This window comes from Brevundimonas sp. (assembly GCF_027487935.1).
Taxonomy (GTDB): domain Bacteria; phylum Pseudomonadota; class Alphaproteobacteria; order Caulobacterales; family Caulobacteraceae; genus Brevundimonas.
Genome location: NZ_JAIYCP010000002.1, coordinates 1 through 97,990, shown reverse-complemented (window position 1 = coordinate 97,990; position 97,990 = coordinate 1). Strand labels below are relative to the sequence as shown.

The 97,990-nt window shown below is 67.7% G+C and carries 102 protein-coding genes and 1 pseudogene; 29 read left to right on the top strand and 74 right to left on the bottom strand.

The annotated features are described in order from the left end of the window. Positions 1–69 precede the first annotated feature (69 nt). The 3 genes from Q0053_RS00715 to Q0053_RS00705 form a co-directional block, all read right to left on the bottom strand. Positions 70–807: a hypothetical protein gene (locus Q0053_RS00715; RefSeq protein ID WP_298094619.1), complete on the bottom strand. Its 738-nt coding sequence runs from the start codon at positions 805–807 to the stop codon at positions 70–72. A gap of 67 nt (positions 808–874) precedes the next feature. Next, positions 875–1,252, bottom strand: a complete 378-nt coding sequence (locus Q0053_RS00710) for a hypothetical protein (RefSeq protein WP_298094616.1) — start codon at positions 1,250–1,252, stop codon at positions 875–877. Between the two features lies 1 nt (position 1,253). Beyond that, the gene (locus Q0053_RS00705; protein WP_367276667.1) at positions 1,254–1,682 is read right to left on the bottom strand and encodes a DUF6878 family protein; all 429 of its coding nucleotides are present in this window, start codon (positions 1,680–1,682) and stop codon (positions 1,254–1,256) included. A 295-nt stretch (positions 1,683–1,977) separates the two neighbouring features. Here Q0053_RS00705 and Q0053_RS00700 point away from each other — a divergent pair, with 295 nt between their 5' ends. After that, positions 1,978–2,565 (top strand): recombinase family protein, encoded by a 588-nt coding sequence (locus Q0053_RS00700; protein ID WP_298094611.1) that lies wholly within the window; start codon positions 1,978–1,980, stop codon positions 2,563–2,565. Between the two features lie 132 nt (positions 2,566–2,697). Further along, the gene (locus Q0053_RS00695; RefSeq protein WP_298094609.1) at positions 2,698–3,360 is read left to right on the top strand and encodes a hypothetical protein; all 663 of its coding nucleotides are present in this window, start codon (positions 2,698–2,700) and stop codon (positions 3,358–3,360) included. A 507-nt stretch (positions 3,361–3,867) separates the two neighbouring features. Here Q0053_RS00695 and Q0053_RS00690 read toward each other — a convergent pair. The 3 genes and pseudogenes from Q0053_RS00690 to Q0053_RS00680 form a co-directional block, all read right to left on the bottom strand. Then, positions 3,868–4,401, bottom strand: a pseudogene (locus tag Q0053_RS00690) (HNH endonuclease); the annotation flags it as partial. Between the two features lie 133 nt (positions 4,402–4,534). Further along, positions 4,535–5,185 (bottom strand): trimeric intracellular cation channel family protein, encoded by a 651-nt coding sequence (locus Q0053_RS00685; protein ID WP_298094606.1) that lies wholly within the window; start codon positions 5,183–5,185, stop codon positions 4,535–4,537. Beyond that, positions 5,182–5,838 (bottom strand): DNA-3-methyladenine glycosylase 2 family protein, encoded by a 657-nt coding sequence (locus Q0053_RS00680; protein ID WP_298094603.1) that lies wholly within the window; start codon positions 5,836–5,838, stop codon positions 5,182–5,184. Before Q0053_RS00680 ends, Q0053_RS00685 begins: the two co-directional genes overlap by 4 nt. Before the next feature lie 44 nt (positions 5,839–5,882). On the opposite strand from Q0053_RS00680, the gene Q0053_RS00675 reads away from it, so the two are divergent. From Q0053_RS00675 to gluQRS, 3 genes are read left to right on the top strand one after another with little or no spacing between them, the layout of a single operon-like run. Further along, on the top strand, positions 5,883–7,013 hold the full coding sequence (locus Q0053_RS00675; RefSeq protein ID WP_298094600.1) for a cupin domain-containing protein: 1,131 nt from the start codon (positions 5,883–5,885) through the stop codon (positions 7,011–7,013). 49 nt (positions 7,014–7,062) lie between these two features. Continuing rightward, the gene (locus tag Q0053_RS00670) at positions 7,063–8,196 is read left to right on the top strand and encodes a cupin domain-containing protein (RefSeq protein WP_298094597.1); all 1,134 of its coding nucleotides are present in this window, start codon (positions 7,063–7,065) and stop codon (positions 8,194–8,196) included. A gap of 8 nt (positions 8,197–8,204) precedes the next feature. After that, a complete protein-coding gene (gene gluQRS, locus Q0053_RS00665) occupies positions 8,205–9,056 on the top strand; it encodes a tRNA glutamyl-Q(34) synthetase GluQRS (protein ID WP_298094594.1) in 852 nt (283 codons plus the stop codon). Here the strand turns inward: gluQRS and ppk2 are convergent, their stop codons facing one another. Then, entirely contained in the window at positions 9,057–9,806 is a 750-nt protein-coding gene (gene ppk2 / locus Q0053_RS00660; RefSeq protein ID WP_298094591.1) for a polyphosphate kinase 2, read from the bottom strand. Positions 9,807–9,936: 130 nt separating this feature from the next. Between ppk2 and Q0053_RS00655 the strand changes: the two genes are divergently transcribed. The 3 genes from Q0053_RS00655 to Q0053_RS00645 all read left to right on the top strand — a co-directional run bounded on the left by Q0053_RS00655 (position 9,937) and on the right by Q0053_RS00645 (position 12,235). Further along, a complete protein-coding gene (locus Q0053_RS00655; protein ID WP_298094590.1) occupies positions 9,937–11,058 on the top strand; it encodes a serine hydrolase in 1,122 nt (373 codons plus the stop codon). Between the two features lie 12 nt (positions 11,059–11,070). Then, positions 11,071–11,829: an extensin family protein gene (locus tag Q0053_RS00650; RefSeq protein WP_298094587.1), complete on the top strand. Its 759-nt coding sequence runs from the start codon at positions 11,071–11,073 to the stop codon at positions 11,827–11,829. Positions 11,830–12,031: 202 nt separating this feature from the next. Further along, complete coding sequence (locus tag Q0053_RS00645; RefSeq protein ID WP_298094584.1) at positions 12,032–12,235, top strand: cold-shock protein; 204 nt, start codon at positions 12,032–12,034, stop codon at positions 12,233–12,235. 20 nt (positions 12,236–12,255) lie between these two features. Here the strand turns inward: Q0053_RS00645 and Q0053_RS00640 are convergent, their stop codons facing one another. The 5 genes from Q0053_RS00640 to Q0053_RS00620 form a co-directional block, all read right to left on the bottom strand. Further along, positions 12,256–13,152 (bottom strand): DMT family transporter, encoded by an 897-nt coding sequence (locus tag Q0053_RS00640; protein ID WP_298094582.1) that lies wholly within the window; start codon positions 13,150–13,152, stop codon positions 12,256–12,258. A gap of 101 nt (positions 13,153–13,253) precedes the next feature. Beyond that, positions 13,254–13,901: a hypothetical protein gene (locus Q0053_RS00635; RefSeq protein ID WP_298094579.1), complete on the bottom strand. Its 648-nt coding sequence runs from the start codon at positions 13,899–13,901 to the stop codon at positions 13,254–13,256. Continuing rightward, positions 13,898–14,116, bottom strand: a complete 219-nt coding sequence (locus Q0053_RS00630) for a hypothetical protein (protein WP_298094576.1) — start codon at positions 14,114–14,116, stop codon at positions 13,898–13,900. Before Q0053_RS00630 ends, Q0053_RS00635 begins: the two co-directional genes overlap by 4 nt. 346 nt (positions 14,117–14,462) lie before the next feature. Further along, entirely contained in the window at positions 14,463–15,134 is a 672-nt protein-coding gene (locus Q0053_RS00625) for an HNH endonuclease (protein ID WP_298094573.1), read from the bottom strand. Between the two features lie 161 nt (positions 15,135–15,295). Further along, complete coding sequence (locus Q0053_RS00620; protein WP_298094570.1) at positions 15,296–15,514, bottom strand: hypothetical protein; 219 nt, start codon at positions 15,512–15,514, stop codon at positions 15,296–15,298. Here Q0053_RS00620 and Q0053_RS00615 point away from each other — a divergent pair. Genes Q0053_RS00615 through Q0053_RS00610 form a run of 3 tightly spaced genes read left to right on the top strand, consistent with a single transcriptional unit; the run spans position 15,501 to position 17,063 of the window. Continuing rightward, positions 15,501–16,205, top strand: a complete 705-nt coding sequence (locus tag Q0053_RS00615) for a hypothetical protein (RefSeq protein ID WP_298094567.1) — start codon at positions 15,501–15,503, stop codon at positions 16,203–16,205. The two genes, Q0053_RS00620 and Q0053_RS00615, sit on opposite strands and share 14 nt — an antisense overlap. Beyond that, on the top strand, positions 16,177–16,575 hold the full coding sequence (locus Q0053_RS13265; protein ID WP_367276666.1) for a helix-turn-helix domain-containing protein: 399 nt from the start codon (positions 16,177–16,179) through the stop codon (positions 16,573–16,575). Before Q0053_RS00615 ends, Q0053_RS13265 begins: the two co-directional genes overlap by 29 nt. Further along, entirely contained in the window at positions 16,572–17,063 is a 492-nt protein-coding gene (locus Q0053_RS00610; RefSeq protein WP_298094565.1) for a hypothetical protein, read from the top strand. Before Q0053_RS13265 ends, Q0053_RS00610 begins: the two co-directional genes overlap by 4 nt. A gap of 56 nt (positions 17,064–17,119) precedes the next feature. On the opposite strand, the gene uvrB is transcribed toward Q0053_RS00610, so the two are convergent. After that, positions 17,120–19,360, bottom strand: a complete 2,241-nt coding sequence (uvrB, locus tag Q0053_RS00605; RefSeq protein WP_298094632.1) for an excinuclease ABC subunit UvrB — start codon at positions 19,358–19,360, stop codon at positions 17,120–17,122. Between the two features lie 215 nt (positions 19,361–19,575). Between uvrB and Q0053_RS00600 the strand changes: the two genes are divergently transcribed. Further along, the gene (locus Q0053_RS00600) at positions 19,576–23,376 is read left to right on the top strand and encodes a hypothetical protein (RefSeq protein WP_298094562.1); all 3,801 of its coding nucleotides are present in this window, start codon (positions 19,576–19,578) and stop codon (positions 23,374–23,376) included. Between the two features lie 106 nt (positions 23,377–23,482). Here the strand turns inward: Q0053_RS00600 and hfaB (Q0053_RS00595) are convergent, their stop codons facing one another. From hfaB (Q0053_RS00595) to Q0053_RS00580, 4 genes are all read right to left on the bottom strand, one after another. Beyond that, entirely contained in the window at positions 23,483–24,604 is a 1,122-nt protein-coding gene (gene hfaB, locus Q0053_RS00595) for a holdfast anchoring protein HfaB (RefSeq protein ID WP_298094560.1), read from the bottom strand. After that, positions 24,601–25,467 carry a holdfast anchoring protein HfaB gene (gene hfaB, locus Q0053_RS00590; protein WP_298094557.1) on the bottom strand — a complete coding sequence of 289 codons (867 nt, stop codon included), beginning with the start codon at positions 25,465–25,467 and terminating at the stop codon, positions 24,601–24,603. Before hfaB (Q0053_RS00590) ends, hfaB (Q0053_RS00595) begins: the two co-directional genes overlap by 4 nt. Before the next feature lie 32 nt (positions 25,468–25,499). Then, on the bottom strand, positions 25,500–25,994 hold the full coding sequence (gene hfaA, locus Q0053_RS00585) for a holdfast anchoring protein HfaA (RefSeq protein ID WP_298094554.1): 495 nt from the start codon (positions 25,992–25,994) through the stop codon (positions 25,500–25,502). 70 nt (positions 25,995–26,064) lie between these two features. After that, positions 26,065–26,688 carry a hypothetical protein gene (locus tag Q0053_RS00580; RefSeq protein WP_298094551.1) on the bottom strand — a complete coding sequence of 208 codons (624 nt, stop codon included), beginning with the start codon at positions 26,686–26,688 and terminating at the stop codon, positions 26,065–26,067. 362 nt (positions 26,689–27,050) lie between these two features. Between Q0053_RS00580 and Q0053_RS00575 the strand changes: the two genes are divergently transcribed. Then, positions 27,051–27,875 (top strand): sulfite exporter TauE/SafE family protein, encoded by an 825-nt coding sequence (locus Q0053_RS00575; RefSeq protein WP_298094548.1) that lies wholly within the window; start codon positions 27,051–27,053, stop codon positions 27,873–27,875. A gap of 122 nt (positions 27,876–27,997) precedes the next feature. Here the strand turns inward: Q0053_RS00575 and Q0053_RS00570 are convergent, their stop codons facing one another. Further along, complete coding sequence (locus Q0053_RS00570) at positions 27,998–28,507, bottom strand: TIGR02281 family clan AA aspartic protease (RefSeq protein WP_298094545.1); 510 nt, start codon at positions 28,505–28,507, stop codon at positions 27,998–28,000. Positions 28,508–28,729: 222 nt separating this feature from the next. After that, complete coding sequence (locus Q0053_RS00565) at positions 28,730–28,930, bottom strand: DUF1289 domain-containing protein (RefSeq protein ID WP_298094544.1); 201 nt, start codon at positions 28,928–28,930, stop codon at positions 28,730–28,732. Between the two features lie 153 nt (positions 28,931–29,083). Here Q0053_RS00565 and Q0053_RS00560 point away from each other — a divergent pair, with 153 nt between their 5' ends. Both Q0053_RS00560 and Q0053_RS00555 read left to right on the top strand, forming a co-directional pair. After that, entirely contained in the window at positions 29,084–29,239 is a 156-nt protein-coding gene (locus tag Q0053_RS00560; protein ID WP_298094542.1) for a hypothetical protein, read from the top strand. 81 nt (positions 29,240–29,320) lie between these two features. Further along, complete coding sequence (locus Q0053_RS00555) at positions 29,321–30,118, top strand: crotonase/enoyl-CoA hydratase family protein (protein ID WP_298094539.1); 798 nt, start codon at positions 29,321–29,323, stop codon at positions 30,116–30,118. A 154-nt stretch (positions 30,119–30,272) separates the two neighbouring features. Here Q0053_RS00555 and Q0053_RS00550 read toward each other — a convergent pair whose 3' ends face one another. Genes Q0053_RS00550 through Q0053_RS00540 form a run of 3 tightly spaced genes read right to left on the bottom strand, consistent with a single transcriptional unit; the run spans position 30,273 to position 33,234 of the window. Next, a complete protein-coding gene (locus tag Q0053_RS00550; protein WP_298094535.1) occupies positions 30,273–31,289 on the bottom strand; it encodes an HlyD family efflux transporter periplasmic adaptor subunit in 1,017 nt (338 codons plus the stop codon). A 20-nt stretch (positions 31,290–31,309) separates the two neighbouring features. After that, positions 31,310–32,065: an ABC transporter ATP-binding protein gene (locus tag Q0053_RS00545; RefSeq protein ID WP_298094532.1), complete on the bottom strand. Its 756-nt coding sequence runs from the start codon at positions 32,063–32,065 to the stop codon at positions 31,310–31,312. After that, a complete protein-coding gene (locus tag Q0053_RS00540; protein WP_298094529.1) occupies positions 32,062–33,234 on the bottom strand; it encodes an ABC transporter permease in 1,173 nt (390 codons plus the stop codon). Before Q0053_RS00540 ends, Q0053_RS00545 begins: the two co-directional genes overlap by 4 nt. Before the next feature lie 199 nt (positions 33,235–33,433). Between Q0053_RS00540 and Q0053_RS00535 the strand changes: the two genes are divergently transcribed. Beyond that, positions 33,434–35,500, top strand: a complete 2,067-nt coding sequence (locus tag Q0053_RS00535) for a S46 family peptidase (RefSeq protein WP_367276665.1) — start codon at positions 33,434–33,436, stop codon at positions 35,498–35,500. A gap of 194 nt (positions 35,501–35,694) precedes the next feature. Next, on the top strand, positions 35,695–37,758 hold the full coding sequence (locus Q0053_RS00530) for a S46 family peptidase (RefSeq protein WP_298094524.1): 2,064 nt from the start codon (positions 35,695–35,697) through the stop codon (positions 37,756–37,758). Between the two features lie 141 nt (positions 37,759–37,899). On the opposite strand, the gene pgsA is transcribed toward Q0053_RS00530, so the two are convergent. The 7 genes from pgsA to Q0053_RS00495 all read right to left on the bottom strand — a co-directional run bounded on the left by pgsA (position 37,900) and on the right by Q0053_RS00495 (position 43,630). Continuing rightward, positions 37,900–38,535, bottom strand: a complete 636-nt coding sequence (pgsA, locus tag Q0053_RS00525) for a CDP-diacylglycerol--glycerol-3-phosphate 3-phosphatidyltransferase (protein WP_298094522.1) — start codon at positions 38,533–38,535, stop codon at positions 37,900–37,902. Positions 38,536–38,607: 72 nt separating this feature from the next. Next, on the bottom strand, positions 38,608–39,234 hold the full coding sequence (locus Q0053_RS00520) for a carbonic anhydrase (RefSeq protein ID WP_298094519.1): 627 nt from the start codon (positions 39,232–39,234) through the stop codon (positions 38,608–38,610). A 105-nt stretch (positions 39,235–39,339) separates the two neighbouring features. Beyond that, positions 39,340–41,229: an excinuclease ABC subunit UvrC gene (gene uvrC / locus Q0053_RS00515; protein ID WP_298094629.1), complete on the bottom strand. Its 1,890-nt coding sequence runs from the start codon at positions 41,227–41,229 to the stop codon at positions 39,340–39,342. Positions 41,230–41,546: 317 nt separating this feature from the next. Then, complete coding sequence (locus Q0053_RS00510; RefSeq protein WP_298094517.1) at positions 41,547–41,993, bottom strand: DMT family transporter; 447 nt, start codon at positions 41,991–41,993, stop codon at positions 41,547–41,549. Positions 41,994–42,230: 237 nt separating this feature from the next. Continuing rightward, the gene (locus Q0053_RS00505; RefSeq protein WP_298094514.1) at positions 42,231–42,902 is read right to left on the bottom strand and encodes a Pr6Pr family membrane protein; all 672 of its coding nucleotides are present in this window, start codon (positions 42,900–42,902) and stop codon (positions 42,231–42,233) included. Positions 42,903–42,952: 50 nt separating this feature from the next. After that, positions 42,953–43,147, bottom strand: coding sequence for a hypothetical protein (locus Q0053_RS00500; RefSeq protein ID WP_298094512.1), 195 nt, complete (start codon positions 43,145–43,147; stop codon positions 42,953–42,955). Positions 43,148–43,156: 9 nt separating this feature from the next. Further along, positions 43,157–43,630: an NUDIX domain-containing protein gene (locus tag Q0053_RS00495; RefSeq protein WP_298094509.1), complete on the bottom strand. Its 474-nt coding sequence runs from the start codon at positions 43,628–43,630 to the stop codon at positions 43,157–43,159. A gap of 152 nt (positions 43,631–43,782) precedes the next feature. Between Q0053_RS00495 and Q0053_RS00490 the strand changes: the two genes are divergently transcribed. The 4 genes from Q0053_RS00490 (at position 43,783) to Q0053_RS00475 (ending at position 46,072) form a co-directional block, all read left to right on the top strand. Then, on the top strand, positions 43,783–44,541 hold the full coding sequence (locus Q0053_RS00490) for an SDR family oxidoreductase (protein WP_298094507.1): 759 nt from the start codon (positions 43,783–43,785) through the stop codon (positions 44,539–44,541). Between the two features lie 18 nt (positions 44,542–44,559). Beyond that, on the top strand, positions 44,560–44,949 hold the full coding sequence (gene folB / locus Q0053_RS00485; protein ID WP_298094626.1) for a dihydroneopterin aldolase: 390 nt from the start codon (positions 44,560–44,562) through the stop codon (positions 44,947–44,949). 70 nt (positions 44,950–45,019) lie between these two features. Beyond that, a complete protein-coding gene (locus Q0053_RS00480) occupies positions 45,020–45,652 on the top strand; it encodes a hypothetical protein (protein WP_298094505.1) in 633 nt (210 codons plus the stop codon). A gap of 12 nt (positions 45,653–45,664) precedes the next feature. Further along, positions 45,665–46,072: a hypothetical protein gene (locus tag Q0053_RS00475; RefSeq protein ID WP_298094504.1), complete on the top strand. Its 408-nt coding sequence runs from the start codon at positions 45,665–45,667 to the stop codon at positions 46,070–46,072. A 30-nt stretch (positions 46,073–46,102) separates the two neighbouring features. Here the strand turns inward: Q0053_RS00475 and dusA are convergent, their stop codons facing one another. Next, positions 46,103–47,116: a tRNA dihydrouridine(20/20a) synthase DusA gene (gene dusA / locus Q0053_RS00470; RefSeq protein WP_298094502.1), complete on the bottom strand. Its 1,014-nt coding sequence runs from the start codon at positions 47,114–47,116 to the stop codon at positions 46,103–46,105. 41 nt (positions 47,117–47,157) lie between these two features. Continuing rightward, a complete protein-coding gene (locus Q0053_RS00465; RefSeq protein ID WP_298094500.1) occupies positions 47,158–49,005 on the bottom strand; it encodes a monovalent cation:proton antiporter-2 (CPA2) family protein in 1,848 nt (615 codons plus the stop codon). Between the two features lie 177 nt (positions 49,006–49,182). On the opposite strand from Q0053_RS00465, the gene Q0053_RS00460 reads away from it, so the two are divergent. Together Q0053_RS00460 and Q0053_RS00455 are read left to right on the top strand one after the other, a co-directional pair. Continuing rightward, the gene (locus Q0053_RS00460; protein ID WP_367276664.1) at positions 49,183–51,051 is read left to right on the top strand and encodes a von Willebrand factor type A domain-containing protein; all 1,869 of its coding nucleotides are present in this window, start codon (positions 49,183–49,185) and stop codon (positions 51,049–51,051) included. Between the two features lie 178 nt (positions 51,052–51,229). After that, positions 51,230–52,417 carry a winged helix-turn-helix domain-containing protein gene (locus tag Q0053_RS00455; protein WP_298094494.1) on the top strand — a complete coding sequence of 396 codons (1,188 nt, stop codon included), beginning with the start codon at positions 51,230–51,232 and terminating at the stop codon, positions 52,415–52,417. Between the two features lie 135 nt (positions 52,418–52,552). Here Q0053_RS00455 and Q0053_RS00450 read toward each other — a convergent pair whose 3' ends face one another. After that, complete coding sequence (locus tag Q0053_RS00450; RefSeq protein ID WP_298094492.1) at positions 52,553–54,055, bottom strand: aldehyde dehydrogenase family protein; 1,503 nt, start codon at positions 54,053–54,055, stop codon at positions 52,553–52,555. Between the two features lie 198 nt (positions 54,056–54,253). Here Q0053_RS00450 and Q0053_RS00445 point away from each other — a divergent pair, with 198 nt between their 5' ends. Continuing rightward, positions 54,254–54,829, top strand: a complete 576-nt coding sequence (locus Q0053_RS00445; RefSeq protein WP_298094489.1) for a hypothetical protein — start codon at positions 54,254–54,256, stop codon at positions 54,827–54,829. Between the two features lie 151 nt (positions 54,830–54,980). Further along, positions 54,981–56,804, top strand: a complete 1,824-nt coding sequence (locus Q0053_RS00440) for an ATP-binding protein (RefSeq protein ID WP_298094486.1) — start codon at positions 54,981–54,983, stop codon at positions 56,802–56,804. Positions 56,805–56,806: 2 nt separating this feature from the next. On the opposite strand, the gene Q0053_RS00435 is transcribed toward Q0053_RS00440, so the two are convergent. The 16 genes from Q0053_RS00435 to Q0053_RS00360 all read right to left on the bottom strand — a co-directional run bounded on the left by Q0053_RS00435 (position 56,807) and on the right by Q0053_RS00360 (position 73,541). Then, the gene (locus Q0053_RS00435; protein ID WP_298094483.1) at positions 56,807–57,325 is read right to left on the bottom strand and encodes a periplasmic heavy metal sensor; all 519 of its coding nucleotides are present in this window, start codon (positions 57,323–57,325) and stop codon (positions 56,807–56,809) included. Next, positions 57,322–57,762 carry a hypothetical protein gene (locus Q0053_RS00430; RefSeq protein WP_298094481.1) on the bottom strand — a complete coding sequence of 147 codons (441 nt, stop codon included), beginning with the start codon at positions 57,760–57,762 and terminating at the stop codon, positions 57,322–57,324. Before Q0053_RS00430 ends, Q0053_RS00435 begins: the two co-directional genes overlap by 4 nt. Further along, a complete protein-coding gene (locus tag Q0053_RS00425; protein WP_298094478.1) occupies positions 57,759–58,322 on the bottom strand; it encodes an RNA polymerase sigma factor in 564 nt (187 codons plus the stop codon). The genes Q0053_RS00430 and Q0053_RS00425 overlap by 4 nt, the downstream gene beginning before the upstream one ends. 66 nt (positions 58,323–58,388) lie before the next feature. Beyond that, positions 58,389–59,018, bottom strand: coding sequence for an EF-hand domain-containing protein (locus Q0053_RS00420; RefSeq protein WP_298094475.1), 630 nt, complete (start codon positions 59,016–59,018; stop codon positions 58,389–58,391). A 68-nt stretch (positions 59,019–59,086) separates the two neighbouring features. Beyond that, on the bottom strand, positions 59,087–61,975 hold the full coding sequence (locus Q0053_RS00415) for a bifunctional [glutamine synthetase] adenylyltransferase/[glutamine synthetase]-adenylyl-L-tyrosine phosphorylase (protein WP_298094472.1): 2,889 nt from the start codon (positions 61,973–61,975) through the stop codon (positions 59,087–59,089). Further along, positions 61,972–63,378, bottom strand: a complete 1,407-nt coding sequence (locus tag Q0053_RS00410) for a HAMP domain-containing sensor histidine kinase (protein WP_298094469.1) — start codon at positions 63,376–63,378, stop codon at positions 61,972–61,974. The genes Q0053_RS00415 and Q0053_RS00410 overlap by 4 nt, the downstream gene beginning before the upstream one ends. Before the next feature lie 9 nt (positions 63,379–63,387). Beyond that, positions 63,388–64,059 (bottom strand): response regulator transcription factor, encoded by a 672-nt coding sequence (locus Q0053_RS00405; protein WP_298094467.1) that lies wholly within the window; start codon positions 64,057–64,059, stop codon positions 63,388–63,390. A gap of 87 nt (positions 64,060–64,146) precedes the next feature. Beyond that, on the bottom strand, positions 64,147–65,709 hold the full coding sequence (locus Q0053_RS00400) for a trypsin-like peptidase domain-containing protein (protein WP_298094457.1): 1,563 nt from the start codon (positions 65,707–65,709) through the stop codon (positions 64,147–64,149). Positions 65,710–65,887: 178 nt separating this feature from the next. After that, on the bottom strand, positions 65,888–66,391 hold the full coding sequence (locus Q0053_RS00395; RefSeq protein WP_298094454.1) for a cytochrome c-type biogenesis protein: 504 nt from the start codon (positions 66,389–66,391) through the stop codon (positions 65,888–65,890). Beyond that, positions 66,388–68,370, bottom strand: a complete 1,983-nt coding sequence (locus Q0053_RS00390; protein WP_298094450.1) for a heme lyase CcmF/NrfE family subunit — start codon at positions 68,368–68,370, stop codon at positions 66,388–66,390. Before Q0053_RS00390 ends, Q0053_RS00395 begins: the two co-directional genes overlap by 4 nt. Continuing rightward, a complete protein-coding gene (gene ccmE / locus Q0053_RS00385; RefSeq protein WP_298094447.1) occupies positions 68,367–68,852 on the bottom strand; it encodes a cytochrome c maturation protein CcmE in 486 nt (161 codons plus the stop codon). The genes Q0053_RS00390 and ccmE overlap by 4 nt, the downstream gene beginning before the upstream one ends. Continuing rightward, entirely contained in the window at positions 68,849–69,679 is an 831-nt protein-coding gene (gene ccmI, locus Q0053_RS00380) for a c-type cytochrome biogenesis protein CcmI (RefSeq protein WP_298094444.1), read from the bottom strand. Before ccmI ends, ccmE begins: the two co-directional genes overlap by 4 nt. Next, positions 69,676–71,037, bottom strand: a complete 1,362-nt coding sequence (locus tag Q0053_RS00375; RefSeq protein WP_298094442.1) for a hypothetical protein — start codon at positions 71,035–71,037, stop codon at positions 69,676–69,678. Before Q0053_RS00375 ends, ccmI begins: the two co-directional genes overlap by 4 nt. Positions 71,038–71,118: 81 nt before the next feature. Next, a complete protein-coding gene (locus Q0053_RS00370; protein WP_298094440.1) occupies positions 71,119–72,567 on the bottom strand; it encodes an ATP-binding protein in 1,449 nt (482 codons plus the stop codon). Continuing rightward, positions 72,564–73,244, bottom strand: a complete 681-nt coding sequence (locus Q0053_RS00365; RefSeq protein ID WP_298094437.1) for a response regulator transcription factor — start codon at positions 73,242–73,244, stop codon at positions 72,564–72,566. The genes Q0053_RS00370 and Q0053_RS00365 overlap by 4 nt, the downstream gene beginning before the upstream one ends. Next, on the bottom strand, positions 73,245–73,541 hold the full coding sequence (locus tag Q0053_RS00360; RefSeq protein WP_298094435.1) for a hypothetical protein: 297 nt from the start codon (positions 73,539–73,541) through the stop codon (positions 73,245–73,247). Positions 73,542–73,800: 259 nt separating this feature from the next. Here Q0053_RS00360 and Q0053_RS00355 point away from each other — a divergent pair, with 259 nt between their 5' ends. Then, the gene (locus Q0053_RS00355) at positions 73,801–74,205 is read left to right on the top strand and encodes a hypothetical protein (protein WP_298094434.1); all 405 of its coding nucleotides are present in this window, start codon (positions 73,801–73,803) and stop codon (positions 74,203–74,205) included. A 65-nt stretch (positions 74,206–74,270) separates the two neighbouring features. Here the strand turns inward: Q0053_RS00355 and Q0053_RS00350 are convergent, their stop codons facing one another. The 24 genes from Q0053_RS00350 to Q0053_RS00235 form a co-directional block, all read right to left on the bottom strand. After that, positions 74,271–75,080: a PhzF family phenazine biosynthesis protein gene (locus tag Q0053_RS00350; protein WP_298094432.1), complete on the bottom strand. Its 810-nt coding sequence runs from the start codon at positions 75,078–75,080 to the stop codon at positions 74,271–74,273. Then, positions 75,077–75,652, bottom strand: a complete 576-nt coding sequence (locus Q0053_RS00345) for a hypothetical protein (RefSeq protein ID WP_298094429.1) — start codon at positions 75,650–75,652, stop codon at positions 75,077–75,079. The genes Q0053_RS00350 and Q0053_RS00345 overlap by 4 nt, the downstream gene beginning before the upstream one ends. Then, positions 75,649–76,221: a nucleotidyltransferase family protein gene (locus Q0053_RS00340; protein ID WP_298094426.1), complete on the bottom strand. Its 573-nt coding sequence runs from the start codon at positions 76,219–76,221 to the stop codon at positions 75,649–75,651. Before Q0053_RS00340 ends, Q0053_RS00345 begins: the two co-directional genes overlap by 4 nt. Then, positions 76,218–77,024 (bottom strand): bifunctional hydroxymethylpyrimidine kinase/phosphomethylpyrimidine kinase, encoded by an 807-nt coding sequence (gene thiD / locus Q0053_RS00335; RefSeq protein WP_298094423.1) that lies wholly within the window; start codon positions 77,022–77,024, stop codon positions 76,218–76,220. The genes Q0053_RS00340 and thiD overlap by 4 nt, the downstream gene beginning before the upstream one ends. After that, positions 77,024–77,362, bottom strand: coding sequence for a multidrug efflux SMR transporter (locus Q0053_RS00330; RefSeq protein ID WP_298094420.1), 339 nt, complete (start codon positions 77,360–77,362; stop codon positions 77,024–77,026). Before Q0053_RS00330 ends, thiD begins: the two co-directional genes overlap by 1 nt. A gap of 39 nt (positions 77,363–77,401) precedes the next feature. Then, entirely contained in the window at positions 77,402–78,208 is an 807-nt protein-coding gene (gene folP, locus Q0053_RS00325) for a dihydropteroate synthase (protein ID WP_298094418.1), read from the bottom strand. After that, positions 78,208–78,510, bottom strand: a complete 303-nt coding sequence (locus Q0053_RS00320) for a transcriptional regulator (RefSeq protein ID WP_298094415.1) — start codon at positions 78,508–78,510, stop codon at positions 78,208–78,210. Before Q0053_RS00320 ends, folP begins: the two co-directional genes overlap by 1 nt. Positions 78,511–78,516: 6 nt before the next feature. Beyond that, positions 78,517–79,161, bottom strand: coding sequence for a hypothetical protein (locus Q0053_RS00315; protein WP_298094412.1), 645 nt, complete (start codon positions 79,159–79,161; stop codon positions 78,517–78,519). Between the two features lie 58 nt (positions 79,162–79,219). After that, positions 79,220–80,440, bottom strand: coding sequence for an acyltransferase family protein (locus tag Q0053_RS00310; RefSeq protein WP_298094409.1), 1,221 nt, complete (start codon positions 80,438–80,440; stop codon positions 79,220–79,222). Between the two features lie 119 nt (positions 80,441–80,559). Then, on the bottom strand, positions 80,560–82,494 hold the full coding sequence (ftsH, locus tag Q0053_RS00305; protein WP_298094406.1) for an ATP-dependent zinc metalloprotease FtsH: 1,935 nt from the start codon (positions 82,492–82,494) through the stop codon (positions 80,560–80,562). Positions 82,495–82,533: 39 nt separating this feature from the next. After that, complete coding sequence (gene tilS / locus Q0053_RS00300; protein ID WP_367276668.1) at positions 82,534–83,853, bottom strand: tRNA lysidine(34) synthetase TilS; 1,320 nt, start codon at positions 83,851–83,853, stop codon at positions 82,534–82,536. A gap of 41 nt (positions 83,854–83,894) precedes the next feature. Beyond that, complete coding sequence (locus Q0053_RS00295) at positions 83,895–84,791, bottom strand: tetratricopeptide repeat protein (RefSeq protein ID WP_298094400.1); 897 nt, start codon at positions 84,789–84,791, stop codon at positions 83,895–83,897. A gap of 43 nt (positions 84,792–84,834) precedes the next feature. Further along, a complete protein-coding gene (locus tag Q0053_RS00290; protein ID WP_298094398.1) occupies positions 84,835–85,995 on the bottom strand; it encodes a DUF3667 domain-containing protein in 1,161 nt (386 codons plus the stop codon). 111 nt (positions 85,996–86,106) lie between these two features. After that, positions 86,107–86,661 (bottom strand): peptidoglycan-associated lipoprotein Pal, encoded by a 555-nt coding sequence (gene pal / locus Q0053_RS00285; RefSeq protein WP_298094623.1) that lies wholly within the window; start codon positions 86,659–86,661, stop codon positions 86,107–86,109. A 124-nt stretch (positions 86,662–86,785) separates the two neighbouring features. Then, positions 86,786–88,144, bottom strand: coding sequence for a Tol-Pal system beta propeller repeat protein TolB (gene tolB / locus Q0053_RS00280; RefSeq protein ID WP_298094395.1), 1,359 nt, complete (start codon positions 88,142–88,144; stop codon positions 86,786–86,788). Between the two features lie 161 nt (positions 88,145–88,305). Then, on the bottom strand, positions 88,306–89,085 hold the full coding sequence (locus Q0053_RS00275; RefSeq protein ID WP_298094392.1) for a TonB C-terminal domain-containing protein: 780 nt from the start codon (positions 89,083–89,085) through the stop codon (positions 88,306–88,308). A 4-nt stretch (positions 89,086–89,089) separates the two neighbouring features. Then, positions 89,090–89,557: an ExbD/TolR family protein gene (locus Q0053_RS00270; RefSeq protein WP_298094389.1), complete on the bottom strand. Its 468-nt coding sequence runs from the start codon at positions 89,555–89,557 to the stop codon at positions 89,090–89,092. Between the two features lie 2 nt (positions 89,558–89,559). After that, a complete protein-coding gene (gene tolQ / locus Q0053_RS00265; protein ID WP_298094386.1) occupies positions 89,560–90,288 on the bottom strand; it encodes a protein TolQ in 729 nt (242 codons plus the stop codon). Between the two features lie 129 nt (positions 90,289–90,417). Beyond that, positions 90,418–90,867: a tol-pal system-associated acyl-CoA thioesterase gene (ybgC, locus tag Q0053_RS00260; protein ID WP_298094384.1), complete on the bottom strand. Its 450-nt coding sequence runs from the start codon at positions 90,865–90,867 to the stop codon at positions 90,418–90,420. Next, entirely contained in the window at positions 90,864–91,277 is a 414-nt protein-coding gene (locus tag Q0053_RS00255) for a hypothetical protein (protein WP_298094381.1), read from the bottom strand. Before Q0053_RS00255 ends, ybgC begins: the two co-directional genes overlap by 4 nt. Before the next feature lie 26 nt (positions 91,278–91,303). Beyond that, complete coding sequence (gene ruvB, locus Q0053_RS00250) at positions 91,304–92,338, bottom strand: Holliday junction branch migration DNA helicase RuvB (RefSeq protein WP_298094378.1); 1,035 nt, start codon at positions 92,336–92,338, stop codon at positions 91,304–91,306. Continuing rightward, positions 92,335–92,952, bottom strand: a complete 618-nt coding sequence (gene ruvA, locus Q0053_RS00245; protein ID WP_298094374.1) for a Holliday junction branch migration protein RuvA — start codon at positions 92,950–92,952, stop codon at positions 92,335–92,337. The genes ruvB and ruvA overlap by 4 nt, the downstream gene beginning before the upstream one ends. Beyond that, the gene (gene ruvC / locus Q0053_RS00240) at positions 92,949–93,464 is read right to left on the bottom strand and encodes a crossover junction endodeoxyribonuclease RuvC (RefSeq protein WP_298094371.1); all 516 of its coding nucleotides are present in this window, start codon (positions 93,462–93,464) and stop codon (positions 92,949–92,951) included. The genes ruvA and ruvC overlap by 4 nt, the downstream gene beginning before the upstream one ends. Positions 93,465–93,581: 117 nt before the next feature. Continuing rightward, entirely contained in the window at positions 93,582–94,355 is a 774-nt protein-coding gene (locus tag Q0053_RS00235; RefSeq protein WP_298094368.1) for a YebC/PmpR family DNA-binding transcriptional regulator, read from the bottom strand. 165 nt (positions 94,356–94,520) lie between these two features. Here Q0053_RS00235 and Q0053_RS00230 point away from each other — a divergent pair, with 165 nt between their 5' ends. Then, positions 94,521–94,721 (top strand): hypothetical protein, encoded by a 201-nt coding sequence (locus tag Q0053_RS00230; RefSeq protein WP_298094366.1) that lies wholly within the window; start codon positions 94,521–94,523, stop codon positions 94,719–94,721. Here Q0053_RS00230 and Q0053_RS00225 read toward each other — a convergent pair. After that, positions 94,718–95,155, bottom strand: coding sequence for a thioesterase family protein (locus Q0053_RS00225; protein WP_298094363.1), 438 nt, complete (start codon positions 95,153–95,155; stop codon positions 94,718–94,720). The genes Q0053_RS00230 and Q0053_RS00225 overlap by 4 nt on opposite strands. 125 nt (positions 95,156–95,280) lie before the next feature. On the opposite strand from Q0053_RS00225, the gene Q0053_RS00220 reads away from it, so the two are divergent. Both Q0053_RS00220 and Q0053_RS00215 read left to right on the top strand, forming a co-directional pair. Next, positions 95,281–96,405, top strand: a complete 1,125-nt coding sequence (locus Q0053_RS00220) for a zinc-dependent alcohol dehydrogenase family protein (RefSeq protein ID WP_298094360.1) — start codon at positions 95,281–95,283, stop codon at positions 96,403–96,405. 3 nt (positions 96,406–96,408) lie between these two features. Continuing rightward, complete coding sequence (locus tag Q0053_RS00215; RefSeq protein WP_298094357.1) at positions 96,409–96,852, top strand: hypothetical protein; 444 nt, start codon at positions 96,409–96,411, stop codon at positions 96,850–96,852. A 7-nt stretch (positions 96,853–96,859) separates the two neighbouring features. Here Q0053_RS00215 and Q0053_RS00210 read toward each other — a convergent pair whose 3' ends face one another. Next, positions 96,860–97,471 (bottom strand): hypothetical protein, encoded by a 612-nt coding sequence (locus Q0053_RS00210; protein ID WP_298094354.1) that lies wholly within the window; start codon positions 97,469–97,471, stop codon positions 96,860–96,862. Positions 97,472–97,990: the final 519 nt, after the last annotated feature.

Below are 97,990 nucleotides of genomic sequence, written 5' to 3'. Positions count from 1 at the left end.
CCGGCCTGCTGCGCTGGTTGATGGCTGCGCAGGCCGGCCTATTGCAACCCCAACCAATCACGGCTCAGATCACCCAAGGACTCTCGTTATGGCTGGATGAGAAACGGGGGTCACGTCACCGACCAGCAGCGTCCGGCCTCTGGGCTCCGTTCGGATGCGGTTGATCAGCAGATCGAGTTCCGATCGCGCCATGAACAAGCCGCTGATCGTGCGCTGCCATTCGAGCAGATCCTGGGAGGCGATCTTCGAGTCCGCCTTGGCAGTGGCCAGATCGACGACATCATCACCAGACCGTCGGGCTTGGAGTTCAAAAAGCGCCGACACCTTCTGGTGTGTTTCTTCGATGGTTCTGTCGCGGCCAACGTCCTTCCAGTGTTCCGACGAGAACAGTTCCGTCCGCAATGTTGCGACAAACGCTTCGAGCGCTCGAAGGATTGTCGGTTGGTCCGTATCGAAAATGGCCGCCAAGGCGCGGTTTGCATCGCCATCTCGGACCCAAGGTTCAACAAACCTGGCCATATATTGATCAGCCAGTTCCGAGGCGCTGATGACCGCAGACGGATCAGCTACGCGTTCGATGGCGACGGGAGCCACAACGCCATTCAGGAAACTATCGGACCGAAAATCCTCGGCCAGACTCGGCGCTATCGCGACTGCGGCTTCGATGGCGCGCGCGGTGAGGTCGGCGAGTTCTGACTGCGCCGCCTTGTCTTTGAGGCGCTGTTTTATTCCGGTCGCGCCGCCATCCAGCAACCGCTCTCCAGCCCAAGTGAGCGCCGCTACCAGTCCTGCCGTCAGAATCGCCATGAGGGAAACCTAATGGCGGTTCCACCTTTGTTCCAGACCTCAACTCATGGTTCAGCAACCACCTTCTTCACACAGCCGTCCCCCGATCTGTGCTTTCGTCTAGTGGTGCGGCTTCATGCAAACGTCCCGCACGGCCCATCCAGCTTTCTGGCCGGATGCACCTCACCCAGTCTGCGAAGGAAGGTATGAAGCCAAGATCCTCCTGAACATGCTGCTCGCCGATCAATCGGACAGGGACGACCCGGTTGTCGGAGTTGGTGATTGTGGTTCCAAACACCCGTTCCAGCTCGAAAATGCCTTCGGCGTGGTGCCGCAAGGCGCGATGCCGGAAATCAGCCGTTATGGCTTTGCTTTTGTCGAACCAGTCGTGGAGCGGCTGGTAGTCCTCGACCGTTCCACCCCACTTCGCGACGGACGACCGTGCATGATAGTAGCAATGCGCCATGTCAGACCTCCATTGTCGTAGTGTGGACAGTGCGCCGGTTGTATTCGAGCGTTACGTTGCCCTGTTCCACATCGAACATGAGGGCTCCGTAGGACCCGTCATTGTTGCCCCAGCCCGAGTAACTTTCATCGAGCAGATCATAGCAAAGATCCTCTAACGCCACCGCGAGCAAAGCTGTCGTCGTCACACGCTTCTTCTGATGCCAGCAATGCGCCAATCGTTCCACCGACACCTTTGGCAAAAGTTCTGGATCACTGATGTATTCGCCTTGACTCAGCTCCACTTCCCATTCCGTCATTTGCCCGGCATCCGCACATCCGTCGAAGTAGACCATGACGCTTTTTACGTCAGATTGCCGAAGTGCGGTGAAAACGTTATATTTGTTTTTCTCTATAATTTCGCAATCGTCTTCTACTAGTTCTATTAGCAATTTGCTCTCCTATTGATTTACGCCTGTTGAGTGGCGCTCTTGTGATAGGATGATCTCAAATCAGGGGAGCAAACACCAAATTGATTTTTCATGGCCACGCAAAAATCTTGGACATGATCGCCAGAGCGCCAAGATGGCCTGCTCAGGGGAAACACCCCGTATCGTTTACACACGAGCTCAGTGTCTTCACGAGAAGTCTCAAATGACCTTGGTCTTGTGCGACAGGGAAACCAGCGCCCTAAAACGTCTCACACGAATTAAATTGACGTTTTGAGACACTGTGTTTCACTAGGTCATGACCTCTGTGGAACAAACCCACGTCGGTGGAGCCGTTGTCGGCTACGCGAGAACATCCACGTCCGACCAGATCGCCGGGCTTGAACATCAGATCGGCGAGTTGGAAGCCGCCGGCTGCACCAGGATCTTCTCCGAGCATGTCAGTGCGATCGAGCGTCATCGGCCCGAGCTGGAAGCCGCTCTCGATTGGCTGCGCGATGGCGACACCTTCATTGTCACCAAACCTGACCGCCTCGCGAGGTCGGTCACCGACCTGATGTCGATCGTGGAAAAACTCCGGTCGAGGCGCGTGACCGTCCGAGTCCTTTCCATGCATCTCGACACCTCCAGCCCTACCTCGATGCTGCTACTCTCCATCCTCGGATCGGTAAGCTCCTGGGAGCGGGATGCTATGCTGGAACGGCAGCGGGCCGGCATTTCCCGCGCCAAGGCCCAGGGAAAATATCGCGGGCGCGCACCGACGGCTCGCGCCAAGGCTCCCGAGGTGCTCCGCCTTAAGGCAGAGGGAAAATCGGTCCCGGAGATCGTTCGTGCGACGGGAGTGTCCAGAGCTTCCGTATATCGAGCGTTGAATAGTGACTTTTGACGCCTCGGCATGAGATCATGTTGATTGACGGTTGTGGTGCGACCGCAACTGTCAATCTCCCGTGAGAATCGATGAGATGAAGAGTTCGGCGCACCACGCCGGACTCTTTTCTCATGTTTTCACAGGAACGATATGACCATAAACTTCCCGGATGCTCTCGACGTTATCGAGAGAGCAGCAAACGACCCCGCTCTTCGCGCAGTCATTGCTACCCGCCTCGGCCTTACGGACTCAACGGCCCGTTCCATCGGCGCAAGACCCGTTGGCTTGCCGCCTTTTGCCGAGATCACAGCTCTCCAGATCACGCTCTTCGACAATGGCTCCAAGCCCGTTGGGGCGCAGATCGAGACATGGAATGAGCGGGGCTATGCCAAGCCAGGCCAGTCCGGATACTCGAAGCTCGGGGCGATCAAGCTCTACGACCACAAGACCTTTCGCACGAAGTTACGGAAGCTCCGCAACCGAACCTCGGGTGTGTCGGCCGTTTGGCAAGATTGCCTCGGCTTCTTCCTCGACCAGTTTGGAGAAAGGCACCTGTTCGGCCCCATCATCCAGACCAAGCCAGGACACGGCGTGTGTTACCTCGAAGGCCAAATGGTCGTAGCGGAGATCGAGGGCGGATGTGTCGCCTATGCCGCCCTCTTCAACGGTGCACAAAAGATCGAGGCGACGAATTTTGCTCGCACCTCCTCGATGGGCAAATCGCTCGGATCAAATGTAATGGGTTCGGCCCGGCTGGACTTCAGCGGCGACAATGATGACTGGGCTACGGAGTCCGGTCTCGTGCTCTCGTAGTCCAGCCGTGCTTGGCCGCACTTACGTATATTGAGCGTATGCGTAATACGTAACAGCGACCAGTCGAGAACTCGACTTGCGCTTTGTCCGTAGGGTCCTTTGGACCGGGCTTCTCGCCTTCGGCTCGACGTAGGAGGGGCGCCAAGCCGCCCCTCGCGTAGAGGCCTTTGGCCAGACGCGCTTCGCGCCCGTAGCGGCACCGCCTTCGGCTCGCCGTCGATTTCCCAAACCCATTCCGGCTTCGCCGGCCTCGATCCCCCATAATTATTGGCCGGGCGATATCGCTCCAAAGAACGGCAGGACACGCCCGACCCTCGCCAATGGAGTCGGTCGAACGTCGGCGAAACAGCGGAATTTTCACCCGGTCGCCGCGAGCAACCCGTGCTCGACATGTGTTGGTCTCAGGACGGCAGGCTGGCGACGCGTTCGGCTTCGGGGGAACCCTCGCACGATGCCGTCGGACAGCGGCTCAAGGTTTTCAGCGGCGTCGCAGACCCACTGTGTAGCCAAATAATCTTGCCAGCTCCGGTGCAGATAGTTCGGCGGGAAGCGGCGGCCGAACTGCTGCAGCTGCCATGCACTCGGGCGATGGGGTGCGCGGCGAACGGGCATGCCGGCCTGCTCGGGGGTGCGTCCACCCTTTCTGAGATTGCAAGGCGAACAGGCGGCGACGATGTTTTCCCAGGTCGTCCGACCGCCGCGCGAACGCGGGATCACATGGTCGAAGGTCAGTTCGGCGGAGGCGCTGCAATACTGGCAGGTAAAGCCGTCGCGAAGAAAGACGTTGAAGCGGGTGAAGGCGGGCTGGCGGTCCTGATCGACATAGTTCTTCAGCGCGATAACGCTGGGCAGGACCATTTCCATCGAAGGGCTGCGGACGACCTTGTCATAGGTGGATACGACATCCACGCGGTCCTGATAGACCGCCTTGATCGCTTCCTCCCACGGCCAGATCGACAGCGGATAGTAGGAGAGCGGACGAAAGTCGGCGTTCAGCACCAGCGCGGGCCAGCCGGACGGAGGGCGGCTCTGGACCTGCATCAGGCCCTCGCCGTGCAGGAGAGGATCATCGACGCGACCGGACTGAAGACACGTCTCCTTCCCTGGTTACGGGCAAAGCCTAGCCGTGATTCGACGGCTTGACGATGACCGGGGGACGACAGTTCCGCAACGCTCAGCCCCGTGTGGGGGTCCCGGGAAAGGCCGGCAGGCTCCAGCCCCAGACCAGGGCACCGGCGCGCAGGGCAAAGCCGCAGGGAGCGGCAATCAGGGCAGCGGGCCAGGCGTCGAGGCCCAGGGCGCGTGCGGCGACGAACACCGTCGCGGCCAGAAGGGCGGCGGAGACGGTGATCTCCCGACGCAGCAGGATGGAAGGCTGGCCCGCCAGCAGGTCGCGCACCACACCACCGAAACAGGCGGTGAGGGCTCCCATGACAATGCAGATCAGCGGTGCGACCTGAAAAGCCTCGGCCTTGGCCGCGCCCATAACGCCATAGGCGGCGAGGCCGATGGCATCGAGCCAAAGCAGGGCGCGGAACCGCCAGGGCCGGGCTCCGACCATCCAGACGGCTAGGGAGGCCAGCAGACAGACGGCGATGTAGCGCCAGTCCTGCACCCAGAAGACGGGGGCCCCGATCAGCAGGTCGCGCAATGTGCCGCCGCCGACGCCGGTGATCGCGCCGAAGAAGGCGAAGGTGACCAGATCATGCCGCTGCTGGGCCGCGGCCAGAGCCCCGGTGGCCGCAAAGACGGCCACGCCGGCGAAGTCGAGCGCACCCAGCACGGTCTCCGGATCGGTCAGGGCAGGATCGACGATGGGGCTCACGCGAGATGTTCCTCCAGCACGGCCTCACCGCGCTTGACGGCTCCATACCATCCCCAGAGCAGATGCGCCGCCACGCTGCGATGCGGGGCCCAGATTTTAGCCCGGGCCCAGGCCTGTTTCTCCGTCGGCCGCAGGGCTGCGCCGTCGGCCCAGCGGATGGCTTCCTGCAGGGCGATGTCGCCGCCGGGGAAGATGTCCTGACGGCCCTCGCAGAACATCAGAAAGGTCTCGGCGGTCCATCTGCCGACGCCCTTGATGGCAACCAGCCGCGCGATCGCATCCGCATCCGACAGCCCCTCCAGATGGTCGAAATCGATCCGGCCCTCGACCTGGGCGAGGGCGATCTCATAAGCGTATTTCGCCTTCTGGCCGGACAGGCCGAAGGTGCGCAGCCGCAGCGGGTCGCACGCCAGAACGGCCCGGGGCGTGATGTCCCCATCCAGCCCCTCGACCACCCGCCTCCAGATCGCGGCGGCGGCCGCGACCGAGACCTGCTGGTCCACGATCATGTGGAACAGACCTTCATAACCGCCGGTCCGCAACCGCCATTCGAAAGCCGGGGTGACCGCATGCGCCCGGGCCAGTGCGGGATCCAGGGTAACCAGCACCTCCCGGGCGGCTGCGATCTGGACGGGATTCAACGGCACAGGCATGGGGGCTCATCGACAGGGGCGGATGCCCGTTCTAGAATTTCGGCATGACCACTCTGGACGAACTTCTGCATCCGATCACGCGCGACCGGTTCGATGCGGACTACAATGACCGAAAGCCGCTGCACATTCCCGCAGAAGCCGGAGCCCCCAAACGCGCGATTCTGGACTGGGCCCGGTTCAACGCCCTGCTGGACCAGAGCTCGATCTGGACCGCGCAAAGCCTCAAATTGGTCTTCAACGGCCAGCCCATCCCGCCAGAGCAATACTGTATCGAGGCGCGGTCGCAGTCAGGCGTGGCCCTGCGGCCGTCGCCCGCGAAGGTCCAGAACCTGCTGGCCATGGGGGCCAGCGTCATCGCCGGAGACGTCCAAGAGCTGACGCCGGAGCTGCGCGCGCTGTCGCATCGGCTGGGGCGTGATTTCGCCGGGCTGGTCGGCGCCAATGTCTATTGCTCCTTCGGCGGGGTGCAGGCCTTCGACACCCATTTCGACCTGCATCATGTCTTTGCCTTGCAGGTGGAGGGCGAGAAAACCTGGCGGCTGTATGAGAACCGTGCCGACGCGCCGGTGAGCTTTCCGGTCGACGACGCCGAAGCCCGGCGCTGGTTCGCCCAGACGCGCGGCCAGCTGATGAGCGAGGTGACAATGCGGCCGGGCGATGTGCTCTACCTGCCGCGCGGCTGGTACCACGACGCCCTCACCACCGAGGGCGCGTCGCTGCATGTGACCTTTTCGGTGAGTCCGCTCTACGGGCGGGTCCTGTTCGGTCTGCTTGAGTCCGCAGCCATGCAGGACCCCGCCTTCCGTCAATGGCTCGTCCCGGGCACCGATGGCGGCGTCCAGCTCGCCCGGCAACTGGCGGACCTGGGCCGCCGTCTGGCCGAGCTGTCAGCCTTGCCCGCCTTCCGCGACGAGGTCCTGATGGCCCAGGAGCGCCTCGTGCCGCGCGGAACGGCCTATGGGCTGCCGGCGCGGGCAAGCCTGACCCTGTATCGACCGACCGGCCTGAGGTCGCCAAAGGTGGAGGGTCCCCCAAGGGTCGCGATCGAATGGGCGACGGGCCAGACGCAGTTCGCCCTCGAAGACGTCATCGCCCAATTCGACTTCATCTCCGAACCTGCACTGAGAGACGCCTTTGAGTCCGCCATCGGACTCGGTGTGTTCAAGGCGCTCTGAAGCCGCAGCCGCATCGACAGAGGGCGGCGGGCATCATAGTTGTTCAGCCATGCACAGCCTCGACGATCTTCTGCATCCGATCTCGCCCGAGCATTTCCTCGGCGAGTACGTCGGCCGAAAGCCGCTGCATATCCCGGCTTCAGGCGACGGCGCCAAGGCCGCCATTCTCACCTGGCCCGACTTCAACCGGCTGCTGGGTCAGGGGTCGCTCTGGACGTCAGCCCATCTGCGGTTGATGCGGAACTATGTGGCGGTCCCGCCAGACCAGTACTGCCACCCGGTCGCGACGCCTCAGGGCGAAGTCCTTCGGCCCTGGCCGCAGAAGGTCGAGGTGTTCCTGTCCGCCGGTGCCAGCCTGATCGCCAATGACGTTCTGTCCATCCACGAACCGCTGATGCGGATCGGGGAAACGCTGTCGCGGACTTTCGCTGCCAGCATCGGTGCCAACATCTACTGTTCGTTCCGGGGCGTTCAGGCGTTCGGTACGCATTTCGACAACCACGACGTCATCGTTATCCAGACCGGCGGAACCAAGGTCTGGAATCTGTATGCGAGCCGCGCGGACAATCCGATCGAGAATTTCCCCGACGACGACGCCACGCGGCGCTGGTTTGAACAGACCCGCGGGGCCCTCATGCAACAGGTGACGATGCAGCCCGGCGACGTGCTGTATCTCCCGCGCGGCTGGTACCATGACGCCCTGGCGACCGACGGTCCGTCGTTGCACGTCACCTTCGCGATCACACCTCTGCATGGTCGCACCCTTCTGTCCCTGCTGAACCTGGAGGCGATGAAGAACCCTGCCTATCGCGCCTTCGCGCCGCCGGCGACGGAAGACGGCGGCGTGGCCCTGGCGGCTCACCTTGCCGAATACGGTCAGATCCTCGCCCGGATCGCCGCCTCCCCGTCGTTCCGGGAGGAGGTCGCCAGATCCCAGACCCGGATGACCCCTCGGCCGCCCTCCTTCACCTTGCCGGAGCGCAAACCGATTACCCTGATCCGGACGACCGGGCGGTCTTTCCCCGACTGTTCGAGCACGATGCGGGAGATCTATGACTGGGCTATCTCTGAGCGACAGTTCGCCCTGGAGGACATGGTCGCCCATTTCCAGTCCCTGTCCGAGGAGGATGTACGCGCCGGCGTCGCCGCAGCCGAGGCCGCCGGGGCCTTGCAGCGGGTCTGAGGACGGTCGTGGCCTTCGTCACCCGTTTCGCGCCCTCGCCGACCGGCCGGCTGCACCGCGGCCACGCCTTTTCCGCCCTGACCGCCTGGCGCGCCGCCCGCGAGGTGGGGGGACGTTTTCTGCTGCGGATCGAGGATATCGACCCGATCCGCTGCAAGCCGGCCTTTGAGGACGCCATCGTCGAGGATCTGGCATGGCTGGGGCTGGCCTGGGACGGGCCGGTCCGTCGCCAATCCGAACACCTGACCGACTATGCGGCCGTCATCGCGGCGCTGGACGGACGCGGTCTGCTGTACCGCTGTTTCCGTACGCGCAAGGATATCCTCGACGCGATCGGCGATGCGCCGCACGGCCCGGTCGAGGCGGCGCGGCCCGGCCCGCATCCAGCAGACGAGGAGGCGGCGCTGCTGGCGCAGGGCCGAGCCTTCGCCTGGCGGCTGTCACTGGATCGCGCTCGGGAGGCGTTGGGTGACGTCGCCTGGCAGGCGCTGACCTTCGTCGAGGAGGGCCTGGGGCCGAATGGCGAGCGCGGCCTGATCAGGGTTCTGCCCGAGACGGCCGGCGACGTGATTCTGGCCCGCAAGGACGTCGGGGCGGCCTATCATGTGGCTGTGACCCACGATGACGCCTTGCAGGGCGTGACCCACATCGTCCGCGGCGAGGACCTGTTCGAAGCAACCCATGTGCAGGTGCTGATCCAGACACTGATGGGCTGGCCCACGCCGGCTTATCGCCACCACCGCCTGCTGGTCGGGCCGGATGGCAGGCGGTATGCCAAGCGCGACCGGTCCGTGACGCTGGCGGAGCTGCGGGCCGGCGGTCTGGACGCCGGGACCCTGCGGGCCGAACTGGGCTTCTGATCAGGGTGCCAGCCTCCCCTTCGCCTCGGGGACGCGGAAGACCACGTCATTGTCCGGCGCCTCGGCCGCCGCACCGGGGCCGCCGATGGACCGCAGGATGTGGCGGATGATGTTGAGGCGGGCCGACTTCTTGTCGTCGGTGGCCACCACGGTCCAGGGCGCGTGGTCATGGTCCGTTTCGTCCAGCATGCGGTCGCGGGCGGCGCTGTAGTTCGTCCACCGGGCCTGGGCCTCGGCATCCAGAGGCGAGACCTTGAACCGCTTCAGCGGATCCTTGACCCGCTCGGCCAGACGGCGCGCCTGTTCGGCCTTGGAGATGTCCAACCAGAGTTTGATCAGGGTGATCCCGTCGTCGACGAGGATGCGCTCGAACCGTGGGGCGTCCGACAGGAACAGGACGTGCTGCTCCGGCGTGCAGAAGCCCATCACCGGCTCGACCCCGGCGCGGTTGTACCAGGAGCGGTTGAACAGCACGGTCTCGCTGTCGGCCGGCAGGTGCGGGACATAGCGCTGGAAATACCACTGGCCGGTCTCGCGCTCGGTCGGCTTGGGCAGGGCGACGACCCGGGTCTGGCGCGGCGACATGTATTCGGTGATGCGCTTGATCGCGCCGTCCTTGCCGGCGGAGTCGCGGCCCTCGAAGATGATCAGGGTCTTGCGGCCCTCTTCGATGGTCCAGTGCTGGGTTTCGACCAGCAGGACCTGAAGCCGCTCGAGGTCTGCGGCGTAGGTGTCTGACTTCTTGCTCATCGGGACAGAATGCGCCTCCCCCGGCGTTGGGACAATGCGGCGGAAGGACAGAGGCCGAACCTGTCCGACTTCTCATGTGCAGGCCGAACGCGGGTCGGCTAGGATCGCCGGAACAGAGATGGAGCCTCCCGTGTTCGCCACGCGCCGCGCCCTGCTTGGGGGCCTCGCCGCCCTGCCCGTGGTCGGTGCCTGGCCGGCCATGGCCTTCGTCCGCCAGACCGATGCGGCGGCTGAGGCGGCGCTGGACGCCGTCTTCGCCGAGGCCGCGCCGCCCGCCCTTGCCGCCGGGATCGTGACCCGCGAAGGGCTCGGCTGGACCGGGGTGCGGGGCGTGCGCCGCGCGGGTGCTGACGATCCGGCGACGCTGGACGACCGCTGGCATCTGGGCTCCAACACCAAGGCCATGACCGCCGCCGTCTTCGGCCGGCTGGTCGACCAGGGCCGCGCCCGCTGGGCCATGCCCCTGGCGGAGGCCTTTACCGGCATGACAATCGATCCGGCCTGGGCTGCGATCACGCTCGACGATCTGATGCATCATCGCGCCGGCCTGCTGGACGGACCGCTGATCAACCAGAGCTGGCTGATCGCCGCCCATGGTGACCAGAGGCCCCTGCCGGAACAGCGGGCCGCGTTCGCGGCGCGGGCGCTGGGAGCCCCGCCCCGCGGACCTGTGGGCCAGTTCGCCTATGGCAACGGCAACTACATCGTGCTGGGAGCCGCGATCGAGGCCCTGACCGGCGAGGCCTGGGAGGCGGTGATGCAGGCCGGGCTGTTCACGCCGCTGGGGCTGGCTTCGGCCGGGTTCGGGGCACCGCGGGGCGATGCGCCCTGGGGCCATCAGGACGGCGTCGGCGTCGATCCGGCAGGGCTGGCGGACAACCCGCCCGCGCTGGGACCGGCAGGCACGGCGCATATGAACCTGGCCGACTATGGCCGGTTCGTCGCCGCCATGATGGGGAGCCGCCCCGACTGGCTCAGCGAGGGGACGCGGGCGCAGCTGCTGACCCCCGCGGCCGGATCGCCGCCGGCCTATGCGGCGGGCTGGGGCGTGATCAGGGCGCCCTGGGCCGGGGTCGGCGGGCCGGGGCCGGCGATCACCCACAGCGGCTCCAACACCCTGTGGTTCGCCACGGTCCTCGCGGCTCCGGAGCGGGGTATCGGCTTCATCACCCTGTCCAATGACGGGACGGCGGGGCAGCGGGCCTGCACGACCCTGATCCGGCGGCTGGCGGAGGTCCACGCCACGGCGTAAGGCAGCCCCCTTATGCAACGTGATTTTGCCGATTTCTGGAACCTGCTGTGGGAGCTGGCGCTCGGCGTCTGCGCGGCCTTTGCCCTGCTCAACCTGTTGGCCCCGCAGCAGCACCTGCCGTGGAAGCCGCTGGACCTCAGCCAGCCGATCGGCACGGCGACGGCGGCCAAGGTGGCCGATTTCGTCCTGCCTCCGACCGCCGCCCCGGAAGAGATCACCGCCGTGACCGGGGCCTGTATGCAGGTGCTGCGCGAGGCCGGGGTCGAGGTCGAGCGGGCCCCGGACCGCGACGACGGCGGCTTCTGCGTCGTGCGCGGGGCGGTGCGGATCACCGGCGGGGCCGTCACCCCCCTGCCCGGAAACCCGGTCCTGCAGTGCCCGCTGGCGGTGCGGTACGTCATCTGGGAGCGCCAGGTGCTGCAGCCGGCGGCCGAGGCGACCTTCGGCAGCCGGGTCGCCAGCCTGAACGATGTGGGCAGCTACAGCTGCCGGCGCATCTATGGCCAGACCAGTCCGAAGGCCCGGCCCAGCGAGCATGCGCGGGCCAATGCGCTGGATATCGGCGGGGTGACACTGGCGGACGGGCGGCGGGTTTCGGTGCTGGAGGACTGGCCCGGCGACGGGCCGCGCGGACCGGAGGGACGGCGCTTCCTGACGCGGGTCCGCGAGGGGGCCTGCCGGGTCTTCTCGACCGTTCTGGGCCCGGGCTACAATGCGGCCCACGCCAACCATCTGCATCTGGACGGCGCGCCCCGACCCCTGTGCGCCTGATTTCCGGACCCCGGTTCGCGCGAGGGGGGAATCGGTTTGCGGTTGACCGACCCGGAATTGCGCGAGAGAAAGTCAGTGCAGTCCGGATTTCGCGCGGCCTCCACACCCGTGCTCGCTCCTTCACCGAATGAGCTCGTCCAGATGGGCTGACGGGTGTCCCCCTCGGGATGCCTGCCTGGAAAGCGCGTTCAGGAGACGCAATATGGCGACCGGCACGGTCAAGTGGTTCAACCCGACGAAGGGTTTCGGCTTCATCCAGCCCGATGGCGGCGGTCAGGACGTTTTCGTCCACATCACCGCAGTCCAGAAGGCGGGCCTGCAAGGGCTCGATGAGAACGCCAAGGTGTCTTACGAGCTGGAATCCCAGCGCGGCAAGACCTCGGCGGTGGATCTGAAGCTGGTCTGAGACCACGACTGACACCACAATCAGGGGGACGCGGGAGCCACGGCTTCCGCGTCTTTCTTTTTTGGGGCCGAGGAAAGCTGCGCCAGCACGATCGCGCCCAGCACCACCCCGCCGCCGATGGCCTGCACCAGGGTCAGGGTTTCGGCGAAGAGGAGCCAGCCGAGGATGGCGGCGGCGATCGGCTGGATCAGGACGGTGACGGCGGTCAGGGCCGTCGGCAGCCGGCCCAGCGACCAGGCCACCCCGCCCTGACCCACGACATGCACCACCCCCAGGCCGACGCAGGCGGCCCAGCCGCTCCATGAGTCGGGCAGGACATCCTCGCCCAGCAGCAGGGCCACCAGCAGCAGGCCCGGGGCGGCGATGGCGGTCGACCACAGCATCACCCGCCCGGCCGAATGCGCCCCGCGCGCGCCCTTCACGGCGATGAAATAGCCCGCGTACCAGAGGGCGGTGACGCCGGCGAAGACGTCGCCCAGCGGGGGGTTCGAGCCCTGCCCGCCGTCGGCGCCCAGCGACATGGTCACCGCCCCGGCGATGGCGGCGGCCAGCGCCACCACGAACAGGGCCCGGGGCCGCTCGCGGAACAGCCACCAGCCGACCAGGGTCACCACCACGGGCGTGAGGTTGGTCAGGGTGGTGGCATTGGCCACCGAGGTCAGGGCGATGCTGTAGTGCCAGAAGCTGAGATCGAGCACGAGCATGCCGCCCGCCAGCGCCATCCAGCCCGACGGCCGGCCGATGCCCTCGCCGCCGGATCGGGCGGTCATCAGCAGCAGCCAGGGCAGGGCGAAGGCGAACCGCCAGAACCCCGAGGCGGCGGGGCCGGCGTCCGTCAGCCGCACCAGGATCGGCGCGAAGCCCAGCACCAGGGCCGCGAGGATCAGCACGATGAGGGCGGCGGGGCGGGAGGGCATGGGGCGGTGTAACGCCGTGCCGGTGTGGGCGGAAGTCGCGGCCTTCTCCCCTCGAGTGAGAGGGGGCAGTGGGGACTCCCCCCGAAAATCGCTCAAAGCTGTCATCCCTCCCCTTTCGCCCCCGCTTCGGCCGCCGCGCGCACCGCCTCCAGCCGGGCCAGTTCCACCTTCAGGGCCTCGTATTCGGGGGGCAGGTCGCGGCCGGCCATCAGGTCCTGGGCGAGGGTCAGGGCGCGTTCGCGCAGGAACATCCGCATCATGGCCTGACCGGCCTCGAACCGTTCCTCTGTATCGGCCGGGTCCTCATCGGCCCAATTGAGGACATCGTTGAGACGGGCGATCTCGGTCGCGGCGCGGGCGAGGCGGACGGCGTTCAGCCCCTCGCCGGTCTTCAGCGCATGGGCGGCGCCGGCCAGGGCGCGGCGGGCGAGGTCGTCGGGGCGGATGTGCAGGGGCGCGCGCCAGGCCGCCAGCACCGCCGCCTCGTCGGGGGGCGCATCGGGCGCTGTCGGGGCGGGGGCGCCGGTCGCGAGCCCGGACGGCGGCGCCGACCGCGCCGCCGCCTGCCGCGCGGCAAAGGCCCGTTTGGTCCAGCCCTCCCTGGCCGCATGTTTGCGCAGGGCCGTCACCGACACCCCGAACCGCGCCGCCACCGTCGGCGCCGACAGGCCCGACAGATAGGCCCCCCGGATCAGGCCCCAGGTCTCCGCCGCCACGGTGACATAGCGGGTCTTGGGCAGGGCCCTCATCGTGCCGGCCCCGCCGGATCGCGCCTCAGCGCCGCCACCGCCCGGTCGATCTCCGCCATGACAGTATCCGGGGCCGCATCCCGGGCCGCATCCCGCGCCGGGGTCCCGGTCGGCATGTCCAGCACGGCCCGCGCCCTGAGGGCGAGCCGTTCGACGGTCTCGATGCGCCGGGTGACGCGGTCGAGGGCGTCGGGTTTTCGGGGTGTCTTCTTCATGATCTCCGCTCCGTATTGAGGCGGCGGAGTCTGCGGCAGGCGGGACCTATGGTGGGCTGAAAGGGGCGAAAAGACAGGGCGCGGGGCGCAAGGTGTTGAAAGGATTGGGGGAGAGAGGGGACGGTGGGTGCGGGATTGTGCTGACAATCGGCGGATTGTGGGGGGTCCTCCCTCTCCCATTGGGAGAGGGCTTGAGCGCACGAGCGCGAAGCGGTCGTCCTTGCGCGAAAGGGTGAGGGTCGAACGCCGGGGGGCGGCTTCGCCGCTCCAAACAGCCGACCCACATCCGCCCCTCCGGGGCACCTTCTCCCAATGGGAGAAGGATCAGGTGGTTCGCCCTGATCGCTCAGTCGTTTCGCCACTCAGTGCTGTCAGGCTCGGCGGCGATGGCGAAGGCTGGCCGTCGCGCGCGCAGATGAGCCGCCAAGGCCTCGACTGACATCAGGCCGTTGCGATGGATCATGCGGTGGCAGTTGGCGCAGAGCGCGGCCAGGTCGGCGAGCCTGGTGGTCTCGCCCTCTTCGATCAGGGCAACCGGAACCTTGTGGTGCGCCTCGATGTAGCCGGTGCCGAGTTCGCCGTAGATGGCTTCCATGTCGTCGCCGCAAGCCTCGCAGGCGAAGCTGGTCAGGGATGCCTTGAAGTCGTTGATCAGCTTGCGGGATCGCTCCCGCCGCAAGTGGACCCGCAGGACAGCGCGGCCTTCCTGGGCTTCGATCTCAACTTCGGTGGGGTCCAAAATGCCGTCCGAGTCTTTCGGGCTGAGGACGTCCGACTTTAGCCGCCAAACACCCGCTCTCTTGGCGAGGCCGTGTACGCTTTCGAACAGGTCGCCCCGGTCAAGGTAGTGCGGTGATGCCGCACAATAGTTTTGCAGGCGGGCGCGAACACTCGCGGCGGGGTTCTTGGCCTCATGATCGGGAACGAGTTCGATGACCTTCGGCACGAGTTGGTCGAGATGCGCCTCCCCACCGAGTTGGGACAAGGCCTCAACAATATGTTCGGGCCGGATCGGCACGGGCTACGACGCCTGCCGGAAAGCGGGCGACGAACAATGTGACGGTTCCCACTTCTGGTTAGTATCTCTACCCATGCACCCACCGTAGCGGGTGGATGGTCACCCATCAAACCGCTCATCCCCGCGAACGCCGGGATGAGCAGAATCGTGGGTGCGTGGCCTCAGCCCTTGCCGCGCGAGTAGGTCTCGATCTCTTCGCCGTTGGCGTCGAGGGCAACGACATGGCGAGCATCGAACTCGACCACGCCCTGCTCGGTCCATTTGATCGTAGGGTCGCCGTCATAGGCCAGGTCGACGGCTTCCTCGAGATCGTCGGCTTCGACCTCGCAAGTGTAGTCGACGTAGGCGTCGACGCGGGAGAGGATGGTGAACTTCGGCATTGAGCGCTCCTTTCGGGAGCAGGGTGCCGGAACTCGTCGTCTGCCGCTACCAACCCGAGATTGCCAGCGCGATGGGTACTTCCACTTAGCACTGACGGAAGATCAGTTCGGGACTCCCCAACACGATCCCAGCGTGGCAGTTTCGCGTCATGAGCGAGATTTTCTGGCGCGAAACTTTCGAGAACATCGGGGCCGCCTGTTGACTTTTAAGGCAACAATCTCTCATGGTCTCTCTCAAGGATGGATTGAGCTGTTCGAAATTCCTGATTGGGAAAGTCGGATGGCCCTTCGGCCTCTCTACGTCACGCCAGGGTTTTGGACATGGATCGACAATACGCCAGAACTCCACGAGCCTGTGAAAGCGCTCGGCGGCCGCTCCATCTATGAGCAGATAGAACTAATGCTCATCGATTTCCGGTGTGCAGTGCGCCCCCCAGGGGCGTCGGAGTTGCGCCGCATGATGCCCACGAAACATGGGGTCTGGAAGGCGCATCCACCCGGCGCACGCCTGTTCGGTTGGGTGCCTGAGCCAGGCTCCTTAGTCATCGTATCCGGTGAACGAGAAGCCATTATAAAGTCCGACCAGCCACTCTACGACCAGCATTTGCGGGGCGTCAGAGATTATCAAAAGCTCCACGGCTTGGAGTCGTGGATTGTCAGGGGTGACTATCGTGCCATCTTCCCGACCTAAGCCGAGCCTTCGTCGGCAGATTTATCTGGCCCTCGTCAGCAAGGTTGAGGGGCAGATTCGTGATGTCTTTGCAAAGCGGGCGGAGATCGACGGCCTAACGCAAGCCGCCGTCGCCGATAAACTCGGCGTGCACAGGGCCGTTATAAACCGGCGCCTCAATGGCCGAACCAATATGACGGTCGAGACTATTGCTGACATGGCTTGGGCAATAGGGGCCTGTGTCGATGTTGACATCTACGATCCTGCTGAACGGCCAGATAGAAATCACATCTTGGCTCAAGAAGTTCGTACACTCGCACCTCCTCAAATGACGCCGGGATATTCTAGAATCTCGGACGCATCCGCTTCGTTTACTGCGGTCGCAGCATGAGTTCGCTCGTCCAGTCACCTCCGGAGTTTTTTGGGCGAACTATCTTCGCAGAGGACATTCGTCTGGAGAGGTCGGGCCAATTCACGATCGTGGGAATGTTTCCCGGCAGCGTAGAGGTCGAAAACCTTCCGGCAGTTCTTCCTCGTATGGCGATGCTGGTCGAGTTTCAGTGGCGACTAGGCGCGCTCAAAGAGAAAGCTCGATTGGCTGCATACATGCCCGGTATGCCAGTAGAACAACCAATTTGGGAAACGACTGTGCTTCCTCCCGAACCAGAGCCATCAGCCCTTAAAAAAATTACGCTCGCCGAACAGGGGGGGCCATTTCCTGGCGAGCTTGTTTCGCGCGGCACAAGCATTGTGAATATGGCGAATATTCAAGTTGCCCAATCCGGTATGATTCAAGTCCGGGCATTCGTGGCGGACAAGGTATTCGCGATCGGCGGACTATATCTTTATGTTCAAGACAATGATTTCAGTGCAAATTGACTCTCTGTAGATACTTCAGCGTCATTCGCTTGATCTGACTGCGATCAAGAAGCCCCCTACCGCCCCTTCCTGAACGCCTCCGCCTTCTCCGCCGCCGCCTCCGCCCGCCAGCGCTTCGGTGCGGACTTGTCGACCGTCTCGCCCTCCCCGGTCAGGACCTCATTGGCGAACTCCAGGTCCATCAGCTTCATCCGCTTGATCTCGTCCCTGAGCCGCGCCGCCTCCTCGAATTCGAGGTTGGCGGCGGCGTTGCGCATGCGGGATTCGATGTCCTTGAGGGCGGCCTGGAAGTTGGAGCCGGTGAAGGGTTTGGCGTCCTCCTTCATGCCGGGGGCGGTCAGTTTGTCGAGGGCGCGGGACTCATAGGGGCTGGCCATGATCTCGCGGATGTCGCGCTTGACCGACTCCGGGGTGATGCCGTGTTCGGCGTTGTAGGCCTCCTGCTTTTCGCGGCGGCGGTTGGTCTCGGCGATGGCGCGTTCCATCGAGCCGGTCATGCGGTCGGCGTAGAGGATGACGCGGCCGTCGACGTTGCGCGCGGCGCGGCCAATCGTCTGGATCAGGGAGGTCTCGGAGCGGAGGAAGCCCTCCTTGTCGGCGTCGAGGATGGCGACCAGGCCGCACTCGGGGATGTCGAGGCCCTCGCGCAGCAGGTTGATGCCGATCAGGACGTCGAAGGCGCCCATGCGCAGGTCGCGCAGGATCTCGATCCGCTCCAGGGTGTCGACGTCGGAGTGCATATAGCGGACGCGGACGCCCTGTTCGTGCATGTACTCCGTCAGGTCCTCGGCCATCTTCTTGGTCAGGACGGTGACCAGGGAGCGGTAGCCGGCGCGGGCGACGGATTTGACCTCATCGATGACGTCGTCGACCTGGGTGCGGGTCGGGGTGGAGACGGGGCGGATCTCGACGGGGGGGTCGATCAGGCCGGTGGGGCGGATGACCTGTTCGGTGAAGACGCCGCCGGTGCGCTCCATCTCCCACGGGCCGGGGGTGGCGGTGACGAAGACGGTCTGGGGCCGCATGGCGTCCCATTCGTCGAACTTCAGCGGGCGGTTGTCGATGCAGCTGGGCAGGCGGAAGCCGTACTCCGCCAGGGTGGATTTGCGGCGGTAGTCGCCGCGGTACATGCCGCTGATCTGGCCGACGGTGACGTGGCTTTCATCGACGAACAGCAGGGCGTTGTCGGGGATGTATTCGAAGAAGGTGGGCGGCGGCTCGCCGGGGCTGCGGCCGGTCAGCCAGCGGCTGTAGTTCTCGATGCCGGCGCAGGAGCCGGTGGCCTCCATCATCTCCAGATCGAAGCGGACGCGTTGCTCCAGACGTTGCGCTTCGAGGAGTTTGCCGTTCTCGACCATCCAGTCGAGCGTCTCCTTCAGCTCGGCCTTGATGCCGGTGACGGCCTGGTTCAGCGAGGGGCGCGGGGTGACATAGTGGCTGGCGGCATAGACGGTGATCTCGGTGAGGTCGGCGGTCTTCTTGCCGGTCAGGGGGTCGAACTCCTGGAGGGATTCCAGCTCGTCGCCGAACAGCTGCACCCGCCAGGCACGGTCTTCCATGTGGACGGGGAAGATCTCCAGCACGTCGCCGCGCTTGCGGAACATGCCGCGGTCGAAATTGAGGTCGTTGCGCTTGTACTGGAGCGCGATCAGGTCGGCGCGGAGCTTGGCCTCGTCGATCCGGTCGCCGACCTTCAGGGTGAAGGTCATGGCCGTATAGGTCTCGACCGAGCCGATGCCGTAGATGCAGCTGACCGAGGCGACGACGATGACGTCGTCCCGCTCGAGGATCGCCCGCGTCGCCGAGTGGCGCATGCGGTCGATCTGCTCGTTTATGGACGAGTCTTTTTCGATGTAAGTATCTGATTTCGGGACATAAGCTTCCGGTTGATAGTAGTCGTAGTAGGAGACGAAATACTCGACGGCATTGTCCGGGAAGAAGCTCTTGAACTCGGAATAGAGCTGGGCGGCGAGGGTCTTGTTGGGGGCCAGGATCAGGGCCGGGCGCTGGGTCTGTTCGATGACCTTGGCCATGGTGAAGGTCTTGCCCGAGCCGGTGACGCCGAGCAGGACCTGATCGCGCTCGCCGGTGTCGGCGGTGGCCACGAGCTCGGCGATGGCGGCGGGCTGGTCGCCGGCGGGGGTGTAGCGGGTCTCCAGCCGGAAGGGGATGTGTTTGCGGCCCCCCTGTCCAGAATGGGGCGGCCGGTCGGGACGGTGCGGGGTCCAGTCGGCAGGCTTGCCGGGGGCCTCCTCCGGCGTCAGGCGCGGGCCGGTGACGGGGGCGAACATCGGCATGCGGCTGGTCGCCGTCGCCGGATCGAAGACGAAGGGCGCCGCCGCCTCCGCCAGACCCGAGGGGTTGGGGACGTGGACGGGCTTGCCGGACTGGGAGGGGGAACGGGCCATGAACGGAAGGTAGGGCCAGGAGGCCACAAGGGCCAGAGGCGGCGAGGCTGGCGTTTCGTAAACCAGCGGTTAACAATGAACACCGACGGGTCGGGGGGCACCGGATGGGCAGGCGTTCGAACGAGAAGGCAAGGCAGCCGCGCCGGATTTCACTGAAGCAGCTCAAGGCGGCCCTGCGCCGGGGCGGCATGATCGACGCGAGTGCCCTGGTGCTGGGCATGCCGGACGCCGCCCTGAGCTTCAGCGATCGTACGAGGGGTGTGCACAAGCCGCCGTTTCTGGTGGCGGCCTGCGAATTCGAGCCCTTCGGCGAGGAGCCGGAGAACCGGCGGACCGGGATCCGGGACTTCGAAAGGCTGAGCCTGGCCGCGCGGGTGGCCCTGACGGTGGGGCCCAATCCCCCGGCCGATCACCCCTTCGCGACAACGGTGAAGCAGGCGAAGCTGAATATCGACGCCTTTCCCGTCGTGGACCCCGAGGACATCCTGGAGGCCCTGGCCTGGGTCGCGGACGAGCTGGGGCCCGATCAGGGGCGCGGGGGCTCTGCCGCCACGGCAGAACAGCTGGCGATGCGCGGCGGGCTGCAACTGATCGGGTGCCGCATCGCCCAGACCCGTCGAGGGCGGGGCGAGGACGGCCTGCGTCTGGTCAATGCTCGGCAGCCCATATCGCTGCGACTGATCGGGTGCGTGATCGAATGTCCGGTGCTGCTGGCGCATTGCGAGCTGGTGTCGCTGGACCTGTCGGGCTCGGCGCTGAACTCGCTGGATGCGACGGGGCTGAAGGCCAGCGGCAGCGTTCACCTGAGGCGAACCGTGGTGCGGACACCGGTCAGCTTCGCCGGGGCGCGGATCGCGGGGTCGCTGAACGCCAGCGACGCGGTGTTCGCACCCTTTGCCATGGTGATCCGCCAGACCCCCATCGAACCCGACCACGGGATGCTGAACCTCTCGAAGGCGACCATCGAAAATGAGGTCCGCCTGGATCAGGCCCGTATCTGGGGCGGCCTGTCCCTGAGGGGCACCACGATCGGGCGTTCGCTGTTCCTGAACCGCGCGATGCTGATTTCGCCGATCGGCCTGATCGAGAAGCGGCTGTTCGACCTCCTGACCGCTGCCAAGGTAACGATTGCGAAGGACGATGTCGGCGGGCAGATCGCCCGGGGGGATGCGGCCCTGGCCGAGCGGCTGCACAGCCCGACCCGACCCTCACCGGCGATCGAACCGCCACCCGGGGCGCTCTGGGGCGACAGTGCCTGCTGGGGGCAAATCTCAAGGGCGCTCCAGGAGGCGGAGGTCCTGCAAGGCGAAACCGGGCGCTGGCGGTTTCTGACGACACGAACCCTGAACAAGCTGCGCGCCCGTGCCCTGGTGTCGGCGGTCCGCGCGGACGGCTTGAAGGTGAAGGGCAGCGTGTTCGCGCGCGCGGTCACCTGCAACGGCCTGTTTCGAATGAAATATGCAGAGATCGACGGCGGTCTGCGGTTTGAGGGCGCGCGGTTCAGGAGCGCGGCCAGCATCCTGAGAACCCTTGTTGATCGCCTGAAATCTGAACCCGGCGATCCAAGGCTGGTCAAATACGAGCGGCTTCAGGTTAAAGGCGGAGGCAAGGAAAACGGCCGGAAGGCAGGCTGGCGCATCCGCGACGCCCTGACGACCCTGATGGCCAGGGATGATTTCCTGCCGAACTGGGAAGATGAAAGGCCGGAGGTGGCGCTCGACCTGCGCGATACCCGCCTGGCGGGGGACCTTTCACTCGGACCGGCCAATCCGCGAGAAGCCGGCCGGGACCCGCTCGTGACCCGGCCCCCCTGGCGATCGCGGAAAGGCCGGGTCGATCTTCACGGGCGGATAAACATGGACGGGCTGCGGACCTCCGGCTCGATCATTCTCTGCGGCTTGACGTGGGATACCCTGCGGCCCGGACAGGTCACCGGTGCAGAGCGGGCGGCGTTTACGGGTGTCAGCCATGAAGCGCCGCCCGCCCCGACGGAAGCGGCCGCCGGTCCTGGCAGGGATGATCTCGAAGGCGACGAGCTGACACTGGCTGCCCTGTTCGGTCCAGGGCGAAGCGAGCGCCCGGGCCTGATGCGATTCGCGCGGTGGCTGATGCGTGGTCGGACCCTGAACAAGGTCGGCCAACCCGACAAAGGCTGGGCCAGATTTCAGCGTGCCCGGATGAAAACCGCCGCAGGCTTTTCGGTCATATCGATGCGCCAGGCGCGGGTGGGTCGCGATATCGACCTGCGTGCCACCCGCAACGTCCACGGCGTGGACATGGAGAATGTCGAGATTGGCGGCGATCTCTATTTTGCCGACAAGTCGAACGGTCGCACCCGGGAGAACAGCCTGCAGGCCGGCTTCATCACCTGCGCACACAGGGCGGAAGCGGTCAGGGGTACGATCAACCTCCGGGCCGCCAGGGTCGCCGGAGATGCCTTTCTGGTTTTCGACGCCCGCGAGGGGCCGGTGATCAAGGCCGGCATGGCGAAAATCGGCGGCCGGCTCGACATCTACCCCCAGCTCGACGGCCGGACCTACCAGTCGCCTGTGAAGGACCGACGGCCGCCCACCGAGGACGGGGAGACGCTTTCCGGCTTCTGGCTGGACTCCTGTTCCCACCAGGGAAGGTACAAAAGCGGTGCCGTCCGCGATGACGGGACGCACCAGACTCCCGGACAATTCTGCGAACATTGCGGACTGATGCTGAGCAAGGTTGAGGATCACCTGGCGTGGTTCATCGACCTGCGCCATGCCCGGGCGTCGGTGTTCGCCCATCCCCCCGCCGCATGGCCGGATCCCGGTGCCCTGAGCCTGGACGGCTTCGTCTATCAGCAGACGTCCGACCTCGGTCCCCTCGCACCGAAGCCCCAACTGGTGGAGCACCAGAAGGTTCATTACGAGCGCGGCCGCCTGGCCTTCGCCTGGCGGCACAACCCGGCCCTGCGCCGTCGGGACACCCTCCTGGCAGTCGCCGCGCTCGGGGCGATCACACTGACCCTGGGACTGTTCGGCTGGTGGCTCGCCCGGACCGCTGCCCCCTATTTCGGCGTCACGGCGGTCCCGGTGCCGACCTTGACCATCAGCCTGGCCGTCTCCCTGTTTCTGCTCTGGCGCGTTCTGGGATCCATCACCCCCAGTCCGGGGCAGCGGTCGCGAACGGGACTGTTTGACACCGGCACCCGGGACAGCACCCCGCGCGCGATCGAATATCTTGCGCGCCAGCGCGTTTCCGAGAGCCGGTTCAAATGGCGGCCCTCGACCTATCATGTACTCGACAGCTACTCGCGTGCGGCCAAGGCCTTGCGGGAGGCCGGCCGGTATATCTCCGCCAATCTGGTGGAGCAGGCGCGCCTGCGCCGACGCACGGAGATGCTGTCGTGGCGTCATCACGGCATGGCCAAATTGATCCTGCGGCTCGTCGATCTGTTCGCCGGCTACGGGTTTGCCCTCTCGCGCGCCGTGATGCTGAGCGGTGTCATTGTCTGTGCCGTCGCCGGCCTGTCCCACTGGGCCGCAGCCAACGACTATCTGGTCGTCAAACCGGCGGCCGAGGTGCCCCTGGCCGAGGGCAGGCCGCCGCCCGTCCCCGTCGTCGAGTTTGGCAAATGCGACAGCTCCCGGACGGCGGCCTCCATAGACCAGGACTGTCCGGACCTGATCTATGCCGCGGATCTGCTGCTGCCGTTCATCGACCTGGGTGAGGAGACGCGCTGGGCGACCCAGATTCCCGAGGACGCCGAAAAGGACATCCTGCGCCTGTGGGAGCCCTGGCAGAGTTTGTGGGTCTCACTGCTCCGCAGCTGGCCGGCGCTGGTGAGCATACTGGGTCTGATGCTGAGCGGCGTCCTGCTTACGGCCATGGCCGCCCGGATCGAGTCTGCGTTCTCCCGCGTCGAGGAATAGGGTCGGTGCCTGAGTCACGAAGGGCCTTGGGGACGCCGGTTGGGGGAACTGTTCCGGCTGACGGCGTGAGGTGGCGATGGCGGTGACGACCCGCCACCCGCCGGGATCAGCCGCCGCGGTTTACCCGCCAGTTGCGCGGATCGATGCGGGGTCGGGTCGGCGTGCCCTCGGTCGGGACGGCCGGGTCCCCGGCGGATGCCGGCGGGGGCAGGTTCAGCGGGCTCGCCAGCGGGTCGCCGGGCTGAGCCGGCGGGAACGGGGCCGGGATCCGGGCCGGGGGCGGCGCGGGAAGCACGGCGAAAGTCGGTTCCGGGCCTGCCCTGCCGGGGGGTGGAAGGCTGCGCAGTCGGCGATAGCCCCCGGCCGTGTCCACGGTCTGGACCGGCGGCAGGCAGGCTGACCCGGTCAGTCCGTAGAGCTCGGCGGCCACATCGTAGACGCCGCGCTCGATCAGGGCCCGGACGCCGAGTTGCATGGGCTCCAGCGCGCTCTGTCCGCCCGAGAGGTCGACGGCCATACCGCCGAAGATGTCGAACACACCGGCGCGAATCTCGCGGCCGACGATCTGTTTCTGATAGGCGGCGATGGCCACGACTTCCTGGGAGATGGAATCCACCAGCCGCAGGTCAATCGCCACATTCATCACGAAGCGGGAGCCGCCGAGCATGGTCTTGGGGTCCTCGGGGTCGAGGGCCCCTACGCCCAGCTGCCCGCCCGATGACTCGATATTGTAGTTGAGCTCGGTGATGCCGCCGACGAGGTAGAAGCGCGATCCGGCGATCTGGCCCGCATTGACCGGGCGCACCGGTCCGGGTGTTTCGTCCGCGCCGGTCGGGGCATCGGAGAGGACCTGGGCGGTGGCATAAGTGCGTTCGACCTCGGAAACCGTGCGGTCCGCCCGCTCGACCAGCGGAACCCCGGCCCGGCCCAGGGCCGTGACTGCGAACAGCGAGGCCCCCTGGGTCACCCGGCGGCCCGTCTCGAAGTCCAGCTTGCCGGTGAGATCGGCGATTTCGCCGACCGCCAGGCGGGGCGCGGCGAGGCGCAGGCCGGCAGCGGTATCCGCGAGGCAGGTCAGGGCCGGGGTCAGGGGCGTGGCATTGGCAGTCGCCGGCGCTCCCCCGACCGGCTCGGCATAGAGGCCGGTGGCGGGATTAAAGCCTGTCGACCCGCACCCCGAAACAATCGAGGTCGTCAGTAGGACGGCGATCAGGGTACGGCGACTCACGAATCGATCTCTGCCCTCTCAAGGCACCCACTATAGGCCTCGGGAGTCTGCAAGCCAGCCAGGAGTTCGAAAACGCCCCGTTCGACGAGGGTGCGGACCGCGGCCTGCAGGGGTTCGACCGCCTGGGTGCCGCCGGACACGACACCACCGACGGTGTCGGAGCCGCCGGTCACGCCGAGGTTCAACTCGCGGCCGAGCAGCTGCTTCTGGAAGGAGACCGTATCGACGACGATCTGGGAGCGGCTGTCGACGAGGCGCAGGTCGACGGCGACGTTCATGACATAGCTGGAAGCGCCGACGCGGCCCCTCAGGCCGGTCAGCTCGGACTCGCCGAACTGGGCATTCAGGCCCGACGACTGGAGATTATAGTTCAGCTCGGTGATCCCGCCGACGATGAAATACTCCGATCCGGCGACCTGACCGGCGAAGATCGGGCGGAAATTCTGGGCTGACTGACCGGCCAGCTCGGGCGTATCGGACAGCAGGTGCTTCTGGGCGTAGTCCAGCTCGATCTGGGAGACGGTGTTGTCCAGCCGCTCGACCACCGGGGTGCCGGCGCGGGCCAGGGCGGTGATGGCGAACAGGGAGGCCCCCTGGGACACGCGGGCCCCGGTATCGAAATCAACCCGTCCGGTCAGGTCGCCGATGCGACCGACCGACATCCGCGGGGTCCTCAGGCCGAGGGTCTGGTTGCGCTCGGCGAGGCAGGTCAGGGCGACCGTATAGGGTGTGGCATTGCCGGAGGCATGAACCCGACCGCCGCGAACCGAATTGTCCGGTGTACCGGCGGCGGCCAGTCCCGGAGCCAGCAGGCTGGCGGCGGTGAGGGCCATGATCAGAAGACGGTTGGGGCGGCGGGTCATGTCAGGTCTCCGGTGAGGGGAGGAAGGGGCGGTCAGCGCGGGGGGGTGGTGCCGGTGGGTGCGACGGCGGTGGTGGTCCCCCGGGTCGAGTTGGTGGTCACGGACCCGTTGGCGGTCACGACACCGGTGTTCGTCTGGTTCGAGTTGACGATCACAGTGTTCCAGGACCCGGCGACGGACACCGTCAGAAGATTGCCGATCGCCGTGCTCGAGGAGCTGGCGGCACCGGTCGAGAAGTAGTCAGCGCCGCTGACGGCCTGATCACCCATATTCCCATCGGATTCGAAATAGCTGCTCGAGTCGGACTGGATAATTCCATTGACGATCAGTCGGTTACCGGTCCGATCGCGGGAGGAGGACCCATAGGTCCGGCTTTCCATCTGACGACCGTTGGCATAGCCGGCTTCATAGGTGGCGAGTGATCCGCCGCGCGCGGGTGCGCTCTGGGCGAGGACCGGCGTAGCCAGGACGGCACTGCCGGCGAAGGCGAGGACGGCACTTTTCAGGATTGACCGGGAGCGGTTCATGATGCGACACCTTTTCGTTGACGTTGGTGTCGCCGCGTTGCAGCGCGACGACACCGGGAAGTCAGTGGTTTTAGAAGCCCGTGACGGTGAGGCTGTTGCCGATGGCGGCAGCCGTCGCCGAGATCGAGCCGCGAACGTCGCGGACCGTGGCGTTCATGTTGGCGTAGACGCCGGCGTTGTTGAACTGGGTCGAAGCCAGACGGCCGAAGTCGGTGTCGATGCTGGCCGAGTTGCTCAGGGCAGCCGCGGTCATGGCAACGTCATCGCCGACATTCTGGATCGTCGCGTTCAGGTTCGCGGTGGGATCCCATCCAGCCAGCTGGGTGTTGTTGAGGACGCCGACCCAGTCAGCTTCGATGCTGGCCGAGTTGGCGATGCTGGCCGAGGTCAGGGCCACGTCATCCGTGACGTTCGTGATCGAGGCCGAGAGGTCCGAACGGGCGTCGCCCCAGAAGTTCTGGTAGTTGTTCAGGGTCGCGAGAGCCGAGCCGGCGCCGCCAGTGGCCGAGAAAGAGTTGGCGATTGAGGCCGAGGTCAGGGACACATCGTCCGACACGTTCTGGATCGTGGCGTTCAGCTGGGCGCGGATGGTGGCGTTGTTACGCTGGTTGTTGTCCAGGCTTTGAGCCTGGGCGGCACCAGCCGAAGCGGCGAGGCACAGGGCAATCGCCAGGACGGAAGCGGTGGTCTTCATCTGAGAGTTCCTTTCATTGCCGGGTATTCGGCAAGAGAGGAGGAGCAAGGGCTATACCAGCGGCCCGGCCCCGGCATCTTAACGGTTCGCTAACCAGGACAGGCCCGCTTCCGGCCGAAAACTGGCCCGATCCGGGAATTTTCCCGCTGATTTGCGGAACCTTTGCAAAACGTAAACCCTGTCCCGCAAGGTTCTGTTCAGAGTGAATTTATCTTTACGTTTCCTTGACTTCAAAACGGGACAGACACCTGCCCCAGTTTGGGACAGGACGGATCCCGGGCCGGGCCAGTGACCCGGACACGGCGATTTTCGCCGGAAGCGGGCTCCCCGATCCGGCTTCTGATCACGGACAGGCCGCGCCCATGACCGCACTCCCCCTCCCCGACCTGCTCCTGCTCCTGCTGGCCCTGACGGCGGCCGGACTGGTGGGCGGGCTGGTGGCCGGACTGTTCGGGGTCGGCGGCGGAACAGTGATCGTGCCGGCGGTCTTCTATGCCTTCGAGGGGCTCGGCGTCGGGGGTGAGGGAAATCTGCATACGGCGATCGGGACCTCCCTGCTGACCATCGTCGCAACCTCCTGGCGGTCCCTGCGCGCGCATCGGGCGCACGGGGCGGTCGATGAGGGCGTGCTGAAGACCTGGACGCCCTGGGTGGCGGCGGGGGCGTTGGTGGGGGCGGGGGTGGCCGGGTTCACCTCGATGCAGGGCCTGGCCATTGTCTATGGCCTGTGTCTGCTGGTCGTGGCGGCCCAGATGGGGCTGTTGCCCGAGGGCGTGACGCTCAGGCGGGACCTGCCGACAGGCTGGGGACGGCGGGTGACGGGCACGGTGATCGGCGGGCTGTCGGCCATGATGGGGATCGGTGGCGGCAGTTTCGGCGGCATGATGATGAGCCTGTGCGGACGGCCGATCCATCAGGCGGTGGCCACCGCTTCGGGCTTCGGCCTGGCCATAGGGACGGCAGCGACGCTGGGATTTGTGGTGTTCGGCTGGGACGCCGGTGGACGGCCACCGCTGTCACTGGGCTATGTCAATGTGCCCGGGGCCTTGCTGATGGCGGTGCTGACCACGGCGGTGGCCCCCTGGGGGGCGAAGCTGGCGCACGCGCTGGACCGGGCAGTGCTGAGGCGAGCGTTCGCGGTCTGGCTGCTGGTGACGGCGGCGGCGGTGGTGGGGAAGGCGGTCTGAGTGGCTAGTGGCTAGTGGCTAGTGGCTGGCCACCACCTGCGGGATAGCCCGGACCGCGCCGCCCTTCCGCCGCCAGCGAAGCTGCAATCACTCATCACTCACCACCAACCGCTGGTCATCCCTCACGGTCGCAGCGTGATTTCCGACGGCGTCGCGCTGAAGGATGACAGGCGGCCGAGGTAGCTCATGCCGAGCAGGCTGTGCGGCAGGCCACGTTCGACGACCAGGGCCTCGACCCGGTCCACGCGGGTGCCGGCGACGGCGACCGTTTCGAGGGCGACACGCGCGGCACGGACGGGGCCCGAGGCGGTGATGAGCGAGCCGGAAAAGTCGTCGGCCTTGAGCCGCAGGCCGAGACGGGCAGCGTCGGCCGGGGTCAGGATCACGACGCTGGCGCCGGTGTCGACCATGACCCGCACGGCCTTGCCGTCAATCAGGGCGTCGGCCCAGTAGTGACCGTCGGCGGCCTTCAGCACCCGGGCCGTCGCGCCGTGGGCCGGGGCATGGACGGCTGCGGGCGTGGCGGCAAAAGCCTGCCCGCGCGCGCCGGCATGGTTCAGCCACCAGGCGGTGGTCAGGGCCGAGGCCACGGCCAGGGCCATGATTCCCGCTGAGGAAACATCGAAACGCATGCGCAGTCCGTCGTGAACACGCCGCTTCTGCGGCACCTGTCCTGTCGCATACGGCGGTTGGGATGCGGTGAATGGGGATGGTTTGCGGGGGGTTAAGGGGGTGGCGAGTGATGAGTGGCTAGTGACTAGTGGTTAGTGATTAGTGGTTGCTGGATCGAATGCCGGCTGCAGCCGGACGTCTCCGGTGCCCGCCACTGCGAACCACCAATCAATAGCCACCAATCACCCCGCGCGCGCGGGCAGCGCCGCCATGATCGCGGCGCGTTCCGCATCGGTGAAACCGCCCCAGCCGCCGATCTCGGACAGGGTGCGCTTGCAGCCGAGGCAGAGGCTTGTGGCACCGTCGACGATGCAGACCTTGATGCACGGGGTGGCGATGCCGCGAGGCGGATCCTGGGGGGTCAGGGCTTCACTTGATGACATGGATGCGAAATATGCTCTGGTGACGGATTAAAATAAGTTGCAATTCCGGCGTCCCTGCGTTAGCTTGACCATGACGCGAAACGACTATGACGGTGAGACTCCCGAAAAGCACGACGTGTCTCTTTTCATCGCCAACGCGAAAGGAGACGCCCGATGAAAGATCGAGACCGCAACCTGCAGCATGCCATGATGTCCTTTGCCCTGCTGGGCGGGATGCTGGTGAATACCAAGAACGGCCACGGGGCCGGCGACCGCGTGGTCAGCCACCCGTCGAATTTCGTGCCCATCAGGCTTCGCAAGCGCGACTAGATCAAAGGCCGTCCGGAATCCGGCTCCGGAGTCGGGACTGCTGACATTGCGGCGAGACGCGGTGTGCGGCACATCGGGCGCATGACCCTGATCCGCCGAGACCGCCGCGACCACATCGAACTCTGGACCCTGGACCGGCCCGACCGGCTCAATGCCCTGCCCGACCTCGGGGACGGCGAGGCCTTTGCGGCGGCCTGTGAGGCGGTGAATGCGGACCAGGGCGTGCGCTGCGTGGTGCTGACCGGCGCCGGGCGGGCCTTCTCGGCCGGTGGCGATCTCAGGGCGATGAAGGACCGGCGCGACCTGTTCGCGGGATCGGGTGCCGAGATCCGGGAGGGTTACCGGCGTGTGGTGCACCGGATCGTGCGGTCGCTGTACGGGCTGGAGGTGCCGCTGATCGCGGCGGTGAACGGCCCGGCCATGGGGCTGGGTTGTGACATCGCGGGACTGGCGGACATCCGCATCGCCTCGGACACGGCCAGTTTCGGCGTGCCCTTCCTGAAGCTGGGCATTTTGCCTGGGGACGGCGGGGCCTGGCTGATGCCGCGCAACATCGGCTATGCGCGGGCTGCCGAAATGCTGTTCACCGCGCGGGTGCTGGACGCGAAGACGGCGATGGAGTGGGGGCTGGTCAGCCGGGTGGTCGCGCCGGAGCGGCTGATGGCTGAGGCGATGGAGATCGCGGCGGACGTCGCCTCCCGCGCGCCCCGGGCCCTGCGCATGACCAAGGCCCTGCTGCGTCAGGGCCGCGATGCGACCTTCGACCAGATCCTGGAGATGACCGCCTCGATGCAGGCGCTGGCGCACCTGACCGACGACCATCTGGAGGGGGTGACGGCGGCGCTGGAGAAGCGGGGGGCGGTGTTTGGGGGGACGTGAGGGGTGAGGGATTAGGGCTTAGGGATTAGGGCTTAGGGGAAGCGAGCGGGGCTGTGTTTACGGCCCGATCCACTCCTCCCTAATCCCTAATCCCTAATCCCTAATCCCTAATCCCTAAGCCCTAAGCCCTAAGCCCTAAGCCCCCGTCCCAGCCTTACCCCGCCTGGGCCGGAGCCTGCATGGCGCGGGCGGCGGGGACACCGGTCGAGGCCGGGCGGGGGGCGCCGGCGGTTTCGCCGGGCTTCATGAATTTCACCAGTACGCGCTGGCCGATCAGGAGCGGGGCGTCGCCTGCGCTGACGACGACCTCGACCACCCGCTCGTCCGAGCGCTGAGACGGGTCATCCGAGGCCAGTTTCCGGGCGCCGAAGACCGCGGCGCGGCGCAGGACGGCACCGACATAGACCTTGGTCGGATCGCCCTCGGGGGTGATCTCGACGGCCTGGCCGGTACTGATGTTCGGAATGTCGCTCTCGACGATCTCGGCGCGGGCAATCCGGGGCGCGTCAGGCTCGAGGTCGAACATGTTGGACACGTTCAGGGTCGAGGCACCGGCACCGGGGTTGGCGTAGCGGCGCACGATCCGGCCCGACTGGGGCGCGCGGATGACCGTGAGCTCGACATTGTAGGCGGCCTGGTCGCGACGGGCGCGGGCGGTCTGGACAGACGCCTGCTGGGAGGCGAGCCGGGCCTGGGCCGTGGCGATGGCGTCGCGGGCCTGATCCATGCGCGAGCCGGCGACGAAGTTGGACTCGACCAGGCGGGCGAGACGGTCGTGCTCGCGCTGGGCGGTGCGGATCTCGACCTGGATCAGACGCAGCTGGCTTTCGGCCTGGGCGACGTCGGCATTGGCGCTCTGCAGGGCCAGACGGGGCTCATCGTCTTCCTGGCGGGCGAGGATCTGGCCGGCGACGACACGGTCGCCTTCCTGCACCAGCACCTCACGCACAACGCCGCCGCGGCGGGCCGCAATCTGGATGATGCCGCCCTCGACATCGACCTTGCCGTTGGCGATGGCCGCATAGGGGCTCTCGACCCGATTGGCCTCAGTCTTCTCTGCCTCGGCCTTCTTCGCCTTGTCGGCGCTCTGCATATAGTTGAAGCCGACGACGATGGCGGCGATCAGCACCAGGCCGATCCAGAGCCATTTGTTCTTGAGGAAGGCGGGCATGACGGAGTTCCTGAGGCGGTTCAGTGCGACGCGAGCGTGGCGTCGGGATTGGGGGTCCGGCGTTCATCGGAGATGATGATGCCGTCTTCGATCTTGATGACGCGGTCGGCCCATTCCTCGAGGCGGGGATCGTGGGTCACGCAGATGACCGCAGCGCCGTGTTCGGTGGCGGCGCGGCGCAGCAGGCGGATCACGATCTGGCCGTTCTCGCCGTCGAGGGCGGAGGTCGGTTCGTCGGCAAACAGGATCTGCGGGTTCTTGGCCAGGCAGCGGGCGATGGCGACGCGCTGCTTCTCACCGCCGGACAGGGCCGAAGGCCGCTGGTTGAGGCGGTTGCCGAGGCCGACTTCCTTGAGGGTCGCCGTCGCCTGACGTTTGGCGTCGCCCTTGGACAGGCCCTGGAATTTCAGCACCACCTCGACCTGTTGCAGGGCGGTCAGGGCCGGGAAGAGGTTGAAGCCCTGGAAGATGAAGCCGCAGTGGTCGAGGCGGAATTTGTCGATCTTGCCCGACGAGAGCTTCCAGAGGTCATCGACATCGAGGGTGTCGACCCGGCCCTCCTCCGGGCGCAACAGGCCGGACAGGGCGGCGATCAGGGTCGACTTGCCGGAGCCGGACGGGCCCATGACCATGGTCAGGTCGCCGTGGCGGGCGTCGAAGTCTACGCCCTTCAGCACCTCGATAAAGGATTTGCCGGACTTGAACCGCTTGACCAGCCCCTTGGCCTCGATGGCGAAGTCGCCGTGCTTTCCGTGCGCCTTGGTATGAGCGGTCATCGCAGAAGATCCGCAGGCTGGCTGTTCTTGAGGATGCCGAGCGACAGCGCCCCGGACATGATGGCGATGGCCACCAGTCCGCCGCCGACGATGATCAGCAGGACCGGCGGCAGGGCGATGATCACCGCATTGGCGGCGGCAAACATCTGCACCAGAAAGGTCAGGCCGATGGCGGCGGCCACGCCGACGAGGCCGACCCAGAAGCTGAGCTCCATGACGATCCGGTTCAGCGACCCCATGCCGACACCGAGGGCCCGCAGCGAGGCGAACTCCTTGATATTGGCCATGATGGCGCCGCGCAGGGTCTGCCAGGTGATGGCCACGCCGATGATGGTGCCCAGCACCACACAGCCGCCGATGATGATGACGAGAATGCCTTCCTCGAACATGGCGCCGGCATTGGCGTCGGCCAGCTCCTGACGCGTCCAGGCCTTCCACTGGCCGTCACCGAGGGCGTTCAGCTGGGCCGCGACGGTATCGGCCTGGGTCGGGTCGCGCAGCTTGATCATCAGGGGGCCGACGCGCGGACCGGTGTCGGCCTGACCGAGCATCCGCAAGGTGTCCCGCGACATGACGATATTGGCCTGCATCATATTGGGATAGCCGCGGGTCACGCCGACCACGGTCACCGTCTGGCCGTTGTACAGGGCCTTGTCGCCGAGCTTGACGCCCAGTTTGGTCAGGGCCGTTTCATCGATCGCCACGGTGTAAGGCTGACGCAGGGCGTCGACCAGTTCGTCGGAATAGTCCGTCGGAATGGTGACCGCGCCCGGGGTGGTGTCGATGATGCTGGCCTGGACGAATTCCTGCTTCGGCGCACCCTGCCGGGCCCGCTCGGCCTGGGACATGGTCGGGTCGACGTTCTTGACCGACTGGAAGGAGCCGCCGGCACCGTCGAGCGGCTGGACCTCGACCACCTGCGGATTGCGGTAGGCCAGGGGAATGAAGCGGCGCGGCACGCCCGAGGGGCCGCCCATCAGGCTGGTCGCACCGGGCTGCATGATGATGATGTCGGCGCTGGACCGCTCGATCGTCGCGGTGAACCCCTTGCCGATGCCGATGAAGACACCGGTCATGGCGAGCACGAGCAGACCCGACAGGGCCAGGGCCATGACGGCGGCCATATAGCGCCGCCACTCATAGAGGAGGGTTGAAAGTGCAAGCGACATGGAAACGGAAAGACCCCTGACGTTGACCGCTATCTGACGATGCAAGGCAGCGGGGCCAAGTTAAATCGGGTTAAGGCGATCACCGTTACGGATTTGTAAGACCGGAAGCGTCGCGATGGACGAAAACCATTCATCGTGTCTATGCAGGGAGCAACGATCGGCGACCCCCGCCGACACCCCCGGGAGAATTCGCAGAATGATGCTTCGCTCGCTCCGCGCCGCCGTGTCGGCGACCGCCTCGATCGCCGCCGTCGCCGGCTTTCTGGCCGTGATGGCCACGCCCTCCACCGCCCGCGCCGATGAGGGCATGTGGACGTTCGACAATTTCCCGATCCAGACGGTGAACGACAAATACGGCACCCGGATCGACCAGGCCTGGCTGGACCGGGTCCGCAACGCCGCCGTCCGCATCCAGGGCTGCTCGGCCTCGTTCGTTTCGGATCAGGGCCTGATCCTGACCAACTGGCACTGTGTCGTCGGCTGCGTGCAGGAGCTGTCCTCGCCCGAGCAGGACTATGTGAAGAACGGCTTCCTGACGGCCAACCGCGAGGAAGAGAAGCGCTGCCCGGGCCAGACCGCCGAGGTTCTGGTCGACATCGTCGATGTGACCGACCGGGTGCTGGCGGCCGGCGCCGGGCTTGAGGGCGCGGCCTTCAATGCGGCCCGCACCGCCGAGACCAATGCGATCCAGACCGAGGCCTGCGCCGGTGATCCGAAATTCAACTGTCAGGTCATCAGCTTCTACCGGGGCGGCCGCTACGCCCTGTACAAATTCCGCCGCTATGACGACGTCCGGCTGGTGTTCGCCCCCGAGAACCAGGCGGCCTTCTTCGGTGGGGACCCGGACAATTTCAACTTCCCGCGCTACGCCCTCGATGCCGGCTTCCTGCGCGCCTATGAGGACGGCCGTCCGGTCGAGAGCCCCGGCTTCCTGCGCTGGAACCCGAACGCCCCGGCGGAAGGCGACCCCGTCTTCGTCGCCGGCAACCCCGGCTCGACTTCGCGCCTGCTGACGATGAGCCAGCTGGAGCGGCTGCGCGACCAGCAGCTGCCGCTGACGCTGATCCAGAACTCGGAACTGCGCGGCCGCCTGCTGGAGTATTCGCTGACCGGCGATGAAGCCAAGCGGCTGTCGTTCGACCCGATCTTCGGCCTCGAGAACAGCTTCAAGGCGCAGTACGGCCAGCATCAGGCCCTGCTGGACCCGGCCTTCCTCGGCGCGCGGCGTGACGCCGAGACCGAGCTGCGCGCCCGTGTGGCCGCCGACCCGGCCCTGGTGCAGCGGATCGGTGACCCCTGGGCGGACCTGGAGCGGGTGCAGGCGACGGCGCGTGAGCTGTTCCTGCCGGCCCGCCAGCTGGACCAGGCCGCCGGCGGCGGTTCGACCCTGTACCAGATGGCCCGCGCCATGGTGCGGGCGTCGAAGAACCCGGCGATGACCGAGGCGCAGCGCGCGCGCATGATCGCCGCCGTCGGGACCGAGACGCCGATCGCCATGGAGATGGAGGAAATCCGTCTGCGCTACTGGCTGTCCAAGACCCGCGAATATCTGACGGTCGACCATCCCGACGTGAAGGCCCTGCTGGGCCGCGAAAGCCCCGAGGCCCTGGCCGACCGGCTGATCTCGACGACCCGGATGGGTGACGCCGCCTTCCGCGCCGAGGCCGCCGCCATGACCACGGAACAGATGGCCGCCGCCGATCCCCTGCTGGCCTTCATCATCGCCAATGACGCCGCCGCCGCGGCGATCAGCGCGCGCTGGTCAGCCGAGGTCAACGCACCGACCGCCCGCGCGGCCGAAAAGGTCGCCCAGGCCCGGTTCGCGGTCTATGGCACCAACCAGTATCCGGACGCGACCTTCAGCCTGCGCCTGTCCTATGGCCGGGTCGAGGGCTGGAGCTATCGCGGCGTCACCGTGCCGGCCTTCACCTATATGGGCGGCCTGTATGAGCGGGCGACGGGTGCCGAGCCGTTCAATGCGGCCCAGGCCTTCCTCGACAACCAGAGCCGGGTCAACACGGGGACGGTCTATAATTTCTCCTCGACCAACGACATCATCGGCGGCAACTCGGGCTCGCCCGTGATCAACGCCGCCGGCGAGGTCATCGGTGCGGCCTTCGACGGCAACATACACTCGCTGGGCGGTGCCTATGGCTATGACGGCACGCTGAACCGGACGGTATCGGTGTCGACGGCAGCGATCACCGAGGCACTGCGCAACATCTATCCGAGCCCGAACCTGCTGGAAGAGCTGGGGGTGGAATAGTCCTGTCTCCTCCCTGTTGGCGAAGCCAATGGGGAGGGGGACCACGAAGTGGTGGAGGGGCTGGTTCCTCATCCGCGCTTCGTGCGTTAGCCTGAAATCCTGAGCCAATCGGAGGGGTCAGCGCGCGAGCGTCGACCCCTCCACCACTTCGTGGTCCCCCTCCCCATCGCGGGCGATGGGGAGGAGACAAGAACATGCGCCTCACCCCTGCCCTCGCCGCTGCCCTGCTGACCCTCGCCGCCGGTTCTTCGGCGAAGGCGGAGGAAGGCATGTGGACCTTCGACAACTTCCCCATCGCCCGGGCCAACGCCACCCTGGGGACGAACATCGACCAGGCGTGGCTGGACCGGGTGCGGTTGAGCTCGGTGCGGTTTGCGGGCTGTTCGGCGGGAATCGTCTCGGCCGAGGGGCTGGTGATGACCAACAACCACTGCGTCGCCACCTGTGTGGCCAATCTGTCGACCCAGGCGGTCAACTATGCCGAGACCGGCTTTACCCCGCGGACCCGCGAGGAAGAGCGCAAATGTCCGGGCGGGACGGCGGAGATCCTGACCGACATCTCGGACGTCACCGAACGCATGCGTGCGGCGGGTGCCGGGCTGGAAGGCCAGGCCTTTACCCGCGCGCGCGACGCCGAGGCGGGCCGGATCGAGCAGGAGACCTGTGCCGGTGACGCGGCCCGGCGCTGTCAGGTGGTCAGCCTGTACCGGGGCGGCCAGTTCAAACTCTATACCTACAAACGCTACACCGATGTGCGGCTGGCCTGGGCCCCGGAAGACCGGGCCGCGACCTTCGGCGGCGATCTGGACAATTTCAGCTTCCCCCGCTTCGCCATCGATGCGGCCTTCATCCGCCTGTACGAGAATGACGCCCCGGCCGCGACGCCGACCCATTTCAAGTGGAACGCCTCGCAGCCGGTCGAGGGCACGCCGGTGTTCGTCTCGGGCAGCCCGGGCGCGACCCAGCGGCTGCTGACCCAGGACCAGCTGTTCACCATCCGCGACGTGGTCCTGCCGATGGACCAGCTGCTGGCGTCGGAGCTGCGCGGGCGGCTGATCCGGTTCGCGGCCGAGAGCGAGGAGAACGCCTTCATCGCCATGGACCCGATCGTGGGCCTGGAGAACACCTACAAGCGCGGTCTGGGGCGGATGCGGGCCCTGGTCGATCCGGCCTTTATGGCAAGGCGGGCCGAGGGCGAGGCGGACTTCCGGCGGCGCGTGGCGGCCGACGCAGCCCTGACCGCGCGTGTCGGCAATCCCTGGGCCGATCTGGCGGCGGTGCAGCCGCTCCAGCGCGAACTCTATCCGGCCTATGCGATGCTCGAGACCCAGGCCGGCGGCGGCTCGCAGCTGTTCAGCTGGGCCCGGACGCTGGTGCGCGGGGCGCAGGAGCGGGCGAAACCGTCGGCCGAGCGCCTGCCCGAGTTCGCTGACAGCCGGCTGGCCGCCGTCCAGTCCGGCCTGTTCGCCGAACGACCGGTCTATCCGGCGCTGGATCAGGTCCGGATGGAATGGTGGCTGTCCAAGACCCGGGAATGGCTGACGGTCGACGATCCGCGCGTGCGCGTCCTGCTGGGTCCGGAGTCGCCGGAGGCCAAGTCGGTGCGGCTGACCGCGGGCACGACGCTGGGCGACCCGGCCGTGCGGCGGGCCCTGTGGGAGGGCGGCATGGACGCTATCCTGGCCTCGACCGATCCGATGATCGTGTTCGCCCGGGCCATGCAGGACAACAGCCGCGCCGTCCGTTCGGACTGGGAAGCGCGCGTGCAGGCGCCGACCGATCGCGCCTCAGAACGCCTCGCCGCCGCGCGGTTCGCGGCCTATGGCGACGCCGTCTATCCGGATGCGACCGGCACCCTGCGGCTGACCTATGGCCGGATCGAGGGCACGGACGTGCCCGGTCAGCGGTTCGGCCCCTTCACCACCTTCGACGGCCTGTGGGACCGGGCCACGGGCTCGGCCCCGTTCGATGTGGCTCCGAAGCTGCTGTCCGCGCGCGAGCGGATCGACGGCGATACGGTGCTGAACATGGCGGTGTCGTCCGACACCATCGGCGGCTCGTCCGGCTCGCCGGTGGTCAATGCGGCGGGCGAGATCGTGGGGGCCAATTTCGACTCCACCGTCCTGACCCAGCGCAATGCCTATGGCTATGACATCAACGTCAACCGCTCGGTGATCGTGACCACCGGGGCGGTGACGGTCGCGCTGCGGGATGTGTACGGGATGGACGGGCTGGTGCGGGAGTTGGGGGTTCGGTGAGGGCTTGGGGCTTGGGGCTTGGGGCTTGGGGCTTGGGGCTTAGGGCTTAGGGCTTAGGGCGGTAGCAGGTGCCACAACCCAATCCCCAAAGCCTAAGACCTAAGACCTAAGACCTACGCCCTAAGCCCTAAGCCCTAAGCCCTAGATCTGGCTCATCTTCTGCCGGGCCTTGGAGAAATACTGCCAGCCGGTCCAGACGGTGACGATGGCGGCGATCCAGATCAGGACGTAGGCGAAGGTCTGGAAATGGGGCTGCCATTCCAGCGGCAGGCCGAAGCCGTCCCACAGCAGCACCAGTTGCAGGGCCCCGAGGGCCACGATCTGCAGGACCGTCTTCCATTTGGCCAGCAGGGTGACGGGCAGTTTGACCTTGCCGGCGACGGTCTCGCGCAGGGCCGAGACGGCGAACTCGCGGAACATGATCAGGCCGCAGGGGATGGCGATCTGCGGCAGGGCCCCCCAGGCCAGGACGCCGAGGATGGCCCCGGTGATCAGCACCTTGTCGGCGATCGGATCCAGGATGGCGCCCCAGCGGGTGGTCGAATGCCAGCGCCGGGCGAGGAAGCCGTCGACCCAGTCGGTCGAGGCCGCGACGATGTAGATGATGAAGGCCGTGCGCCCGAACCGGAACTGGTCGTCCGGGCTCAGATAGTCGGACATGAAGGGAACGCCCTGGGGCGCCGCCCCCGCCAGGATCAGGAACATGATCACCCCGGCGACCAGCCGCAGGCCGGTGAGGATGTTGGGAATGGGGTTGGCGTGGGGATTGGGGGTCATGGGGCGCTCCGATACCTCAGGAGCGATCTGCCACGCTTCGCGCCCCGAAGCGAGCCGTCCGGTCTCGCGGACCTATTCCATGACCTCGAACCGGCCAGGACCCTCCAGGGACCGCAGGACCCCGTCGGCGATGCCGAAATGAAGCCCGCTGAGGGCCAGGGTGCCCGCGGCCTCGCGCTCGGCGATCCATGGAAAGGTGCGCAGGTTCTGCAGCGACAGGCGAACCACCGCCTCTTCCGCAACCTGTTCGACCTCTTCGGGCGGGCAGGCCTCACAGACGCGGCGAACGACCGGCGCCCCCTGCTGCACCCAGGGCGCGACAAAGTCCTGGCAGTCCGCCGGAGCCCCGCTGAGCATGGCGGCGACCCCGCCGCAGCGGGCATGGCCCATGACCATGATGCGCCGGACGTTGAGCACCTTGACCCCGAATTCCAGCGCCGCCGAGACGCCGTGCAGGAGGCCGTCGGGCTCATAGGGCGGGACCAGATTGGCGACGTTGCGGACAACGAACAGCTGGCCGGGGGCGGCGTCGAAGATCAGGGCCGGGTCGGCACGGCTGTCCGAGCAGGCGACGACGAGGGTGTGGGGCCTCTGACCGTCAGCGGCGAGCGCCTCGTACTGGGCCTTGGCCTCGGGCCAGTGGCTGTCGCGAAAGCGGCGATAACCGGAGAGCAGGGCGACGCGGGAATGTTGGGGCATGGGGTCGGTATAGGCATTCCCGTCGCCGCTGGGGAGAGGGACTGCGCGGCAGACAGGCCGACTTGACGGTCCGGTGTCCGGTGCCGCTCTTCCGCAGATGTATCGTCAGGAAGAGGGACGGAAAAACCCGTAGATCCGTTCCGCCAGCGGCTGGTTGATGCCGTCGACCTTCATCAGATCAGCCACGGACGCGCGGCCGACGCCCTTGGCCGAGCCGAAGGCGTGGAGCAGGGCCTTCTTGCGGCCGGGGCCGACGCCCTCGATCTCGTCGAGCGGATTGCGCTTGATGTCCATCGAGCGCCGCCGGGCGTGGGCCCCGTTGGCGAAGCGGTGGGCCTCGTCGCGCAGGCGCTGGATGTAATACAGGGCCGGCGACTTGAGCGGCAGCATGAAGGGCGGCCGGCCCGGCATGAAGAAATGCTCCTTGCCGGCATCGCGATCCGGCCCCTTGGCCACGCCGACCGCGAGGATATCGTCCAGCCCCAGATCGGCCAGCACGGCCAGCACCTCGGCCAGCTGGCCCGCGCCGCCGTCGATCAGCAGCAGGTCGGGGCGGACCACCTCTTCCCCCGCATCCTCGTCCTTCACCAGACGACCGAAGCGGCGGCGCATGACCTCGCGCATCATGCCGTAGTCGTCGCCGGGGGTCAGGTCCTCGCCGCGGATGTTGAACTTGCGGTACTGCGACTTCTGGAAGCCCTCGGGCCCGGCCACGACCATGCCGCCGACGGCATTGGTGCCCTGGATGTGGGCATTGTCATAGATTTCGATCCGCTCGGGCCGGCTGTCGAGGCCGAAGGCCTCGCAGACCTCATCGAGGATTTTGCCCTGGGCCGACCCCTCCGCCATCTTGCGGCCCAGGGCCTCGCGGGCATTGGTCAGGGCGTGGTCGACGAGGGCGGCCTTGTCGCCGCGCAGGGGCCGGGCGATCTCGACCTTGCGGCCCCCTTTTTCATTGGCGACTTTCATGGAGAAGGCCTCTTCCAGCAGTTCCAGCTCATGCGGCCGGACGTTGGACAGGATCAGGCGCGGAACCGGCCTGTCCTCATAGAATTGGCCGAGGAAGGCGGCGAGGATTTCGGGATCGGTGTCCGTTCGGTCGACGCGCGGGAAATAGGCCCGGCCGCCCCAGTTCTGGCCGCCGCGATAGAAGAAGACCTGGACACAGGCCTGGCCGCCCTCGCTGAACAGGGCGAAGACATCGGCCTCGGCCACGCCGTCGGCGCTGACGGAGTTTTCCATGGAGATGGCCGACAGGGCGCGGATGCGGTCGCGGACGCGGGCGGCCTGTTCATAGTCCATGGCCTCGGCGGCGGCGCTCATCTCGTCGGACAGGCGGGCGATCACGGCGCGCGACTTGCCCTTCAGAAAGGCCGAGGCCTCATCGACCAGGCCGGCATAGTCCTCGAGCGAGATCAGGCCGGTACAGGGGGCCGAGCAGCGCTTGATCTGGTGCAGCATGCAGGGCCGGGTGCGGCTTTCATAGACGCTGTCGGAGCACGACCGCAGCAGGAATGCCTTCTGCAGGGTGTTCAGGGTCCGGTTCACCGCCCAGGTCGAGGCGAAGGGGCCGAAATAGTCGCCGGGCGTGGTGTGGGCCCCGCGGTGCTTGCGGACCTGGGGCGCGCGGTGGTCCTTGCGGATCATCAGTTCGGCAAAGGATTTGTCGTCGCGCAGCACGACGTTGAAGCGCGGCTTCAGCTGTTTGATGAAGCTGGATTCGAGCAGCAGGGCCTCGGTCTCGGAGGCGGTGATGACCAGCTCCATCGACCGGGTCAGGGAGACCATCAGGCCGATGCGCTGGGTGTGGAACCGGCCCTGGGCATATTGCAGGATGCGCTTTTTGATCGACTTCGCCTTGCCGACATAGAGGCAGGTCCCGTCCTCGCCATACATGCGGTAGACGCCCGGCTTGTCCGGGGCGCGGCGCGCCTCGTCGCGGATCAGGTCGGCGGCCTGAAGTGTCGGCTCTGCGGGAATCAGCTCCTCGGTCATCCAGATCAATATAGGCGCGTCTCATCCCGGTCGCGAAGGCGGGCGGGCCATCTGCGGAGGATTTGTGATCCCGGCCGAACCCCGGCGAAAGCCGGGGGAAGAGCCGGGACGGCGTGCCCTCATCCTCCGGGCCCTCCCGGAAATCGCAACGCGATTGTCCGGGAGAAGGGTTGCCGCCGCAGTGTGTCCCGACCTGTCTCCCGGATAGCGGCTGTCGCCGCTTCCGGGAGGAAGGTGTCCATGTACCGGGCGTCCCGGATCACCGCTGCGCGGTGTCCGGGATGACAAGGCGTGCGGATTGGTTCGACAGGTCCGCCCTAGAAGCGGCGGACCATAAGGACACCGGCCAGAACCAGGGCGATGCCGGCGAGGCGGCCCAGGCTGATCGGGTGCTGCGGCGTGCCGAAGGCTCCGAAATGGTCGAGGATCAGGCCGATCAGCAGCTGGCCGGCGACCATCAGGGTGATGGTCAGGGCGACGCCGAGGCGCGGCACGCCCCAGGCCGCCGCCACGACGAAGATCGCGCCATAGAGGCCGCCGACCCAGGCATACCAGGGCAGGCCCCGCGCCGCCGCGACATCGGGCTTGGCCTGCAGGATCACGGCGAGGATGCCCAGCGCCGCCGTGCCGACGGCGAAGGAGACGAAGGCGGCGTTCACCGGCGAACCGACGGCGCCCATCATCTTGGCATTGGTCGGGGCCTGAAGCGCGGTGGCCCCGCCTGCGAGGACGACGGCGATCATGGCGAAGAGGTTGGGGTTCATGGGGTCTGGCTACCAGCTTGTCGCGGTGTCCGCACCGCTGAAGATTTCCCCCAGCCGGTCCCGCGTCGCGCGGTGCATGTCCTCCGGCAGGGCCTGCGGGTCGAACCAGCCGATAGCCGCGATCTCGCCGTGGCTGGTGCGGTCGGTCAGGCGGGCGGCACCCCAAGGCTTCTGGATGGCGGGTTAACGGTGGAATGCGCTCCAAAGGGCGCAACACCCTGCTGCCCAGGTCGCCGGTCATACCTTGCGAACAGTTGACTCGGGACTTTGTTGTTTGCCGCGCGCGAGACGCCGATCAACCAATACAATCAGAAAGCCTATCGCCGTGAAAGCGGCGGCGATAATCGCAAGGTTAAACAGCACACCACTCCAGCCGAGCATGTCTACGTTCATAAAGAAATAGGGATAGCGTAACGCCGAGACTGGCTCGAATTCGGCGCGCGCAAGACTGTAGGCTGAATAAGCAAGCGGGTATAACGCCCAGACCAGCGGCGCATGCCAACGCAGCCTTCCGTGGGGCGCATAGATCAGCCACCATAGCGGTACTGCGACCGGAGCAATGTGGTGGTGCAAGCTGTCTCCAAGGAAAGTCCACCAGTTGAGTTGCGGGATTTGCCCCAGAACCAAGTTGAAAATGATGCCGACGAGCAGGATCGCAAGCATCACAGCACCGATCAGAAGCGCAGACACCCGCTCTGCCCCTCTAACCGCAATGGATCCGAATACGATTACAATCAGCAGGTTAGTCGTAATTGTAAAGGGACGCAGCATCTGCCACAGCGCTTCGACCAGGCCCCTTCCGTCCTCAAGCAAAAGCTGTAGCGGCGGGATGATGCCGATTAAGGAGCCCGCCGCGATAAAGCCGGCAAACAGGCGACCGTAGCGCTCGTCTTGTATAGAATGTTTCATCGTCACTCCATTGGACCGGGCAACGCGGTTCAGGTGAAAACGGGTAGCTGTCAACGTGAAAACCAACTCACGCGACAGGGTGCAGTCCTTCGGGACTTTGCTGCATCGCCTGCCTGGCACCTGACGAAGGCGGCATTCACCGGCGAGCCCGCGGCGGTCATCATCTTCGCACTGGTCGGAGCCTGCAGGGCCGTGGCGGCCTCGCCGATGACGACGGCGATCATGGCGAGCAGGGTCGGGTTCATGGGGTCTGGCTACCAGTCTGTCATGCCGGCCGCGCCGGAGAAAATCTCCCCCAGCCGGTCCCGCGTCGCGCGGTGCGTGTCCTCCGGCAGGGCCTGCGGGTCGAACCAGCCGACCGCGGCGATCTCGCCGTGGCTGGCGCGGTCGGTCATCGAGAAGCGGTCGATGCGGTAGACCAGCACATGGTCGCCGCGGAAGAAGCGTTCGTTGGAATGGACGCTGACCAGGGTCGGGCGGCCCTCGATGATTAGACCGGCCTCCTCGCGCAGCTCGCGGATCAGCGCCTCCTCGCAGGTCTGGCCGCGCTCGACGCCGCCGCCGGGCAGCCACCAGCCGTGGAGATAGGTGTGTTTGACCAGCAGGACGCGGCCGGCGGAATCGATCGCCACGCCGCGCACGCCGAGGGTCATGCCGCGGCTGATCCGCGACCAGGCGAAGAACAGGGGGCGGGTGAAGGGCTCGATCCGGGTGCGCCATGTCGTCATGGGGCGACGATAGGGCCTCGCGCCGCCTTGAACAGCAGGGCGCAGGGCTTTATTGCGGGCGCGCTAAAGGAGCGTTTCCATGCTGGCCCTCTATATCATCCTCGGCTTTGTCGCCGTTCTTGCCGTCATCAATGTCGTCGAGTTCGGCCGGGTTGACTGACGTCTCCGCCAGCCGTGGTGCTGCCCTTGTCACCGGCGGGGCCAAGCGCATCGGCCGGGCGATCTGTCTTGAGCTGGCCGCCGCCGGTTTCGACCTGGCGATCCACCATCGCGAATCGGGCGACGAGGCCGCGCAGCTGGCGGACGGGATCCGGGCCCTCGGCCGACGCGCCGTCTGCCTGTCGGCCGACCTCGCAGACGCCGAAGCGACCGGGGCCCTGGTCGGCCGGGCCGTCGCGGCGCTGGGGCCGCTGTCGGTGCTGGTCAACAATGCCTCGCTGTTCGCCGATGACCGGCTGGACACCCTGACCGGCGAGAGCTGGGCCGCGCATATGGACGTCAATCTGCGCGCACCGGTGCTGCTGGCCCAGGCGTTTGCGGCCCAGGCGGCCGAGGGCGCGTCCATCATCAATATTCTGGACCAGCGGGTGCTGAAGCCCGATCCGCGCTTCTTTTCCTACGGCCTGTCGAAGTCGGCGCTGTGGGTCGCGACCCGGACCATGGCCCAGGCGCTGGCCCCGCGTATCCGCGTCAACGGCGTCGGGCCCGGACCGGTCCTGCCGTCGGTGCATCAGACCGCCGAGACCTTCGCCGCCGAGGCCGCAGCCGTGCCCATGGGGCGGCCCGGCAGTCCGGAGGCGATCGCCCGGACCGTGCTCTGGCTGGTCGACGCGGACCTGGTGACCGGACAGATGATCGCCGTCGACGGGGGCCAGCACCTGGCCTGGCAGACCCCGGACATTGTGGAGTAGGCCTTGACCGTATCGCCCCTGCCCTTTCCCGCGGCACCTGTTTCCGGGGACGCCCCGCGCCGCGAGGCCCTGACCGTGTTCGTGCGGGGCCTGAAGGTCGAGGCGGGAATCGGGGTGCACGCCCATGAACAGGGTCGGCTGCAGACCCTGGTCATCGATGTGACGCTGGAGCTCGGCCCGATGCCGGTCGAGCGGCTGGCGGACACGATCAACTATGAGACCGTGGCCTCTGCGGCCCGTGCCATCGTGGCCGAGGGCCATGTCGGACTTGTGGAGACCTTTGCCGAACGGCTGGCCGTGGCGTGTCTGGACGATGGCCGGGTGCGGCGCTGCACCGTGCGGATCGAAAAGCCGGGTGCTCTGGAGGCCGCCGCCGCCGCCGGCTGCGAGCTGGTGCTGGCGCGCTGACGCATTGCCCCCGACGGTTGCGCCAAAGGCGAGGCGCGGTCATTACTGGGGCCGGACTTAAGGATATCCGATGGCCGAACCCGGCGATCTTCCCCCCGCGGACGCCCCCCTGGTCGACCAGGCGGACGTCCATGATGACGACCTGATCGGCTTCGCCACACCAGCGTCGCTGCAGGGGCGACTGCGTCATGAGCCTGAGCCCGAGCCGGAGCCGGAGCCCGAACCGGAGCCTGAGCCCGAGCCGGAACCGGAACCCGGGGACAAGCCCTTGCCGCCGGAGCCCGGCCCGGTCGAGGCCGGCACCCTCTTCACCCCTTCAAGCGAATTTCCGATGCGAAAGCGCCGCCGGGACGCAGCCCCGGCCATCCCCGGCGGAGGCCTGGGCCTGTTCGCCGTCTATGCCCTGATCCTGCTCGCTGTGCCGACCGTGGGCGTGTCAGCGGCGATCGCCCTGTTCGCTGTGACCGGGCGGGACGAGCCGGACGACGACCTTTCGGCGTCGCATTTCATCTACCAGAGACGCACCCTGTGGGCGGCAGCGGTGGTGGCTGTTGCGGGGGTGATCCTGCTGGCGGCGCCGTTTGCACTGGGGGTGCCGATCCTGTTCGCCCTGGCGATCTGGATACTGGCGCGCGGCGCTTCGGGTGTCTGGGCCCTGAAGTCCGGCCGGGAGATTACCGATCCGCTCGGCTGGTGGATCTGACGGCGGGACGCCATGGCCGATGCCCCGCGAGAACCCCGTTTCGCCCCCGGCCATGAGTCCGAAGGCAAGCCGGCGGCCCTGATCGCCTGGGGCCTGTACATCCTGTCCCTGCCCAGCGCCAACCTGCTGGTCATCGTCGGCCTGATCGTCGCCTATGCCGGGCGCAGCGGCTCGGACGGCCTGTCACGAGCCCATATCGACGCCCAGATCCGACTGTTCTGGTCGGTGTTCTGGTGGACCCTCCTGCTGTGGACCGGCATCGGGGCCTGGCTTGTGTCGATCTTCATCGCGCCGGTGATGGGCCTGATCCTGGCCCCGGTCGCCGTGCTGCTGGGACTCAGCCTGCTGTTGCTGACTGTCTGGTTCACGATCAGGAGCCTGATCGGCCTGTTCCGGCTGCTCGGCGACAAGGCCCCCTGACGCCTCTTTCCGCCTGAGGCGGGGTGGCGATCAGGCCGCCTCGCCGCGGGCCTCGAACCGCGCCCCGGCTTCGCGCACGGCGTCCACCGCGCGGTCCAGCACCTCGAGACCGGCACCGACCCCGATGGACTCCACCGTCAGGATGCGGCGGAAGGCGCGGGCTCCGGGGCGGCCGTGCATCAGGCCGAGCATGTGCCGGGTCATGGCCGGCAGGGCGACGCCCTCTTCCAGCCGCGCAGCCAGATAGGGGCGATAGCGGTCGAGGGCGGCGAAGGCGTCGACATCGGGGGTCGCGGCCCCGAACAGGCGGCGGTCGGCCTGACCGAGAAGCGCCGGCTCATGATAGGCGGCACGGCCCATCATGACTCCGTCCAGCTGAACCCCGTCGCTGTCATCCAGATGGGCCTCGGCCTCGTCCAGCGAGGTGATGCCGCCGTTGATCGAGATGGACAGATGGGGCCTTTCACGCTTGAGCCGGCGCACGAGGCCATAGTCCAGCGGCGGCACATCCCGGTTCTCCCTGGGCGACAGGCCTTGCAGCCAGGCCTTGCGGGCGTGGACGATGAAGACCTCGATCCCGACGGCGGCGCAGGCGTCCACGGTGGCGAACAGCGAGACCTGCGGGTCCTGGTCATCGACGCCGATCCGGCATTTGACGGTGGCGGGGACCGATACGGCCGCCTTGATGGCCGCCATACAGTCCGCGACCAGCTGCGGCTCGCGCATCAGGCAGGCGCCGAACCGGCCCGACTGGACCCGGTCGGAGGGGCAGCCGACGTTCAGATTGATCTCGTCATAGCCGAAGGCCTCGCCGATCCGCGCCGCCTCGGCCAGCTGGTCCGGGTCGGAGCCGCCGATCTGCAGGGCCACCGGATGTTCGAGCGCGTCGAACCCCAGAAGCCGCTCCCGGTCGCCGTTCACCACCGCCGGGGCGGTGACCATCTCGGTATAGAGCAGGGCCTCGGCCGTCAGGGCGCGATGGAACGCCCGGCAATGCCGGTCGGTCCAGTCCATCATGGGCGCGATCGAGAGACGGCGGTTCATCGGGCCGCGTCCTTACACCGAAGCGGGGGCGGACGCGACCGTCAGGTCCCGACCTTGTCCCGCCCGTCCTCACCGTCCAGCACCCCGGCGGCCTCGTCGTTGAGGGCCTGGCCCTCGCGGCGGGGTTTGACGTAGGGCGCGGGCTGGGGCGTGACGGCGTTGCCGCGCATCAGGGCGCGTCCGGCCTGGGCACCACCGGACAGCTGCAGGGTGAAGCGCTCCTCGTCGCGGCGGCGAACCTCCTCGATGGTTTCGCGCGCTTCGGCGTCGGAGAAGCCGAGATCGATCAGCACCTGATGGCCGAACACCAGGGCGCTCTCGAAGGTTTCGCGCAGCTGGTATTCGACACCGGCCTTGACCAGCCGGATGGAATGCCCGCGGTCATAGGCGCGGACGAACAACCTGGTCAGGGGGAACTCGGCCTTGACCAGTTCGACGATATGGTCGGCCACCTCGGGCTTGTCGACGCAGACGAGTATGGTTTCGGCGCGGTCAGCTCCGGATGCCCGCAGCACGTCCAGTCGCGACCCGTCGCCATAATAGACCTTGAAGCCGAAATTGCCGGCGGCCCGGATCATTTCGACGTCATGGTCGATGATGGAGACGTCGATGTCGCGGGTCAGCAGGGGTTGGGAGACGACCTGGGCAAAGCGGCCGAAGCCGATGATCAGGACCCGCTCGCGCAGGTCGGCGGCGTGGTCGATGCCGTCCATCGAGACCGCCTCCTTCGGGCGCAACCGGTCGGCCAGCATGACCCGGAGCGGGGTCAGGACCATGGACAGGATGACGACCGCGGCGAGGATGGCGGCGGTGCGGGCGTCGAACAGACCGGCGGCGAAGGCCGTCGAATAGAGAACGAAGGCGAACTCGCCGCCCTCACCCATCAGGGCCGCGCGCAACAGGCCCTCGCCGTGCGTCTGCCGGATGCGGGCGACGGCATAGACCGCGATCATCTTGGCGGACATGAAGGCGGCCAGCCCGCCCAGCACCCAGGCCCAGTCGGCGACCACCACCCGAAGGTCCAGCGACATGCCGACGCTGAGGAAGAACAGGCCCAGCAACAGGCCGCGGAAGGGTTCGACATCGGCCTCAAGCTGATGACGGAAGGTCGATTCCGAGAGCAACACCCCGGCGAGGAAGGCCCCCATGGCCATGGACAGACCGCCGAGATCCATGGCCCAGGCGGCGCCGAGCACGACCAGAAGGGCGCCCATGGTCATGACCTCGCGGCCGCCGTAGCGGGCCAGCAGGCGGAAGAAGGGATTCACGACCCAGCGGCCGGCGACATAGACCAGGGCCACCGCCGCGACGGCGAGGCCGACGGTCATCCAGATTGGATGGCCGGTCTCGACCGAAGCGCCGTAGGTTCCGGCCAGCACCGCCACCAGCGCCAGCAGCGGCACGATGGCGAGGTCCTCGAACAGCAGGATGGAGACGACGCGCTGACCGGGTGGGTCAGCGTTCTCGTTCCGCTCCTGCAGCAGTTGCATGACGATGGCGGTGGACGAGAGGGCAAAGCCGAAGCCGGCGATCAGCGCGGCATACCAGGCCAGTCCGGCCAGCAGGGCGATCCCTGTGAGCAGCAGGGCGCAGGCCAGCACCTGCACCGCGCCGAGGCCGAAGATTTCCCGGCGCAGGCTCCACAGGCGGGCGGGCCGCATCTCAAGACCGATGATGAACAGGAACATGACGACGCCGAGTTCGGCGACGTGCAGGACGGATTCAGGATCGCTGACGACGCCCAGCCCCGACGGCCCGACCAAGAGGCCGGCGGCCAGATAGCCGAGCACGGCGCCGAGGCCGAAGCGGCGGAACAGGGTGGCGGCGATGACCATGGCCGCCAGCAGCGCCACCACGTGGCCCAGACCCATGCTGGTCGTCTCGTGCATCTGCGTCCCCTGCGGCGGCTCTGGATAGTGGGGGGTGATGCCCGGATGCGCCACCCCCGGCTCAACGATCAACCATCGGACTTCGTCAGAAAACGCGCGCCACAGTTTCGCCCGAAGCGGAGATGTCTCATGGTCCCGGCACAACCCCGGGAAAACCATTCAATGTCCGAACATCCGTTGAAACCCGCTCTTGTCGGCCTGCTGAGCCTGGCCCTCGCGGCACCCATGGCCCCCCTGCCGGTCATGGCCCAGGAGGGCCGGGCCATTGACCCCGACAAGCCCTCGGACGGTGTGGTATCGCCCGCCGCCTGTCGGGTGTTCGGCTTCGACCTGCCGGAGGACCGCGGGGCGGCGACCTATGCTGCGCGCAGCGGCGGTGTGCCTCCCACGCCGCCGCCGCCCCCGTCGGCGCCACCGCCGCCGCCACCACCGCCACCGGCACAGGCACCGGCGTTGGTACTCCCTGCGCCGCCCGTCATCCTGCCTTCGACCGCTGTGAACGAAGTGGCCGTGACCGGTTCCCGCGTCACGCCAGATGCGAGCAGATACCCCCCGAGCGTCCCCGCCCTTTCCACCCCCCAGGTTCCGGGCGTCCCCGCGACCCCCGATACCGAACGCTATCCCGACGCCACGCCCAACCCGGTACGCCGCGTGGCCGATGAGCCGGTTTCGACCTTTTCGATCGACGTCGACACGGCCAGCTATGCCAATGTGCGGCGCTTCATTGACGAGGGCCGCGCGCCCCCGGCCGACGCGGTGCGGGTCGAGGAGCTGATCAACTATTTCGACTACGGCTATGCGCGGCCGACCTCGGCGACGCAGCCATTCGCCATCACTACCGCGGTGACGGAATCACCCTGGGGGCCGGGACGGCAGATCGTCCATGTCGCGCTGCAGGGCTATGAACTGCCCGAGGCAGAACGCCGGCCGCTGAACCTGACCTTCCTGGTCGATGTCTCGGGCTCGATGGGCAGCCCCGACAAGCTGGCCCTGGCCCAGAAGTCGATGAACCTGATCATCGACCGGCTGCGGCCGCAGGACACGGTGGCGGTGACCTACTATGCCGAGGGGGCGGGCACACGGCTGGCCCCGACACCGGGCGACCGGAAGCTGAAGCTGCGCTGCGCCGTGGCCAGCCTGTATGCCTCGGGCGGCACGGCGGGCGCGACGGGCATGACCAATGCCTATGACCAGGCCCAGGCCAATTTCGCCCGCGACCGGGTCAACCGGATCCTGATGTTCACCGACGGCGACTTCAATGTCGGCGTCACGGACGACATGCGGCTGGAAGACTATGTCGCGGCCAAGCGGGAAACCGGCATCTATCTGTCGGTCTATGGCTTCGGGCGCGGCAACTATCAGGACAGCCGGATGCAGACGATCGCCCAGGCCGGCAACGGCACAGCGGCCTATGTCGACGACCTGAACGAGGCGCGGCGGCTGTTCGGTCCGGCGTTTGACCGGGGGGCCTTCCCCATCGCCGACGACGTCAAGATCCAGGTCGAGTTCAATCCGGCCCGGGTCAGCGAATACCGGCTGATCGGCTATGAGACCAGGCTGCTGAGCGAGGCCGATTTCAACAACGACCGCGTCGATGCCGGCGAGGTCGGATCAGGGGCCTCGGTGACCGCCCTGTATGAGATCACCCCGGTGGGTGGGCCGAGCCAGATGGGCGAGCGCCGCTATCCCGAGAACCGTAACAGCCTGGGCGTCGGGGGCGGCGACCCGGACGGCGAGGTCGGCTTTGTGCAGGTCCGCTTCAAACTGCCGGGCGAACGGGACTCACAGCTGATGCAAAGGGTGGTGTCCAACGCGGGCGGCGACCGGGTTTCGGCCCAGCCGCCGGAAAGCACCCGCTGGGCCATCGCGGTGGCGGCCTTCGGTCAGAAGTTGCGCGGTGACCCCTGGCTGGGCGACGGCTTTGACTGGGACGCGGTGCTGGAACAGGCCCAGGGCGCGCGGGGGGACGATCCTTACGGAGAGCGGGCGGAGTTCGTGCAGATGGTGCGGGCGGCGCAGGGATTGCCGGCGCGGGCGGCGCCCTGACCTGATTCCTTCTCCCGCTGGGAGAAGGTGGCGCGCAGCGCCGGATGTGGGTCGGCTGGATTGAGCGGCGAAGCCGCCCCCGGACGGCCGACCCTCACCCTTTCGCCTTGCCGATCGCTTCGCGCCCGGAGGCTCAAGCCCTCTCCCAATGGGAGAGGGATGCCGCCATGATGACCCCGTGACCGAAACCCTCTCCGCCCAAACTGCCCGCCGCATAGCCCTGGCCGCCCAGGGCTTCGGGCGCGCGCAGCCCGCCACGCCGGGCCGCAGCCATGTCCGCGACGTCGCGCGGAAGCTGGGGGTGATCCAGATCGACAGCGTCAATGTGGTGACGCGGACCCACTATCTGCCCGGCTTCTCGCGGCTGGGGGACTATCCGCGCGAGGCGCTGGAGGCCGAGGCCTGGGGGGCGCGGCGGGGGCTGTTCGAATACTGGGGGCATGAGGCCTCGCTGCTGCCGCTGGAGATGCAGCCGCTGCTGCGCTGGCGGATGGAGCGGGCGAAGGACGGTGCCATGTGGACCGGCCTGTCGCGGTTCGGGCGCGAAAAGGCCGACTATATCGACGGCGTTCTGGCCGAGATCGAACGGCGCGGGCCGGTCACCGGCGGGGACTTTGCATCCGGGCCGCGCGGGGCGCCGGGCTGGTGGTCATGGTCGGACGGCAAGCGGGCGCTGGAGTGGCTGTTCTGGGCCGGGCTGATCTCCACGAAGACGCGGAACGGATTCGAGCGGGTCTATGACCTGACCGAACGCGCCCTGCCCGCCCGGATCGTCGACCTGCCGACGCCGACCGAGGCGGACGCCCAGCGGGAGCTGGTCCGCATCTCGGCGCGGGCCATGGGCGTGGCGACAGCGGCGGACCTGCGGGACTATTTCCGCCTGCCCCTGGCCGATGCGCGCGAGCGGATCGCGGAGCTGGTCGAGGCCGGCGAGCTGATGCCGGTCGCGGTGACGGGCTGGCGGCATCCGGCTTATCTGGCGGCCGGGGCGAAGACGCCGCGCAAGGTGACGGGCGCGGCCCTGCTGTCGCCGTTCGACAATCTGATCTGGACCCGCGACCGCACCGAGCGGCTGTTCGGGGTCAGGGTGCGGCTGGAGATCTACACCCCGGCCCACAAGCGCGCCCACGGCTACTATGTCCTGCCCTTCCTCGAGGACGAGGCGATCACGGCGCGGGTCGATCTGAAGGCGGATCGAAAGGCCGGGACGCTGCTGGTGCAGGCGGCCTGGCGCGAGCCGGACGCGACGCCGGAGACGCCCGCGCGACTGGCGGCGGAACTGCGGCGGATGGCCGGGTGGTTGGGGCTGGAGAACGTCGAGGTGGTCGGGAAGGGCGATCTGGCGGAGGCGCTGGAGGGGGCTTAGGGATTAGGGATTAGGGATTAGGGGCCTACTCAGAATCTGGTGCCAACCGACTCCGGACAGTCTGGCCTCCTACCGGGGTCACCTTCGTGATCCTGAATCCCTAATCCCTAATCCCTGATCCCTGATCCCTGATCCCTAGACCTCGAACTTCACCCCCTGCGCCAGCGGCAGGCTGGTCGAGAAATTCACCGTCTGGGTCTGGCGGCGCATATAGGCCTTCCAGGCGTCGGAGCCGGATTCGCGGCCGCCGCCCGTGTCCTTCTCGCCGCCGAAGGCCCCGCCGATTTCGGCGCCGGAGGGGCCGATGTTGACGTTGGCGATGCCGCAGTCGGAGCCCCAGGCGGAGAGGAAGGCCTCGGCCTCGCGGACGCTGTCGGTGAAGACGCAGGACGACAGGCCCTGGGGCACGGCGTTCTGCATGGCCACGGCTGCGTCGAAGTCGGACCAGGTCAGGACGTAGAGGATAGGAGCGAAGGTCTCGTGCTGGACGACCGCGCTCTGGGCCGGCATGCGGACGATGGCGGGGCGGACGTAGACGCCGTCCCGGTCCTCGCGCTCGCCGCCGACGACGACCTGACCGCCCTGTTCGACGGCCTGTTTCAGGGCCGTGTCGAAGCCGTGGAAGGCGGTCTCGTCGATGAGCGGGCCGACCAGAACCCCGTCCACACGCGGGTCGCCGACCGGCAGGGTTTCATAGGCGGCTTGAAGGCGGGCGATGAGGGTGTCGGCGATGCTGTCATGCACCAGCAGGCGACGCAGGGTGGTGCAGCGCTGGCCGGCGGTGCCGACGGCGGAGAAGGCGATGGCGCGGACGGCCATGTCGAGGTCGGCGCTGGGCGTGACCAACATGGCGTTGTTGCCGCCGAGCTCCAGCAGGCTGCGGCCGAGGCGGGCGGCGACGGTCTGGGCCACAGCGCGGCCCATGCGGGTGGAGCCGGTGGCGGAGACCAGCGGGATGCGCGGATCGGCGGCCAGGGCCTCGCCGGCCTCGCGGCCGCCGATGACCAGCTGGGACAGGCCTTCCGGGGCGTCTCCGAACCGGGCGATGGCGCGGTCGAGGATGGCGTGGGTGGCGAGCGCCGTCAGGGGTGTCTTTTCCGACGGCTTCCAGATCACCGGATCGCCGCAGACGAGGGCGAGGCAGGCGTTCCAGGCCCAGACGGCGACCGGGAAGTTGAAGGCCGAAATGACCAGCACCGGCCCCAGCGGCTGGTATGTCTCGCGCATGTGGTGGCCGGGGCGCTCGCTGGCGATGGTCAGGCCGTAGATCTGTCGCGACAAGCCGACGGCGAAGTCGCAGATGTCGATCATCTCCTGCACCTCGCCGAGGCCTTCGGAGACGATCTTGCCGGCTTCCAGGGTGACCAGACGGGCGAGGTCGTCCTTGGACGCCCGCAACTCCTCGCCCAGCAGGCGGACCAGTTCGCCGCGACGCGGGGCAGGGATGCGTTTCCACTGGTGGAAGGCGGCGGTCGCGCGATCGGCGACGGCGTCGAGGTCGGGTGTCTCTGCCACGCGGCCGGCCACCGAGCCGTCGATCGGCGAGCGAGCCTCGAAGCCGTCGGCGCTCCAGACCGCGCCGGGGACGCCCAGCCGTTGCAGAATAGCCTTTGCCTCGTTCGCCGCCGTCATCGTCATTCTCCGTGGTGTGCCGGGCCGTTTAGCCTTCCGGCAAGGCGGGCGAAAGCGGAACCCGGAGCGGACGGTGCCTCAGGGTGGATGGCCCTCGCTGGCGCGCCCAACTCGCGGTCAGCCGTTTACGCCCGCTTCACCCTGTCGCCAAACCGGCTGTTCACGCGGCTGCGGCATACTGTCCTTGAAGCACGGGAGAAGCCGATGGCACGCGCACAGTTCCAGAAGGGACAAAAGGTCTGGGTCGAATGCGTCGGCGCATGGGCCCAGATCGAGAAGGTCCAGCCCGTCTGGGCCAAGGGGTTCGAAGAGCCGGTCCGCGTGACCTACGACATCGGTCTGGGGCGGGAGTTCCTCGGCCATGAACTGCTTCTGCCCACGGATGACCCGGCCGCGAACAGCGGTGATCTGTGGCGACTGATGCGGGCGAGGAACAAGTGGCAGACGCCGGATGAGTGTTCGCACCATCCCTTCCCCGGCACCTACCCCGTGATCGTCACCGACAAGGCTGACTGGGGCGGTTGGCGGGTACCGGGTTCTGAATACGACCGCGATCCGGATCAGATCGAGTTCCAGGCCCGGTTGATCGCTGCCGCGCCGAGGCTGATGGCCCTGGCCGAACGACTGGCAGCCTCGGTCGACGAGGCACCGGAAGACGCACCGCCGGAGATGCAGAGACTGGCCGGAGAAGCCCGCGCCTTGCTCCGATCCATTACCGACATCATGGCCGCCCCGACCGAAGCGGCGGGCTTTGTCGAGCGGGCCTCACGCGCCGCCTGACCCGCTCGCGCGACAAAAGAAGGCTGATTTCCAACCAAGCCTCGACAGGAATCCGCGACGCAGCCTAGATTCGTCACCGAACGACGGATTCTTGGGGGAGATCGCCTTGCGGGGTGACGAACGCCGCATAACCAGTGATGGGAGGCGAAGCGTGGACCGGCTTCGGGCGCCGCCGCCCTGGCTGCGCATCGCCACCCTGACTCTGGCGCTGGCCATCGCGGCGCATGTTCTGCTCGTGGCGCGCAGCCTTGATCGCGGTAGCGCGCCGCCCGTCAGCGGGTTCGGCTCCGGTGAACTGTGGGTTCTCGGTCCTCCCATCGCCATCGGTCTGTTCACGCTCGGCCTGGTCCTGTTCATGCAGCGCCGGCAGCAGGGAATCAGCCGGGAATGGGCCGCCTCCGAACGGCGCTTCCGCGGCGCGGTCGAGGCCGCACGCTGCGGTGTCTGGGAGTGGGACACCGAGACCGGCCTGGTCAGGATTTCGGACTATATGGCCGAACTGATGGGGCTGGATCGCAGCGGATCCGTTCCGGTCGAGGAAATCCTCGCCTGCATCCATCCCCGTTATCACGAGGCGGTGCACCACGCCCTTCGGCAGGCCCAGACCTTCGGGGCGTTCGATGTCACCTTCCCGGTTCCTGTTGCCCAGGGCAGGACGCGCTGGATCGATGCCCGCGGTCAGGCCCGGGGGGTTCGGGGCGAGCAGGGCTTCACCAATGTGCTCGGCGTGGCGCTGGATACCACCGAGGCGCGCCGGGCCAAGGCCCAGGCCCAGGCGGCGGAAAGCCGGCTGCGGGATGGAATCGAGAGTGTGTCGGACGCCTTTGTTCTGTTCGACAAACAGGGCCGGCTGATCCTGTCGAACGAGGCCTTCAAGGACGCCTTCGGCTTTGAGGCGGGCATGCTCCGCAGGGGCGTTTCCAGACATGAACTGAACCAGATCGCGGCCCTGGCGATCAAGTCGGATCAGCCCGCCACGGGCGAGCGGGCCGGCACGCGTGAGATCGAGCTGCACGACGGACGCTGGCTGCAGCTGGTCGACCGTTCCACTTCCGACGGCGGCTCAGTGGTTACGGCGGCAGACATTACCGCGATCAAGCAGAAGGAGGCGGAGCGCCAGCGCGCCACCGAACGGCTGCAGGTCACCATCACCGAGCTGGAGGACCGCGAGGAGAAGCTGTCCCTGCTGGCCCGGAAATATGAGGTGGCCATGACCCGCGCCGAGGCGGCCAACCAGGCCAAGTCCGAATTCCTCGCCAATATGAGCCACGAGCTGCGCACGCCGCTGAACGCCATCAACGGCTTTTCCGAGATCATGGCCGGCGAGATGTTCGGCCCGCTGGGCGATCCGAAATACAAGGGCTATGCCGCCGACATCCTCAAGTCGGGACAGCATCTGCTGTCACTGATCAATGACGTGCTCGACATGGCCAAGATCGAGGCCGGCAAGCTGACGCTGCACTATGACACGGTGTCCCTGAAGGAAGTGGTCGATGACGCGGCCCGCCTGATGCGCGGCAAGATCGAGGAGGCAGGCCTGACCCTGGTGGTCGAGGCACCGGACCTCCCGGACATCGATGCCGACTATCGCGGACTGAAACAGGTGGTGCTGAACCTGATTTCGAATGCGGTGAAATTCACGCCCGACGGCGGTCATATCGGCGTCGCCATCTCGCGCCAGAACGCCGATCGCCTGAGGGTGACGGTCACCGACACGGGTATCGGCATCGCCGCCGAAGACCTGGCCCGGCTGGCGCGACCGTTTGAACAGGTTGAGGGACAGCATTCGAAGACAACCCAGGGCACCGGCCTGGGGCTGGCCCTGACCAAGTCCCTGATCGAACTGCACGGCGGGACGATGAGCATCGAGAGCGAGCCCGGCCACGGCACGACTGTGAGATTCGATCTGCCGATCCGGCGCCCGGTGCAATCGGGGGAAACCCAAATGACCGAGGTTCAGGCCCGCGCCGCCTGAGATCAGGCTGCGGGCGTCGCCGCGGCGGCGGTTGGTTGACTGTCACGACCTCCCCGGTCCCGGCCGGCCGCGCGGACCCGACGGGTCAGGATTTCCGACAGCACCCGCCGGTCATCCGGTCCCAGCGTAGCCAGCAGGGCCACGGCGTCGGCTTCCAGCCGGGCACGGCCGCGCAGCTCCGCAGTACGGGATTCTTCCAGAAGCGCCGCCGCTCGGACAGGGTCGAAGCTTGCGGACCGGCCCATGTCGATGACCTGACGCCGCTTCAGCCGGGCTTCCTCGAAATCGGGGCGGGCGGCGAGGGCCGAGGCGCGCATGGTATCGCGCACGCGCGCCCGGACAGCAGGATCAAGCCGGTCGATCAGCCGCATCGGCGACGCGATCCGGGTCGGAGGTTGCTGGGCCTCAACCTGCTTCTCGACCTCGTCCCGGGTCACGAACACGGTTACCCCAGCCGCGACGGCGAACAGGTTCAGCGCAACCGATACGGCGAGCGCGATCTTCAGGGTCCCGGGGTTCATCCCAGCACCTCGGCATCATGCTCAGCGGGCAGGAAGGCCTGGTAGAGGACGGCTTCGGCCTGGGCGTCGGCCGTCAACCAGGTGGTCATCATGACACCCGCCACGATACCGGCACAGGTCGCCGCAGCCCAGCCGGCACCGAGTGCCAGCGCCAGCCGGTCCAGCCAGCGTCGACCTTGATGACGCGCCCTGATCAAGCCCGCGTCGGCGGCCGAGGCCAGGACCCTGTCACGCAGGATGGTGGACGGGTGGGCCACGCGGGAGGCATGCAACAGGGCATCCGCCGCATCCGCTTCAGCCAGCGCATCGGCCACAGCCTCCGGTCGGGCGGCAGCAAAGGCCCGGGCGCCCGCCCGCTCAGCCTCGGGCCAACGCCGCGCGTCGGCACCATAGGCCGCGACCAGGGCGAGGAACCGTTCCGACGTCATCACACTCATGCTCCCTCAGCACCCGGCCGGATATCGGCCAAGGCCAGTCTCAACGCCCGTCGTCCCCGTGACAGCAGGCTTTCCAGCGCTTCCACGCTGACCGCCATCAGGGCCGCAGCCTCGATATTGGTCAGCTCCTGATAATGACAGAGGACGATCGCCTCCCTCTGACGATCCGGCAGTCGGGTCAGGGCCGCATCGACCCGTGCCCCCACATCCGCCGCCAGCAGACCCCGATCCGGCGCGGGGCCGGTGTCGGCCTGATCCGGCGGCGTCGCCGTGGTCACTTCCCGTCTGCGGCGAAGCCGGTCGTAGCAGAGGTTCAGCCCGACCCGGTGCAGCCAGGTGTCGAACCTGGCCTGACCCGGTGTCCAGCGAGGAGCCTGTTTCCAGGCCCGCAGCATGACCTCCTGGGCCACATCCTCCGCCTCGGCCGCATCGCCCAGCATCCGTTGGGCGAGTGCCAGCATGCGCGGAAGCTTGCGCGCCACCATGGCCTGGATGGCCGCCGGGTCGCCCTGACCCACGCGGCGCACCAGGTCCTCGTCGGGGTCGGCGATCAGCGCCAATCCGGCCCTCATGCGAATACAGCGAAAGGGTCGCCCGGTTCATGACCGCCGTCCCCGACATCAACCTTACTCCGAAGCGGGGGCCGGAGGCGACGCCTGCCGTTGAGCCTGATGGGCGGCGCGGCGTTCATTCATGCGGTCACGGCGCAGCTCGCGCATGGCCTGACGGCCGGCGCGGCCTTCGGCCGGAGTGATGTAGCCATCGTGGTCGGCATCCAGGCGGGTGAAGGCCTGTTCTGCGCGGGTCTGGACGTCGGCGATGACGACCGGGCCACGGGCTTCCATCCGGGGCATGCCGCGCTGGCCGCGCGCCGGACCGCGCTGGGCACGCATCGGACGGGGACCGCGATCGGCGCGGGCCTGGCGCGCGGCCGCACGGGCGGCGTCGAACTCGGCGCGGCTGACGGCGCCGTCGTCATTGCCGTCCAGCCGGTCGAACCGGGCATCGGCGCGGTCGGCCACGCGGGCCTGAATCGCGGCGCGGCGCTCATCGGCCGTGACCGAGCCGTCACGATTGGTGTCTGCGGCCGTCAGGCGCTGCACGCGCTGGCCCACGAACTCGGCCTGGCTCAGACGACGGTCTCCGTCCGTATCGGCGCGCATGCCACGGGCCGGGGGTTGCTGGGCGAAGGCGGTGCCGGCCGCGGCGGCCAGCGTCAGGGCGGCGAGGCCGCCAGCCAGAAGGGTCTTTTTCATCTCGGTGATCTCCATGCCGAAAAATGGCGGTGTCAGTCCCCAGTCCGGGAAGTCTAACGAAGATGGCGTCAGTCTCCGTCGCGCGGCGGCGGCAGGACGGTGTCGAAGACCGTGCGGGCGGCCGTGCGCACCTCGGCCAGCCGGGCTTTCAGCGCCTCAAAATCGGGCAGGCCCGCAGCCTCGGCGAGACGGTGGCGGAAGCCCTCGGGTTCCTGCTCCGGGTCCGGTCTGTCATCGAAGGCGGCGCTGAAGACCTGACCCAGCGCCTGCTGCAGCTGCCAGGCCCCGGCCAGCGCAGGTTCCGCCGCGAGCGCCTCGAGGGTGGAGACGGTCAGCCGGCCTCCCCCGGCGGCGGCCTTCAGCTGATGCACCTGGGCAACGAACTCGGCATCGACCTGACCGCCGGGGGCGAGCTTGAGGTCCCATGCCCCCTGCCCGGGCCGCTCGCGGGCCATCAGATCGCGCATCCGGCGGGCGTCGGCAGCGACATCGACGCCCGGCCGGGGCCGACGCAGGATGGCCTCCAGTGCGGCGGATGTGCAGGCACCGAAGGCCGGATCATTGGTCCAGACCACGCGCGCGCGAGTCAGGGCCATGAACTCCCAGGTGTCCGCCTCGGTCGCATAATAGTCCTCGACCGCCGACAGCCGAAGCGACACCGGCCCCTTGGCCGCGCCGGGCCGCAGCCGCATGTCGACCTCATAGAGCCCCCCTTCGGCCGTATAGGCCGAAAGGGCCGCGATCAGCCGCTGGGTGAAGCGGGAATAGAAGACGCCCGCCGCCCAGCCCTTGCCCTCGGACACCGCCTCGGGCGGCGCGTCATAGACCGTCATCAGGTCGAGGTCCGAGCTCGCAGTCATCTCGCGCGAGCCCGCCTTGCCGAGGGCGACCACTGCGACCACGCCGTCGCGCAGGGTGCCGCCCTGGCGCGCCGCCTCGGTCATGGCGGCCGGGGCGAGGGCCTCGATCACGGCATCGGCCAGGGCCGTGTGCGCCCGACCGGCCTGCTCAGGCCCGATGCGACCCGTCAGGATCTGGACACCGATCCGGAACATCTGGTCACGATGCAGGCGGCGCACGGCGTTCATGGCCCCCTCAAAATCGGCGGCCGCCGCGGCTTCGTCCGTCATCTGGTCGAACAGGCCGGTGTTGGCACCCAGCCGGGTATGGAACCGGGCGTCCAGCATACTGTCCAGCGCCGCCGGATAGCGGCCGAGGGTCCGCGCCAGTCGGGGGGCGAAGGCCATGACCCCGACCACGAGATCGAACAGTTTCGGCTGGGCCAGGAACAGGGCCTGGACCTGCACCCCACTGTTCAGACCCGCGAAGAAGACGGCGAACCGCCGGAAGGCGGCGTCGGCCGCGCCGGTGTCGGCCAGGGCCGTCAGGAGACGGGGAGCGAGCCGCGTGAAGAGCTCCCGGCCCCGGGCCGAGCGGGTGGCGGGAATGCGTCCGTGGTGCCAGCTACGGATCGTATCGGCGATCGTCCCCGGCTCCGTGAAGCCCATGCGTTCCAGCGTCGCCAGGGTCTCGGGATCGTTCTCGATGCCGGTGAAGACCAGCGATCCATAGGGGGAGGACAGGGCCTCCTCGCCCTCGAACAGTTCGCCATAGGTGCGGTTGACCCCGACCAGCAGGGCTTCGATTCCGCGGTCGAAGGCCGCGAGATCGCCCTCGCCGGCCAGGGCGGCCACCGCTGCGCGGCGGGCGGGTTCCGCCGGCAGGATATGGGTCTGTTCGTCGTCGAGCATCTGCACCCGGTGCTCGAGACCGCGCAGGGCAGCATAGGCTGCGGTCAGGTCGGCGCAGACCTCGGGGCTGACATGGCCGGCATCGCGCAGGGCAGCGAGGGCATCGACCGTGCGCGGACTGCGCAGGGCGGGGTCACGGCCGCCGAGGATCAGCTGCTGGGTCTGGGCGAAGAATTCGATCTCGCGGATGCCGCCCCGGCCCAGCTTCAGATTGGCCCCCGCGGCGTCCATGCCTTCGCCGGTCTTGTGGACGTGGATCTGGCGCTTGATCGACTGGATGTCGAGGATGGCCGGATAGTCGAGACTGCGCCGCCAGATGAAGGGCCTCAGCGCGGTGACAAACCCGGCACCGGCGGCGAGGTCGCCGATCACCGGCCGGGCCTTGATGAAGGCGGCGCGCTCCCAGTTCTGGCCGACGCTTTCATAGTAGGCGAGGGCCATGGGGGCGGCGACCACGGGCGGGGTGGAGGACGGATCGGGCCGCAGCCGCAGGTCGAAGCGGAAGACATAGCCGTCGCCGGTCCGTTCCTGCATCAGGGCAGCCAGCGCATGGGCGGCGCGATCGCAGAATTTCTGCGGCTCCACGCCCTCGGCCAGGGCGCTTTCGAGCGCCTCGGGCTCGAAGAACAGGCTGATGTCGATGTCGGAGGAGTAGTTGAGCTCAAAGGCCCCGTGCTTGCCCATGGCCAGGCCGAACAGGCCGGGAATGGGGCCGCGCGGATCGTCGGCGGCGGAGATCAGCTTGCCCCGCTCGCGCTGGTCGTGGGCCACGGCGCGCAGGGCCGACCGGGTCGAGGCGTCGGCGAAACGGCTGAGCGCGTCCGTGACGGCGTCCAGTGCCCAGACGCCGCCGAGATCGCACAGGGCGGTCACGAGATGCAATTCGGCCTTGAGCCGGCGCAGCGGCGCGCGAACCTCATCGGCACCGCCGGTCAGGGCGTCGGTCGCCGACAGGATGGCCGCCAGCCGGTCGTCCGGCGAGGTCTCGATCGTCTGTCGAAGCCGCTCGGGCCAGCGCCGCGCCAGCCCGGCCAGATAGGGAGAAGCCGCGAAGGCAGGGGCGAGGGCGGGCCAGGCGGCCTGCAGCGCGTCCGACCAGCCGTCCTCGCGCGCCGCTTCGGACAGGCGTTCATGGGTGCGAGCGGCGGCGACCGCATCGATGACCGGCCCACAGGGTGCCAGCCGGGGGCCCAGCGCGCCGCTCATTCGGCGGCCGGCAGGACCAGCGCCACCCGCAGGCCGGGGCCGAAGCCGCCGTATTCGCCGGGGCCTTCATCCAGCAGGATACGGCCGCCGTGGGCCTCCATCACCGCCCCGACCAGCGCCAGGCCGAGGCCCGAGCCGGCCTCGGTGCGGCTGTTGTCGAGGCGTACGAAGCGTTCGATGACCCGCTCACGATCCCCTTCGGGCACACCGGGGCCGGTATCGGTGACCGAGTATTCGATCTCGCCCGACGAGCGCCGCCGGGCGCGCAGCATCACAGCGCCGCCGGTCGGGGTGTATTTGATGGCGTTGTCGATGATGTTGGCCAGGGCCTGGGCGAGGAAGGGCTGGTTACCCGAGATCATCAGCCCGCGCTCGATCTCGGCGGAGAACTCCAGCCCCTTTTCCTCTGACGCGGGCTCATAGAGCTCGGCCATGTCTGCGGCCAGATCGGCGGCGTCGAACACCTTCGGATCCGGCGTGCGGCCCGCCGCCGCCTGCAGGCGGGCGATGGCGAGGACGGTGTTGAAGGTCTTGAGCAGATTGTCGGCCTCGTCGAGGGCCAGCTGGACCGCGTCGATCCCGTCGATCCGGCCGGCCTCGGCGTCCATCAGCGCCACCTCCAGCTTGGCCCGCATCCGGGTCAGGGGCGAGCGCAGGTCGTGGGCGATGGCGTCGCCGGCGTGACGGATCGAGGACATCGACCCTTCCAGCCGGTCCAGCATGGTATTGAGCCCGGCCCCCAGTTCGTCCAGTTCGTCGCCGGAGTTGCGGACCTCCGCCCGGGCCTTGAGGTCACCCTCCTGCACCGCCGTGACGACCTTGCCGAGCTGGCCCATGGCGTGCTCGATGTTTCGGCTGACCAGCACCCCGCCCGCCAGACCGAGCAACAGGACGATGCCCATGGCCGTCCAGAGGGCCCGGGTCAGGCGCGCCAGATAGGCTTCGGTGTCCCCGAGTGACTGGCCGACGAACAGCATGCCGTCGTCCGCCAGCTGGACCTGCACGCCGCGGACCTGCGGCCGGGTGACCCGGCCTTCGGCGTCCGTGTCCGTGAACGGGAAGCTGATCCACTCCTGGCTGCCCTCCATCTCCGCGATCGGGAAGTCGGTCAGGCTGCCGGTGATCTGGCTGCCGTCAGGGTTCTTGAGCAGATAGAGGAAGGCGTTGTCGCGCAGGGTGCGGTCGATCAGGGCGCGGTTCAGGGCGTCGAAGCCGCGTTCCCTGTAGATGCCGGTCAGCACCTCCATCTCGCCGCGCACCTCGAGCTCGGCCCTGGTCCGGGCCTCGGAGGCCGAGGCGAAATAGACATAGGCCAGGATGGCGCTGGCTGCCGCCGCGAACAGGGCGAGGAACAGAAGCGTCAGCCGGAAGGGCGTACGGCGGAGAAGGGAGGGAAGTTTCACTGGCTGGCGCTACGGCTCCAGCCGATACCCCGCCCCGCGCACCGTCTGCAGCATGGCGTGGTCGAAGCCCTTGTCGATCTTGGCGCGCAGGCGGCTGATGTGGACGTCAATGACATTGGTCTGGGGGTCGAAATGATATTCCCAGACCTTCTCGAGCAGCATGGTGCGGGTCACCGACTGGCCGGCGTGACGCATCAGGAATTCCAGCAGCTGGAACTCGCGCGGCTGCAGGTCGATCTCCTTGCCGGTGCGGTGCACGGTGCGGGCGATCAGGTTCATCTCGAGGTCGCCGACCTTGAGCATGGTGGCGACGCTGCCGGTCTCGCGGCGGCGCGACAGGGCCTCGACCCGGGCGATCAGTTCGGAGAAGGCGTAGGGTTTGACCAGATAGTCATCCGCGCCGGCCTTGAGCCCCGTGACGCGATCCTCGACCTCGCCGAGGGCGGACAGGAACAGGACCGGGGTCTGGTCGCCGTCCTTGCGCAGGGTCTCGACCATGCCGATGCCGTCGAGGCGGGGCATCATCCGGTCGACGACATAGACGTCATAGCCGCCCTTCTGCGCCTCCAGCAGGCCGAAGGCACCGTCGACGGCGTGGGTCGGCTCGTGCCCGGCCTCGGTCAGTCCCCGGACCATGGCGGTCGCGGCTTCAGCGTCGTCCTCGACCACCAGAATGCGCATGGAATCAGCCCCTCGAATGCAAATCGCCACCGATGCTAGCGCATCGGCGGCGATGGGGGCAGTTACGGCTTGTTCAGGATCGGAGCATCACTCGGTCTCGAATTTGAGCACGAGCGTACCCCGCTGCCCACCGGCCGAGACGAACAGGAGGATGCTCGGGCGGCCCGCCGCCTTGATCTCCCGAATCGCCGCGGCGAGGTCGGCTGCACTGCCAATCGTCCGGTTTCCGGCGCGGCTGATGACAATGCCGGCCTGCAAACCGGCTTCGGCCGCCGGCGTTCCTCGCGCGACGCTCGTTACGATCACACCGGTCACAGTCTCGGGAATGCCATACTGCGACCGCTGGGCCGGGGTGATCGAGCGAACCGTCGCGCCCTCGAGGACCTGTCCCTGTGGTGCCGTGGGCGAATTCCGCGGCCCTTCGCCGCCGCCCTGATCCTGGTCAGCCAGAAGCTCTGTCTCGGACGGACGCACACCGGAGCGCACGTTGATCGTGCGCCTGCGGCCGTCGCGGATGACCTCGAGACGGATGGTTTCCCCGGGCCGGGCAGAGCCGACGGCGCGGGTCGCCTCGGTTCCGTTGGCGACCGGGCGACCGTTCACGCCAACCAGAAGATCGCCTTCCTGTACGCCCGCCTGCTCGGCGGGCGCGTCCGGCGTCACGGACTCGACATAGGCCCCCTTGAAGTCACGGGCCTGGCCGAGGGCCTCCCAACGATCAGCATCAAAGGTTCGGAGGCCCAGACCGACGAAGCCTCGCTGGACCGTCACGCCCCGCATGAGTTGATCGGTGACCGGTTTGGCGACAGAGGCGGGAATAGCGAAACCGATCCCGACCGATCCACCCGTGGGCGAGATAATGGCCGAGTTCACGCCGATCACACGGCCATAGATGTCGAACGTCGGGCCACCGGAGTTGCCCCGGTTGATGGCGGCATCGATCTGGAGGAAGTCGACGAAGCTGGAGGTCGGATCAGCGAGGTTCTGACGGCTCTGGGCCGACACGATGCCGGCCGTGGCCGTCCCACCGAGCCCGAACGGATTGCCCACGGCAATGACCCAGTCGCCCACGCGCGGCTGGGCGGTCTCCTCGAAGGTCACGAAGGGGAAGTCCGTGCCCTCGACCTTGATGACCGCGAGGTCGGTGGCCTCATCGCGACCGATGACTCGCGCCTCCAGCTCACGACCGTCGGCCAGCTTGACCATGATCTCGGTCGCATCGGCGACCACGTGATTGTTTGTGACGATGAAGCCGTTGGCGGCGATGAAGAAGCCGGAGCCGGCTCCCATGGCCGTGGTGCCCTCGTCGTCAGTGCCTTCCTCGCCCTCCTCTCCGCCGTTGGGATTCGGGATCGCAAACGGCGTCCCCGGAATCTGGATCATGCTGGAACGCGGCACCCGCGTCTTCACATCGATCTGCACCACCGCCGGAGCGACCTGGGCGAAGATGTCGGCGAAGCTGAGGGGGGCGCCCTGCGGCGGGGCGAAGGCGAGGCCGGCGGCGCCGGCGGTGGGCGCGAGGCGACCCGTGAAGCCCGCCACCGGGCCGGCATTGGCCGAGGGCCAGTCGATGACGCCGCCGGCGGTCGCTGCGGCGGCGAAGGTCAGGCCAGCGATGGCCCCCAGCATGAATTCCTTGCGCTTCATCATAGGCGTGTCTTGCGATCCTCTCGTCGGGCGGCGAACGCCCGTCAGGCCTTTTCATACAGGGCTGAAGGACTTTTCATCAACGCCGCGACGGGATGAAGGGCCTGCATTTCCTGCGAGCCTGATTCACGCTCCCGTCGGAACCGCGAAGCGATTCCTCCTCAAACGATCAGGCTCGTGGCTATTGGTCAGACGGCTTTGCGTCAGTATCGGGGCGAACCGCCTGATCGGCGAGGATTCGCGCCAGATCGGCCTCTTCGGCGGCCGTGAGCGCCGGAGTCTCGACCGGGCGGCGGCGCGCCATGAACAGCAGGCCCGCCCCCGCCGCCAGCACGATGGCGAGCGGACCGAACCACAACAGCCAGGTGCCGCCCCGCAGCGGCGGGGTGAACAGGACGAAGTCGCCGTAGCGGCGCACCAGATCATCGCGGACCTGTTGATCGCTGCGCCCGGCTGCGATCTCTTCGCGCACCAGACGGCGCATGTCGGCCGCGATCCCGGCAGGGCTGTCGGCGATGGCCTCATGCTGGCAGACGACGCAGCGGATGTCGTTGAACAGGGCCTGGGCGCGAGCCTCCTGGGTCGCATCCGCCAGCGGCCGGTCCGGCGTCGGCGGGGGCTCCTGCGCCGCAACCGGTGTGGCGATCAGGACCAGGGCGAACGCGGTCAGCAGGGCGCGCCTCATGCCGCGGCCTTACGGTTCACGCCCAGCCTCAGCCGCCGGTCCAGCAGCGACAGCAGGCCAGCCAGGGCCATAATCGCCGGGCCGAGGAAGATCAGCCGCGCCCAGGGGTTCCACCAGACACGGACGTTCCAGGCCGGTTCGTCGGCCGCGGTTCGCCCGCGCTCGCCCAGCACCACATAGACGTCGTCCAGTCCCCGGAAATCGAGCCCGACCTCGGTGGTGGTCTGGCCCCCGGTCGGGAAGAAGCGACGCTCGGCCGTGACGGTCCTCGGCGCGCTGCCGTCGCGCAGGGTCACGGTCAGTTTTCCCTGTTCAGCCAGATAGTTCGGCCCCTCGACCACGCCGACGGAGTCCAGCGTCACCGCCCATTTGCCGGCCTCGATGGTCTGGCCGGGGGCCAGGGCCCGGGCCGCCTCGACCCGATAACCGGTCTCGACCACCGCGCCCAGGACGAAGACGCCCAGTCCGGCGTGGGCCAGGGTCGTGCCCCAGGCACCGAGCGGCAGGGCCCGGGCGCGGCGCAGGGTCTCCGCCAGGGGCGCGCGGAACAGGCGCAGCCGCTCGGCCACCTCGGCGAGGGTGCCGAGGATCAGCCAGCCACCCAGGCCGATACCGGCGGCGGACAGGGCCTTCTTCGGCTCGAAGACCATCCAGCCGGCCAGGGCGATCAGGATGGAGACCCCCGCCGCCAGCGCCAGCCGCTGGCCGACGCCCTGCAGATCCCCCCGCTTCCACGACAACAGCGGCCCGGCGGGCAGTATCAGCAGGGCTGCGATCATCAGCGGGTTGAAGGTCAGGGCGAAATAGGGCGGCCCGACCGAAATGGTCGCACCGTTGGCGGCCTCGAGGATCAGCGGATAGAGGGTGCCGAGCAGGACGGTGGCACTGGCCGCGGTCAGGAAGACATTGTTCAGCACCAGCGCACCCTCGCGGCTGACCGGGGCGAACATGCCGCCCCCCTTCAGCTGGGGCGCGCGCCAGGCGAACAGGGCGAAGGCCACGCCCGAGGTGGCACCGAGAATGGCCAGCAGCATCAGGCCGCGCTCGGGATCGACGGCAAAGGCATGGACACTGGTCAGGACGCCGGAGCGGACGAGGAAGGCCCCCAGCATGGAGAAGGTGAAGGTCAACAGGGCGAGAAAGGTCGTCCAGCCCGCGAGGGCTCCGCGCCGCTCGGTGACCACGGCCGAGTGCAGCAGGGCCGCTCCGGCCAGCCAGGGCAGGAAGCTGGCATTCTCGACCGGGTCCCAGAACCACCAGCCGCCCCAGCCGAGCTCATAATAGGCCCAGAAGGAACCCAGGGTGATGCCGACGGTCAGAAAGGCCCAGCTGGCCAGGGCCCAGGGCCGCACCCAGCGCCCCCAGGCGGGCCAGAAGCTGGAATTGGCCCGACCCTCGATAAGGGCCGCAACCGCCAGCGAGAAACAGACCGAAAACCCGACATAGCCCGCGTAGAGGAAGGGCGGATGGAAGGCGAGCGCGGGGTCCTGCAACAAGGGGTTCAGCGAACCGCCCTGAAAGGGAGCCGGATCCAGCCGCTCGAACGGATTGGAGGTAAAGACGGCGAAGGCCAGGAACAGCACACCGAGCAGACCCTGGGTCGCTACGGCCGAAGCCTTGAGGCCGAACGGCAGGCCCCGGGCGCGGGCCAGGACTGCCCCGAAGCCGGTCAGCACCAGACACCAAAGGACCAGCGAGCCCTCATGACTGCCCCAGGCGGCGGCGACCTTGTAAAGCATCGGCTTGTCGGTGTGGCTGTTGGCCGCGACATTGGCGACCGAGAAGTCCGAGACCGCAAAGGCCAGGATCAGGGCGGCGAAGGCCAGGGCGACGACGCCCGCGCAGGCCAGGGCCGCGCCCTCGGCGGCACCGGCCAGCACCGGGCTGCGGCGCAGACGACCGGCCGCAGCCATGCCGGTCTGCAGCACAGCGAGCACCAGGGCGAGGATCAGGGCGAAGGCGCCCAGTTCAACAATCACAGGTCTGCGGCTCCTGCGGTGGGCGATTCACCCCCGGGCCGCCATTCACCCTTGGCCTTCAGGCGGTCAGCGACCTCGCGCGGCATATAGTTCTCATCGTGTTTGGCCAGCACCTGGGTGGCGCGGAAGCTGCGGTCGGGCAGGAAGGCCCCCTGGGTCACCACACCCTGCCCCTCACGGAACAGGTCAGGCAGATCGCCCTGATAGACGATGCGGGTGGTGGCGGCATTGTCCGTAATCGCAAAGGCAACCTCACCGTTGGTGCCGCGGACCACGCTGCCGGCCTCGACCAGCCCCCCCAGACGAACGACCCGTCCGACCGGTGCCGTCTCGGCCGTGGCCTCGGAAGGGGAGAAGAAGAAGGTGACGCTGTCCCGCATGGCATAAAGCGACAGGCCGACGGCGAGGGCCAGGACCGGAGCGACGGCCGCGACCACCCACAGGCGGCGGCGTGCCTTGGGCGATTTGGGCAGCCAGTTCATTCCGGGGCTCCCGGCATTCGACGTTGCAGATCCAGCCGGCGCGGATCGGCCGGGTCGAGCGCTGCGATCAACGGCCCCCACATGGCCCGGACCCTGTCCACCTCATTGCGGGCCAGCGCCGCCTCGCCGAGGAAATAGCGCGCGCCCAGCTGACCCGGGTCCCGACGCAGGGCCTGGGCGAAGGCGGCTTCCGCGTCGCCGCCGACCACACCGTCGTTGGCACGGGTCAGACTCTCACCGAGCCGCGCCCAGCTTTGGGCGTCGTCAGGTTTCAGCGCCAGGGCCCGGCGGAAGGCCGAGGCCGCGCCGATCGGGTCGCCCGCCTGGAAGCGCGCCGCGCCCAGCATGGCCAGGGCCTCATGATCGTTCGGCCGATCTTTCACTACCCGGGCCGCGACGGCCGCGACCTGCGGAGGCTGAAGCGTCTCCAGTTCGGTGGTCCACTGGTCGACACGTCGCTCATAGGCCTGGTCCGGCAGGCCGGGCGTGCCGACCAGGACATAGAGGACCAGGGCGGCAGCGGCGGTGCAGGCCAGTCCGCCGAGCACCATCAACCGGTCCCGGGTTCCAGCCCGGACGGGCGCGGTTACCCGGTCGGAAACGAGGATCCGTCGACCGGACTCGGCCCGGGCCGCCGTCCATGCGGCTTCGTCAAGCAGTCCACGCGCCTTCAGTCGATCCAGTTCAGCCAGTTCGGCCTCGGCGGAAACGGTCTCCTCGCCGTCAGCGCCGCGCCGCGCGCCGGCGAGCGTGCACAGACCGGCCAGGGCCGTCATCAGCGCCGCCATGATCCAGAATGCCGTCATCCCGGCCGTGTAGCCGATCACGCGGCCTGCGACGAGGCCCCGGGTTCCTTTACTGGCACCCTTGCGACCGCGGCCCGACGCCGCACCGTATGGGCGGCCTCTTCGGCCTCGATACGATCGAGGCAAAGCGCGGCCAGTTCGATGAGTCCGAAGGCGTGGGTCTCGTCCTCGACCGGGCCTTCGTGGATCATCCGCAGCGCCTGGTCGGCATAGTCCAGCAGCCGGTCTCCAAGGGCGACAACCAGGGTCTTGCGGTCACCCTCGCAGCCGAAGACCGAGGCCGGTCCGCACGCGGATCCGACCAGGCTCAGCAGGCTCAGGGCGGCCTCGACGGCAGGGCCCTCGACCGGTGCAGACAGACGGGGCATCTCGCGGGCCATACGCCCGCCGAACTGCACCCGCTCCATCGGCAAGGCACGGGTCACCGCCTTGTCCGCTTCACGGAGCAGACTCGACATGCGTCCGGCAATGGTGGCGCGCGCGTCCCGCACCGACTTGCCCCAGGCGCTTCGGGGGTCGAAGGACAGGGTCACATCCAGTTCACCGAGCACGCCGGCGCACCAGTTGAAATCGGCGATCACCGAATCGACCCGGGCCAGATCGGAGCCGGGCTTGAACGCCTTTATCCTGCCCGCACGGAGATCGACGCCGCCGATCAGTCGATCAACGAAGCCGGACATCTCAGACTCGCTGAGGAAGCCGTCGCGACCGGCGACCAGTGAGGTCAGGGTGACGATCCGAAGGATCAGCACGGCGTCCGGCAGATGTGCGAACAGCATCTCCAGCACGCGGGGCGCGCCGTCGATGCGCGCGCCGGCGCAGTCCTTGAACAGGAGGCGCAGCTCCGCGATCTGGTCGCCGTCGGGGCGCCTGAGCCAGATTTCAAGAGACGGCAGGCCGCGCCGCGCGAGATGGGCCAGATCGAGGCAGGCCGTCAGGTCTTCGAGACCTTTCTGACGGGCGACCTCATCGCCCCCGGGCGGCCAGATCAACTCAGGCTGGTCACGTATGGCGCTGGCCGCGGCCTGGCAGAGACGATCCGCCGCCGACCGGGACGCGGGCTCATCGCCGTCCAGATGGCGGAGAAGGTCAGGCGCGCGCGCGCTTGCGGCGCGCCAGAGACGCGGCAGGATATGGGATGGAAAGGTCGTGGCGACGATGCCGTCCGCGCGCGCGCGGAACATCGGAACCAGCGGCTTCAGGGCCTTCTCGCATCGCTCGCGGTTCCGAATCTCCTCGCCGACCAGGGCTCGCATTTCCGCCGCCCGGCTGCCGGCCGTCGAGGCCACGGCAACGGACACGGCCCTGAGCGCGACGTCGGGACACCGGGCCAGCAGGGCAGTGAGGGCGATACGATGGGCGCTGGAAAGCCCGGCCATGACAAATCCCCGGCCGGACTCTTGCCGGCAGAGCGAAGTTAAGGCGGGTGAGATTAACAATAACTCTCCCGACGGATGAAATCAGGCCTCGGCTGCGGGCAGCTCCAGCAGCACCTTCAGACCGCCGAGATCGCTGTCGGCAAGGGTGATACTGCCGCCATAGGCGCGCGTCAGCTCGACCACGATGGAAAGGCCAAGGCCGGAGCCCGGCGTGGTTTCGTCCAGGCGGGCCCCCCGCTCCAGAGCCGCGTCGCGCAGGTCGGCGGGCAGGCCGGGCCCATCGTCCTCGACCACAACCTGCATCTGGCCGAGGCCCGTCGGACCGGCGTTGATGCGAACGCGCCGTCTTGCCCATTTGCAGGCGTTTTCCATCAGATTGCCGAGGATCTCCTGCAGGTCCTGACGTTCACCCCGGAAGCTGAGCTCATCCGGCGCACGCCAGTCGATCTCGACGGACTTCTCCTCGAACACCCGCTCCAGCATGACGGCCATCTCGTCCAGCACCCCGGCGATGGGCGTACGTTCACCCAGCAGCTGGGCCCGGGCAGCGGCGCGGGCGCGGCGCAGGTGGTGATCGACCTGGGCCTTCATAACCTCGGTCTGTTTGCGGACCATGTCGGGCAGGATCCCCGTCTGCGTGCCGGCTTCGGCCAGCATGACCGAGAGCGGTGTCTTCAGCGCATGGGCCAGATTGCCGACGTGGGTGCGCTGGCGCTCGACCGTCTCCTGATTGTGGTCGAGCAGCCGGTTGACCTGTTCGGCCAACGGCTGGATTTCCATGGGATAGCTGTGGACGATCCGGGCGGCCTTGCCCTTGCGGACGTCGGCGATCTCGTTCCGCAGGCTGAACAGCGGACGCAGGCCGATCTGCACCTGCAGGAAGACGGCGATGACCAGGCCGAGTCCGAGGATCAGCAGCGAGGTCCAGGTAAAGGTCGCGAACTGGCGGGTGTCGTTCTCGATATTGGTCCGGTCGATCGCCGCCATGAACACGAGCGGCTCGCGACGGCCGGGCAGCGATTTCAGGCTGGCGGCGACGCGCAGCGGCTGTCGCAGCGGCGGTCTGAGGAAGCCGGGATCATTGAAGCTGATCGTGGAGCCGGTCGCGGCCCTGAGCCGGTCCGGCAGCCCTCGCGGGACGGCCAGTTGCTCGCCGGCCAGGGAGGGCGAGCCGGCGATGACCCGAACCCCGCCCTCGCCGTCCAGCTCGGCCACGGCCCAGTACTTCCCGGACAAGGCCCGCTCCGTCCGGGCGTCCCTGATTTCGGCCACGACGATGCCGTCCGGTCCGGCATTGGTTGCGATCACCACCTCGTCGAGGGTGTCGGACAGCTCATTGCCGAGCCGGCGCAGTGCCGATTCCTGGTATTGGCGGGTCAAGGCCCAGCCGGTCAGCACAAGCGCCAGAATGATCCATGCCGAGGCCAGCCAGATCAGTCGTCGGGTCAGGCTGCGGTCCGGTCTCCCGAACCAGCGGGCCCAGGACCGGTGTTCGGCCGGAGCCGATACGTCCCCCGCCCCTTCGGTCACGCCGCGTCGGACTCCCCGGCCAGCGGCGTCAGGCGATAGCCCAGTCCGCGCACGGTCTCGATACGGTCCGCCCCGATCTTCTTGCGCAGCCGACCGACGAAGACCTCGATCGTGTTGGAATCGCGGTCGAAATCCTGATCGTAAAGATGTTCGACCAGTTCGGTGCGACTGATCACCCGGCCCTGGTGCATCATCACATAGTGCAGCAGCCGGTACTCCAGCGAGGTCAGCCGCAGGGGCTCGCCGTTGACCGTGGCACGGGCCGCCCTCGGATCGAGGCGCAGGCCGCCACAGGACAGGGTCGCCGAGGCGATGCCGGCGGACCGTCGCAGCAGGGCCCGCAGACGGGCCAGCAGTTCCTCGGTGTGGAAGGGCTTGGTCAGATAGTCGTCGGCCCCGGCGTCAAAGCCCGACACCTTGTCGGACCAGGCCCCGCGCGCGGTCAGGATCAGCACGGGCGTGGTCTTGCCGTCGCGCCGCCAGCGCTCCAGCACCGAAACGCCGTCGATCCTCGGCAGGCCGAGATCCAGCACCACCACGTCATAGGGTTCGGTGTCGCCGAGGAAATGGGCCTCCTCGCCGTCCGCAGCATGGTCCACGGCATAGCCGGCGTCGCCCAGGGCCAGTTTCAGCTGGCGCGACAGGTCAACATCGTCCTCGACAAGCAAGACTCGCATTCAGCGTTCTCCCACAACCCGGCCGGTGCGGGCGTCCACGATGATGTCGGCGACGCGGCCACCGGGATATTCCCAGCGAACGACGATGGTGTCACCGCGATTGCTGGCCCCCAGAAAACGGCCCGGGCGGCCCGAGGAAGCGCGCTGGACCGCCTCCCCGACGCTGACCCTGGGCTGCTCATCCTGCTGTTGACGATCCGCACGGTCGCCGCGAGGGCCACGATCCTGCGCAGTCGCCTGCGACAGGGGCGCGGCGGCGATCAGGACGGCGAGCAGCAGGGTGGACGGATGGATCATGAAAAGCGGTCTAGGACCCTGGCTCTGAACGACGGCTGAACGGCGAGTGTAGACATATTTCACGTCTTGCGCCGCCCCTCCTTGCGCGCACGGCGAGGATTTGTCTTCCCGGCAATTCCGGGAGGATGTGGCGGCGAATTCATGCCGATGAATGGAAGCTGACACGCACCGTTCAGGTCGGGCTCAGCCGGGGAATGGTCTTCTCACCTCAACGCCGGCCACCCCGGTCCGCGTGGAACGCTCAAGGAGAAGTCCGATGATGAAGAAGTTTCTCATCCCCGCCCTCGCCCTGGCTGCGGCGTCCGTCGCGGTCCCCGCCATGGCCCAGTCCTATGGCCCGCGCCATCATGACGACCGCGGTGGTCGTTACGAAGAGGACCGGGGCGGCCGCTGGTACAATGATCGCGGCGACGGCTGGCAGAACATCTTCCAGCGCAAATACCAGCTGGATCGCCGCATCGACCGGGGCGAACGCAATGGCTCGCTCAGCCGGCGGGAAGCGACGCGGCTGCGTTTTGATCTGGACGCCCTGGTCTATCTGGAGCGCAGCTACATGCGCGGCGGCCTTTCCTACCGCGAACGCGCCGAACTCGACCGACGCTATGACCGTCTGTCGTTTCAGGTGCGTGAAGAACGCCGCGACCGCGACGACCGTCGCTGGTAGGGTCTGACCTTCCTCTCCGGAGGTCCGGGGGGCGCGATCCGCAAGGGTTGCGCCCCCTTCTCGTTTCAGAGCCGCAACCGGCTCTCGATCACGGTGACGGCCTGTCCGCGCAGCAGCACACGGTCGCCGCGGGTTTCGGTCTCGATGTCGCCGCCCCGCCCTGGGAAGACCTGGCGGAACCGGACCGTCGCCCGGCCCAGGGTGTCGGCATACAGGGGACCGAGAATGCAGTGGGCCGAACCGGTCGCCGGATCCTCATCGACCCCGCAGCCCGGCGCGAAGAAGCGGTCGACGACATCGACATCGTCCGTCGCATCGGCCAGGGCGCAGACGATCACCTGACCGGTCTCACCCGCCTCGCCCCGGATTGAGGCAAGGGCGCGGATGTTCGGGGTGATCGTCCGGACCGCCGCCGCATCGGCCAGCACGGCGACCAGATAACGCCCGGCCCGGACCTCGACCGGGGTGACGCCAAGGGCCTCGGCCAGCCCCTCCGGCACCGTCGTCCGGCGCGGCGGATCGGCGGGAAAGTCCATCTCATAGCCCTCGCCCGCCCGGCTGACGATCAGTGGACCTGAACGGGTGTCGAAGGTCAGGGCCCCGGCCTCCAGTCCGAGTTCCGCCAGCAGGACATGGGCCGAGGCCAGGGTGGCGTGGCCGCACAGATCGACCTCCATCCCCGGCGTGAACCAGCGCAGGCCGAATCGGGCCGGATCGGCGGTGCGCAGCAGGAAGGCGGTCTCCGCCTGATTGTTCTCCTTCGCCAGCGCCTGCATCCAGTCGTCGGAGGGCCACTGGTCGAAGGGCTCGACCACGCAGGCGGGGTTGCCCTTGAACGGGGCGGCGGCAAAGGCGTCGACGGTCCATTGTTTCATTGGGTATTGCCCTCGGCGTCGCAGACATAGGCCTCGCTATAAGGCCGGTCGAAGCAGGCGATAAAACCATCGACCTTGTCGAGATTCAACGGCCAGGTGGGCGCGGGCAAGTCCGGATAGGTAGCCTTGAAGCGATCGACGGCGCTCTGAAACCGAGGCGGAACCGGCAGGGCCATCAGTCGCTCGCGCGCAGCTAGCAGTGCCGGACGATCCCGGCGAAGAAAGGCCACGGTCGCGTCGACATAGGGCTGCGTAGCGTCGGATTCGGCATCGCGCCCATGAAGCAGGAGCGTGATCGCCGCCTCCGTCTGCCCGGCGGCGGCCCGAAGCTGGCCCTCGTGCCAGATCAGCGCATCTCCGCTTCCATCGGCCATGGCCTCGGCATGCTCGGCGCGAAAACGGGCGATGACGTCGGCCACACCCGCTTCACACCCCTCTCGGTCCAGAGACCGCCATCCGGCGTCCGTCTGATCAAAATCATGCAGCGACAGAGCCATCATGTCGCTGTCGGCCTGCGGGCAGGCTGGAGTCGCCTGGATAAGGACAATAGTGGCCATCAAGACGGTAATCATGAAGTCAGCACCTTCAGTTCCGGCCACCGCGCCTGAGCACTCTCGACAGCCTTGTCCCAGCCCTTCGCACGGGGTCGGTCCGGGTTGGGACGGAGGGTCAGGGAGAAGACATCCTCCAGTCCGAACGGGGCGGCGATGCTTATGGTGTCGTCCCGCTCCAGCCGCACCCCGACCGCGAAGGCCGGGGCCACGAACCGGGCCAGCGCCTCATCCGTGCCGGTCAGGGCCTCATAGGGTTCGCCGAACCGGTCGGGGAACCAGAGGTGCACGCGGGCCTGGTTACGCACCTCGACCTCGGACCGGAACGGTTCGTCAAGGGCGGCGGCGACGCGTTTGATGACCAGGTCCTCGGCATCCCAGCTCGTGTCCGGGTCGAAATAGCCGAGGTCATAGTCCTTGCGACCATAGCCGACCGGCCGGTCGGTCACGGCGTTCCAGACGCTCTGATAGACGGCACCGGAAAAGACCCGCCAGTCATTGAGGCCAAGGCCGCGCACCGTGGTCAGGACGTGCATCAGGCCGGGGTCGGCGCGGACGATCCCGGCGAGGCGGGCATTGAGATCGGTCATTTGCGGTCTCGCACCGGCCAGCCGTGATCCAGCGGGCCATGCCCGCCGCCCAGTCCCGGGGCCCGGCGGATGGCCTCGGCGACATAGGCCCAGGCTTCGGCCACGGCGGCCTCGAGCGGAAGTCCTTTCGCCAGCCCCGCCGCGCAGGCGCTGGCCAGGGTGCAGCCTGTGCCGTGGGTGTTGCGGGTGTCGAACCGTTCGCCTTCCAGCAGGGTCTCGCCGGACGGGGTCATAAGCAGGTCCACGACGGTGGCCCCCGGCACGTGGCCGCCCTTCATCAGCACCGCCCGCGCGCCCATGGCCAGCAGGGCCTCGCCGGCGCGGCGCTGGCCGTCGAGGTCGGCGACGACGATCCCTGTCAGGGCCTCGGCCTCGGGCGCATTGGGGGTCAGCAGGGCTGCGCGGGGGACCATCAGCGTGCGCACCGCGGCCACGGCGTCATCCGCGAGCAGGGCCGCTCCGCCCTTGGCGATCATGACCGGATCGATCACCGCCGGAGCCCCGGATGCGTCGAGGATGGCCGCCACCCGTTCGACCACGGCGATGGAGCCCAGCATGCCGGTCTTGATGGCATCCGCGCCGATGTCGTCGAGAACGGCCCGCGCCTGGGCCTCGATCAGGTCCAGCGGCAGGGCGTGCACACCGTGGACACCCAGGGTGTTCTGGACGGTGATCGCCGTGATGGCCGTGGCGGCGTATCCGCCGAGCAGGGTCACGGCCTTGATGTCGGCCTGGATCCCGGCTCCGCCGCCGGAGTCAGACCCGGCGATGATCAGGACCCGGCCGGTCGAAACCCCCGTCATCAATGCGCGCCTGAAAAGAGTTTCAACCCGACGATCCCGGCCACGATCAGGACGATACAGACGATCCGCAGGGCGGTCGCCGGCTCACCGAAGACAAGGATGCCGACCGTTGCCGCGCCGACGGCACCGATGCCGGTCCAGATGGCGTAGGCGGTTCCGATCGGCAGTTTCTGGGTCGCAACCCACAGGAAATAGAAGCTCGCGGCCATGGTGATCGCTACGCCCACCGAGATCAGCGGGCGTTGGGTGCCGACGTATTTGAAGCCGGAGGCCCAGACGACCTCCAGCGCACCCGCGATCAGAAGGGCGAGCCAGGGATTGATCCAGGTTCCACTCATGGGGTTGAGATGGAACAGGCCGGGTCTCCGGGCAAGCGTTTAGTCAGGGAAAAGCGCGGCCAGAAGCCGTAACGCCTGAACGGTCTCGCGCACGTCATGGACGCGGATCATGCGGGCCCCGTGACCGGCGGCGGCCAGGGCCAGGGCGATCGACCCGCCGATGCGGTCGCCCGGATCAATGGCGGTCGGGTCAACCCCGGCGATCATCCGCTTGCGGCTGGCCCCGAAGAGGACCGGGAAGCCGAGATCGACCAGCTGATCCAGATGCGAGATCAGGGCCAGATTGTGGGCCAGGGTCTTGCCGAAGCCAATGCCGGGATCGAGCCAGATCCGCTCGCGCGCCACCCCCGCCGCCATGGCCGCTTCGGCCCGGGCTGTCAGTTCGGCGCAGACCTCGGCGACGACGTCGTCATAGCGGGGGTCGGCCTGCATGGATTGCGGCTCGCCGCGCATATGCATCAGCGCCACATCGCAGCCCAGTTCGGCGGCGGTTGCCGGACTGTCCGGCGCGAAGCCGAGGGCCGTCACATCGTTCCACATGGTCGCCCCGGCCGCGACGGCGGCGCGGGCCACGGCGGGCTTCATGGTGTCGATGCTGATCAGCCCGGCCCAGTGGGCGGCGCGCAGGCCCTCGATGACCGGAATGGTGCGGGCGATCTCCTCGGCTTCAACGACCGGTTCGGCCCCCGGTCGGGTGCTCTCGCCGCCGATGTCGAGGATGTCCGCGCCCTGTTCGACCAGCGCGAGACCGTGCGCCACCGCCGCCTCGACCGAGGCCAGCCGGCCGCCGTCCGAGAAGCTGTCGGGCGTGACATTGACGATGCCCATGACCTGCGGACGGGGCATCAGTCCTTGCCGCCGATCAGGCTGCCGATGGCGTCGAGATAGGCCCCGAAGGCCTTGCGGCCGGCGGGGGTGATCGACACCCGGGTCAGGGGCTTGTTGTCCTTGAAGCTCTTGGCGATGGCGACGAAGCCCGCCTCCTCCAGCTTCTTCAGATGGACCGACAGATTGCCCTGGGTGGCCTCGAGTACGGTCTTCAGTTCGGTGAAGTCGGCCACGTCGGAGTCGGCAAGATACACCATGATCCCCAGCCGCAGGCGGCCGTGGATGACCTCGTCGATACGTCCGAGATCGGCGAGACCCATCCTGACTCAGTCCGCAGTGCGCACGGCGCGGGCGTCGCGGAACATCACCCATCCCGGCAGGGCGAACAGCAGGAACAGGGCGGTGGTGCAGACAGCCAGATACCACATGGGCTCGCGCACCAGCAGGCCCAGCGCCACGGCCGTCGCCCAGCCACCGAGGGCCGTGGCCAGCATCCAGGCCTTTCGCTTCAGCGTCCAGGCCACATACCAGGCGGCAGCCTGCAGCGCGAAGACGATGGCCGTATAGTAGAGCCAGATGGCGAAGTCGTTGTCCCGCATGGCCCCGACGCCGAAGATGATGATGACGGCCCCATTGGCCATGCCCGTGGCGCTGAAGGCCGCCTTGAGCGTGCGGGCCGCCGCGGGCCCGCGATGGCCGACGCCGTCCTTGCGGTCCTTCAGGATGGCCCAGATCAGGATCACCAGGAAGGTCACGCTGATGAGGGTGACAAAGGTCAGGCTGGCGAAACCGGACCAGCGGACAAGACCCGCGACCTGACCCACATGGAACAGGCACTGCAGCCCGTAAAGCAGCCCGCCCGCCAGATAGCAGACGGCCATGGTCATCGGCGGGCGTCCGCCGCTCTCAACGATCGCGCGCATGAAGGCGAGGTCGTCCTCGGGGGAGTTCGGGCGGGGCTTGGCGGGCATGACGATTCTCCGGGGCCGGCTCGCCCTTGGGGTGGACGAGCCGGCGTGTGTTGGCAAGCTATTCGGCGGGCGACAGAACCGGGTCCGGCCGGCGACCTCGGGGGATGCGACGCCCGTTCAGCCAGCCACCCATGAAGGTGTGGCGGATCAGCAGCTCATAGGTCAGCAGGCTGATCGCCATGGTGCCGCCGACGACCACGCCGAACTTCACGAACCAGGGCCAGGTCTCGTTCACGACCAGGATCTGTCCGACCATGACCAGCGGCAGATGGACGATGTAGACCCAGTAGGAGGAGTCGGCGAGGTAGCGGGCGACGGCGCTGTAGCCTGAGGCGAAGCGCAGGGCCAGGGACAGGACCGCCAGGGTCGAGGCGAAGACGGCCAGGGCCATCACCGCCGCCAGCGGGGCCTTCAGCTCCGGATCGGTTACGGGCACCAGCTCCGGGACCGGGCCACCGGCCAGGACCAGGGCCCCGGTCCCGACCCCCAGGGCCACGACCGTGAACACCGGCCAGAGCCGCTCGATCCGGACCAGCAGGTCGCGGCGACGGTCCAGCAGGAAGCCGAGGCCGAAGGCTGTGCCGAAGGCGGTCAGGGCGACCGGGTTGGGCACCAGCCCCGTGTCAGGCGTCGGAATGCCGAAGAAGGGCGTCCAGTTCGGGGCCAGCCAGAAGGCGACGGCCAGCGGCGCGGCCATCAGGGCCGGGGTCCAGGGGCCGATCAGGGCTCCGGTGACACGGTCAACGAACCGGCCCCAGCGGCCGTCCCGGTCGGCCATCGCAAAGGGCGCGCGCAGGACCAGCATGGCGACATAGAGGATCAGCAGCACCCACAGGAACCACAGATGGGTCAGGGGGAAGGTCTCGAGCGTCAGCGGCGGCGGGGGCGGTCCGCCGGTGGGAATGGACCCGCCGTTGCGGATCGCGGCCATCCAGATCAGCCCCGCAATGAGGGCTGCGAGGATCGGGAACCAGAAGGCCGCCAGCGGGCCGGCGATGCGGGTCGCGCGGTCCCGGATGAAGCCGCCGGTGCCGCGCCGGTCGAGCATCATATGGGCGAACAGGCCCGCGATGAGGAAGAAGCTCGTCATCCGGAAGAGGTGGATGGCGAAGAAGATCACGGCGGCGACCGGCGAGTTGTCGGTATCCGGCACGATCCAGATCGTGACCGGGAAATAGGACATGGCGGCGTGGAGGATGACCCCCAGCAGCAGGGCGGTACCGCGCAGGGCGTCAAGGCCGTGCAGGCGTTCGGTCGGGCGGGTTTCGCTTGAAGACATGGAAGGACTCCCCTCTTGATGGAAGCCGTATCTCACAGACTTGTTTATAATGCAAACAGGTTCATCAGAAAGAACCCGCCGCCGGCGATTTCCGACGGCGGGCCCTGTCGTTCAGCCGGTCAGTGGACGGTCTGGGCCTCGGCCGGAGCCGCGTCCGCTACCGGGGTGATCGGCACGGAAACCGATGGGCCGACATTGGGGAAATTGCTCTCGTCGCGGTTCGGGGCCACGCCCTTCTCGAGCAGGTCCCTGATCTCCTGGCCGGAGAGGGTTTCATACTCCAGCAGGGCCTGGGCCAGGGTCTCGAGATCGGCGGCCTTGTCGGTCAGGATCTGGCGGGCCTCGTCCCAGCCCTCGGTGACCAGACGCTTGACCTCGGAATCGATGATCCGGGCCGTTTCCTCCGAGACGTTCTGGCTGCGTGCGACCGAGTGGCCGAGGAAGACCTCCTGCTCATTCTCGCCATAGGCCACCGTCCCGAGGACGTCCGAGAAGCCCCACTGGGTGACCATGCGGCGGGCCAGTTTCGAGGCCTGCTGGATGTCGGAGCTGGCACCCGAGGTGATGTTCTCCTTGCCGAAGATCAGCTCCTCGGCCACGCGGCCGCCCGCCATGATGGCGATACGATCGACCATCTGCTGGTATTTCATCGAATAGCGGTCGCCTTCCGGCAGTTGCATGACCATGCCGAGGGCCTGGCCCCGCGGGACGATGGTCGCCTTGTGCACCGGATCGGCCATCTTGACGTTCATGGCCACGATGGCGTGGCCGCCCTCGTGATAGGCCGTCAGGCGGCGCTCCTCCTCGTTCATGGCCATGGATTTGCGCTCGGCTCCCATCATGACCTTGTCCTTGGCGTCTTCGAAGTCGCGGTGGGTGACCATGCGCCGGTCCTTGCGAGCCGCCATCAGGGCCGCCTCATTGACCAGATTGGCCAGATCGGCACCCGAGAAGCCGGGGGTGCCGCGCGCGATGGTCTTGGTGTTGACATCGGCGGCCAGGGGCACGTCCTTCATGTGCACGCGCAGGATCTTCTCGCGACCGTTCACATCGGGATTGGGCACCACGACCTGACGGTCGAAGCGGCCGGGACGCAGCAGGGCCGGGTCCAGCACGTCCGGGCGGTTGGTGGCGGCAATCAGGATGATGCCCTCATTGGCCTCAAACCCGTCCATCTCGACCAGAAGCTGGTTCAGCGTCTGCTCGCGCTCGTCATTGCCGCCGCCGAGGCCGGCACCACGATGGCGGCCGACCGCGTCGATCTCGTCGATGAAGATGATGCAGGGGGCATTCTTCTTGGCCTGTTCGAACATGTCGCGCACGCGGCTGGCACCCACGCCCACGAACATCTCGACGAAGTCAGAGCCCGAAATGGAGAAGAAGGGCACGCCCGCCTCGCCCGCGACGGCGCGAGCCAGCAGGGTCTTGCCGGTCCCGGGAGGGCCAACCAGCAAGGCCCCCTTGGGAATCTTGCCGCCCAGCCGCTGGAATTTGCCCGGGTCCTTGAGGAAGTCGACAACCTCCTGAAGTTCTTCCTTGGCCTCGTCCACACCGGCGACGTCCTCGAACATCTTGCGACCCTTGTGCTCGGTCAGCAGCTTGGCCTTGGACTTGCCGAAGCCCATGGCCCCGCGCGCACCGCCCTGCATCTGGCGCATGATCAGGATCCACAGGCCGATGATCAGGATGAAGGGCAGCAGGCCGATCAGGGCGCTGACCCACAGCGACTGGCGCGTGGTCTTGACGTCGACCTCGGCACCCTTGGCCTGGATGCTGTCGATCAGGGCGGAGTTGGGCAGGGTTGTCGTGACCGTCACGACCTTGCCGTCGCGAAGGGTCGCCTTCACGGCCTCGCCGCGCACCTCGACGCTGACGATATTGCCGTCATCGCGGGCCTTGAGCAGGTCCGAATAGCTCATCACCACGGGGCGCGCCGCAGCGGCCTCCTTGGCACCGGGCGGCGCGGTGAGGCCGCCCGGGCGGCTGGCGGCGACATAGAAGGCCATGGCACCGAGGATAATGACGCCCCAGATGGCCAGATTGCGCAGGTTCATTCTCGTATCATTCCCTCGGTGCGCCGCAGCGCCCGGTCGTCAGTGATCTGCTTCGGAAAATAGGTGGTTCCGCGGCAATGCGCCATGGATGGTGCCACCAAGGTCCCGTTCGTGCGTCATTCGGTCCAGCGCCAGCGCCAGTCTCTCCTCGACCAGCGACGTCGCCCTGCCCGCCGTCCCTGCAAGAACCGGCGCAGTCGCATCGTTCCGGATCAGCACAGGCAGGGAACCGCGTGCCGCAGGCGGCAAGGCCCTCAGCACAGCCCGGTCGGCGTCCGAAAGGCTCGCCATGCGCCCGGCCGCGGGGGCAACGGACCATCCGAACGACCCGACCGTGATGGCCCAACGGCCGTCCCAGACCGTCTCGACGCCAGGGGACAGAGCGAGGGGCGGGCGCGGTCGTCGGAGGAACTCGCCGGATTCCCGGGTCACGAGGACGTGTTCGCCGCTGGCTTCGACCCGGGTCCCGCAAAGGGTGGCGGTGAAGGCCTCGCTGGAGTGCAGGCGGGCGAGGATGGTGGCGAGCCGGTCGCCGCGCGGGAGCCGGTCGCCTCCGCCAGCACAGACGAGGGCGGCGGCGAGGGTGGGAGCGTCGACAAGCCGGTCGATCCTGATTGATCCCTCTCCCATCGGGAGAGGGCTTGAGCGCACAGGCGCGAAGCGGTCGTCCTTGCGCGAAAGGGTGAGGGGCGACTGTCCGGGGGCGGCTTCGCCGCTCATCCAGTCGACCCTCATCCGGCCCTCCGGGCCACCTTCTCCCATCGGGAGAAGGGTTAGAGCCTGCCGGGCCCGGCTTCTCGCAAACCTCGGGTCATCATTGCCCGGATCATCGAGCCAGGTGGCCCCCTGCCCTGCCAGCCATTGCCGTACGTCTTCCCGCCCCGCGTCCAGCATCGGACGCAGCAGCATCAGGCCCCGCCCCTCGGGCCAGGCCGGAGAGGGTGACCATTCGCGCAGCCGGCCGAGGGTCGATCCCCGGTCCCGCATCAGCTCGCCCTCGGCGATGTCGGTGGCGGTATGGCCGAACAGCACGACCCGAGCGCCCGCCTCCCGTGCCGCCTCTGCGATCAGGCGGTGGCGGGCGGTGCGGGCCGCGGCCGGCAGGCCGGTCGCGGGCTTCGGGCCGGTCCAAGGTAGTCCGCGCCAGTCGGCCCCGGCCGCATGGGCGGCGCGCTCGGCGACGGCCGTCCAGTCGGGGCTGTCGGGGTTCAGACCATGGTCGACGGTCAGGGCCAACAGGCGGCGGCCGTTGGCGCGGGCCCAGTCGGCAGCAAGGTGCAGCAAGGCCATCGAGTCGCCGCCTCCGGACAGGGCCAGGGCGAGCGGCTGGTCGGTGTGAGTCCGGAGCCGCGCGGACAGGATGGCCCGCGCGGACCCGATCCAGTCGGCGGGGTCTGGGGTCAGCCCCCTCTCCGGGCCGGCGGTGCGGCGGGCGCAGCGGCCGGGCAGCCGATACGGTTGCGGGCCTCGGTGGCCCGGGTTCGCACTGCGGGGCTCGAAGTCTCGGCGTAGCGGCGGGTGAACTCGGTCAGGGCGGTACAGGCCTGGGTCTTGCGATCCGTCGCATTCAGGGCATTGGCCAGTTCGAGGGTCGTCGAGGGGGCCCAGGGGGCCGTCGGCCAGCCTTGCAGGGCCGTGGCATAGGCCGACACGGCACCGGCCGGATCGCCGGCCGCGACGCGCAGGTCGCCCAGACGGCTGGAGGCCTCCCGCGCCTGCGGCGTATCCGGCCAGGCGAGGATGACGGTCTGGAGGGCCCGCTCGCCCCGCTGGGGGTCGGTGGCCGCGAGGCGGGCGGCCGCGGTCAGGTCGCGCACCGCGTCACCGGTCGGCGAGGTGGTGGGAATGGGGGAGTTTAGCTCGGCCTCGCGCGCCGCCGCGGCCTCGATGACACGCAGACGGCCCTCGGCGTCACGCAAACGATTGGCCAGGGCGGTGTTGTCGCGCCCGGCCTCATCCAGCTGGAAGGTCAGCCGCTCGATGTCGCCGTTTACGCGCTGGACGGTCGCCTCCATGTCGGCCAGCCGGCGGTCCATCAGACCCACCCGACCCTGAAGGGCGACGACCTCGGGATCCGGCTCGATAATCACAGGATCACCGGCGGCGTTGCGCTGGGTCACGGCGCGTTCGAGCCGGCGGACATTGCGGTCCAGCTGTTCAAGCCGCCGCTTGTCCCACTGCACCGGCTCAAGCGGCGTGGTCTGGGCCACGACCGTGGTCGTGCCCGCGATCAGGACGATGCCCAGGACCGAGACCAGGGCGTTTCGCGAACGGAGGGCGGCGGGAAACTTCAGCATGGTTGTTTTCGTCCCACCGATTTGCGGCGTCCGCAAGGCGTAGTCAGCCCCCGAAGCCCAGGAACAGGATCAGGAGGAAGAAGATGATCAGAACGAAGGCGCTCAGATTCAGCAAGGCAATGGTCCGCCAGGTTGCCGAGAACCATGACAGCCCATAAGCACCCTTCAGCTGGGCGAACATATGAATCGGGATGGCCAGCATCAGGAAACCCGATCCGATCTGAAGCCAGACGGGGCCTGCAGACAGCAAGGTCATCGCCATGAACAGGATGGCCATGGCGGTCAGCGAATAAAGGACGAAAACGCCGTGGTCGTACCAGGTGAATCCCCGCTTCCAAAGGAACAGCAGGCCGACGAAGGGAATGGACAGGGGCACGAGCAGGAAGGCGAATTTGTAGATCGTCTGCTGTAATTTGTAGAAGAGCAGGTCGGGGTTGGCGAGCTTGTGGCGCAGCTTCTCCTCGAACTTGCTGTTGCCGACGTTGACCTCCAGCCGATCGCTCTTCGCGACATCCGCCAGCTCGGCCTTGACGCTGCCTGGCTCGAAACCGTCGGCCCGGGGACCGGCTGACGCGGCAGCCTTGAGCCGTCTCGTGCTTTCGGCGGATACGGCCAGGTCGTTGGCGGCCTTGTCAAACCTCGCCTGTGCCTCTTCGAGCGCCGCGGCCGTCTGCGAAGATGCGCCGGGGGCTGCGGCAGCCCGTTGGACCGCATAGAGCGCGCTCAGCGCGGCGTCTGCATCCCGGCGGTCCTCGGTCAGTTCGATCTCGGCAGCCGCGATCCGCTCGGCGATGGGCGGGTTCTTCATCAGGGCTCCGCCGAAGAAGCTGAAGACGAAGAACATCAGGAAGACGGTGAACAGGAAGATCGCCAGCGGCGAGACGTACCGGGTGCGTTTGCCCTGAACCCATTCCCGGGTCAGTCGTCCCGGATTGAATGCCAGCAGCGGAAGGGTGCGCCAGATGCGGGCGTCGAAATGCATGACGCCGTGCAGCACCTCCTCGCCGAGATGGAGCAGGGAGCGGTGCACATGGGTCGGCTGGCCGCACTCCGAGCAGTATTTCCCCGAGACCGGCGCGCCGCAGTCGCTGCAGACCCCGGGGTGATTCCCGGCTGCCGCGTTGCGACGGCTTTCCCGCCGTGACAGCAGTTTCGCGATCAGTCCGCCGGTGATCAGACCGCCGGCCGCCTCCATACTGTCCATTGCCGCCCCCGATTTGCTGCGTGCGATTGTGCGATGCGAAGAAAAAGAGGTCAAAAAGAAAGGGCGGCCGGGAGCCGGCCGCCCTTCTCCCTTATCGATGCTGCCTTGACCCTAGCGCGCAGCGCCCGAGACGATGGCGGTGTGGGCGTTGCGGTTGCGGGCCCAGGATTCCTCGTTCGAGCCGGCCGCGATCGGACGCTCCTTGCCGTAGCTGATGGTATCGATTCGCCCGGCATTGATGCCGCGCTCGACCAGATAGGTGCGAACCGATTCAGCGCGGCGGGCACCGAGGGCCAGGTTGTATTCACGGGTGCCGCGTTCGTCGGCATTGCCCTCGATGCGGATGGTCACGCCCGGATAGCGCTGCAGCCAGGCCACCTGGGCGTCGAGGCGCGGAAAGGCTTCCGAACGGATCGCATAGCTGTCGAGATCGAAATAGACACGATCGCCGATGTTCACGACGAAATCCTGCTCCGAGCCGGGCGCGGGGGCACCGAGATTGCCGCCCGAAACGGGGGCCACGGCGTTGCCGGTGTACTGGTCATTGGCCGGGGTCGGCACGGTGTTGCCGGCGCCGGTGTCGGCGGGCGTGCGCGGGGTACAGGCGGCAATGGCCGTGACGGCCATGCCGACGGCGGCCAGACGGACGAGGGTCGGGATTTTCATCATCAGGTCGTCTCCTTGAGGTGAGGCCCAAGCCTCCAGCTTGGCTTTAGCGGGTTGCTACTGATGTGCCAGCGGTTTCGCCAGTCACGATAACGCGGGTTTGAGCCGATAGGCTCCTTTCTGGTCAGGTTTGACAGCCGTCGGGACCGCCGCCGCCGAGGTTGACGGGCTGCTCGTCGAGCAGGGGGGACCAGGCGGGATCCGTACCGCGGCCCGAATAGCCCGCCTGCGATACGACCCGTCCCGACAGGTCGACGGTCCACAGGCGGGTGTCCCCGCCGGGAGACTGCCGCGCGAACATGATGTAACGGCCATTGGGGGCCCAGGACGGCCCCTCCTCGAAATAGCTGGACGACAGGATACGCTCGCCGGAGCCGTCGGTGGCCATCACCCCGGTCGAGAATCGTCCGCCGCCCTGTTTGGTGAAGGCGATCAGGTCTCCGCGCGGACTCCAGTTCGGGGCCGTGTAGATGCCGCCGCCGCGCGAAATGGCCCGCTGGCCCGTGCCGTCGGCCCGCATCGTGTAGAGGCGCGCGCTGCCGGACCGGTCCGAGGTGAAGACGATCTGACTGTTATCCGGGCTGAAGGACGGCGAGGTGTCGATACCGGGATCGCTGGTCAGGCGGCGCAACTGGCGGCTCGACAGGTCCATCACATAGACGTCGGTATTGCCGCCCCGGATGATCGAAAACGCCATCTTCGATCCATCGTTCGAGAAGCGCGGGGCCAGCACCTGACCATCGAACTCGCCGAGGCTCTCACGCCGGCCGGTCGAAAGGTTGAACAGATAGATGCGGCTGTAGTCCCGCCCGAGCGCCACATAGGTGATCTCATTGGGGTCGTTGAGCGAGAACCGCGGCGACATGATCACCTCGTCTCCCTGGGTCAGATAGACGGGATTGAACCCGTCCTGATCCGAGATGGCCAGGCGCGACAGCCGGTTCAGCTGCGTACCGCTTTCGGCCACGAAGACCACCCGGCTGTCGAACAGTCCCGTCTCGCCGGTCATGCGCTGATAGACCAGGTCAGCGATCTTGTGGCCGATGCGGCGCCACTGCTCGGGCGTGGCGGTGAACTGGTAAGATACCAGCTGGCACTGGCGATAGGGGTCGTACAGACGGAAGCCGAAGTCGTTGCGGCCGTCGGGCCGGGGCGTCACCGCGCCGTACAGCACCGCCTGCGCCCCGATCGAGGTCCACTGCGGATAGTTGGGCGCATTCGCCAGCGTCATTCCGGTCTCGACGAAACCCGCGGGGTCCAACGGCTCGAAATAGCCGGACCTTCGCAGGTTGGCGCGGATCACTCCGCCCAGATCGGCACCGTTCTGGCCCGAGAAATTGACGACGGCGATGGGGAAGGGTCGCAGAACGCCCTGGTCGACGATGACCTCTTCTTCCTGGGGCGGCGGCGTCTGTGCCGCGACCATTGAAGGCGCGCAGACCGCAATCATGGCGACCGAGGCCAGCAAGGTAGTCAGACGCATGAAGTCACTCCAGCTCGAATCTGCATAGGTCGGCCAGACCCGGACCTGCCGCCGGGACCAGCTTGGGCGTGAATGCGGCGACTTTCAGGTCAGGCGGCCCAAGATCGCGCAGGATTACCATACAGCGCCTCTTCGACACTGGCATCACGCATCAAACACGCTCAACGGCTCCCGCACATGGTGGCCGTGCGGAAGGAGAAGGCAATCTCCTGCTGCTGATAGTCCGCAGGCATGTCAAAAGGCGCAGCGGCCCGCATGGCGCGCAACACACCGTCCGCAGCGGCCCGCCAGACTGGATCGCCACGGCTCTGGGTCAATCGCGGGGACCCGACGATCGCCCCCCTTTGATCCAGCGTTACCCTTACGCCGATGGTCAAATCATCCGAGCCGGGCAGATCGCAGTTGACGTTCCAGTAAGGCGTAACCTGGCTGGCGAGCGCCTGAAGCGAGGCCCTGCCGATAGCCCGGGGGGCCGTGCCCTGCCCCTGTTGACCGGTCGGCGGACGCGGGCCGGGGCGCGGACCCGGCCGCGGCGGACCGGCGAGAGAGTCGAGGTCGAGCGTTTCCTCCCGCCGAGGCGGAGTCGGGCGCGGCGGCTGGGGGCGAGGCGGCGGAGTGGTGCGGGGCGGTACCGGACGTGCGGGCGTCGCCTTCTTGACCGGCACCGGCTCTGGTGCCGGCGGGACAGGCTCGGTGGGAACCGGCTCGGGCGGCGGCGGGGCGACCGGTGCCGTCGCGGCGTCCTCGGTGACCAGTTCGTCGTCGGGATTGTCGGGCGCAGCAGCCTCGATGACCGTGTCGGAGATGATCGACACAGGCACAGCGTTTTCGACGTTCAGCGGCTCACGCGTGAACCCCAGAAGGCCATAGCCCACCACAGCCAGTACCACCGCCGCGTGAACGGCGATGGAGGCCAGCAGCGAGGTCCCGGGCCGCTCCAAGGCGTCAGCCCTCCACGTCCGTTGGAGCGCCGCCGGCGGTGTCGGTGATCAGGTTGAGCTTTGTGAACCCCGCCGAGGACAACCGCGCCATGACGCGGGCTACGGCCTGATAAGGGGCGCGGCCGTCGCCTCGCACGGACACGGGCTTTTCGCGGGCGCTTGCGCCTCCCTCTTCCGCCACCGTCAGCACAAGGCGGTCAAAACTGACCTCCCGCTCCCCGACATAGATGGCACCGTCGCGCTTGATCGAGATGACAACCGGATCATCCGAGGCGTCGACCGCACTGGCGTCCGTCTTGGGCAGTTCAACCGGCACCGCCACATTCAGCAAGGGGGCCGAGACCATGAAGATGATCAGCAGTACCAGCATCACATCGACAAGCGGGGTGACATTGATCTCACTCAGCGGCTGCTTTCGCGGCCGTCTCCGGCCGCGGACGTGTCCGCCGCCGCTACCTCCTGCCAGGGCCATGCTCAGAGCTCCCGGGTGGTCTGCGGCGCGGTGCCGGACGATCCGCCCAGACGGCGTGCGACCGCAGCCTGCAGATCATCGGCGAAGCTTTCCAGCCGCCCCGTGAACTTGCCCGCATCGATGGAAAACTTGTTGTAGGCGATATAGGCCGGAATCGCCGCCGCCAGTCCGAGGGCCGTGGCGAACAGGGCCTCTGAGATGGCCGGTGCCACCGTCGCGAGATTGGTATTGCCCGACAAGGCGATGGCCCCGAAGGCATTCATAATGCCCCAGACCGTCCCGAACAGGCCGACGAAGGGCGAGGATGTGGCCACCACCGACAGTACGCCCAGACCATTCTCAACCCGCTGGCTCTCACGGGCGATCAGGCTGTCCAGCGCCCGGTCAATGCGCGACATCAGAAGATTGGCCTGGTTCTCGGTCAGCGGGCCGCGCGTACGTGCCTCGCGCCAGTCAGCGAGCGCGATAACCAGCATTCTCGGCAAAGGATGCTCGGGGTTTGGCCCCGCCTGGGCGGCGATATCCTCCAGCGACCGGCCCGAGCCGACCGCAGCCTCAAAGGTGTTGGCCAAGCGGTTCAGCGCGCTGAACCGCATCGCCTTGTCGGCGATCACGGCCCACGACCACAAGGAGGCGATGGCAAGGCCGATCATGATCGCCTGCACAACGATATCGGCCTCCAGAAACAGGGCGACCGGGTTGATCATCGAAGCTTCAGTGGCGGTGGTCATTCAGCGTCCTTCCGTCTCTCCGACCACTGTGCACCGGACGGGCGTGGCGGTTGTGTGGCGATCCGGCCCGGGTCTAGCGAGGAGTGACCGCGTCGTCACCTGTCTGCACGTGACAGGCGGAGGAAATGGTCAGGCTTCGCGCGCCAGCCATGGCGCGAGTTGTTCACGAAGGATGCGGCCCGGCCTCCGGGGCCGGCCGTCCATATGGATACAGACGACCTCGACCGCGGCCCGGCACAGAAGGTCATCGCCGCGCGTGATGGCCTGGGAAATCAACAGCCGCGGCCCCTTCAACGCATCATAGTGAGTCTGCACCACCAACGCGTCGTCGATCCGGGCAGGCTTGAGGAACCGCAGGTCCATCTTCGAGACCACAAAGGCCATCGGCGTGTCGCCATCCAGCAGTTCGGCATGGCCGATGCCCATCAGGCGGAGGGCATCCGACCGCCCCCGCTCGAAATAGCGGACATAGTTGGCGTGATAGACGAGGCCGGTGAAGTCTGTGTCCTCGTAATAGACCCGGACCGGCAGACGATGCTCACGACCGTCGAACCGGCCGGCGGTTGGACTGTCTATCATGGCCGGCTCACAACCGGCTGGTTCGTCGGCGGTTCCGGAAAATCGGGGCAGTCGGCACTGATCATGGCGCGGAACTCGCCGTTCAGCGGATCCTGGCTCAGCAGCATACGGTTCGGACGCGAGATGAACCCTACAGCCCGCCCGCGACGGCCAGCTGCGATATAGCCGCAGACCACCCGTCCGCGTCCTGGCTCGATCAGTTGTACTTCGGCTCCGGGTCCCAGCTGTTCGCGGGCCTGCCGCAGCACCCGTTTGGCCGGCGGCTCCTGGACGAAGTCCGGACCCGAGCCACGTGTGGTCAGCCAGACTGCCAAGGCACCAAGTACCAACACCACGATGCCCAGCACCGCGATCAGTCGCTCTGTCCGGATCGCCTTTCGCGCCATACCGTCTCCTTCGAGACCGAGCATGACGGGGTTCGCGCCCGAGGTGAACCCTATTTGCCGCCAAACAGTCCACCGGGATCCGGACCCTTGGGTGGTTCGGCCAGACCCAGATGCTCATAGGCGCGCGCACAGGCCATTCGTCCACGCGGCGTCCGCTGGATGAAGCCCTGTTGCAGCAGATAGGGTTCGATCACGTCCTCGACCGCATCGCGCGCCTCGGCGATGGCCGCCGCCAGCGTATCCATGCCGACCGGCCCGCCGCCGTAGTTCTCGATCAGGGCCTTGAGGAATCGGCGGTCCAGACTGTCCAGTCCCGCCTCATCGACCTCCAGCCGCGCCAGCGCCCGCGCCGCAGACAGCCGGTCGATGACTGGCGAGCCCTCGGCCTCAGCAAAATCCCGCACCCGGCGCAGCAGCCGTCCGGCAACCCTCGGCGTGCCCCGCGAACGGCTGGCGATCTCGCGCGCGCCTTCGTCATTGATGCCGACGCCCAGCTTGCGCGCCGCCCCGGTGATGACACGGACCAGCTCTTCCGGCGTGTAGAACTCCAGCCGCAGCGGAATGCCGAACCGGTCCCTCAGGGGTGTGGCCAGCAGCCCCGCCCGTGTCGTCGCCCCGACCAGGGTGAAGGGGGCCAGATCAATGCGCACCGACCGCGCCGACGGCCCCTCGCCGATGATCAGGTCCAGCACATGGTCCTCCATGGCCGGGTAGAGGATCTCCTCGACCGTCGGGGCGAGCCGGTGAATCTCGTCGATGAACAGCACATCGCGCGGTTCGAGATTGGTCAGAATGGCGGCCAGATCGCCGGCCTTGGCCAGAATGGGCCCCGAGGTGGCGCGAAAGCCGACACCGAGCTCGCGCGCCACGATCTGCGCCAGCGTCGTCTTGCCCAGACCGGGTGGTCCGAAAAGCAGGACATGGTCGAGCGACTCGCCCCGGCCCCGCGCGGCGTCGATGAAGACCTTCAGATTGCCCTTGGCCTGCTCCTGACCGACGAATTCCGACAGGGTCTGCGGCCGCAGGGCGCGGTCGTGGGATTCGCCCGGCGCAGACTGGCCCGAGATGATCCGGTCCTCGCTCAACGCCCGAGCTCCTGAAGCGCCGCGCGGATGACCGCCGACAGATCGGCCTCATCGCCCAGCCGGATCAGGGCTTGATCGACAGCGCGGCGGGCATTGACCTCGGCCACACCCAGACCGAGCAGGGCCGAAACGGCCTCACCGGTAACCGATGGCTTTGGCGATGCGATCCCGGCATGGAGGCCGGGCGCGCTCGGCGTGAAGGAGGCGTCCCCCAGCGGCTTGCCCTTCAGCTCGGTGACGATGCGCAGAGCCAGCTTCGGTCCGACACCATTGGCCCGCGCCACCGCCGCCTTGTCCTCGCGCGCCACCGCCGCCGCCAGCTCTCCGGGCGGCAGCACGTCCAGAACCGACAGGGCCGCCTTGGGCCCCACGCCCTGGATGGCGGTCAGGGTGGTGAAGGCCCGCCGCTCGTCGCGGGTCAGAAAGCCGTAAAGGCGCGGCCCGCTCTCGGCGTTCCAGTTCGACTCGATATGCAAGGTTGCCTCGTCGCCCGGGGCCGGCAGGCGCCCTAGGGTTCGCGCCCCGCACGCCACCACATAGCCCACCCCGGCACAGTCGATGAGGCAATGGTCGGCCTCGATCTCAGCCAGTACGCCTCTCAGACGACCGATCATGCCGCCCCCCGCAGCGTCGTCAGCAGCGCCCGCTTGCGCATCTGCGCATGGGTGATCGCCACGGCGAGGGCGTCAGCGGCATCAGCCTTCACATCCCCGGCCGCGGGCAGCAACCGCTTCACCATGAAGGCGATCTGGGTCTTGTCGGCGTGGCCGGCGCCGACCACGGCCTTCTTGATGAGGTTGGGCGAATACTCAGCCACGCTCAGCCCATGCCGCGCCGGGGCCAGCATTACCGCCGCCCGGGCGTGGCCCAGCTTCAAGGTCGAGACCGGGTTCATATTGACGAACACCTCTTCGATCGCCGCCTCGTCGCAGCCCTGGTCGACGCAGACCTGACCCACCGCTTCAAGGAGGAACAGCAGTCGCTCACTGAACGGCGCAGACTCGGGCGGGGCGATGACGCCGTGGGCGATCCAGCGAAGGCGCGCGCCTTCGGAGGCCACAACGCCCCAGCCGGTGCGGCGCAGGCCAGGGTCCAGCCCCAGGATTCGAGTCGTTTCGTTCGTCATTCGTTCCATTCATGCCCCAAACGAGGTTGACGAACAATGACCACGGCCGAGAGGAACTGTGCGGAAGACGCAGCGGACCGATGCAGGTCCGTGCCGCCTTCGGCTGCAGGCCGATCATCAGCCGGCGTATTTCTCCATGTCTTCGTCCGAGATGTCCTCGTTCGAATAGACGTTCTGGACGTCATCCTCGGCGTCCAGGGCATCGAGCAGCTTCATCAGGGTGCCGACCGCCTCGCCGGTCACGGCCACCTCGGTCTGCGGGCGCCAGACCAGGGCGGTGGATTTGGCATCGCCGAGGATTTTCGACAGGGCCTCGGCGACCTCATTGAGGTCCTCGAAGGTGGTCCAGATGGTGTGGCCCGGGGCGTCCTCATAGATGTCGGGCTTGACCAGGTCGCTCTCAACGTCCTGGGCGCCGGCTTCGATGGCGGCCTCCATGACGGCGTCCTCGCTGCCGGCCTCGGCGGGATAGATGATCCGGCCCACGCGGTTCCACATGAAGGCGACCGAGTTCATCTCGCTCAGGGCCCCGCCGTTCTTCTTGAACGCCGCGCCGATGTTGGAGGCGGCACGGTTGCGGTTGTCGGTCAGGGCCTCGACGATGATGCCGACGCCGCCGGGGCCCCGGCCCTCATAGCGAACCTCTTCCATCATATCGACGTCGCCGCCCGCGGCCTTGTTGATGGCGCGCTGGATCACGTCGCGGGGCAGGCTCTCGGCCTTGGCGTTGTTCACGGCCAGTCGCAGGCGCGGGTTCATGGCCGGATCGGGCATGCCCAGCTTGGCAGCCACGGTGATGTCGCGGGACAGTTTCGAGAACAGCTTGGACCGCTGCGCATCGGCGCGCCCCTTGCGGTGCATGATGTTCTTGAATTTGGAATGGCCGGCCATGGGTGGGGTCTCTTGGTGTGCGCTAACGCTCGCCGCGCGGCGGCTCGCTGCCTGAGCGCGGTCGAAATGATCTGGGCGGGCATCTAGCGGATGGCGGCGGCGGTGTCACGGTTCAGGAACCTCTGCTGCGCTACAGGATTTCCAACCGAAGGACGGAGCCCCGCCATGATCGCTGAAGACGCCATCTATCACGCCGAAGCCTTTGCCGAAGACGACCTCGACGAGGCCGATATCGTGGAATGGTACGAGACCCGCCCGGTCACCGTTCCGTCCGCCGTCGCCACCGGTGCCATCATCGGTGCCTTCACCCTCGGCGTCCTGACCGCCGTGGGCGCGCTGGCGCTGATGGGGCGGCTGGACGACTAGGCTTTCAAACTCTCCAGAAACCCCCGCATTTTTTCGTCCACGGGCACCGGGCGTTTGGAGTCGCGGTCGACATAGACGTGGACGAAATAGCCGACGGCGGCGGCTTCCTGCTCATTGTTGCGGAACAGGCCGATTTCGTAGCGGACGGAGGAGGTGCCGACGTGGGCGACGCGCACCCCGGCCTCGATCTCGTCCGGAAAGGCGGTCGGGGAGAAATAACGGCAGCCGGTTTCGACCACCAGGCCGATGGTCTTGCCGGCGTTGATGTCGATCAGGCCGTTGACGACCAGCAGCCGGTTCACCGCCGTGTCGAACCAGGAATAATAGACGACATTGTTCACATGGCCGTAGACGTCATTGTCCATCCAGCGCGTGGATATGGCCTGGAACCGGCGGTAGTCGCCGCGTTTCGTCCGTTCGATGGTGCCGGTCATCACTTCCCCTGGTGCGCTAACGCTCGGCGCGCGGCGCCTCGCTGCTTGAGCGCGATTGGTGCGCTTCGTTGAGTCTCCAGCCTTGGGCTTGGCGGACGCGGCGTCAAGCGCCTAGCCTCGGCGTCATGCAGACCCTCGCCGCCGTTCTCAGAGCCACGGGCGCCGCCCGCCCCTATGCCGACAGCCGGCCGCTGTCGCTGGAGACGGTGACGCTGGATCCGCCCGGCCGGGACGAGGTGCGCGTTGCCATCAAGGCCGCGGGCCTGTGCCATTCCGATCTCAGCGTCATCAACGGCGACCGGCCCCGACCCCTGCCGATGGCGCTGGGCCATGAGGCGGCGGGCGTGGTCGAGGCGCTGGGGCCCGGGGTGATCGATCTCGCCGTCGGCGACCATGTCGTCATGGTCTTCATGCCCTCCTGCGGCCACTGCGAGCCCTGCGCCGGGGGGCGGCCGGCCCTGTGCGAGCCGGGTGCCGCGGCCAACGGCCGGGGCGAGCTGCTGGCCGGCGGACGGCGCATCCATGATGCGGCGGGAGACCTGAATCATCATCTCGGCTGCTCCGCCTTTGCGGCCCATGCGGTGGTCTCGCGGCGGTCGCTGGTGAAGGTCGATCGCGACCTGCCGTTCGAGCATGCCGCCCTGTTCGGCTGTGCCGTCCTGACCGGGGTCGGGGCGGTGGTGAATACGGCGCAGGTCCGGGCGGGCCAGTCGGTCGCCGTGATCGGCCTCGGCGGCGTCGGCCTGTCCTCGGTGCTGGGGGCCCTGGCGGCGGGGGCCAGTCCGGTGATCGCCGTGGACCTGAGCGAGGAGAAGCTGGCGCTGGCCCGCAGCCTCGGCCCGGTCCAGACCGTCAACGCCGCCGATCCCGATGCCGTCGAACAGGTGCGCAGCCTGACCGGCGGCGGGGCCGATTTCGTCTTCGAAATGGCCGGCGCGGCCGCCGCGCTCGAGGCCGCCTGGCGGATGACCCGGCGCGGCGGCACCACGGTCACGGCGGGCCTGCCCCCGCCGGAGGCGGCGCTGGCGGTCAATATCGTCCAGCTGGTGGCCGAGGAGCGGACCCTGAAGGGGTCGTATATCGGCACCTGCGTCCCCGCCCGCGACATCCCGCGATACGTCGCCCTGTTCCGGCAGGGGCGGCTGCCGGTCGACCGGCTGCTGAGCGGCACCATCCCGCCGGCCGACATCAATGCCGCCTTCGACGCCCTGGCCGACGGCCACGCCGTGCGGACTGTGGTAAGGTTCTGAGCCATGACCGATACCCCCACCCTGCGCCGCCTGATCGACCTGCCCGGGATCGACGCCCTTGAGCTGAAGGCGCTGATGAAGCCGCGCGCCGCCGATCCGGACGAACTGTATGACTTCCCCGAGATCGCCGAGGCCATCGACGAGACCGCCCGCGCCGCCTTCGGCCTGACCCCGGACGAGGCCGCCGCCGTCACCCGCCCGGCCGACTGGGACCCCATCGAACGCCTCGACCCCGCCGACATGGCCGAGGCCTTTGCCGCCGAGGGCTGGGACGTCCTCGATACGCGCCGCAAGCCCTTGCGGATGCTGGCGCACTGGGCCCTGCCGCTGGCGCTGGCGATGCGCGGCGTCGCCGGCGAACTGCCATTCCGGGCCGAACCGGACCAGCCGGTCACCGACTGGGGCTCGAACCTGAAGGCGGAGGCGACGCGGTTCAGGAAGCGGTAGGTAGAGGTCACATCCCGACCTTCCACGGATCGCCGCGCGGCGGGCTGGGGGTGACGGTCACGTCTTCCAGATCCTCCGTCGCCGACAGCAGCCAGTCCCGCGCCTCGGCCATGGCGTCAAAGCTGGACTGCGAGATCTCAACCGTGCCGCCCAGCGCCCGGATCTGCGCCTCCGCCGCGTGAATGCGGCGGACCATGGCCATGTGATGATGGGTCTGGTCCTGCCGCACCTCGGCCAGCCGTCGCTGATACTCTTCCTTGATGGCCCGGTCCGGATCGTCGCGCCGGTCGGGGTTCAGCGCCAGCCGCCGCGCCGCCACGCCGTGGTCGTCGGCCAGCACCTCGAAGATCAGGGCCAGGTCCAGGGTCTCGATCGTCTGCCCCCCGCCCCGCGCCCGCTCGCCCAGCCGCGCATAGCTCTCGGCCAGCCCGGCCAGCGCCCTGGCCTCGGTCCACTGCCGCGCCTTCATCGCCCGCCCCGAGGCCAGCGTCGCCGCCCGCGCCAGGGCGGCGGGATCGACGGTCTCGGGGTCATCGGCGGGGGCCGGGGCGAAGAGGTCGATCCGGTCGGGGGGCGGTTCGGGAGCGGGGCGGGCGTCGGGTCGAGGTTTGGATCTCAAGAGGCAGTCTCCCTGATCTCCCTCCCCCGCCGGGGGAGGGTGGTCGCGCAGCGACCGGGTGGGGGCGGTTCGGCGAGGGGAGCGCCGGTGGATGGGGTGCCGGTGGATGGGGTGCCGAGTCCTCCCCACCCCGTCGTCGCTTCGCGCCGACGACCCTCCCCCAAGGGGGAGGGAGAGGTTTGGCGCATGACTCATCGCCGCTTGCGAACAAGCGGGTGGGGAGGGCGCGGGGCGGCCGGGCCTCGCCCGGTGCATGTTTCACATACCGTTTCGACGAAGCAGACCTGCCCCGCGCGGCCGTTTTCCACGCGCCCTCCGGCTGGCGGCCCTTGCTTCAGGCCTTACCGGATCGCGCCGTCGCCCTTGCGGGTGCCGACGCGCGGCGGACATGGCGACAGGCGCCAGCGGTCCGCGCGGGAAGCGCGCGGCGAGCAAACAGGAGCCATCCATCGACCCCTGCGAGGACCCCCGGAGTATCCGTCCCCCGGGCTTCATCGCTCGACCACAGCCCGCCGACAT

Bases quoted from the DNA above. Each gene is read 5' to 3' on its own strand.
- Q0053_RS00715 (WP_298094619.1), bottom strand. From the start codon at position 807: ATGGCGATTCTGACGGCAGGACTGGTAGCGGCGCTCACTTGGGCTGGA.
- Q0053_RS00710 (WP_298094616.1), bottom strand. From the start codon at position 1,252: ATGGCGCATTGCTACTATCATGCACGGTCGTCCGTCGCGAAGTGGGGT.
- Q0053_RS00700 (WP_298094611.1), top strand. From the start codon at position 1,978: ATGACCTCTGTGGAACAAACCCACGTCGGTGGAGCCGTTGTCGGCTAC.
- Q0053_RS00695 (WP_298094609.1), top strand. From the start codon at position 2,698: ATGACCATAAACTTCCCGGATGCTCTCGACGTTATCGAGAGAGCAGCA.
- Q0053_RS00680 (WP_298094603.1), bottom strand. From the start codon at position 5,838: ATGCCTGTGCCGTTGAATCCCGTCCAGATCGCAGCCGCCCGGGAGGTG.
- Q0053_RS00675 (WP_298094600.1), top strand. From the start codon at position 5,883: ATGACCACTCTGGACGAACTTCTGCATCCGATCACGCGCGACCGGTTC.
- Q0053_RS00670 (WP_298094597.1), top strand. From the start codon at position 7,063: ATGCACAGCCTCGACGATCTTCTGCATCCGATCTCGCCCGAGCATTTC.
- ppk2 (WP_298094591.1), bottom strand. From the start codon at position 9,806: ATGAGCAAGAAGTCAGACACCTACGCCGCAGACCTCGAGCGGCTTCAG.
- Q0053_RS00650 (WP_298094587.1), top strand. From the start codon at position 11,071: ATGCAACGTGATTTTGCCGATTTCTGGAACCTGCTGTGGGAGCTGGCG.
- Q0053_RS00645 (WP_298094584.1), top strand. From the start codon at position 12,032: ATGGCGACCGGCACGGTCAAGTGGTTCAACCCGACGAAGGGTTTCGGC.
- Q0053_RS00640 (WP_298094582.1), bottom strand. From the start codon at position 13,152: ATGCCCTCCCGCCCCGCCGCCCTCATCGTGCTGATCCTCGCGGCCCTG.
- Q0053_RS00635 (WP_298094579.1), bottom strand. From the start codon at position 13,901: ATGAGGGCCCTGCCCAAGACCCGCTATGTCACCGTGGCGGCGGAGACC.
- Q0053_RS00630 (WP_298094576.1), bottom strand. From the start codon at position 14,116: ATGAAGAAGACACCCCGAAAACCCGACGCCCTCGACCGCGTCACCCGG.
- Q0053_RS00620 (WP_298094570.1), bottom strand. From the start codon at position 15,514: ATGCCGAAGTTCACCATCCTCTCCCGCGTCGACGCCTACGTCGACTAC.
- Q0053_RS00610 (WP_298094565.1), top strand. From the start codon at position 16,572: ATGAGTTCGCTCGTCCAGTCACCTCCGGAGTTTTTTGGGCGAACTATC.
- uvrB (WP_298094632.1), bottom strand. From the start codon at position 19,360: ATGCCGATGTTCGCCCCCGTCACCGGCCCGCGCCTGACGCCGGAGGAG.
- Q0053_RS00600 (WP_298094562.1), top strand. From the start codon at position 19,576: ATGGGCAGGCGTTCGAACGAGAAGGCAAGGCAGCCGCGCCGGATTTCA.
- hfaB (WP_298094557.1), bottom strand. From the start codon at position 25,467: ATGACCCGCCGCCCCAACCGTCTTCTGATCATGGCCCTCACCGCCGCC.
- hfaA (WP_298094554.1), bottom strand. From the start codon at position 25,994: ATGAACCGCTCCCGGTCAATCCTGAAAAGTGCCGTCCTCGCCTTCGCC.
- Q0053_RS00580 (WP_298094551.1), bottom strand. From the start codon at position 26,688: ATGAAGACCACCGCTTCCGTCCTGGCGATTGCCCTGTGCCTCGCCGCT.
- Q0053_RS00575 (WP_298094548.1), top strand. From the start codon at position 27,051: ATGACCGCACTCCCCCTCCCCGACCTGCTCCTGCTCCTGCTGGCCCTG.
- Q0053_RS00570 (WP_298094545.1), bottom strand. From the start codon at position 28,507: ATGCGTTTCGATGTTTCCTCAGCGGGAATCATGGCCCTGGCCGTGGCC.
- Q0053_RS00565 (WP_298094544.1), bottom strand. From the start codon at position 28,930: ATGTCATCAAGTGAAGCCCTGACCCCCCAGGATCCGCCTCGCGGCATC.
- Q0053_RS00560 (WP_298094542.1), top strand. From the start codon at position 29,084: ATGAAAGATCGAGACCGCAACCTGCAGCATGCCATGATGTCCTTTGCC.
- Q0053_RS00555 (WP_298094539.1), top strand. From the start codon at position 29,321: ATGACCCTGATCCGCCGAGACCGCCGCGACCACATCGAACTCTGGACC.
- Q0053_RS00550 (WP_298094535.1), bottom strand. From the start codon at position 31,289: ATGCCCGCCTTCCTCAAGAACAAATGGCTCTGGATCGGCCTGGTGCTG.
- Q0053_RS00545 (WP_298094532.1), bottom strand. From the start codon at position 32,065: ATGACCGCTCATACCAAGGCGCACGGAAAGCACGGCGACTTCGCCATC.
- Q0053_RS00540 (WP_298094529.1), bottom strand. From the start codon at position 33,234: ATGTCGCTTGCACTTTCAACCCTCCTCTATGAGTGGCGGCGCTATATG.
- Q0053_RS00535 (WP_367276665.1), top strand. From the start codon at position 33,434: ATGCTTCGCTCGCTCCGCGCCGCCGTGTCGGCGACCGCCTCGATCGCC.
- Q0053_RS00530 (WP_298094524.1), top strand. From the start codon at position 35,695: ATGCGCCTCACCCCTGCCCTCGCCGCTGCCCTGCTGACCCTCGCCGCC.
- pgsA (WP_298094522.1), bottom strand. From the start codon at position 38,535: ATGACCCCCAATCCCCACGCCAACCCCATTCCCAACATCCTCACCGGC.
- Q0053_RS00520 (WP_298094519.1), bottom strand. From the start codon at position 39,234: ATGCCCCAACATTCCCGCGTCGCCCTGCTCTCCGGTTATCGCCGCTTT.
- uvrC (WP_298094629.1), bottom strand. From the start codon at position 41,229: ATGACCGAGGAGCTGATTCCCGCAGAGCCGACACTTCAGGCCGCCGAC.
- Q0053_RS00510 (WP_298094517.1), bottom strand. From the start codon at position 41,993: ATGAACCCCAACCTCTTCGCCATGATCGCCGTCGTCCTCGCAGGCGGG.
- Q0053_RS00505 (WP_298094514.1), bottom strand. From the start codon at position 42,902: ATGAAACATTCTATACAAGACGAGCGCTACGGTCGCCTGTTTGCCGGC.
- Q0053_RS00500 (WP_298094512.1), bottom strand. From the start codon at position 43,147: ATGAACCCGACCCTGCTCGCCATGATCGCCGTCGTCATCGGCGAGGCC.
- Q0053_RS00495 (WP_298094509.1), bottom strand. From the start codon at position 43,630: ATGACGACATGGCGCACCCGGATCGAGCCCTTCACCCGCCCCCTGTTC.
- Q0053_RS00480 (WP_298094505.1), top strand. From the start codon at position 45,020: ATGGCCGAACCCGGCGATCTTCCCCCCGCGGACGCCCCCCTGGTCGAC.
- Q0053_RS00475 (WP_298094504.1), top strand. From the start codon at position 45,665: ATGGCCGATGCCCCGCGAGAACCCCGTTTCGCCCCCGGCCATGAGTCC.
- dusA (WP_298094502.1), bottom strand. From the start codon at position 47,116: ATGAACCGCCGTCTCTCGATCGCGCCCATGATGGACTGGACCGACCGG.
- Q0053_RS00465 (WP_298094500.1), bottom strand. From the start codon at position 49,005: ATGCACGAGACGACCAGCATGGGTCTGGGCCACGTGGTGGCGCTGCTG.
- Q0053_RS00450 (WP_298094492.1), bottom strand. From the start codon at position 54,055: ATGACGATGACGGCGGCGAACGAGGCAAAGGCTATTCTGCAACGGCTG.
- Q0053_RS00445 (WP_298094489.1), top strand. From the start codon at position 54,254: ATGGCACGCGCACAGTTCCAGAAGGGACAAAAGGTCTGGGTCGAATGC.
- Q0053_RS00435 (WP_298094483.1), bottom strand. From the start codon at position 57,325: ATGAACCCCGGGACCCTGAAGATCGCGCTCGCCGTATCGGTTGCGCTG.
- Q0053_RS00430 (WP_298094481.1), bottom strand. From the start codon at position 57,762: ATGAGTGTGATGACGTCGGAACGGTTCCTCGCCCTGGTCGCGGCCTAT.
- Q0053_RS00420 (WP_298094475.1), bottom strand. From the start codon at position 59,018: ATGAAAAAGACCCTTCTGGCTGGCGGCCTCGCCGCCCTGACGCTGGCC.
- Q0053_RS00415 (WP_298094472.1), bottom strand. From the start codon at position 61,975: ATGAGCGGCGCGCTGGGCCCCCGGCTGGCACCCTGTGGGCCGGTCATC.
- Q0053_RS00405 (WP_298094467.1), bottom strand. From the start codon at position 64,059: ATGCGCATTCTGGTGGTCGAGGACGACGCTGAAGCCGCGACCGCCATG.
- Q0053_RS00400 (WP_298094457.1), bottom strand. From the start codon at position 65,709: ATGATGAAGCGCAAGGAATTCATGCTGGGGGCCATCGCTGGCCTGACC.
- Q0053_RS00395 (WP_298094454.1), bottom strand. From the start codon at position 66,391: ATGAGGCGCGCCCTGCTGACCGCGTTCGCCCTGGTCCTGATCGCCACA.
- ccmE (WP_298094447.1), bottom strand. From the start codon at position 68,852: ATGAACTGGCTGCCCAAATCGCCCAAGGCACGCCGCCGCCTGTGGGTG.
- Q0053_RS00375 (WP_298094442.1), bottom strand. From the start codon at position 71,037: ATGGCCGGGCTTTCCAGCGCCCATCGTATCGCCCTCACTGCCCTGCTG.
- Q0053_RS00365 (WP_298094437.1), bottom strand. From the start codon at position 73,244: ATGCGAGTCTTGCTTGTCGAGGACGATGTTGACCTGTCGCGCCAGCTG.
- Q0053_RS00360 (WP_298094435.1), bottom strand. From the start codon at position 73,541: ATGATCCATCCGTCCACCCTGCTGCTCGCCGTCCTGATCGCCGCCGCG.
- Q0053_RS00355 (WP_298094434.1), top strand. From the start codon at position 73,801: ATGAAGAAGTTTCTCATCCCCGCCCTCGCCCTGGCTGCGGCGTCCGTC.
- Q0053_RS00350 (WP_298094432.1), bottom strand. From the start codon at position 75,080: ATGAAACAATGGACCGTCGACGCCTTTGCCGCCGCCCCGTTCAAGGGC.
- Q0053_RS00345 (WP_298094429.1), bottom strand. From the start codon at position 75,652: ATGATTACCGTCTTGATGGCCACTATTGTCCTTATCCAGGCGACTCCA.
- Q0053_RS00340 (WP_298094426.1), bottom strand. From the start codon at position 76,221: ATGACCGATCTCAATGCCCGCCTCGCCGGGATCGTCCGCGCCGACCCC.
- thiD (WP_298094423.1), bottom strand. From the start codon at position 77,024: ATGACGGGGGTTTCGACCGGCCGGGTCCTGATCATCGCCGGGTCTGAC.
- Q0053_RS00330 (WP_298094420.1), bottom strand. From the start codon at position 77,362: ATGAGTGGAACCTGGATCAATCCCTGGCTCGCCCTTCTGATCGCGGGT.
- folP (WP_298094418.1), bottom strand. From the start codon at position 78,208: ATGCCCCGTCCGCAGGTCATGGGCATCGTCAATGTCACGCCCGACAGC.
- Q0053_RS00320 (WP_298094415.1), bottom strand. From the start codon at position 78,510: ATGGGTCTCGCCGATCTCGGACGTATCGACGAGGTCATCCACGGCCGC.
- Q0053_RS00315 (WP_298094412.1), bottom strand. From the start codon at position 79,161: ATGCCCGCCAAGCCCCGCCCGAACTCCCCCGAGGACGACCTCGCCTTC.
- Q0053_RS00310 (WP_298094409.1), bottom strand. From the start codon at position 80,440: ATGTCTTCAAGCGAAACCCGCCCGACCGAACGCCTGCACGGCCTTGAC.
- ftsH (WP_298094406.1), bottom strand. From the start codon at position 82,494: ATGAACCTGCGCAATCTGGCCATCTGGGGCGTCATTATCCTCGGTGCC.
- Q0053_RS00295 (WP_298094400.1), bottom strand. From the start codon at position 84,791: ATGCTGAAGTTTCCCGCCGCCCTCCGTTCGCGAAACGCCCTGGTCTCG.
- Q0053_RS00290 (WP_298094398.1), bottom strand. From the start codon at position 85,995: ATGGACAGTATGGAGGCGGCCGGCGGTCTGATCACCGGCGGACTGATC.
- pal (WP_298094623.1), bottom strand. From the start codon at position 86,661: ATGAAAATCCCGACCCTCGTCCGTCTGGCCGCCGTCGGCATGGCCGTC.
- tolB (WP_298094395.1), bottom strand. From the start codon at position 88,144: ATGCGTCTGACTACCTTGCTGGCCTCGGTCGCCATGATTGCGGTCTGC.
- Q0053_RS00270 (WP_298094389.1), bottom strand. From the start codon at position 89,557: ATGGCCCTGGCAGGAGGTAGCGGCGGCGGACACGTCCGCGGCCGGAGA.
- tolQ (WP_298094386.1), bottom strand. From the start codon at position 90,288: ATGACCACCGCCACTGAAGCTTCGATGATCAACCCGGTCGCCCTGTTT.
- ybgC (WP_298094384.1), bottom strand. From the start codon at position 90,867: ATGATAGACAGTCCAACCGCCGGCCGGTTCGACGGTCGTGAGCATCGT.
- Q0053_RS00255 (WP_298094381.1), bottom strand. From the start codon at position 91,277: ATGCTCGGTCTCGAAGGAGACGGTATGGCGCGAAAGGCGATCCGGACA.
- ruvA (WP_298094374.1), bottom strand. From the start codon at position 92,952: ATGATCGGTCGTCTGAGAGGCGTACTGGCTGAGATCGAGGCCGACCAT.
- ruvC (WP_298094371.1), bottom strand. From the start codon at position 93,464: ATGACGAACGAAACGACTCGAATCCTGGGGCTGGACCCTGGCCTGCGC.
- Q0053_RS00235 (WP_298094368.1), bottom strand. From the start codon at position 94,355: ATGGCCGGCCATTCCAAATTCAAGAACATCATGCACCGCAAGGGGCGC.
- Q0053_RS00230 (WP_298094366.1), top strand. From the start codon at position 94,521: ATGATCGCTGAAGACGCCATCTATCACGCCGAAGCCTTTGCCGAAGAC.
- Q0053_RS00225 (WP_298094363.1), bottom strand. From the start codon at position 95,155: ATGACCGGCACCATCGAACGGACGAAACGCGGCGACTACCGCCGGTTC.
- Q0053_RS00220 (WP_298094360.1), top strand. From the start codon at position 95,281: ATGCAGACCCTCGCCGCCGTTCTCAGAGCCACGGGCGCCGCCCGCCCC.
- Q0053_RS00215 (WP_298094357.1), top strand. From the start codon at position 96,409: ATGACCGATACCCCCACCCTGCGCCGCCTGATCGACCTGCCCGGGATC.